The sequence below is a fragment of the Bacillus horti genome (genome assembly GCF_030813115.1).
In the GTDB taxonomy this organism is placed as follows: Bacteria; Bacillota; Bacilli; order Caldalkalibacillales; family JCM-10596; genus Bacillus_CH; species Bacillus_CH horti.
The window spans coordinates 1-115,343 of the sequence record NZ_JAUSTY010000002.1; the positions used below are offsets into that span (position 1 = coordinate 1).

At 39.7% G+C, this 115,343-nt stretch carries 115 protein-coding genes and 1 riboswitch (1 of these 116 running past the window's edge); of the genes, 106 read left to right on the forward strand and 9 right to left on the reverse strand.

Going from position 1 to position 115,343, the window contains the following annotated elements; genetic code table 11:
* Positions 1-102 precede the first annotated feature (102 nt).
* The 3 genes from J2S11_RS02025 to J2S11_RS02035 all read left to right on the forward strand — a co-directional run bounded on the left by J2S11_RS02025 (position 103) and on the right by J2S11_RS02035 (position 2,731).
* A complete protein-coding gene (locus J2S11_RS02025) occupies positions 103-657 on the forward strand; it encodes a dihydrofolate reductase family protein (RefSeq protein WP_307390230.1) in 555 nt (184 codons plus the stop codon).
* 283 nt (positions 658-940) lie between these two features.
* Positions 941-1,483, forward strand: coding sequence for a PadR family transcriptional regulator (locus J2S11_RS02030; protein WP_307390231.1), 543 nt, complete (start codon positions 941-943; stop codon positions 1,481-1,483).
* 93 nt (positions 1,484-1,576) lie between these two features.
* Positions 1,577-2,731 carry an MFS transporter gene (locus J2S11_RS02035; RefSeq protein ID WP_307390233.1) on the forward strand — a complete coding sequence of 385 codons (1,155 nt, stop codon included), beginning with the start codon at positions 1,577-1,579 and terminating at the stop codon, positions 2,729-2,731.
* A 315-nt stretch (positions 2,732-3,046) separates the two neighbouring features.
* On the opposite strand, the gene J2S11_RS02040 is transcribed toward J2S11_RS02035, so the two are convergent.
* Positions 3,047-4,204 carry a CAP and S-layer homology domain-containing protein gene (locus J2S11_RS02040; RefSeq protein ID WP_307390235.1) on the reverse strand — a complete coding sequence of 386 codons (1,158 nt, stop codon included), beginning with the start codon at positions 4,202-4,204 and terminating at the stop codon, positions 3,047-3,049.
* Positions 4,205-4,564: 360 nt separating this feature from the next.
* Between J2S11_RS02040 and J2S11_RS02045 the strand changes: the two genes are divergently transcribed.
* Both J2S11_RS02045 and J2S11_RS02050 read left to right on the forward strand, forming a co-directional pair.
* On the forward strand, positions 4,565-6,514 hold the full coding sequence (locus J2S11_RS02045; protein ID WP_307390238.1) for a 5'-nucleotidase C-terminal domain-containing protein: 1,950 nt from the start codon (positions 4,565-4,567) through the stop codon (positions 6,512-6,514).
* Positions 6,515-6,961: 447 nt separating this feature from the next.
* Positions 6,962-8,551 (forward strand): alpha-amylase, encoded by a 1,590-nt coding sequence (locus tag J2S11_RS02050; RefSeq protein ID WP_307391071.1) that lies wholly within the window; start codon positions 6,962-6,964, stop codon positions 8,549-8,551.
* A 105-nt stretch (positions 8,552-8,656) separates the two neighbouring features.
* Here the strand turns inward: J2S11_RS02050 and J2S11_RS02055 are convergent, their stop codons facing one another.
* Genes J2S11_RS02055 through J2S11_RS02065 form a run of 3 tightly spaced genes read right to left on the reverse strand, consistent with a single transcriptional unit; the run spans position 8,657 to position 12,204 of the window.
* Positions 8,657-10,624, reverse strand: coding sequence for a TRAP transporter permease (locus J2S11_RS02055; RefSeq protein WP_370875424.1), 1,968 nt, complete (start codon positions 10,622-10,624; stop codon positions 8,657-8,659).
* The gene (locus J2S11_RS02060; RefSeq protein WP_307390241.1) at positions 10,602-11,210 is read right to left on the reverse strand and encodes a DUF1850 domain-containing protein; all 609 of its coding nucleotides are present in this window, start codon (positions 11,208-11,210) and stop codon (positions 10,602-10,604) included. Before J2S11_RS02060 ends, J2S11_RS02055 begins: the two co-directional genes overlap by 23 nt.
* On the reverse strand, positions 11,185-12,204 hold the full coding sequence (locus tag J2S11_RS02065; protein ID WP_307390244.1) for a TAXI family TRAP transporter solute-binding subunit: 1,020 nt from the start codon (positions 12,202-12,204) through the stop codon (positions 11,185-11,187). Before J2S11_RS02065 ends, J2S11_RS02060 begins: the two co-directional genes overlap by 26 nt.
* A gap of 164 nt (positions 12,205-12,368) precedes the next feature.
* On the opposite strand from J2S11_RS02065, the gene J2S11_RS02070 reads away from it, so the two are divergent.
* The 53 genes from J2S11_RS02070 to coaD all read left to right on the forward strand — a co-directional run bounded on the left by J2S11_RS02070 (position 12,369) and on the right by coaD (position 58,671).
* A complete protein-coding gene (locus J2S11_RS02070; RefSeq protein ID WP_307390246.1) occupies positions 12,369-13,511 on the forward strand; it encodes a DUF3866 family protein in 1,143 nt (380 codons plus the stop codon).
* Between the two features lie 94 nt (positions 13,512-13,605).
* Entirely contained in the window at positions 13,606-14,154 is a 549-nt protein-coding gene (locus J2S11_RS02075) for an NUDIX hydrolase (RefSeq protein ID WP_307390249.1), read from the forward strand.
* Between the two features lie 7 nt (positions 14,155-14,161).
* The gene (locus J2S11_RS02080) at positions 14,162-15,271 is read left to right on the forward strand and encodes an endonuclease Q family protein (RefSeq protein WP_307390251.1); all 1,110 of its coding nucleotides are present in this window, start codon (positions 14,162-14,164) and stop codon (positions 15,269-15,271) included.
* 61 nt (positions 15,272-15,332) lie between these two features.
* Entirely contained in the window at positions 15,333-15,956 is a 624-nt protein-coding gene (spoIIM, locus tag J2S11_RS02085) for a stage II sporulation protein M (RefSeq protein ID WP_307390252.1), read from the forward strand.
* Positions 15,957-16,031: 75 nt separating this feature from the next.
* Entirely contained in the window at positions 16,032-16,475 is a 444-nt protein-coding gene (fur, locus tag J2S11_RS02090) for a ferric iron uptake transcriptional regulator (RefSeq protein WP_307390255.1), read from the forward strand.
* Between the two features lie 148 nt (positions 16,476-16,623).
* Complete coding sequence (gene ald / locus J2S11_RS02095; RefSeq protein ID WP_307390257.1) at positions 16,624-17,742, forward strand: alanine dehydrogenase; 1,119 nt, start codon at positions 16,624-16,626, stop codon at positions 17,740-17,742.
* A gap of 142 nt (positions 17,743-17,884) precedes the next feature.
* Positions 17,885-18,127, forward strand: a complete 243-nt coding sequence (locus J2S11_RS02100) for a DUF4227 family protein (protein ID WP_307390259.1) — start codon at positions 17,885-17,887, stop codon at positions 18,125-18,127.
* Positions 18,128-18,261: 134 nt separating this feature from the next.
* A complete protein-coding gene (xerD, locus tag J2S11_RS02105; RefSeq protein WP_307390263.1) occupies positions 18,262-19,149 on the forward strand; it encodes a site-specific tyrosine recombinase XerD in 888 nt (295 codons plus the stop codon).
* Between the two features lie 69 nt (positions 19,150-19,218).
* Entirely contained in the window at positions 19,219-20,421 is a 1,203-nt protein-coding gene (deoB, locus tag J2S11_RS02110; RefSeq protein WP_307390266.1) for a phosphopentomutase, read from the forward strand.
* A 16-nt stretch (positions 20,422-20,437) separates the two neighbouring features.
* A complete protein-coding gene (locus tag J2S11_RS02115; RefSeq protein ID WP_307390269.1) occupies positions 20,438-21,286 on the forward strand; it encodes a purine-nucleoside phosphorylase in 849 nt (282 codons plus the stop codon).
* A gap of 30 nt (positions 21,287-21,316) precedes the next feature.
* Positions 21,317-22,144 carry a purine-nucleoside phosphorylase gene (locus J2S11_RS02120; protein ID WP_307390271.1) on the forward strand — a complete coding sequence of 276 codons (828 nt, stop codon included), beginning with the start codon at positions 21,317-21,319 and terminating at the stop codon, positions 22,142-22,144.
* Positions 22,141-23,442, forward strand: a complete 1,302-nt coding sequence (locus J2S11_RS02125) for a pyrimidine-nucleoside phosphorylase (protein WP_307390274.1) — start codon at positions 22,141-22,143, stop codon at positions 23,440-23,442. The genes J2S11_RS02120 and J2S11_RS02125 overlap by 4 nt, the downstream gene beginning before the upstream one ends.
* 5 nt (positions 23,443-23,447) lie before the next feature.
* A complete protein-coding gene (locus J2S11_RS02130) occupies positions 23,448-24,197 on the forward strand; it encodes a sulfite exporter TauE/SafE family protein (RefSeq protein WP_307390277.1) in 750 nt (249 codons plus the stop codon).
* Between the two features lie 159 nt (positions 24,198-24,356).
* Positions 24,357-25,559 (forward strand): D-alanyl-D-alanine carboxypeptidase family protein, encoded by a 1,203-nt coding sequence (locus J2S11_RS02135; protein ID WP_307390279.1) that lies wholly within the window; start codon positions 24,357-24,359, stop codon positions 25,557-25,559.
* 137 nt (positions 25,560-25,696) lie between these two features.
* The gene (spoIIAA, locus tag J2S11_RS02140; RefSeq protein WP_307390282.1) at positions 25,697-26,050 is read left to right on the forward strand and encodes an anti-sigma F factor antagonist; all 354 of its coding nucleotides are present in this window, start codon (positions 25,697-25,699) and stop codon (positions 26,048-26,050) included.
* Entirely contained in the window at positions 26,047-26,490 is a 444-nt protein-coding gene (gene spoIIAB, locus J2S11_RS02145) for an anti-sigma F factor (protein ID WP_307390285.1), read from the forward strand. The genes spoIIAA and spoIIAB overlap by 4 nt, the downstream gene beginning before the upstream one ends.
* 11 nt (positions 26,491-26,501) lie before the next feature.
* A complete protein-coding gene (gene sigF, locus J2S11_RS02150) occupies positions 26,502-27,272 on the forward strand; it encodes an RNA polymerase sporulation sigma factor SigF (protein ID WP_307390287.1) in 771 nt (256 codons plus the stop codon).
* A gap of 189 nt (positions 27,273-27,461) precedes the next feature.
* Positions 27,462-28,100 carry a stage V sporulation protein AA gene (locus J2S11_RS02155; protein WP_307390290.1) on the forward strand — a complete coding sequence of 213 codons (639 nt, stop codon included), beginning with the start codon at positions 27,462-27,464 and terminating at the stop codon, positions 28,098-28,100.
* Positions 28,087-28,515 carry a stage V sporulation protein AB gene (locus J2S11_RS02160; protein WP_307391076.1) on the forward strand — a complete coding sequence of 143 codons (429 nt, stop codon included), beginning with the start codon at positions 28,087-28,089 and terminating at the stop codon, positions 28,513-28,515. The genes J2S11_RS02155 and J2S11_RS02160 overlap by 14 nt, the downstream gene beginning before the upstream one ends.
* 58 nt (positions 28,516-28,573) lie before the next feature.
* The gene (spoVAEA, locus tag J2S11_RS02165) at positions 28,574-29,170 is read left to right on the forward strand and encodes a stage V sporulation protein SpoVABEA (protein WP_307390293.1); all 597 of its coding nucleotides are present in this window, start codon (positions 28,574-28,576) and stop codon (positions 29,168-29,170) included.
* Complete coding sequence (locus J2S11_RS02170) at positions 29,163-30,647, forward strand: spore germination protein (RefSeq protein WP_307390296.1); 1,485 nt, start codon at positions 29,163-29,165, stop codon at positions 30,645-30,647. The genes spoVAEA and J2S11_RS02170 overlap by 8 nt, the downstream gene beginning before the upstream one ends.
* A 132-nt stretch (positions 30,648-30,779) precedes the next feature.
* Positions 30,780-32,102: a diaminopimelate decarboxylase gene (lysA, locus tag J2S11_RS02175; protein ID WP_307390299.1), complete on the forward strand. Its 1,323-nt coding sequence runs from the start codon at positions 30,780-30,782 to the stop codon at positions 32,100-32,102.
* A 460-nt stretch (positions 32,103-32,562) separates the two neighbouring features.
* A complete protein-coding gene (ehuB, locus tag J2S11_RS02180; RefSeq protein WP_307390302.1) occupies positions 32,563-33,492 on the forward strand; it encodes an ectoine/hydroxyectoine ABC transporter substrate-binding protein EhuB in 930 nt (309 codons plus the stop codon).
* A 99-nt stretch (positions 33,493-33,591) separates the two neighbouring features.
* A complete protein-coding gene (gene ehuC / locus J2S11_RS02185; RefSeq protein WP_307390305.1) occupies positions 33,592-34,224 on the forward strand; it encodes an ectoine/hydroxyectoine ABC transporter permease subunit EhuC in 633 nt (210 codons plus the stop codon).
* Between the two features lie 3 nt (positions 34,225-34,227).
* Positions 34,228-34,941: an ectoine/hydroxyectoine ABC transporter permease subunit EhuD gene (gene ehuD, locus J2S11_RS02190; RefSeq protein WP_307390307.1), complete on the forward strand. Its 714-nt coding sequence runs from the start codon at positions 34,228-34,230 to the stop codon at positions 34,939-34,941.
* Complete coding sequence (gene ehuA / locus J2S11_RS02195) at positions 34,938-35,765, forward strand: ectoine/hydroxyectoine ABC transporter ATP-binding protein EhuA (protein WP_307390309.1); 828 nt, start codon at positions 34,938-34,940, stop codon at positions 35,763-35,765. The genes ehuD and ehuA overlap by 4 nt, the downstream gene beginning before the upstream one ends.
* A gap of 134 nt (positions 35,766-35,899) precedes the next feature.
* Positions 35,900-36,448 carry a hypothetical protein gene (locus J2S11_RS02200; RefSeq protein ID WP_307390312.1) on the forward strand — a complete coding sequence of 183 codons (549 nt, stop codon included), beginning with the start codon at positions 35,900-35,902 and terminating at the stop codon, positions 36,446-36,448.
* A gap of 161 nt (positions 36,449-36,609) precedes the next feature.
* Positions 36,610-37,038 carry a peptidylprolyl isomerase gene (locus J2S11_RS02205; RefSeq protein ID WP_307390316.1) on the forward strand — a complete coding sequence of 143 codons (429 nt, stop codon included), beginning with the start codon at positions 36,610-36,612 and terminating at the stop codon, positions 37,036-37,038.
* A gap of 140 nt (positions 37,039-37,178) precedes the next feature.
* Positions 37,179-37,523, forward strand: a complete 345-nt coding sequence (locus tag J2S11_RS02210; RefSeq protein ID WP_307390318.1) for a PadR family transcriptional regulator — start codon at positions 37,179-37,181, stop codon at positions 37,521-37,523.
* Positions 37,523-38,062 carry a hypothetical protein gene (locus J2S11_RS02215; RefSeq protein ID WP_307390320.1) on the forward strand — a complete coding sequence of 180 codons (540 nt, stop codon included), beginning with the start codon at positions 37,523-37,525 and terminating at the stop codon, positions 38,060-38,062. The genes J2S11_RS02210 and J2S11_RS02215 overlap by 1 nt, the downstream gene beginning before the upstream one ends.
* Positions 38,063-38,176: 114 nt before the next feature.
* Entirely contained in the window at positions 38,177-39,544 is a 1,368-nt protein-coding gene (locus J2S11_RS02220; RefSeq protein ID WP_307390323.1) for a serine hydrolase domain-containing protein, read from the forward strand.
* A gap of 56 nt (positions 39,545-39,600) precedes the next feature.
* A complete protein-coding gene (locus tag J2S11_RS02225) occupies positions 39,601-40,764 on the forward strand; it encodes a hypothetical protein (RefSeq protein WP_307390326.1) in 1,164 nt (387 codons plus the stop codon).
* A gap of 72 nt (positions 40,765-40,836) precedes the next feature.
* A riboswitch (FMN riboswitch) is annotated at positions 40,837-41,051 on the forward strand.
* A gap of 325 nt (positions 41,052-41,376) precedes the next feature.
* The gene (gene ribD, locus J2S11_RS02230; protein WP_307390329.1) at positions 41,377-42,465 is read left to right on the forward strand and encodes a bifunctional diaminohydroxyphosphoribosylaminopyrimidine deaminase/5-amino-6-(5-phosphoribosylamino)uracil reductase RibD; all 1,089 of its coding nucleotides are present in this window, start codon (positions 41,377-41,379) and stop codon (positions 42,463-42,465) included.
* A 95-nt stretch (positions 42,466-42,560) separates the two neighbouring features.
* Positions 42,561-43,229: a riboflavin synthase gene (gene ribE, locus J2S11_RS02235; RefSeq protein ID WP_307390330.1), complete on the forward strand. Its 669-nt coding sequence runs from the start codon at positions 42,561-42,563 to the stop codon at positions 43,227-43,229.
* A gap of 27 nt (positions 43,230-43,256) precedes the next feature.
* On the forward strand, positions 43,257-44,462 hold the full coding sequence (locus J2S11_RS02240) for a bifunctional 3,4-dihydroxy-2-butanone-4-phosphate synthase/GTP cyclohydrolase II (protein ID WP_307390334.1): 1,206 nt from the start codon (positions 43,257-43,259) through the stop codon (positions 44,460-44,462).
* Between the two features lie 14 nt (positions 44,463-44,476).
* Positions 44,477-44,947 (forward strand): 6,7-dimethyl-8-ribityllumazine synthase, encoded by a 471-nt coding sequence (gene ribH / locus J2S11_RS02245; protein ID WP_307390338.1) that lies wholly within the window; start codon positions 44,477-44,479, stop codon positions 44,945-44,947.
* Positions 44,948-44,958: 11 nt separating this feature from the next.
* A complete protein-coding gene (locus J2S11_RS02250; protein ID WP_307390341.1) occupies positions 44,959-45,717 on the forward strand; it encodes a segregation and condensation protein A in 759 nt (252 codons plus the stop codon).
* A complete protein-coding gene (scpB, locus tag J2S11_RS02255; protein WP_307390344.1) occupies positions 45,704-46,267 on the forward strand; it encodes an SMC-Scp complex subunit ScpB in 564 nt (187 codons plus the stop codon). Before J2S11_RS02250 ends, scpB begins: the two co-directional genes overlap by 14 nt.
* A gap of 157 nt (positions 46,268-46,424) precedes the next feature.
* Complete coding sequence (locus J2S11_RS02260) at positions 46,425-47,561, forward strand: D-alanyl-D-alanine carboxypeptidase family protein (RefSeq protein ID WP_307390347.1); 1,137 nt, start codon at positions 46,425-46,427, stop codon at positions 47,559-47,561.
* 1 nt (position 47,562) lies between these two features.
* The gene (locus J2S11_RS02265) at positions 47,563-48,150 is read left to right on the forward strand and encodes a nucleoside recognition domain-containing protein (protein ID WP_307390350.1); all 588 of its coding nucleotides are present in this window, start codon (positions 47,563-47,565) and stop codon (positions 48,148-48,150) included.
* A gap of 15 nt (positions 48,151-48,165) precedes the next feature.
* Positions 48,166-48,705 (forward strand): spore maturation protein, encoded by a 540-nt coding sequence (locus J2S11_RS02270; RefSeq protein ID WP_307390352.1) that lies wholly within the window; start codon positions 48,166-48,168, stop codon positions 48,703-48,705.
* Between the two features lie 147 nt (positions 48,706-48,852).
* Entirely contained in the window at positions 48,853-49,587 is a 735-nt protein-coding gene (locus J2S11_RS02275; protein WP_307390355.1) for a pseudouridine synthase, read from the forward strand.
* 95 nt (positions 49,588-49,682) lie between these two features.
* Entirely contained in the window at positions 49,683-50,207 is a 525-nt protein-coding gene (resA, locus tag J2S11_RS02280) for a thiol-disulfide oxidoreductase ResA (RefSeq protein WP_307390358.1), read from the forward strand.
* 39 nt (positions 50,208-50,246) lie between these two features.
* Complete coding sequence (gene resB, locus J2S11_RS02285; RefSeq protein ID WP_307390361.1) at positions 50,247-51,884, forward strand: cytochrome c biogenesis protein ResB; 1,638 nt, start codon at positions 50,247-50,249, stop codon at positions 51,882-51,884.
* Complete coding sequence (gene ccsA, locus J2S11_RS02290) at positions 51,865-53,085, forward strand: cytochrome c biogenesis protein CcsA (RefSeq protein WP_307390365.1); 1,221 nt, start codon at positions 51,865-51,867, stop codon at positions 53,083-53,085. Before resB ends, ccsA begins: the two co-directional genes overlap by 20 nt.
* A gap of 3 nt (positions 53,086-53,088) precedes the next feature.
* The gene (locus tag J2S11_RS02295; protein WP_307390368.1) at positions 53,089-53,805 is read left to right on the forward strand and encodes a response regulator transcription factor; all 717 of its coding nucleotides are present in this window, start codon (positions 53,089-53,091) and stop codon (positions 53,803-53,805) included.
* Complete coding sequence (locus J2S11_RS02300) at positions 53,802-55,604, forward strand: sensor histidine kinase (RefSeq protein ID WP_307390370.1); 1,803 nt, start codon at positions 53,802-53,804, stop codon at positions 55,602-55,604. The genes J2S11_RS02295 and J2S11_RS02300 overlap by 4 nt, the downstream gene beginning before the upstream one ends.
* A 74-nt stretch (positions 55,605-55,678) precedes the next feature.
* Positions 55,679-55,921, forward strand: a complete 243-nt coding sequence (locus tag J2S11_RS02305; RefSeq protein ID WP_307390373.1) for a hypothetical protein — start codon at positions 55,679-55,681, stop codon at positions 55,919-55,921.
* A gap of 52 nt (positions 55,922-55,973) precedes the next feature.
* Positions 55,974-56,465 carry a YhcN/YlaJ family sporulation lipoprotein gene (locus J2S11_RS02310; RefSeq protein WP_307390376.1) on the forward strand — a complete coding sequence of 164 codons (492 nt, stop codon included), beginning with the start codon at positions 55,974-55,976 and terminating at the stop codon, positions 56,463-56,465.
* Between the two features lie 77 nt (positions 56,466-56,542).
* Positions 56,543-56,818: a YlbG family protein gene (locus J2S11_RS02315; RefSeq protein WP_307390379.1), complete on the forward strand. Its 276-nt coding sequence runs from the start codon at positions 56,543-56,545 to the stop codon at positions 56,816-56,818.
* A 192-nt stretch (positions 56,819-57,010) separates the two neighbouring features.
* Positions 57,011-57,367, forward strand: coding sequence for an OadG family protein (locus J2S11_RS02320; RefSeq protein ID WP_307390381.1), 357 nt, complete (start codon positions 57,011-57,013; stop codon positions 57,365-57,367).
* A gap of 249 nt (positions 57,368-57,616) precedes the next feature.
* Positions 57,617-58,186 (forward strand): 16S rRNA (guanine(966)-N(2))-methyltransferase RsmD, encoded by a 570-nt coding sequence (gene rsmD / locus J2S11_RS02325; RefSeq protein WP_307390383.1) that lies wholly within the window; start codon positions 57,617-57,619, stop codon positions 58,184-58,186.
* On the forward strand, positions 58,186-58,671 hold the full coding sequence (coaD, locus tag J2S11_RS02330; protein WP_307390385.1) for a pantetheine-phosphate adenylyltransferase: 486 nt from the start codon (positions 58,186-58,188) through the stop codon (positions 58,669-58,671). Before rsmD ends, coaD begins: the two co-directional genes overlap by 1 nt.
* Positions 58,672-58,674: 3 nt before the next feature.
* On the opposite strand, the gene ylbJ is transcribed toward coaD, so the two are convergent.
* Positions 58,675-59,898 (reverse strand): sporulation integral membrane protein YlbJ, encoded by a 1,224-nt coding sequence (gene ylbJ, locus J2S11_RS02335; protein ID WP_307390386.1) that lies wholly within the window; start codon positions 59,896-59,898, stop codon positions 58,675-58,677.
* 204 nt (positions 59,899-60,102) lie between these two features.
* On the opposite strand from ylbJ, the gene J2S11_RS02340 reads away from it, so the two are divergent.
* Together J2S11_RS02340 and J2S11_RS02345 are read left to right on the forward strand one after the other, a co-directional pair.
* On the forward strand, positions 60,103-60,942 hold the full coding sequence (locus J2S11_RS02340; RefSeq protein ID WP_307390388.1) for a patatin-like phospholipase family protein: 840 nt from the start codon (positions 60,103-60,105) through the stop codon (positions 60,940-60,942).
* Positions 60,923-61,984: a SepM family pheromone-processing serine protease gene (locus J2S11_RS02345; RefSeq protein ID WP_307390392.1), complete on the forward strand. Its 1,062-nt coding sequence runs from the start codon at positions 60,923-60,925 to the stop codon at positions 61,982-61,984. The genes J2S11_RS02340 and J2S11_RS02345 overlap by 20 nt, the downstream gene beginning before the upstream one ends.
* 77 nt (positions 61,985-62,061) lie before the next feature.
* Here J2S11_RS02345 and J2S11_RS02350 read toward each other — a convergent pair whose 3' ends face one another.
* Positions 62,062-63,288 (reverse strand): nucleotidyltransferase, encoded by a 1,227-nt coding sequence (locus J2S11_RS02350; RefSeq protein ID WP_307390394.1) that lies wholly within the window; start codon positions 63,286-63,288, stop codon positions 62,062-62,064.
* Between the two features lie 308 nt (positions 63,289-63,596).
* On the opposite strand from J2S11_RS02350, the gene J2S11_RS02355 reads away from it, so the two are divergent.
* From J2S11_RS02355 to rpmF, 3 genes are all read left to right on the forward strand, one after another.
* Positions 63,597-64,319 (forward strand): Cof-type HAD-IIB family hydrolase, encoded by a 723-nt coding sequence (locus J2S11_RS02355; RefSeq protein WP_307390397.1) that lies wholly within the window; start codon positions 63,597-63,599, stop codon positions 64,317-64,319.
* Positions 64,320-64,421: 102 nt separating this feature from the next.
* Positions 64,422-64,967 carry a YceD family protein gene (locus tag J2S11_RS02360; RefSeq protein WP_307390399.1) on the forward strand — a complete coding sequence of 182 codons (546 nt, stop codon included), beginning with the start codon at positions 64,422-64,424 and terminating at the stop codon, positions 64,965-64,967.
* Positions 64,968-65,023: 56 nt separating this feature from the next.
* Positions 65,024-65,200 (forward strand): 50S ribosomal protein L32, encoded by a 177-nt coding sequence (gene rpmF, locus J2S11_RS02365; protein ID WP_307390401.1) that lies wholly within the window; start codon positions 65,024-65,026, stop codon positions 65,198-65,200.
* Positions 65,201-65,277: 77 nt separating this feature from the next.
* Here rpmF and J2S11_RS02370 read toward each other — a convergent pair whose 3' ends face one another.
* Positions 65,278-65,595 (reverse strand): hypothetical protein, encoded by a 318-nt coding sequence (locus tag J2S11_RS02370; RefSeq protein WP_307390405.1) that lies wholly within the window; start codon positions 65,593-65,595, stop codon positions 65,278-65,280.
* A gap of 331 nt (positions 65,596-65,926) precedes the next feature.
* Here J2S11_RS02370 and J2S11_RS02375 point away from each other — a divergent pair, with 331 nt between their 5' ends.
* The 7 genes from J2S11_RS02375 to J2S11_RS02405 all read left to right on the forward strand — a co-directional run bounded on the left by J2S11_RS02375 (position 65,927) and on the right by J2S11_RS02405 (position 73,098).
* Positions 65,927-66,076 (forward strand): hypothetical protein, encoded by a 150-nt coding sequence (locus J2S11_RS02375; protein WP_307390408.1) that lies wholly within the window; start codon positions 65,927-65,929, stop codon positions 66,074-66,076.
* Between the two features lie 215 nt (positions 66,077-66,291).
* Positions 66,292-66,672 (forward strand): hypothetical protein, encoded by a 381-nt coding sequence (locus tag J2S11_RS02380; RefSeq protein WP_307390411.1) that lies wholly within the window; start codon positions 66,292-66,294, stop codon positions 66,670-66,672.
* Between the two features lie 196 nt (positions 66,673-66,868).
* Positions 66,869-68,482: a spore germination protein gene (locus J2S11_RS02385; protein ID WP_307390417.1), complete on the forward strand. Its 1,614-nt coding sequence runs from the start codon at positions 66,869-66,871 to the stop codon at positions 68,480-68,482.
* Positions 68,475-69,905, forward strand: coding sequence for a GerAB/ArcD/ProY family transporter (locus J2S11_RS02390; protein ID WP_307390420.1), 1,431 nt, complete (start codon positions 68,475-68,477; stop codon positions 69,903-69,905). Before J2S11_RS02385 ends, J2S11_RS02390 begins: the two co-directional genes overlap by 8 nt.
* Positions 69,892-71,064: a Ger(x)C family spore germination protein gene (locus tag J2S11_RS02395; RefSeq protein ID WP_307390422.1), complete on the forward strand. Its 1,173-nt coding sequence runs from the start codon at positions 69,892-69,894 to the stop codon at positions 71,062-71,064. The genes J2S11_RS02390 and J2S11_RS02395 overlap by 14 nt, the downstream gene beginning before the upstream one ends.
* Before the next feature lie 517 nt (positions 71,065-71,581).
* Positions 71,582-72,331, forward strand: coding sequence for an RsfA family transcriptional regulator (locus J2S11_RS22370; protein WP_307390425.1), 750 nt, complete (start codon positions 71,582-71,584; stop codon positions 72,329-72,331).
* 206 nt (positions 72,332-72,537) lie between these two features.
* Positions 72,538-73,098 (forward strand): DJ-1/PfpI family protein, encoded by a 561-nt coding sequence (locus tag J2S11_RS02405; RefSeq protein WP_307390428.1) that lies wholly within the window; start codon positions 72,538-72,540, stop codon positions 73,096-73,098.
* Positions 73,099-73,223: 125 nt separating this feature from the next.
* On the opposite strand, the gene J2S11_RS02410 is transcribed toward J2S11_RS02405, so the two are convergent.
* Complete coding sequence (locus J2S11_RS02410) at positions 73,224-73,733, reverse strand: N-acetyltransferase (RefSeq protein ID WP_307390430.1); 510 nt, start codon at positions 73,731-73,733, stop codon at positions 73,224-73,226.
* A gap of 239 nt (positions 73,734-73,972) precedes the next feature.
* Here J2S11_RS02410 and J2S11_RS02415 point away from each other — a divergent pair, with 239 nt between their 5' ends.
* The 25 genes from J2S11_RS02415 (at position 73,973) to asnB (ending at position 103,850) form a co-directional block, all read left to right on the forward strand.
* A complete protein-coding gene (locus J2S11_RS02415; protein WP_307390433.1) occupies positions 73,973-75,313 on the forward strand; it encodes an acetyl-CoA carboxylase biotin carboxylase subunit in 1,341 nt (446 codons plus the stop codon).
* Between the two features lie 20 nt (positions 75,314-75,333).
* The gene (locus J2S11_RS02420) at positions 75,334-75,546 is read left to right on the forward strand and encodes an acetyl-CoA carboxylase biotin carboxyl carrier protein subunit (RefSeq protein WP_307390436.1); all 213 of its coding nucleotides are present in this window, start codon (positions 75,334-75,336) and stop codon (positions 75,544-75,546) included.
* 139 nt (positions 75,547-75,685) lie between these two features.
* Positions 75,686-77,224 (forward strand): acyl-CoA carboxylase subunit beta, encoded by a 1,539-nt coding sequence (locus J2S11_RS02425; RefSeq protein WP_307390438.1) that lies wholly within the window; start codon positions 75,686-75,688, stop codon positions 77,222-77,224.
* A 161-nt stretch (positions 77,225-77,385) separates the two neighbouring features.
* Positions 77,386-78,363, forward strand: coding sequence for a ketopantoate reductase family protein (locus J2S11_RS02430; RefSeq protein WP_307390440.1), 978 nt, complete (start codon positions 77,386-77,388; stop codon positions 78,361-78,363).
* A gap of 69 nt (positions 78,364-78,432) precedes the next feature.
* Entirely contained in the window at positions 78,433-78,825 is a 393-nt protein-coding gene (locus J2S11_RS02435) for a DUF3397 family protein (protein ID WP_307390443.1), read from the forward strand.
* A 324-nt stretch (positions 78,826-79,149) separates the two neighbouring features.
* Complete coding sequence (bshC, locus tag J2S11_RS02440) at positions 79,150-80,784, forward strand: bacillithiol biosynthesis cysteine-adding enzyme BshC (RefSeq protein WP_307390445.1); 1,635 nt, start codon at positions 79,150-79,152, stop codon at positions 80,782-80,784.
* A 32-nt stretch (positions 80,785-80,816) separates the two neighbouring features.
* Entirely contained in the window at positions 80,817-82,076 is a 1,260-nt protein-coding gene (locus J2S11_RS02445; RefSeq protein ID WP_307390448.1) for an adenosylhomocysteinase, read from the forward strand.
* Between the two features lie 333 nt (positions 82,077-82,409).
* Positions 82,410-82,841, forward strand: coding sequence for a division/cell wall cluster transcriptional repressor MraZ (gene mraZ, locus J2S11_RS02450; protein ID WP_307390450.1), 432 nt, complete (start codon positions 82,410-82,412; stop codon positions 82,839-82,841).
* Between the two features lie 84 nt (positions 82,842-82,925).
* On the forward strand, positions 82,926-83,864 hold the full coding sequence (rsmH, locus tag J2S11_RS02455; RefSeq protein WP_307390453.1) for a 16S rRNA (cytosine(1402)-N(4))-methyltransferase RsmH: 939 nt from the start codon (positions 82,926-82,928) through the stop codon (positions 83,862-83,864).
* A gap of 13 nt (positions 83,865-83,877) precedes the next feature.
* Positions 83,878-84,390: a cell division protein FtsL gene (gene ftsL / locus J2S11_RS02460; RefSeq protein ID WP_307390456.1), complete on the forward strand. Its 513-nt coding sequence runs from the start codon at positions 83,878-83,880 to the stop codon at positions 84,388-84,390.
* Positions 84,390-86,630 carry a penicillin-binding protein gene (locus J2S11_RS02465; protein ID WP_307390459.1) on the forward strand — a complete coding sequence of 747 codons (2,241 nt, stop codon included), beginning with the start codon at positions 84,390-84,392 and terminating at the stop codon, positions 86,628-86,630. Before ftsL ends, J2S11_RS02465 begins: the two co-directional genes overlap by 1 nt.
* Before the next feature lie 89 nt (positions 86,631-86,719).
* A complete protein-coding gene (locus tag J2S11_RS02470) occupies positions 86,720-88,669 on the forward strand; it encodes a stage V sporulation protein D (protein WP_307390462.1) in 1,950 nt (649 codons plus the stop codon).
* A 46-nt stretch (positions 88,670-88,715) separates the two neighbouring features.
* Positions 88,716-90,212: a UDP-N-acetylmuramoyl-L-alanyl-D-glutamate--2,6-diaminopimelate ligase gene (locus tag J2S11_RS02475; protein ID WP_307390465.1), complete on the forward strand. Its 1,497-nt coding sequence runs from the start codon at positions 88,716-88,718 to the stop codon at positions 90,210-90,212.
* A 15-nt stretch (positions 90,213-90,227) separates the two neighbouring features.
* Positions 90,228-91,193 carry a phospho-N-acetylmuramoyl-pentapeptide-transferase gene (mraY, locus tag J2S11_RS02480; protein ID WP_307390467.1) on the forward strand — a complete coding sequence of 322 codons (966 nt, stop codon included), beginning with the start codon at positions 90,228-90,230 and terminating at the stop codon, positions 91,191-91,193.
* A complete protein-coding gene (murD, locus tag J2S11_RS02485) occupies positions 91,190-92,566 on the forward strand; it encodes a UDP-N-acetylmuramoyl-L-alanine--D-glutamate ligase (RefSeq protein WP_307390470.1) in 1,377 nt (458 codons plus the stop codon). Before mraY ends, murD begins: the two co-directional genes overlap by 4 nt.
* 46 nt (positions 92,567-92,612) lie before the next feature.
* Positions 92,613-93,710, forward strand: a complete 1,098-nt coding sequence (gene spoVE / locus J2S11_RS02490; RefSeq protein WP_307390473.1) for a stage V sporulation protein E — start codon at positions 92,613-92,615, stop codon at positions 93,708-93,710.
* A gap of 229 nt (positions 93,711-93,939) precedes the next feature.
* On the forward strand, positions 93,940-94,848 hold the full coding sequence (gene murB / locus J2S11_RS02495; RefSeq protein WP_307390476.1) for a UDP-N-acetylmuramate dehydrogenase: 909 nt from the start codon (positions 93,940-93,942) through the stop codon (positions 94,846-94,848).
* Positions 94,849-94,862: 14 nt separating this feature from the next.
* Complete coding sequence (murA, locus tag J2S11_RS02500) at positions 94,863-96,122, forward strand: UDP-N-acetylglucosamine 1-carboxyvinyltransferase (protein ID WP_307390479.1); 1,260 nt, start codon at positions 94,863-94,865, stop codon at positions 96,120-96,122.
* Positions 96,123-96,473: 351 nt separating this feature from the next.
* Positions 96,474-97,268, forward strand: a complete 795-nt coding sequence (locus tag J2S11_RS02505; RefSeq protein WP_307390482.1) for a cell division protein FtsQ/DivIB — start codon at positions 96,474-96,476, stop codon at positions 97,266-97,268.
* Between the two features lie 4 nt (positions 97,269-97,272).
* Positions 97,273-97,971 (forward strand): DUF881 domain-containing protein, encoded by a 699-nt coding sequence (locus tag J2S11_RS02510; protein WP_307390486.1) that lies wholly within the window; start codon positions 97,273-97,275, stop codon positions 97,969-97,971.
* Between the two features lie 32 nt (positions 97,972-98,003).
* Positions 98,004-98,714, forward strand: coding sequence for a DUF881 domain-containing protein (locus J2S11_RS02515; protein ID WP_307390488.1), 711 nt, complete (start codon positions 98,004-98,006; stop codon positions 98,712-98,714).
* Between the two features lie 4 nt (positions 98,715-98,718).
* A complete protein-coding gene (locus tag J2S11_RS02520) occupies positions 98,719-99,081 on the forward strand; it encodes a small basic family protein (protein ID WP_307390491.1) in 363 nt (120 codons plus the stop codon).
* Between the two features lie 193 nt (positions 99,082-99,274).
* Entirely contained in the window at positions 99,275-100,537 is a 1,263-nt protein-coding gene (gene ftsA / locus J2S11_RS02525) for a cell division protein FtsA (protein ID WP_307390494.1), read from the forward strand.
* A 48-nt stretch (positions 100,538-100,585) separates the two neighbouring features.
* Positions 100,586-101,737 (forward strand): cell division protein FtsZ, encoded by a 1,152-nt coding sequence (gene ftsZ / locus J2S11_RS02530; protein ID WP_307390497.1) that lies wholly within the window; start codon positions 100,586-100,588, stop codon positions 101,735-101,737.
* A 265-nt stretch (positions 101,738-102,002) separates the two neighbouring features.
* The gene (gene asnB / locus J2S11_RS02535; protein ID WP_307390500.1) at positions 102,003-103,850 is read left to right on the forward strand and encodes an asparagine synthase (glutamine-hydrolyzing); all 1,848 of its coding nucleotides are present in this window, start codon (positions 102,003-102,005) and stop codon (positions 103,848-103,850) included.
* Positions 103,851-104,005: 155 nt separating this feature from the next.
* On the opposite strand, the gene argS is transcribed toward asnB, so the two are convergent.
* Positions 104,006-105,718, reverse strand: coding sequence for an arginine--tRNA ligase (argS, locus tag J2S11_RS02540; RefSeq protein WP_419095738.1), 1,713 nt, complete (start codon positions 105,716-105,718; stop codon positions 104,006-104,008).
* Positions 105,719-105,939: 221 nt separating this feature from the next.
* Here argS and spoIIGA point away from each other — a divergent pair, with 221 nt between their 5' ends.
* The 11 genes from spoIIGA to ileS all read left to right on the forward strand — a co-directional run.
* Positions 105,940-106,899 (forward strand): sigma-E processing peptidase SpoIIGA, encoded by a 960-nt coding sequence (gene spoIIGA, locus J2S11_RS02545; protein ID WP_307390504.1) that lies wholly within the window; start codon positions 105,940-105,942, stop codon positions 106,897-106,899.
* Positions 106,878-107,600 (forward strand): RNA polymerase sporulation sigma factor SigE, encoded by a 723-nt coding sequence (sigE, locus tag J2S11_RS02550; RefSeq protein WP_307390505.1) that lies wholly within the window; start codon positions 106,878-106,880, stop codon positions 107,598-107,600. The genes spoIIGA and sigE overlap by 22 nt, the downstream gene beginning before the upstream one ends.
* 78 nt (positions 107,601-107,678) lie before the next feature.
* Positions 107,679-108,458, forward strand: a complete 780-nt coding sequence (sigG, locus tag J2S11_RS02555) for an RNA polymerase sporulation sigma factor SigG (protein WP_307390508.1) — start codon at positions 107,679-107,681, stop codon at positions 108,456-108,458.
* Between the two features lie 68 nt (positions 108,459-108,526).
* Complete coding sequence (locus tag J2S11_RS02560; protein ID WP_307390510.1) at positions 108,527-108,850, forward strand: YlmC/YmxH family sporulation protein; 324 nt, start codon at positions 108,527-108,529, stop codon at positions 108,848-108,850.
* A 196-nt stretch (positions 108,851-109,046) separates the two neighbouring features.
* Positions 109,047-109,874, forward strand: coding sequence for a peptidoglycan editing factor PgeF (gene pgeF / locus J2S11_RS02565; RefSeq protein WP_307390512.1), 828 nt, complete (start codon positions 109,047-109,049; stop codon positions 109,872-109,874).
* A gap of 5 nt (positions 109,875-109,879) precedes the next feature.
* Complete coding sequence (locus J2S11_RS02570; protein ID WP_307390515.1) at positions 109,880-110,572, forward strand: YggS family pyridoxal phosphate-dependent enzyme; 693 nt, start codon at positions 109,880-109,882, stop codon at positions 110,570-110,572.
* Positions 110,573-110,590: 18 nt separating this feature from the next.
* Complete coding sequence (locus J2S11_RS02575; RefSeq protein WP_307390517.1) at positions 110,591-111,070, forward strand: cell division protein SepF; 480 nt, start codon at positions 110,591-110,593, stop codon at positions 111,068-111,070.
* A 4-nt stretch (positions 111,071-111,074) separates the two neighbouring features.
* Positions 111,075-111,347, forward strand: coding sequence for a YggT family protein (locus tag J2S11_RS02580; protein ID WP_307390520.1), 273 nt, complete (start codon positions 111,075-111,077; stop codon positions 111,345-111,347).
* Positions 111,348-111,352: 5 nt separating this feature from the next.
* Positions 111,353-112,129, forward strand: coding sequence for a YlmH family RNA-binding protein (locus J2S11_RS02585; RefSeq protein WP_307390522.1), 777 nt, complete (start codon positions 111,353-111,355; stop codon positions 112,127-112,129).
* A gap of 204 nt (positions 112,130-112,333) precedes the next feature.
* Positions 112,334-112,825: a DivIVA domain-containing protein gene (locus tag J2S11_RS02590; protein ID WP_307390524.1), complete on the forward strand. Its 492-nt coding sequence runs from the start codon at positions 112,334-112,336 to the stop codon at positions 112,823-112,825.
* 137 nt (positions 112,826-112,962) lie between these two features.
* Positions 112,963-115,343: the 5' portion of an isoleucine--tRNA ligase gene (gene ileS / locus J2S11_RS02595; RefSeq protein ID WP_307390527.1), read on the forward strand. Its footprint extends 385 nt past the window's final position; 2,381 of the gene's 2,766 nt are visible here — the first part of the coding sequence; its start codon is at positions 112,963-112,965; the stop codon falls past the right edge of the window.

The following is a 115,343-nucleotide window of genomic DNA, read 5'->3' on the forward strand; positions in this document are numbered from 1 at the left end:
TACCTGACATTCTCCACTCTCCTTCTCAATCTGTCAATGTTGAAAATGGGAGAATACGCGAGAAAACGCGAGAAAACATTACTTTATAGTGGGAGGATAATAATGGGAAAGCTAATCTCTCAAATGATGGTGTCTATAGATAACTTCATTGAAGGACCTAATCAAGAACTGGACTGGCATGTGGTAGATAGTGAATATAATGAATACGCTGAAGCAATGCTCTATTCTGTAGATGCTATCTTTTTTGGACGTATAACGTATGAACATATGGCTGGCTTTTGGACAACCGATTTTGCCAGTGAACATAGCCCCGTCATTGCGGAAAAATTGAATCAATTACCGAAAGTTGTTTTTTCCACAACTTTAGAAGAGGCTACCTGGAGCAATACCAGCATCATAAAGCAGGATATTGAGAAAGAAATTCTAGCACTGAAGCAGTCTGAAAAAAACTTGATCATATTAGGTAGCTCCGACCTAGTATCATCGTTAACGGAGCTTGGACTGATTGATGAATACCATATCATTGTAAACCCGATTATCTTAGGGTCAGGTAAACCATTGTTCAAGGGATTAGGGAGTCAAAAGGAATTGAGTTTAATCGAAGCAAAAACGTTTCAATCTGGAAATGTACTATTGAGGTATAGCAATAAAAACTAGAAACGATAATGGAACTCAAATGACATTTGATGTCAAGAGTCAAGGACCTGATGCTAATATTGCATATGTAATAGCTACAGATAAAGCCTATTCTCAACGCTTGCGAGTGAATCTACTCAGCAAATTGAGGGTAGGTTTGTTTGTTGTTTGGAACACCTTAATCTATTTTTAGAAAAAGTAAAATTCTAGTTGCCAATAAGAATGAAATTTTTTATAATATTATATATCGAAACGATATATCGTTACGACATATTTAACAAACATAATAAATAGGAGGAAGAACATGTATGAAATTTTTGTATTAGGCCAACTGATGGAGGAGGATAAGCATGGATATCTGATTTCTGAACGATTAAAGCATGCTGTCGGTCCTATTAGAAAGATAAGTTCAGGAACGTTATATCCACTTTTATCGAGGCTTGTGAACAACGGTTGGGTCAGTCTCAGAGAGGAGGAGCACAACGGATCAAGGGCACGAAAGATTTATGGTTTGACGGAAGCGGGCAGGAACCGATTTAAGGAGCAAATGGCTAGTCCTTTAGAGTTCAACACTGACGCCGAGCTTATTTTTCATTTTAAAATGTCCTACTTTCATCATGTACCAAAGGATGTACAGTTGGCTTGCTTAGAGCAGTATTTAGAGTATCTTACATACAACCTCAAATATGTTACTTCTTTATCTCAAATGATGTCTACAAAAGAAATGGAAGAAAGCCAACGTTTCCACGTTTTACGAATGCTAGACCATCGTAAGCATGTACTTGAAGCGGACATAGGCTGGGTACGCAGTGAGATTAAGCAGGTTGAACAGCAAATCGATAGATAATGATGATGGCTTGCCAGCAAGTGGATAGTTATTACATCCACATATTTTGGCTAGGTAAGGAATTGTCATTTCTTCATAGGAAGGTGATTGAACTTGGAACGATTATGGACAAAATCATTTATTCAGCTGACCGTTTCAATGCTATTCCTTTTTACGGGATTTTATTTACTACTACCTACACTACCTCTTTACATTATTGAGATGGGAGGGAATGAATCGCAGGTTGGCTTAGCTGCAGGCTTATTCACGTTAGCTGCTGTTGTCTTACGCCCTATCGTAGGAGGTCTTTTAGATCGATATGGTAGACGATCCTTTATCATCTGGGGACTACTATTTTTTACGCTTTCCATGTATTTATATGATTGGGTTGGAACCATACTCATGCTGATGGCACTTAGGGTATTACATGGAATGAGCTGGGCGGTTTCTACTACTGCTGTTGGTACGGCCGTTACCGATGTGATTCCTCCTACAAGGCGTGGAGAAGGAATGGGCTGGTATGGAATCGCAATGACAGTGTCTATGGCAATTGGACCCTTACTTGGGATTTGGATCATTCAGAACTTTTCTTTTCAGAATTTATTTCTATTTAGTACCCTTCTTTCTTTAATCGCTCTTTTATTAATATTTAGTACAAAAATGTCTTTTACTAGGAAGCAGGGTGCGGGGAACATTCAATTTTTTGATAGGTCTGTTTTATCTGTAACGATAGCTATTTTCTTTTTAGCTGTTTCATATGGAGGCATTACCACGTTTTTACCGTTGTTTGCTGCTTCTTTAGACGTAAATCCAGGTACATTCTTCTTGGTTTATGCAATAACTCTTACGGCTATTAGACCGGTTGCAGGTAAGCTTTCGGATCGTCATGGAGAGGCAACAGTTATTGTTCCTGCACTAGTGTTTACCTTTTTGGCTTTAATTGTGTTAAGCCTTTCTAGTGGGCTTATTGGGATCCTTACATCAGCCATTCTATATGGAATTGGGTTTGGCTCAGCACAGCCTGCTCTTCAAGCTGTAACATTACGACTTGCGCATCAAGACAGAAAGGGAGTAGCCAATGCTTCCTTTTTTACCGCTTTTGACTTGGGTATAGCTGTAGGAGCTATTGCTTTGGGAACCGTTTCTCAGTTTGCTGGCTATTCGATGTCTTTTATGGTTAGCTCCGTTTCGGTTGTCATTGCAATACTTGTCTTCGTCCTATCTACCAGGCGAATGTTGACAAATAGACAAACTATTGAACAGGAATGAGGAAGGCTGTTGTAACGAAAGATAAGTTGGTAGGTATTGAAATAGGAAAAAGAATAATAAGTTAAAAACAGAGGGAGTGACATGTCTATCTACTATTTACTCAGCTTGATAGCTATAAGCCTTTCTTAAATGCTAAAACTTTAAACGTGTAAGTATTGCGCTAATTAGCCAGATAATTAAACAAGAGGGTCTCGGTGGGCATATATGAAATAGCCACAAGAACCCTCTTTTTATTCTAGAGTTAAAAATAATTCTTCGTTAAAGCAATATACCCTCTGCTTGTATGATTTCTGTTTGTGCAAGAACTGAGTGTTATTACTGAGAGAAGTATCCGTTCACATCTTCTTCCATCCCAAACCAGACATGTGCATAGGATCCATCAATGGCAATACCCATAACGATGAGGTCGCTCCAAGAGCCAGTTCCAACCATTACTTGATTGTGCCCAGAGCTATTCTTCCAAGCAGCTAAAGCTCTGTCAGGTGTTGCTTCTGAAGAATGCCAATAGGAAATTTCATACCCATTTCCTGAATAAACCCCGTCGGTAATTTCTTTTGGCTTGTCCCACATCAGTGCAGCGTTACTGTGATCTCTCGTATAGCACCCACCAGTCCATTTTCCTTGATTTGACCAGCTATGAAGATTACAATTTTCATCAGTCTTAAGGTTTACGATGGAGTCATAGACATGATATCTGGCTACTTTGGTAAGTGATTTAGACAATTTGAACGGTGTTAGTCCCTGTTCCACTCTATATTCGTTAATAAGTTGTGCTAGTTCAGCTTCTTGCTTCGTTAGTGCGTACATACCGTCAGTGGCAAAGAGATTGGAGAAATGATCCTTCTTTTCCTTCTCCTCAGCCTTCTCAGCATTTTGATCCATATCTATTTTATTAGGTCTTGCTTGGATATCTTGCATCCCTTGTTCTTTAACATTTTTTATGAACTGGATCGCTTCTGCACGGGTCAATGAATCCTGTCCTTGGTAGCCTTGCACAGTACGTGCCGTTTTTCCTTGGCTGTATCCTTTGTCTAGAAGATATTGGACCGCATTGTCTCCTAAATGTGGAGTTCCGTCAGCACCAGCAATGATTTCAGCTACGGATTGTCGATTGATAAGCTGATTGCGAAAGGAGTTATCATTATACCCTTTTACAACAAAATTGTTTTCCTGCGCAATCGCATAGAAAGGGTCTGCCCAATGCTTTACAGTAGAGCCTGAATCGACCTGACGATACGTTTGGATAAACATTTTAAGAAATTCCGCTTCGGAAACCGCTTTATTGGGCTGAAAGGTACCATCGGGATATCCCGCTACAATGTCATGTTCAATGGCCCATTGAATTGAAGGATAGGCCCAATGATGAGAGGAAATATCAGTAAATGGAGATTCTGCTTGTGCCGGTGCTGCTGGAAGCAGGGTAAAATATAGGATAGGGAAAAAGCTGAGAATAGAGATGATGTATTTTTTCATTAATTACCCTCCAGTTTCATGGTTTTTTACGTAAAATCTGATTTGGTTCATTTTCTGTTTACTATTAAAGCTCCATTTCAATATATATCGGGTTAAACGATGCTATTTTTAAATTTTGTTTGAGGAGGGTTCTACTAATATGGAAAAAAGGGGAGTAATCAATGAAACAAATTATAAATGCACAGGTGAAGTGGGAGGCTGAAAAATCAAGCATTCAAGTAAGTACATCAAACTAAAATAAGCAGAGGTCATTTTGTTATTATGAATTTTACTGAAAATTTACATAAAAAATATAAGAAATAGCTGGAAATAAGATATAATTAAATAGCAAAACAAGCCTAGGGGAGGTTGTTGTCTGAAATGAGTAGTTCTTTATTAAACAGAAAGTACACATTTAAAACTGTTTGGATTAAAGTATTGTTAGTAACTTTGATACTGGCGCTTTTATGGCCAATGCAAGTAGGTGTTGCCGAGCAGGATACTGTGACAAGAGGAGAGTTCATCAAGGCCATAATTGAAACGCTCGACGTACAGCTACAGGAGGTCACGGAGGATAGCATCCTATTTAATGATGTTAATGGACAGCTTGCTCCTTACATCGAAGCAGCTCTTCGATTAGAGCTGACGAATGGGATGGGCGAATCTACTTTCGCACCAGATGTTAGGATTACGAAAGAGCAAGCCTATGTCATGTATATGCGTGCTTTAAATGTAAAAGGCACTGATGCAACATTGTCTGGGAACAGCACGTTCTCATCACGAGCAAATGTTAGTGATTGGGCCCGGGCAACTTTAATCTCAGCAGAAGAATTAAACCTATTTTCAAACACTGAGAACATGAATATTAAAGCCCCTTTAACTAAAGCTGAGCTGGAACAATTGCTTGTCCACTATCAGCAGCTGGACAAGATTGTGCTTGTTCACTTAAATGATTTACACGGGCGAGTATTACATAATGAAGATTTAGGAGAAATGGGCTTAAGTAAAATCGCTACTTTGATTAAAGAGATCAAAAATAAGCATGAGCATGTCTTTCTATTTGATATTGGTGATACGTTTCACGGTACAAATTATGTAAACTTAAATGATGGACTAACAACCATTGAAGTGGCTAATAAACTTGGCGTTGATGCAATGGTTCCAGGAAATCATGAGTTTAACTATGGCTTGGATCGCTTTAATGAGTTTGAGGAGCTGTTGGATTTTCCTTTCATTAGTGCGAACATCCTTGAGGATGGGGAAACTGTCTTAGATCCGTATATTAAGCTAGAAAAAGCAGGAAAATCCTTTGCTGTTGTTGCTTTAACGTCATCCGATACGCCAATTAGAACTCATCCTGATAACGTAGAGGGTATTCAGTTTGAAGATGAAATTGAAACAGCAAAAATCTATGTGGAGCAATTAAAGGATGAAGTAGATCATATTATTTTTCTTAATCATATTGGTTATGGACCTGATCGCACTTTAGCTAGCCAAACTGAAGGAATTGACGTTATTCTTGGTGGACATAGTCATACTACTATTGAGACACCAATAAATGTAAATGGAACATACATTGCGCAAGCGTTTGAGTATGGGAAAGCATTAGGCGTGACTAAGTTATTATTTCAGGATGAACAATTGATAGGAGTAAATGGGTATTTAATGCGGGATGACGCTTCTATCACACCAGATCAAGAAATTGATCAGATTGTGCAAAGGTATAAAGCAGACATTGATGAAGCGTTAGAAGAGGTTGTTGGCTCAACAGATAGCTATTTAGATGGAGAAAGAGAAACGGTTAGAACGAAGGAAAGTAATTTAGGAAACGTAATTGCTGACGCTTTAAGAAGCATGGTTGATGCAGATATTGCTTTACAAAATGGTGGGGGAATCCGTGCCAGTATTGAGCCAGGAGATATCACATTGGCCAATATGGTTGCTGTTCTACCTTTTATCAACACCGTTGTAAAAATTGAGCAAACTGGTGATCAAATCAAAAGCAGCTTAGAGCATAGTATCAGCAATTATCCGGAGCAAAATGGAGCATTTCTTCAGGTTTCTGGTCTAGAGTTCACCTTCGATCCTTCTCAACCGGTTGGTAATAGAGTGGTTGAGGTAACTATTGCTGGAGAAGAACTTGATTTAACCAAGACCTACACGGTAGCAACAAATGACTTTATGGCTTCTGGTGGAGATGGATATGAGTGGATGGCTTCAGGCAATGTTCTTGCAGATACAGGAGAGCTTTTAAGCACTGCTTTGATCAATTACATGAAGACAAATCCGTCAATTCCTGAAAATGAAGAAAGAATTAAAGTCCTTCCATAGTGATAGGAAAATTAATAAATAATTAATAAGTAACCCAATATATCAAACAAAGCTCCTTAAGTTAAGCTTGAGGGGCTTTTTTACAGTATAAAAAAAATTTGAACCATGTTTTCTTCAAATTTTATACTTTCTGACTGCAGGACATAGGACGACTTGCAACTTTAGTTGCTTAGCGTCACTTGCGCACTTCGTGTGAAAGCTTCCTCTAATGATGGACTAGACGACTTCTTTGAGAGAGCTTCAATAGAAGCTTTTTTTACACTTTTAAGTATTTTCAAAAAAATGAATTGACGTAATAATATGTGATTGATAGGATGGAAATGAAGAAAGCGTTTGCACACTAACTAATAAATGCTTTGTTACTTTAAGAAATTGAATAAGTTAGTTTTTTTATCTTTTTGTGAAAACGCTTGCACAAACTATAAAGGAGGTATAGCAATGTCAAGAATGGATAGCTTTCAAGGTCGTCGAGGTCGAGGTCGAGGTATAGCGATAGGTCTTGCATTTCTTGTATGTCTTTCTAGTCTATTTGCATTAAGCTTTGTAAACCATGCTACAGATAAGGCTGCTGCTCAGCAGGAACCTGTTAATGGGGTCATCATGCAGTATTTTGAATGGTATTCCCCAAATCATGGGAACCACTGGAATAACATGGGGGCTGATGCTTCACACCTGAGTGATATAGGTATAACTGCTGTATGGATTCCTCCAGCATATAAGGGGCATGTCGGGACTAACGATGTAGGGTATGGAGTCTATGATCTATATGATTTAGGGGAATTTAATCAAAAAGGAACCGTTCGCACTAAATATGGCACTAAAGCTGAGCTACAGCAAGCGGTAAGCAGCTTAAAATCCAATCAAATTGATGTGTATGGAGATATTGTTGTCAATCATTTAATGGGGGCAGATGAGAATGAGGACGTATTGATGAGGGAGGTCAATCCTTATAATCGCTACGAGGATATCTCAGGAGATATGATACGCTCAGCCGCAACGGTATATAACTATGAAGCTCGCAATAACACATATTCATCTTTTAAATGGAGATGGTATCATTTTGATGGAATTGATGATTATGGACGTATTTTTAGATTTACAGAAGGTCCTAAGGGCTGGGATTGGGAAGTCAGTACGGAGAATGGAAACTATGATTACTTAATGGGAGCAGATCTAGATTTCGATCATCCTGAGGTTGTCAATGAGATTAAGAATTGGGGAGTATGGCTGACAAATGAGATCGGCCTAGACGGCTTTCGTTTAGATGCGGTGAAGCATATTAAATTTGATTTTATGAGAGACTTTGTTCAGCATGCTAGAAATGAAACAGGAAAAGAGCTATTCACTGTTGGAGAATACATTGGAGGTTTAAATGAGCTTCAACACTATTTAAATCGAGCGGATCGAACGATGTCACTCTTCGATTTTCCACTGCGCACAAACTTCGCACAGGCCTCTAGCTCTCATGGATATTATGATATGCGTAATTTAGCAAATGGAACGCTTGTAGGGGCAGACCCAGTTAAGGCCGTAACATTTGTAGAAAACCATGATACACAGCCAGATCGGGATGATGCCCACGGAGATGCTGTATTAGAATGGTTCAAACCATTAGCGTATGCGTATATATTAACTCGTGAACAGGGTTACCCTAAGGTTTTTTACGGAGACTACTATGGTACAAATGGTACAAACGGCAGACACATTAACCCATTGAGAGATCAATTAGATCCGATTCTACTGGCAAGAAAAAATAATGCTTACGGTACTCAGCATGACTATTTTGATCATCCTGATTTGGTAGGATGGACGAGAGAGGGAATTTCCTCTAAACCGAATTCTGGTTTAGCCACGCTAATAACAAACCGTTTAGGTGGGACAAAAACGATGTACGTAGGATCACAGCATGCGAACGAAACCTGGATTGATGTAACAGGGAATCGTTCTGGTAGTGTTACGATTGATTCAACAGGGCATGGCACTTTTAGTGTTAACGATGGTTCTGTTTCAATCTGGGTGCCTTCTGGTTCCAATTAAAATTTCTAGACAAGCTACTTATGATTAGATTATTTTATTTCATTTAAGTAGAAAAGGCTGGGAATTAAATTCCCAGCCTTTTCTACCATGATATAGCTAAGCTTCCTACTGAGTTTGGAAACCAGATGAATCGTTTTGCTTGTTTTTGAACTGTGTGAACTGAAAAAGAAATACAGTTCCAAGCAGGATAAGTCCGGTTAAATCAGTAATTACACCTGGGTAGATTAAAACTAACCCACCAATAATAGTCATGGTTCTTTGCCAAAATGGCATTTTAACAAGCCAGAATCCAACTAGCCCACTTCCAATACCTAACATACCTACCAAAGCTGTAAAAATACTAAATAGAGATGTGAGCAAAGTCCCTTCTATCATTAATATTTGTGGGGACAAGACAAAGATATATGGAATAATAAACGCAGCTATCGCCAGCTTTGAAGCATTAATTCCTGTTTGAAGTGGTCTACTTTTTGCTATACCAGCAGCTGCAAAGGCAGCTAAACAAACAGGCGGTGTAATGTCAGCAATAATTCCAAAGTAGAATGTGAATAAGTGTGCTGAAAGCATAGGTGCGCCCATGGCCAATATAACTGGTGCAGCAATAGTTGATGTAATAATATAGTTTGCTGTCGTTGGAGTACCCATCCCTAGAATAATGGATGCAATCATTGTAAAGAAGAGAACAAGGATTGGAATACCTCCAGATATTCCAATTAGGCCATTTGCAAATTTTAGCCCTACCCCAGTCAAAGTTACGATTCCAATAATAATTCCTGCTGTTGCTGTGGCAGCTACAACCCCTAATGCCACACGCGCTCCATTTTCAAGCGCTTTGAAGATATCTCCGATTGAAAGTCTGGTTTCCTTTCTAAAGGCTGAGACAACAATTGTGGCGACAATCCCGTAGAGAGCAGCACGTAAGGGACTTAAGCCCATCATCAGAAAAGCAATAATTGCGACAATTGGAAGCAGAAGGTATATCTTTTTTAAAACTTCCTTTTTGTTAGGGAGTTCTTCTTCCTTAAGTCCACGAAGTCCTATTCGTTTTGCCTCCAAATGAACCATGATCCAAATCCCAGTAAAATACAGGAGGGCAGGAATGAGAGCAGCTTTTGCAATATCCCAATAGGGGATACCAGTAAATTCTGCCATAAGAAAGGCAGCAGCTCCCATGATTGGGGGCATTAGCTGTCCCCCTGTAGACGCAGCAGCCTCTACTCCACCAGCAAAGGCTGGACGATAGCCAAGCTTTTTCATCATAGGAATTGTAAATGAGCCTGATGTTACGACATTTGCTACAGAGCTTCCACTTACAGTTCCTTGCAAAGCACTAGAGAAAATAGCAACCTTCGCAGGTCCACCCATTCTCTTTCCTGCTAATCTTAATGCTAGATCGTTAAAATAAGCCCCTACGCCTGTTCTTTCTAAAAAAGCACCAAACAATAGAAACATAAAGATGAACGTTGCAGAGACACTTAATGGTGTTCCTAGAATTCCTTCTAGAGTAAAAAAGGTATGACCTATTAATCTTGTTAAAGACACGCCTCTATGCTCTAAGAAACCAGGCATATATTGACCGAAATAGGCGTAGAGCAAGAATACTATGGCAATGATTACAATCGGCAGACCAATAACTCTTCTTGTAGCTTCTAGGACAAATAATATAACAATACCACCTACAATGATATCTGTTTGAGTATAGGCTCCAACCCTTACAATCAACGCTTCAAAATTAAAAACCCAATATAGACTTGAAGCCATGGCTCCAATGGACAGTAAAATATCTATTGGAGCAATTTTGGTACGATCCCCTTTTTTCGTAGCTGGAAAGAGTAGAAAAATGAGTCCTAACGCAAAAGCCAGATGAATCGTTCGGTGAATTTGTGCAGGTGGTGACGGAAATAGAGATGAATATATTTGATAAAGAGAAAAACCAACCGCCATGACTGTAATAATCCAGCCCATTTTTCCTTTTAAATTACGATAGGAGGATTCTTTATCGTATTTAGCTACAAGCTCCCTAGCCTGTTGATCATTTATTGAGTTTTGATCAGCTATGTTTTGATTTGTCAAGATATATCCCTTCCTTCCATAATCGAATAAGAGGTACCTTTTTAACTTCAATGCGCAGCCAATTTCCTGGAGTAACCATGTCAGAAAGTTTAATACTTTCATCATGAATTTTCAATTGATGATTGGCTACAACTTGTCCTACGGATAGGTCGAAGAAGGGAAGAACTCGATTGATGTTATCAATAATAAATTTACCATCTTCTTGCCGGAATCTTTGGCCCTCCTCAGGGGATGAAGGCATACCTACACCAAACGATTCATAAATCAATTGATCGACTACAATATGATAGTTCTCATCAATTTTATATCTCTCAATAACCAATGTTTTATGAATGGAATGCGTATAGTGAATATCAAAAAAATCTCCAATCCCTATTTGAAATGCCCCAACAACTTGATTGGTCTTGCCATCCGTAAAAGTTAGTTGGGGAAATAAAGGGGAAAGAAGAAAATAAAACGTACCTATTAAACATATACCGACGATAAGAGTGATTATAATAGCTCTATTTTTTTTAAATCGTAGTATGTGGGGAAGACTCTGAAAGCCTTCCCCTTCACGCTTACCTTTGGATGCCTTGCTCGTCATAGTATCTAATTGCTCCAGGATGAAGCTCTAAGCTTAATCCCTCTAATGCCGTATCTAAACTGATGTGGGATCCCTTCTCATGCGTGGAGCCTAACGCATCAATGCTTTCAAATAATGCCTTTGTTATTTCATAGACAGCATCCTCTTCTAGCTCTGAACGAACAACAAGCTGGGCTTTAACAGCAACCGTCTTGATTTCCTCATCAAAACCAGAGTAGGTACCAGCCGGAATGATTTCCTCCGCATAATAAGGGTATTGGTCTATAAGATCAGCAATATGACTATCATCAAGACCAACAATACGTACTCCTCTAGTAGCTGCTAGCTCATTTACAGCTGCTGTTGGTGTTCCTGCAGTAACAAAAGCAGCATCTAATGAACCATCCTGGATAAAGCTTGTTGATTCACCAAACGCTAAACGATCAGCACGGCCTAGATCATCAAAGGTCATTCCGTAAATTTCTAGAATCTGCTCAGCATTCGCCTCTGTTCCGCTTCCAGGGGCACCAACAGAAACTCTTTTGCCCGCTAAATCTTCTACGGACTGAATATCGCTATCCTCAGCGACTACAATCTGAATCGTTTCATTATAAAGAGAAGCAATGCCTTGAATGTTTTCAATCGCTCCATCTGCTTCAAACATAATTGAACCACTTACTGCATAATCTGCAATATCCCCTTGTGTAAAGGCTAGATCCACATCTCCTGTGCGAAGTAAACGCATGTTTTCAGCAGATGCTCCTGTACTTTGTGCTGATGAATTAATATTCGTCTTTTGCTCAATATTAACTGCTAACGCTCCACCTAAGGCATAGTATGTACCAGTTGTACCACCAGTAGCAATAATAATGGAAGAAGTAGCCCCATTACCGCCAGATGAATCTGATCCTTGTTGCTCCCCATTACCATTTTCTGTACCATTACCTCCGCAGGCAGCTAAAACAAGGGCAAGAGAAAGAATGATCAGCGTAAGAATTGATTTCCTTTTTTTCATAATTCACCCTCCTAAAATATAATTCGATTCTATCGTATCATTGCTATTTCAAATTTTCAATAAATACAAACGAATCAAATTTTTTAATCGGTGAGAGCCCACATCTATTCTATACACATTTTTATTTTTTTCTAAACCTACATTTAAGAACTTGGAGGAGCAATATGCAAAATGTTTGGGGTGACGTAATTAAGGTAATTGAATGCAGGGAGGATAAGCAAATTCTGGAGGTTTACGTAAAGATGAAATACATAAAAGCGATCCACTATCTTTATGATCAGAAAAAATGCACAGAGGGAGACAGAGTTTTAGTCAACACTTCAGCTATAGACTTAGGATTGGGGACAGGTGGCTATGGGTTCGTTATGGCTATTTATGAATCGCATCAAGAATCCTCCTCCAAATCCGTGCCCCCGGGACATATTATGAAGCTACGCTACACCCCCGTCCAAGTACCAGTTCTGTCTATTGAATCTGAAGATAGTCATGTACATTCGTTGTTTTCTTCTTCTTTTTCCTTAGAGGGAAAGAGGGTCTTGCTTGGAGAGTTACATAGTATGCTTCCTATCATGGCATCACTAATTGAAACCTACCAGGAGAATAGAAAGATAGTCTATATCATGGACGATCAAGCCTCTTTACATATTGCTTTTAGTGAGCATGTTCATTTTCTTAAAGAAAAGCTTAATCTAACAACGATCACTTTTGGGCAAGCTGTTGGAGGAGATGTAGAGACAATTAACATCTATACGGCTCTTGAAGCAGCTTATAAATTATTGCAAGCGGATGATATTATTATTACTCACGGTCCAGGAGTCATTGGTACAGGAAGTCAGCGGGGATTTAGTGGGATGCAGTTAGTTCATTGGCTTCATGCTATTCATACCTGTGGAGGAAAAGGGATCATAATCCCGCGAATACAATTTAGAGATCCACGTTTACGGCATAAAGGTCTGAGTCACCATATGCTTGAGCCTTTATTGAAACACTCGTTAGCTTCAGCTCAGATTCCATATCCTGTGAGGACATTAGCTGGTGTTGAACCAAATTCAAATGAAAATATAGGAAAAGTGGAGGATATAGGGTCACAGGATCAAGGTATACTTGAAAAACAGTTCTCTAAATTAGCCAACAAGCATGCGGTAGCAAAAATTCCTATTGATTCTTTTAAAGCTGATATAGAGCAGGCCTTGAATTGGTACGAACATCCTATTAAAACGATGGGAAGGGGATATGAGCAAGAGCCGTATTTCTTTTATGCTGTTGGTGCTGCTTTTAAGCTATATCGGTCAAATGTGGTAGAATAACTGTATCGTATCTAGTGAAGGTATCCTTCAAATGATGGATACGATTCGAGTGTTACTACAAGAAGATTTGATTTAGATGAAGGAGGCTGTAACAGTGAGTCAATTTCTTGAAAAAACAATAGCATCGAAGCTAATATATGAAGGTAAAATCATTTCCCTCTATTTAGAGGATGTCCAGTTACCCAATGGGGGACAAGCAAAAAGAGAAGTTGTAAAGCATCCCGGCGCTGTAGCTGTTATTCCTATTACAAGTGCGAATAAATTAGTATTAGTTCGACAGTTCCGTAAAGCGTTAGAAAAAGAAATCTATGAAATTCCAGCAGGTAAGCTTGATCCAAATGAAGCCCCTAGTGCTTGTGCCGTGAGAGAGCTTAAGGAAGAGACTGGTTATTCAGCATCTTTCATGAAGGAGCTGACTTCCTTTTATACATCTCCTGGTTTTGCTGATGAGTTAATCTACCTTTTTGAAGCTACGGGCTTGGAAAAAGGAGAGGCTCAGCCCGATCCCGATGAGTTTGTCGAGGTTGTTGAAGTTACGTTAGCTGAGGCTCAGGAGCTATTAGAACAAAAGCATATTCATGACGCAAAAACAGCCTATGCTATCCAGCATTGGCTCATAAAGAATATAAAGAGAAGTAAATAGGTGTACCATGCAGCAAATATTTGCCGATCTTCACATTCATATTGGTCGTACACAGACAGGGAAACCTGTAAAAATAACGGGTTCAAAATCCCTAACCATACAAACGATACTCGAAGAAGCTAGTTTACGAAAAGGGTTAGGCATGATTGGCGTGATTGACTGTCACGTTCCAGAAGTGTTAGCGGAGTTAAAGCAGCTAATTCGTCAAGGAAAAGCTTCAATGTTACCCGGTGGTGGTCTTCGTTATGAAAAAATGACTTTAATCCTTGGAACGGAGATGGAGTTCTATGATGAAGACTGTCAAGGCCCCGTTCATGTATTGTGTTTTCTACCCACAATAGAAGAAATGAGCTTTTTCAGCTCGTGGATGAGCAAGTATCAAAAGAATATAACTCTAAGCTCACAGAGAAGCTATGCTCCAATTAGACAGTGCCAGAAAATCGTCAAAGAGCTAGGAGGCTTATTTATTCCCGCTCATATTTTCACGCCACATAAAAGTGTATACGGGAGAGGGGTAAAAAGCAGTATAACTGAAATCCTTAATCCAGATTTAATTGACGCGGTAGAGCTAGGACTTAGCTCTGATACAGCTATGGCAGATCAATTGCCAGAGCTACGCAGGTATACCTTTCTGACAAATTCAGATGCTCATTCTGTTTCTAAAATAGCTAGAGAATATCAGCTCATGTCATTAGAAGAAGTGGATTTTACTAGCTTAGCTTATGCCTTGAGAGGTATAGGTGAAGGCGGAATACTTGGCAATTACGGTCTTAGCCCTAGACTAGGAAAATACTATAGCGAGGTGAGCAGGAGAATAGAGGAGCTTGAAATTCTGCAAAAGAAAGAGGCTAATAATTCCGTGTGGGCAGAAGAACGTCATAGACCTCCATACACGCATCAAATTCCTTTAGAGTTTATTCCTAAGCTTGGGCCTAAAGGATTTAAAGCTCTGTTACACGCTTACGGTACAGAGATGAACATTATACATCACTGTACATTTGATGAACTAACAAAATATGTACGGGATGAAGTAGCCCATATGATCTTAGCAGCTAGAAAGGGTAGCTTGGCGATTCACTCAGGTGGAGCCGGGCTTTATGGGAAAATTGGAAAATAGTCATAATTAAAGTCCTTCACACATATGGTAGTACAAAGCTCTATGAGGAGGACCATTTTCCATGCGATTCAAAATAGGACAAGTTATGAACCAGCACGTTCAAGATCATTCATCCCTCTACCTTTTCGTTGTTATCTTATTTGTCATGGGAGTTATTTTTGGCACTCTGACCGTCCAAAGCCTAGGATATAACCAACAAGCCGACTTATTCTATTACTTTGAACAATTTATGAATCAATTAAGAAGTGATCATTTTTTTGATAGCCAGCATGCCTTAGGACAAAATTTCTTTAATCACTTAAAATATATGGGCTTCATTTGGATTCTAGGATTATCTATTATAGGCTTACCGATAATCCTTGTCCTCCTTTTTCTAAAAGGAGTATTTATTGGCTTTACAGTAGGTTTTTTTATTCATCAGATGGGGCTTAAAGGACTATTGTTTTCTGTTGTTACTATTGTTCCCCAGAACTTAATTCTTGTTCCAGCTCTTTTGTTCATCAGTGTTCTCAGTATCTCCTTCTCACTAAAGCTAATTGCACATTTAGTAGCACAGCAACGGATACGCCAGCGTCCAAGCTTTATCAAATATACTTCTGTTATGCTAGCTTTGTCTATTGTTCTTTTTCTTGTCGCTCTGTTTGAAACATACTTTTCTCCAACCGTAATGAAAATGGTTGGATAATCGGCTAATCATTTGACTTCTTGCGCATCCCTATCTATAATAATTTACAGATGTAGGTTAGAGGGAGGGGTATGCTTGGAAGAAAGAATTGAACGAATTAAGCAACAGCTTTATGCTCACAATTACAAATTAACCCCACAACGTGAAGCTACTGTTCGAGTTATACTAGAAAATGAAGAAGATCATCTTAGTGCGGAAGATGTATACCTACTCTTAAAAGAGAAGTCTCCCGAAATTGGGCTAGCTACTGTCTATCGAACCTTAGAGCTATTACATGAATTGAAGGTCATTCATAAAATAAATTTTGGTGATGGAGTAGCCCGATATGATTTAAACGCAGAGGGCGCCGATCGCTTTCATCACCATTTAGTTTGTGTACAATGTGGAACGGTTGATGAAATTCTTGAGGATTTACTTGGTGATGTAGAGAAAAAGGTAGAAAAGACATTTAATTTTAAAATCAATGATCACCGCTTGGTGTTCCATGGTATTTGCTACCGTTGTAAAGATGAGGAATAATGAAGTATAAGTTACATTAGTAACTTATACTTTTTTTCTTTGAATACCTTTACAAAGGGACGAATGAGTATTATTGTTGTAAAGGGTATACTAAAAACGAATCAATGATTGAAATATATTTTTGGGGATTGAAGGAGGTCAACAACGCATGATTATTGGAATTCCTAGGGAAATTAAGGATAACGAAAATCGAGTAGCCAATTCACCTTCAGGTGTACAAGCTCTCACTCATGCTGGTCATACCGTTCTAGTAGAAAAGAATGCAGGGCTTGGCAGTGGATTTACAGATGATGATTATATCGGAGCAGGAGCCCAAATCATTGCTGAGGCAGCGGATGTTTGGGGACAGGCTGAGATGATTATGAAAGTTAAGGAACCACTAGCTTCAGAGTTTATCCATTTCAAAGAAGGATTGATCTTATTTACATATTTACATTTGGCTCCAGAGCCGGAGCTAACTAAAGCACTTATGGATAAAAAAGTAGTAGCCATTGCCTATGAGACTATCCAATTAGATAACGGTGCGTTGCCTCTTTTAACCCCGATGTCAGAGGTAGCAGGAAGAATGTCTGTTCAAATTGGAGCTCAGTTCCTAGAGAAATCTCATGGCGGAAAAGGTGTACTACTCGGAGGGGTTCCAGGTGTATCTCCTGGTCGTGTTGTCATCGTTGGTGGAGGTATCGTTGGCACAAACGCAGCTAAGATGGCCATGGGTCTAGGGGCTCAGGTTACACTAATTGATATTAATCCGGATAGACTCCGTTACCTTGATGATCTTTTTGCTGGAAGGTTACAGACTCTTATTTCTAACCCGTTTAATCTTGCTCAAGCTGTTAAACAGGCTGACTTGGTTGTTGGTGCTGTCCTTATTCCAGGAGCACGTGCTCCTAAGCTTGTAACGGAAGACATGGTCAAGGAAATGACTCCTGGTTCCGTTATAGTCGATGTGGCTATCGATCAAGGAGGCTCTATCGAAACGATTGACAAGGTTACGACACATAGTAACCCTACTTATGTGAAGCATGATGTTGTCCATTATGCGGTAGCGAATATGCCTGGAGCCGTACCAAGAACATCAACTATCGCTTTGACGAATGTTACCATTCCTTACGCTTTACTGCTTGCTAACAAAGGGTATCAAGAAGCAATTTCACATAACGCTGCCCTAGCTAGAGGTGTCAATGTCATTAATGGTACTGTAACGTATGAAGCTGTATCTAAAGCGCTGGATTTACCATTTAGACCATTAGCTGATGTTCTACATTAGTAGCTAGTTCAATTAGCCGAGAGAAGCATGTCCTTCGTAAAAGAATGATGAGGGCATGTTTCTTTCTTTATCTCGAAATTTTATCTAAAAAGAGTATGAAAGAAGGTCTTTTTGGCATATCTTAATTTGAGGAGGTATGTCCATGAAACCGTTATTTCATAAAGTAGGAGGCATGCTTAAGCTAGTCATTATTTTTATAGCTTTAACCTTCTTTTTCTATGGCATGATTGTCTGGATAGGTGATCAGGTATATAAAAACTATCGTTATGATGGTCCGAAAGGTAGAGCGATAAAGGTAGTACAGCAGGTCGAACAGCCTAATCAGTATTCTGGAATGGAATTTTTTCTTGAACGTCTTCGTTTTTATTATTGGTTTGGCGAATAAATTAAGAAGTAAAAACATGATTTTGTAAAAATAAGATGGACACAAGCCCTAGAATTTAGAGGTAGAACTGATATAATTTTAGAGTAGACCTCATTTATCTAGTAAATGGGAGTAGAAATTAAGAGGGTGCTCAGATGAAATCTTCAATCGACTCCTTTCTGCATTATTTAACCGTTGAAAAAGGACTAGCTCAAAATACTCTCCAATCCTATCGCAGAGATATTACCCACTTCGTGAGTGAGCTTGATCGGGCAGGTATTTCAAATTTTAATGAAACGAATCGACAGCATATCATGACCTACCTACTCTCCTTAAAAAAAGAAGGGAAAGCTACTTCGACTATATCCAGACATATATCCTCTATACGAGCTTTTTACCAGTACTTATTTCGAGATCAGCTTATTAAGCATGATCCTACGGTACATTTAGAAACCCCTAAGATAGAAAGGAGACTTCCTCAGGTTCTTTCTGCTACAGAGGTAGAGGCGCTACTTGCTGCTCCTGAACATGCCCCAGCATTTGGCCAGAGAGATCGAGCAATGCTAGAAATTCTGTATGCTACAGGTATGCGTGTGTCAGAATTGACCTCACTGAATGTAGAGGATGTTCATTTACAGATGGAATTTGTGAAGTGCATGGGGAAGGGCTCCAAGGAAAGAATTATTCCGCTTGGTCAAATCGCTGTAAACGCCGTTGAAACGTACATGCTTTCTGGACGTGCTCAGCTATTACGGTCAAAAAAGGAAAAAGCGTTGTTTTTAAATCATCATGGTCGGAGATTAACACGTCAGGGCTTTTGGAAGATCATTAAGAAATACGCGAAGGAAGCGAATATCAAAAAAGAAATTAAGCCTCATACATTGCGGCACTCTTTCGCTACACATTTGCTTGAAAATGGCGCTGACTTAAGGTCGGTTCAAGAAATGCTTGGCCATGCCGACATTTCAACAACTCAAATTTATACACATGTCACAAAAACTAGATTGAAGGATGTATACTCAAAAACTCATCCGAGAGCATAAGGAAATAATGAGCAAATCTTAATGATAACATGACTTTATCAAAAAATACTCAAGTAGGAGACTGGATAAATGACTACATATCCATTTAAAAGAATCTTTGTCGTTGTTATGGATAGTGTTGGCATTGGAGAGCTACCAGATGCTGCTGCCTTTAACGACGAAGGGGCGCATACGTTGGCTCACATTGCTGATAAAATGAATGGACTGAACGTACCTAACATGGAGAAGCTTGGATTAGGAAATATCTCAGCGATTCAGGGAGTTAAACAAACATCTGAAACACGTTCTGTTTATGGTAAAATGGCAGAGGCATCAGCTGGGAAGGATACGATGACAGGGCACTGGGAGCTTATGGGGCTTCGCGTGGATGCGCCTTTTCGAACGTTTACGGATTCAGGCTTCCCGGACTTATTAATTCAAGAATTTGAAGAACGGACAGGCCGTAAGGTTATCGGAAATAAGGCTGCCTCTGGTACAGAGATTCTAGACGAATTAGGGGAAGAGCATATAAACTCGGGTGCGTATATCGTGTATACGTCTGCGGACAGTGTCTTCCAAATTGCAGCTCATGAAGACGTGGTTCCTTTAGATGAGCTGTATAAGGCCTGTGAGGTGGCTAGAGAATTAACCTTACATGATCCATATACGTTAGGCAGAGTCATAGCAAGACCATTCGTTGGCAAGCCAGGAGAATTTGAGCGTACACCTAATCGGAGGGATTATGCCTTAAAGCCTTATCAGCCAACTGTCATGAACGCCTTACAGGATAGTGGTTTTGATTCCATTGCTATCGGGAAGATTTCAGATATATTTGATGGTGAAGGTGTAACTAAATCCATTAAAACGAAGTCTAACATGGACGGAATGGATCAATTGATTAAGACAATGAAGGAGCCTTTTACAGGACTATGCTTTGTTAATTTGGTAGATTTTGATGCTTTATATGGTCATCGAAGAAATCCAATAGGATATGGGAAAGCATTAGAAGAATTTGATCAAAGATTAACAGAAATGATGGCTTTATTATCAGAGGATGACCTGTTAGTTATAACAGCAGATCATGGAAATGATCCTGTTCATCACGGCACAGATCATACTAGAGAGTATGTTCCTCTCCTGATCTGCTCTCCTTCATTTAATGAAGGTTTGGAGCTAGACGATAGAGAAACCTTTGCTGATTTAGGGGCAACCATCGCTGCTAACTTTAATGTCCAAGCCCCGGAGCATGGACGAAGCTTTTTACATTTATTAGAGCAAGTCAAGCAAAAGTAGTAGGGAGGAGAAACTATTGAGTACCAATAAATCATACTCCGGAGCTTCATTAAGTGAAGCTCTTGAGCAAGCAACAGAATACGTAAAATCACATAGCAAGGCTAAGCCAGAGATTGGTTTGATTTTAGGCTCTGGTTTAGGAGTTTTAGCGAATGAGATCGATCATCCAGTAAAGCTACCGTTTGAGGGAATTCCTGGTTTTCCAGTTTCAACTGTAGAAGGACATGCGGGACAGCTTGTTCTTGGAGAGCTTGAAGGAAAACAAGTGATTGCCATGCAGGGGAGATTCCATTATTACGAAGGATATTCTCTAGAGCAAGTGACTATGCCTGTTCGATTGATGAAGCAGTTAGGTGTACGTACAGTCATTGTGACTAATGCTGCTGGAGGAATTAATACCACGTTTCAAGCTGGAGATTTAATGCTCATTACGGATCATATTAATTTTACAGGTAGGAACCCTCTTATTGGCCCAAACGACTCAGCTTATGGAGTTCGTTTCCCTGATATGTCACAGGCGTATACCCCTAGCCTTCAGCAGTTAGCTTTGAGTATTGCTGAACAGAATAAACTACAGCTTGTTCAAGGCGTTTATGCTGGAGTAGTAGGACCAAGCTATGAGACACCTGCTGAAATCAAGATGCTACGCAAGATGGGGGCAGATGCTGTAGGAATGTCTACAGTGCCAGAGGTTATTATAGCAGGACATTCTAAGCTCGATGTGCTAGGAATTTCGTGCATTACCAACATGGCTTCAGGTATTTTAGATCAGCCGTTGTCACATGACGAGGTGATGGAAACGGCTGAAGTGGCAAAAGAATCGTTTTTAAAATTAGTTAGAGGAATTATTCATAACATGAAGTAAGCACTTTAAGTGTGATGAGGAGGATTAATTATGGAACAACTACAAAAAATCAATGAGGCAGCGTCCTATATCAACGATAAAATCAGTGTGAAGCCAAGAGTAGCTTTAATTCTAGGCTCAGGCTTAGGAGACCTAGCTAATGAAATTGAACAGGCTATACAAATCCCTTATGAGGATATTCCCCACTTTCCAGTATCCACTGTAGAAGGTCATGCTGGTCAATTAGTTATCGGTGAATTAAATGGTCAAAATGTTGTAGCAATGCAAGGAAGATTCCATTACTACGAAGGGTACTCCATGCAGGATGTCGTGTTTCCTGTTTACGTTATGAAACAGCTCGGTGCCGAGCTGCTAGTCGTGACAAATGCATGTGGTGGAATGAACCGTAGCTTTGCTGCGGGAGATTTAATGCTCATTACGGATCACATTAATTTTACAGGGGATAACCCTTTAATTGGACGTAATCATGCGGATCTAGGACCTCGTTTCCCTGATATGTCTCAAGCGTACACACCGGAGCTTGTTCAATTTGCTGAAACTGTAGCTGCAGATTTAAATATCCAAGTACAGAAAGGCGTTTATGCTGGCATAAGTGGTCCAACGTATATGACTCCTGCTGAACTAACGATGTTAGCGAATCTAGGTGGTGATGCGGTGGGTATGTCTACTGTACCAGAGGTGATCGTTGCTAGTCATTGTGGACTAAAAGTACTAGGAATTTCCTGTGTAACAGATATGGCTATTGGCTCCGAGCTAGAGCCGTTGACTCATGAGCAGGTTGTGGCTGTGGCAAACCAGACAAAGCCAAAGTTTATTCAGCTTGTGAAAGAATTGGTAAAGAGGGTTGAACTTACATGAGAATGTCTGATTTAATCCTGAAAAAAAGAAATGGGGCTTCATTAACTCAACAGGAAATTGAGTATGTCGTAAACGGCTATACAGGGGAGCAAATCCCTGATTACCAGATTTCAGCTTTGCTCATGGCCATTTATTATAAAGGAATGAGCACACAAGAGGTTTCTGACTTAACGATGTCTATGGTTCACTCAGGGGATACGATTGATTTGTCCAAGGTGCATGGGATGAAGGTAGACAAGCATTCTACTGGAGGGGTTGGAGATAAGGTGTCCTTAATCGTAGCCCCTCTAGTAGCTGCCGTAGGTGTGCCTGTAGCTAAAATGTCTGGGAGAGGCTTAGGACATACAGGTGGGACAATTGACAAACTGGAGGCCATTGAAGGCTTCTCAGTGGAGTTAACTAGAGAAGAGTTTTTTGAACAGGTGAATACGAAGAAGCTAGCGATTATTGGACAAAGTGGACGTTTAACTCCTGCTGATAAAAAGCTGTACGCTCTTCGTGACGTAACAGCAACGGTGGACAGTATCCCCTTGATTGCAAGCTCGATCATGAGTAAAAAAATTGCTTCAGGAGCAGATGCGATCGTATTAGATGTAAAGACAGGCTCTGGAGCATTTATGAAGTCTCTAGATGGAGCGAAGGATCTAGCTCAAACGATGGTTCAAATCGGGAAGTCCTTAGGTAGAAAAACAATCGCAATTATCAGTGATATGAACCAACCATTAGGCTATGAGATTGGGAATGCCAATGAAATTAAAGAAGCGATTGAGGTACTACAAGGAAAGAGGGTAGAGGATCTCAGAGAGGTATCCTTATCTATAGCCGCTCATATGGCTGTGTTAGGTGGGGTATATGAGCAATTTGAAGAGGCTTATAAACAGCTAGAGCATATCCTAGATTCAGGAGAAGCTCTAGAAACCTTCAAATCGTTTGTGGATGCTCAGGGAGGAAATGTAGAGCAAATCATTGATCCAGCAAAGCTACCCAAAGCGAAATTCCAAATCGAGATTACTTCTGACGCAGAGGGCTACGTTGAGAAGCTGGAAGCAGAACCCGTTGGTGTTGCTGCTATGCTTCTAGGCGCGGGGAGAAAAACGAAGGATGATCAAATTGACCATTCCGTTGGCATTACCTTAAAGAAAAAAATAGGGGACTATGTTCAGAAAGGTGATGTGCTAGCGATCTTCCATAGTAACACAGAGGATGTCAAAGCTAGTATTGATAGCTTTAAGGGAGCTATTTCATTGACAGCACAGAAGATTGATTCCACTCCTATGATCTACGAAACAATTGAGTGAGCCTTGTGAGTAGTTTTATGTGGTGGGAGCTAATCTTTGTCATTGGAATCTTCATCATTGGTAGCTTTGTCCAAGGAGCAAGTGGCTTTGGTTTTGGTTTAGTTGCCATGGGAATGCTCCCTATTATGTTTAGCTTGAAGGATAGCACGTTGCTTGTGATGTCCCTAACCCTCATCCTCTCTCTCAACATACTCTCTAAAATATATAAGTATATCGAGTGGAGGAGCCTCTTTATCATTTTGAGTGGAGCGTTTGTTGGGAGACTAATGGCATTCTTTTTCCTCACTACTTATGGAGAAATGGACTTTCTGAAAAAATGGCTTGGTGTATTTCTTGTTCTGTTGGTTCTTTATTTATTCTTTAAGAAGGATCGTCAAGTATCTGAGGTATGGATGAAGCCTATTGTTCCTGTTTTACTAGGGTCCTTAGGAGGCTTTATAGGAGGAGTTTTTGCTGTAGGAGGCCCATTTTTTGTCTTTTATTTTTTGCTACTCTACCAGGATAAGCGAAAATATAATGCAAATCTCCAGGCAACGTTTTTCCTAACTAGCTTATTTACGTTAATCCTGCACGGAAGTCATGGAGATATTAATACAAGCTTCTATCTGTACTTTATAGTTGGGATAGGGAGTGTTTTTCTTGGTTCAACTCTAGGGCTTAAATGGTTCGATAGATTGCCCCAAGCATTAATAAAAAAGCTAGCGATGAGTCTTGTACTCCTGGCGGCTCTAAATTTAATATTGTTTAATAGTTGATCATGTAGTTATCTTTTCCAAGCTGTCTACACAGGAAATGGTTGACTGAGATATGAAAGCAGGCTTATTAGAGAGCCTGCTTTTTTTGTGCAAAAAATATTAAGGAATAATTTACTAAATATTGGACGAAAATAGATATTAAAAGAATGGAGGGAGTTTATGGTTAAAAGGATAGCTCAAATCATGTCATTAACTTTATTACTTCAATGTTATGCGTTTTCTGTAACTAGCCATGCCGCTGAACCTGAACTACAGCTTACGCCAGAAGCCAAGGCAGCTATTTTAATGGATATGGATACAGGAACTATTTTGTATGAAAAAGAGAGTGATAAGCAGCTGGCACCTGCAAGTATAACTAAGGTCATGACCATGATTCTAATTATGGAAGCTATAGATAGCGGTAAGCTGACCTGGGACGAAAAAGTAAGGACAAGTGAAAGAGCCGCATCTATGGGAGGTTCGCAGATTTTCCTTGAGATTGGAGAGGAAATGACCGTTGAGGATATGATGAAGGGGATTGCTATTGCGTCTGGGAATGATGCTACAGTAGCTATGGCCGAACATATCGCTGGTTCTGAGGAAAACTTCGTGAAAATGATGAACGAAAAAGCTGGGCAGCTAGGGATGAAAAATACGAACTTTGCGAATACGAATGGTTTGCCATCTCCTAATCACTACAGTAGTGCAAAGGATGTGGCCCTCATGTCAAGGGAACTACTTAAGCATGAGGAAATTACTAAATTCACGTCTATTTATGAGGACTATTTGCGCAAGGATTCTGCTAAGCCGTTTTGGCTTGTGAACACAAATCGTTTAGTTAAATTTTATGATGGTGTAGATGGTCTGAAAACAGGCTTTACTCAGGAGTCAAAGTATTGTTTAACAGCGACGGCAAAGCGCGGAAACCTGAGAGTAATCGCCGTGGTAATGGGAACGCCAACTCCAAAGGAGCGCAACCAAAACATCACAAGCATGTTAAATTACGCTTTTAGCCAGTATGAATCACATCCCATTTATGAAAAAGGAGACTTTCTTCGTCAGGTGAAGATCGACAAAGGAGAAGAGTCTACTCTACAAATGGTCGTACCTCATCAGATCAGTGTTTTAGCGAAAAAAGGAGAATCAGTTGATTTGTATCGCCCGTCTATTCATCATGTCGAGGGACTTAATGCTCCGATTAAAAAGGGAGATGTTATTGGTCATGTAACAATCACTAAAAATGGCGAAACGGTAGCAGAAATTGATATTCCAGCTCAGGAGGATTTAGAGAAAGCCAGTTTCTGGACCATTTTTAAACGGACAACAAAAACATTATTTGGTTTTTCGAGCAAGACTGACAAGGATGTAGATCATAGTATCTAAACTATGGGGCAAATGAAGGAATAATAGATCGACTTTTGACAGGAACTAGCGAGTTATTTCTAGTTTTGTCAGTGGGAAGGAATCCGGACTTCTTCTGTAGAATGATGTTTCTATCAAGAAGAAGGAGGAGAAATGTCTTGAGTTTACAGATTGATCTATCCAAACATAGTGATGTGCTCATAGTGAGATTAGTAGGAGAGCTAGATCATCATACTGCCGATTCTGTAAGAGAACAGGTTGAACAGAAAATAGAATATGAAGGTGTTCGGCATATTCTATTAAACCTTGAAGACCTTTCTTTTATGGATAGCTCTGGTTTAGGAGTTATCCTTGGGCGATACAAGCACATTACTCAGCTCGGTGGCAAAATGATTATTTGTGCCATTTCTCCAAGTATCTATCGCTTATTTGAAATGTCTGGTCTGTTTAAGATTCTTAAGATCGTAGATTCCGAGGAGCAAGCCTTAGAGTATCTGGGGGTGGCATCATGAGTAAAAATGTGATGGAACTCAGATTCTCAGCTAAAAGTGAAAATGAAGCGTTTGCTAGGGTGACTGTAGCGTCGTTTGTCTCTCAGCTTGATCCTACGATGGAGGAGCTGACTGATATAAAGACAGTAGTTTCTGAAGCTGTCACAAATGCGATTATACATGGCTATGAAGAGAATGAAGAAGGTATGATTTACATCAGTACGGTGCTAGATAAAAACGTGATTTCGATTGTCATTAAGGACGAAGGCCAGGGTATAGAGGATATTGATTTGGCTAGACAGCCTTTGTACACAACAAAGCCCGAGATGGAACGTTCAGGTATGGGATTTACCATTATGGAAAATTTCATGGATTCTGTTGAAATTGTAACAGGCAAAGAAAAAGGAACAACAATAAAACTAACTAAGAAATTAACCACGAATGAAGCCTTAATTAATTAAGGAGAATGCCAATGGACGTGGATGTTAAGCAAAATAAAAAGACGAAAGCCTATTTAGATGACAAAGAGGTTAAGACTCTCATTTCTCAGAGTCAGAACGGGGACAATGAGGCTAGAGATAAGCTTGTAGAGAGTAATATTCGTTTAGTTTGGTCTGTTGTCCAACGATTTTTGAATCGTGGCTATGAAGCTGACGATCTGTTTCAGATTGGCTGTATTGGCTTACTTAAATCAATCGATAAGTTTGATTTAAGCTATGATGTTAAATTCTCAACATATGCTGTACCTATGATTATCGGGGAAATTCAACGCTTCCTTAGAGATGATGGAGCTGTAAAAGTCAGCCGATCGTTGAAGGAGTTAGCCAATCGCATTAGGCGTGTTAAGGATGATTTATCTAAATCATTAGGTAGACAACCAAAAGTTAGTGAAATAGCAGAAGCCTTAGATATTACCGTTGAGGAGGTTGTTTTTGCCCAAGATGCTATGAGAGCTCCTTCCTCTATTCATGAAACAGTCTATGAAAATGACGGTGATCCTATTACCCTGCTAGATCAGATTTCTGATGATCAAGAGCTAAAATGGTTTGACAAATTTGCTTTGAAGGAAGCGATTACAACGTTATCAGAAAGAGAACGACTGATTGTTTATCTGAGATATTTTAAGGATCAAACACAATCAGAAGTGGCCGAGCGATTAGGTATTTCACAGGTACAGGTATCAAGGCTTGAGAAGAGAATTCTACAACATATTAAAGAAGAAATGAATGAATCAAATCAGTAAAATGAACAAAAGTCTTTTTTTACCGATGATGAGCATAATCAGCGTAGAAAAGGGCTTTTTTTATTGGTCAAATTGACCTCTTTATTAATCACCGTCATTTATACATGTATCCTTTCTCATTAGCAAATACTAGTGCTACATCTAAAAGTTTGGCATTCATTTTTCCAATAGAGAATTGGAGTGTAGGAAATGAACCTTGATACAAAAAAGATATATATCAGGTTACGACACCGGATAGAAGTTAAAATGGGTCAGGTTGTCCTCTTACAAGATTGCTGTCAATTTATTGCTTCCCCAAGCCGAATAAAAAAAACAGTTGGAACACTCCCTATTTACAGAGTTACACCTGATGACAAGCATCTTGTAGTTCTGGATATTATGAAGGTTATTGAAGCATTAAAAAGCTTTTTTACTGATGTGGAAATTGAATCCTTTGGAGCCAATCAGGTCATCATAGAAATTGTTAACCAAAAAAACAGACCAAACATGCTTCTTGTACTTTTTGTATGTTTACTTCTCTTTGTTGGATCTGGACTTGCCATCATGAATTTCCATGAGGATGTAAGCATGCTCGGTGTGCACCAGAAAATATACAAAATCATTACAGGTGAAGAGAAAGAGCATCCTTTACTCTTACAAATCCCTTACTCTATAGGAATTGGAATAGGGATGATCCTATTTTTCAACCACCTTTTTAAAAAGCGATTTAACGAGGAGCCTAGTCCGTTAGAAGTAGAAATGTTTCTGTATCAACAAAACTTAGATCAATATGTAGCTATGTTTGAGAATAAGGAGGCGCAAAAAAAGCTGAATGATGAACCTGATTGAAATTGGCCTCCTTTTGTTGGTTGGAGTGTCAGGTGGAATTATTGTTGGTACAGGTTTAGTAGCTCTGTTAACTGTATTAGGTGTTGTTCCACGCCTTACACAGCTGACCAAAACTCATAAATACATTCATCTATATCAGTATATGATCGTTCTTGGATCCGTTTTTTGGACTTGGTCTGGCTTGCATGAGATTCACTTTCATTTAAGTCGAACATTAACGGCTCTTCACGGAATGCTGGCTGGAATTTTTGTAGGTATGCTGGCGGCTGCATTAACTGAAGTATTAAACGTTCTCCCTATTTTGGCAAAAAGGATCAAGGTTGTAGAGAAGATAATCTGGCTACTCATGGCTATGGTGTTCGGAAAGATTTTTGGTTCGTTGTTTCACTGGATCTATTTTGTTCCATTTTCATAAGGGCATATAAAAAGTGCGAGACTAAGAAAAATCGCAATGAAGGTGGAGGTTTGAGCTTATGAGCGTTAAACAGACTAGAAAAATAATAATGATTACTGACGGAGACAGAGTAGCTTGTAAAGCTGTTCAGCAAGTAGCTCACGATGTAGGTGGTCGTTGTATTTCTGCCTCGGCAGGAAATCCTACTCCTCTTAATGGAGAGCAGTTGGTGAAGCAGATTCTTCAAGCGGTCAATGATCCTGTCCTTGTCATGTTTGATGATAACGGGCAGGGAGGATACGGAATGGGAGAACAGGCCATACGATACGTAGCTCAGCATCCTCAGATAGAAGTGCTGGGAGCGATAGCAGTAGCCTCTAACACAGAAGCTGTTAGTGGGACTCATTTTGATTTAGCAATTGATGCAACTGGTCATTTGGTTCAGTCTGCGGTAGACAAGGATGGTCATGTAGAAGGTGTAGAAGGTATGTCCCCCGCGTTAAATCAACGAATATATGGGGACACCGTGGATGTTTTGGATCAATTAGATATCCCATTGATTATTGGGGTAGGAGATATCGGCAAAATGGAGGGTCATGATCATATAAGATATGGCTGTCCAGTAACAAAAAAAGCAGTGGAGCTTATCCTGCAACGGAGTGGTTTTAATGGCTAAAGAAACAAAGGTAAAGCAACCTATTTATAAGAAGCTGGATGATATATATAGCTATCTTGAAGATCGGCTTGATTTAAAAATCAATTATGATGTAGGCTGTCGCTCCTTTAAGGTAGGAAACCGAAATATTCAGCTTTATTATGTAAATGGTTTAACGGATACTGACTTTGTCATTCAACTAATGAGAAGAATTTCTAACGAGGACGATAGAACCCTTAGCTATCAAGGTGTATACGACGAACTTGTCGAACAGTTGCTTACTCATGTTCAGGTAGAGCCCATTGAGGATATGGATGAAGCTGTGGATAATTTGCTATCTGGTCTCTTAGTCATTTTTGGAGAAGCGTGGGAAAAAGCACTTGTTATTGATGTGCGCTTCTATCCCGGCCGTACACCTGAGGAACCTGATACAGAACGTGTTGTCCGAGGAGCAAGGGATGGCTACACAGAAAATATTGTGTTAAATACCGCCTTAACACGTAGAAGGATTCGAGATGAACGACTCCGTATGGAAATGACTCAGGTAGGAGAAAGATCCAAAACAGATATTTGCATTTGCTATATTAAAGACATTGCAAATGCTTATTTAGTAGCAGAAATTAAATCATTGATCAGTAAGATAGATATTGATGGAATTCCTATGGGAGAGAAAGCAATAGAGGAATTCGTCATCAAGCAAGGGTACAATCCATTTCCTAAAGTCAGATTTACGGAGCGGCCTGATGTAGCAGCGGCTCAGCTTTTTGAAGGGCATGTTTTAATCATGGTGGATACCTCCCCATCCGTCATCATAATGCCTACCACTTTTTTTCATCACCTACAGCATGCTGAAGAGTTTAGACAGGCTCCAGCTCTAGGGGTGTATGTGCGCTGGATTCGCTTTTTCGGGATTTTTGTTTCCATTTTTCTTTTACCCCTCTGGATGTTATTTGTGACGAATCCAGATTTACTCCCTGATCAGCTTTCCTTTATCGGGGTAGGCGAGAAGGATTATGTAATCCCTATTTTCTTTCAATTTCTCATTGCTGAATTAGGAATTGATTTAATGAGGATGGCCGCTATTCACACCCCTTCTCCTTTAGCTACAGCTATGGGTCTAGTTGCAGCCATTTTGATTGGAGAAATAGCTATAGATGTTGGTCTTTTTGTCAGCGAAGTCATCCTATACCTCTCTGTTGCAGCCATTGGGATGTTTGCTACTCCTTCCTATGAGCTTAGTTTAGCGAATAAGATGGTTAGGATTTTCCTGTTATGTATGGTGTATATCTTCAAATTACCAGGCTTTGTACTCGGAGTAACGGCTGTCATTCTTTATTTAACCTTAATGAAATCCTTAAAAACCCCATATATGTGGCCATTAATTCCGTTTAATTTAAAGGCACTCCTTACCATTGTATTGCGTTTTACTTCGTCTATGAATAAAACAAGACCAAGCATTGTTCATACACCTAACAAGCGTAAGCAGCCCAAGCCATGACGATTCAAGAATGAGTCTTGTCAGAGCTGAAAATGATATGGTATATTTACTTAATATATTTTGATTCCAGCCTGTTATAGAGGCTACTATAATGAATGGAATAGGGTAGCTTGTGGAGAGGGGAAGTTAGTATTGAGCAGTCGGTTAAAGCATGCAATTAATAATAATGGTCACCTAGAGATAGGTGGTATGGATACAGTTGAGCTTGCTCAGAAGTACGGGACACCGCTAATGGTGTATGATGAGCAAGCCATCAGAGAGCGTTGTAGAACGTTTGTGGACGCATTCAAAGAAAAGAAGGTCAAAGCACAGGTTGCTTATGCTAGCAAAGCGTTTAATTGTGTAGCAATTTGCCAGTTGATGGAACAGGAGGGGTTATCCCTTGATGTGGTATCTGGTGGTGAATTGTATACGGCATTGCAAGCTCAGTTCCCATCTGAAAAAATACATTTTCATGGGAATAATAAAACGAAGGATGAGCTACTGTTAGGGCTCGATGCTAAAATCGGTTGCTTTGTTGTGGATAACTTTTATGAGCTAGAGCTATTGCATAAGCTAGCAAGTGAACGCAATCAGCAGGTGAACATTCTACTTAGAATTTCTCCAGGGGTAGAAGCTCACACCCATGAGTATATTTCAACGGGTCAAGAGGACTCTAAGTTTGGCTTTGATTTAGCTAGTGGTCAGGTAAAGCAGGCGTTAGCCAAGGCGACACAGCTTCCTTTCTACAATGTGCTTGGTCTTCATGCTCACATTGGTTCTCAAATATTTGAGACGGAGGGCTTTGCTCTAGCCATTGAGAAGATGGCAAAGTTTCTCGATGAATCAGAATCAGAGCTAAATTGGGAGTTGTCTGTTCTTAATGTGGGTGGCGGCTTTGGAATCAGATACAATGAAGAAGACAAACCCTTGGCTATTCATCAGTATGTCTATGCGATCTGTGATAAAGTACAGCAGCTCTGGAGTGAACGAAATAAACCGATGCCTGAGGTATGGATTGAACCAGGAAGAAGCATCGTAGGAGATACAGCTACTACCCTTTATACGGTCGGTTCGAAAAAGACAGTACCTGGAATTAGAGAGTATTTGTCTATCGACGGGGGAATGAGTGATAATCTTCGAGTAGCCTTATACCAAGCGAAATATGAAGCAGCATTAGCTAATAAAATGAATGAGGCTAACGATTTTACTTATACAGTAGCTGGAAAGCTTTGTGAAACAGGAGATGTATTGATTCACGATGCTCAATTACCTGAAGCTGTTGAAGATGACGTATTGGCTGTTTTCTGTACAGGCGCATATGGCTATTCGATGGCTAATAATTACAATCGAATGAAGAGACCTGCAGTTCTTTTTGTGAAAGATGGTCATGCACAAACAGTGATTAAACGGGAAACGTATGAAGATATAATTAAAAATGATGTGGCTATTTTTAGTAAAGTAATTTCTGACTAGAGCTGTATGTATTATGGTATCAAAATTTGGTCATTGAATAAAATATTAGATAACTCTCATTAAATGGGTGAACATTAGTTATGTTTATTTCCTTTGATGAGAGTTTTTTATTGAAAAAATCTGCATGGATTAAAATATTTGCTGCTTAAATGGGTAAATTTACTATATTAATTTTATATGTTGTAGGATAAGGAAGTTATATGGTGGATATTTAGGTATTTCTCTGATCAGCTTCCCTCAGTTCATGATAGCATAATGAATGGCAATTTATTGGGAGCTATAGCATTTGAATAGCGTTTTCATGCTTGATACGATTATATATAGCTTTGAGCTTATTAAAAAAATCTGTCACAAAAAGTTCAAACGTTGTTTTAAAGATTGACAAAGGGGGTATAAGTTATTCGGTGCAGGAGTTTCCTGCAAATAGAGAAAATTATACGGTTTTAAAGAGGAGGACGATATGAAAAAGAATGTATTGATTTTGCTATTATTAGGTTTAGTTATGCTTGCAGCTGCTTGTGGAGGTGCTGATTCATCATCGGGAGCGATTGATGGTGACGAGATCCCTGTTTTTGAAGAAGGTAACGGTGAGGATGCTGACGGGCAAACTACTCTTGAAAAAGCACAAGAAGATGGATTTATTAAAGTTGGTTTTGCTAATGAGAGACCCTATGCTTACGCAACCTCTAGCGGAGAATTAACGGGCTTAAATGTAGAAATCGCTAAGGCTGTATTTGCAAAGTTAGGTATAGAGGAAGTAGACGGAACATTGGCTCAATTTGGGGCTTTAATTCCAGGTTTACAGGCAGGAAGATACGATGTGATTACAGCGGGAATGTATATCACACCTGAGCGATGTGCAGAGGTTGCTTTTGCTGAACCAGAATATAGTATTGGTGAGGGCTTAGCCGTTGCTCAAGGGAATCCTTTGAATTTAAATAGCTATGAGGATATTATTGAAAACTCTGATGCTACCGTAGCGATTATGACAGGTGCTATTGAGGAAACATATTTAAACAATATGGGAATTGGCTCTGGTCAAATTCAAAATGTCAATGATAACCCTTCTGCTATTGAAGCATTAAAGGCTGGACGTGTTGATGCCATTACAATGACAGGCCCATCTTTAAGAGATGCACTAGACATTCATGGAGATGAGAGCATTGAAATTGTAGAAGATTTTATTCAGCCAGAGATTGATGGCGAAAGTGTTAGAGGCTTCGGCTCTGCTGCATTCCGTCAAGCAGACCAAGATTTCGTTGAGGCATACAATGAAGGATTAGCTGAATTGATGGAGTCTGGTGAATTGCTAGAGATCTATGAGGAGTTTGGCTTTACTGATGAAGAGCTCCCAGGAGATATGACGGCACAACAAGCTTGTGGGCAGTAATTAGAGTGTTGCCCATCATTCTTTATTTAAGGGCATCCATAGGGATGCCCTTACAATTTAATAAAGTAGGATGTGATCCCCATTTTTTCAGCTGATGTAATGCAACTAATAGGAAGTGGAATTCTTACAACGATACAGCTTCTTGTTTATTCCTCGATTTTGGCCTTTATTATCGCTTTTATTGCTGGCTTTGGACGATTATCCAAATATGCTTTAGTGCGGGGAATAACAGTCATATATGTTGAATTTTTTAGAGGAACATCTCTTCTTGTCCAGTTATTTTGGTTCTTCTTTGTTCTCCCCTTTTTTGGTATTGAGCTATCTCCCTTACTTGTAGGAGTGCTGGCTTTATCTATGAATTATGGTGCTTATGCCTCTGAAATTGTACGGAGTTCGATACTAGCAATTCCTAAGGGACAAACGGAGGCTGGAATCGCTATTAATATGACACCTAGACAAAGAATGTGGAGAATTATTATTCCTCAGGCGATTAAGCTAATGTTACCTGGGTTTGGGAACATTACGATTGAACTATTAAAAGGAACATCACTTGTTGTTCTTATTGGTATAAGTGATGTTACGTATGTATTTAGAGAAATTTTAATCCCAAGTGGTACAGGAACTCAGCTTCAGCTTTATTCCGTGCTATTGGTCATTTACTTTATTATTGCACTGCCATTAATTATTACTGCCCGGTGGTTAGAACGTCGTGCATCCATGGGGAGGTCGTAAAAAATGAATACTACAATTTGGAGCTGGGAATACGCTTTTTCCATTTTTCCTTTCCTCTTTAAGGCGATGTGGGTTACGCTATCGGCTACAGTGCTTGGCTTTATCTTCGCTGCTGTGTTAGGACTGATCTTAGCGCTTGGAAGACGCTCAAGGTTTAAAATCATTTCTTGGCCGATCATTGGCTTTATTGAGTTTGTAAGGAGTACACCTTTACTGGTGCAGTTATTCTTCCTCTATATTGCTTTACCGCAAATTCCTTATATCGGTATTGCTTTGCCTGCTTTTACAGCAGGTGTTCTAGGATTAGGTATTCATTACAGTACGTATCTTTCCGAAATATACCGGTCAGGTATTGAATCTATCGAAAAGGGACAATGGGAAGCAAGTACAGCCGTTAATTTCTCAAAGGTACAGACCTGGACAAAAGTTATTCTACCTCAGGCGGTTCCTCCTATTATTCCGATGCTTGGAAATTATCTTATCGTCATGTTTAAGGAGACACCGTTGTTAATGTCTATAACAGTTGTAGAGATGCTACAGGTTGCCCTTACGATTGGTTCAGCATCATGGAGATATATTGAGCCGATTACTTTAGTAGGACTACTATTCCTATTATTAAGCTATCCATCTGCTTTATTTGTTAGGTGGTTAGAGAATCGAGTCAATAGACGCTTTGACAATAAGAAAAAAGTCCCTAAGAAGGAAGTGATTCAATGAGCATACAAGCAGAAAAGATCGAAGTGCCTGCTTCTATGGCAGAGAGCACGGAGTCTATTGTTAGATACAAAAAGATCTGCAAGTCCTTTGATGAGGTAGAGGTATTAAAAGAGCTTGACCTAGATATTGCTCCTGGAGAAAAGGTTGCTGTAATTGGACCAAGTGGATCAGGTAAAACGACACTAGCTAGGTTGCTAATGACTTTAGAGGAGCCTACTTCAGGTGTAATTGAGGTAGATGGTCAGCCTTTATGGCATAAAGAGGTTAATGGTGAACTTGTTCCAGCTGATCAGAAGCATATGCGTAAGGTGCGTTCTAATATAGGGATGGTTTTTCAGCAATTTAATCTATTTCCGCATATGACCATAATAAGAAATGTAACTGAGGCATTAATTCACGTACAAAAAGTGCCTAAGCAGAAGGCTATTTCAGAAGCAAAACAAATGCTTGATAAGGTTGGTCTGAGCGACAAACTAGATAATTATCCTGAGCAGCTTTCAGGTGGACAGCAGCAGCGAGTAGCTATTGCCCGAGCGTTAGTATTGAAGCCGAAAATCATGCTATTTGATGAGGTGACATCTGCTTTAGACCCTATGCTAGTTGGTGAGGTTTTAGGTGTTATCAAGGATATTGCTAAAACTGGAGATATGGCGATGCTCCTCATTACTCATGAGATGGATTTTGCCAGAGATGTTGCGGATAGGATCGTCTTTTTCGATGAAGGATCTATTGTAGAGCATGGACCACCCAAAGAGATATTTGAGAATCCAAAGACGGAGAAGCTACAAAACTTCTTAAGTAGATTTTTAAATGGAAATCATTAATTTGTGTTCATGTTTCCATTCTTTTTGAATAAATGTTAGTTTAAACAAAAAAATCCTCTATTTAATAGAGGATTTTTTTGTTGGGGCTAGAAAGTAGCATATAACAGAGAAAATTTTGCGAGGAGGCAGGATTATTGAAAGGGAATCAGGCTTTAGCTATTGGAATAAAATTAATAGGTTGTGTCACGGTCGTTTATGCCCTCATTACGCTAATTTATGGGGTATACAATATAGTGCTATCTAGTAATCATGGGATGGTCGAGGAGATTTTGTTTGCTCAGCGTTTTTCCATTTTTGTTGGTGGATTAGCTGTTCCGGTGGTAATCGGTGCTTTAGGCTTCTACCTACTTGCTGCTGGAGAGAAAGTCGCCAAACGCTTTAGCAAGGACTGGAGCTTTGAGAATGAGAATATGTATAGACAAACTTTTTCTGCAGCATTAAAGCTAGTAGGGGTAGCGATGGTCGTCTATTGCTTATTTCCATTATCAACGGCTTTAACTGAGATCATATATATACAGACTCTTTCTAGCTCTTCAGGAGCTATTTACTCGACCGATCAGCAGCTGTTTTCTTTTTGGAAAAATGCTGTACCTGGCCTTGTTTACTTATTAGGTGGTTTGTATTTTACATTTAGAGGTAAAGGGTTAGTAAGCCTAGCATTTCGTGGAGAAAATAGGGAATAAATAATGGAGGGAAGTCATTCTCTTGTACTTTACGATTTGACAAGCCTGGTCTTAGTTTGTATACAATAGAGAGTAGCATATTTAACAAGCTAGAGTTTAGTTTGTAGGTGGTTACAGTTCTAAGAGGAATCGATAGTAAAATAGAGTAAGGAGTGTTTTCATTGAAAAAAGGTAAAATTGTATTAGAAAACGGACAAGAGGTTACGATTGATTTTTTTGATCAGGATGCACCAAATACTGTAGCAAACTTTGAGAAGCTTGCGAATGATGGCTTCTACAATGGCCTTACTTTCCATCGTGTGATTCCAGGTTTTGTAGCACAGGGCGGTTGTCCTCAAGGCACGGGAACTGGTGGACCGGGGTATACGATTAATTGTGAAATTAATCCGAACAAGCATGAAAGAGGAGTTCTAGCTATGGCTCATGCAGGACGTGATACAGGTGGAAGTCAATTCTACATCACTTATGCACCACAACCACACTTAGACGGAGGACACACAGTGTTTGGGAAAATTACGTCTGGTATGGAGTATGTAGACAATGTTAATCAAGGAGATGTAATGAAGGAAGTTAAGGTTTGGGAAGAATAGAATATTTTTGGCGAAGAGCGGCTTAGGCTGCTCTTTTTTTATTGGGATCGGAGAGTGAAGCGGACGTTAGTTTAAAATTTGAATATAAATCTATAAATTATATACTTGATTGAAATATATACTTGATATAATATATACATATGGATAAAACAAATTTAATTAAAGGTAGCCTAGAAATGTGTGTGTTGAGTATTTTACAGAAAGGAAAAAGCTATGGTTACGAGATCATGAAGGAGCTTGAGCGATTTAATCTAGAATTAAAAGGGGAGGGTAGTATTTATCCAATTCTTACAAAGCTGAAGGATAAGCAGCTTGTACATGTTACACGGGAGCTTACCGATCAGGGAAGAGCGAGAGTCTACTATGAAATCAATGAAGCAGGACAACAGTATCTTCAACGAAAAATAGAAGAGTGGATGACGGTCCAAAGGGATATTCAAACATTGTTGAACGAGTTTGGTCATCAAATGGAGGGAAGATCATAATGACAAATAAACTTTCTACCCTTGAACACAAATATATGGAGCAAGTGGTTGCTATATTAAGGGAAAATGGTGGCTCTAGAAGATTAGAAGCTGAGGTCAAGCTTCAGTTGGAAGAGCATATTGAGGATTGTAGAGAGGCTGGAGAAGATTTTCAGCAATCGCTTGGGTCTCCTGAGGATGTGGCTTTTGAATATCTGCAGGTTAGCCAGAATACGATGGATCAGGTTAATTTTAAGGGACAAGAGAAAAATAAGATTCAGAATAATGAACACAGATTTCAATGGGGATTTAAAAAAAGCATCTTAGCAGCAATCATATTATTTGTTTTCTATACAACTTCACAGTCTATCGCTACTATGTTTTTTACAAGTACATTCGTTCATCCCCCAAATGATTTTTCATTTAATTTATGGTTTCGAATATCTGAAATGCCATGGTATAACATGCTTCTAGTTTTCAGCAGTGCGTGTATAGCGGCCCTGATAACCTTCTTGATATTCTATGTCCATTATAAATTCACAAGTAAGCAGGAGCTTTAGAGAATGGGCGGCAAAAAAATACACTACAGAAGAACCGTATATATAATCTGTTTGCTCCTCCTTCTTCTTTTCCCACAAGTTAATTCGACTTATGCCTCCCCCGAAGGAGAGGTTTTGGCTGAAAAAGCTCGTATGTATTTTCTGGAGGCCATACAGGAGCTTAATATTCCTGGTGCAGCATTTGCTTTAGTTCGTAACGGAGAGATTATACTCACAGAGACTGTTGGAGTAACTGGTGGAAGGCAAAAGCAGGAGGTTACTTTAGAAACTCCTTTTATTATTGGCTCCAATAGTAAGGCATTAACAGCATATGGTGCTATGCAACTTGTGCAGGCAGGTGAATTAAAGCTTAGTGATCCAGTGCAGGACTATCTTCCCTCATTTCACTTACTGAATGGGGAAGATATTTCTCAAATGACAGTTGGGCAATTGCTTACACATAGCAGTGGGTTCAGTGCTAGGTCAGGCTTTAAAATAGCCGATCGAGGAGCAGTCGACCTTGAGGCTATTCAACGAAATGTGGATTTATTAGCAAATGAAGAGCTAGCTTTTCTACCAGGAGAAAGATACGAATATGGAGCAGCTGGCTATGCTATACTGGGAGCTATTATTGAGGCTATAACGGGGCTATCTTTTGCTGAGTATATGGAGGAAAATATTTTTGTCCCTCTAAACATGACTCATACTGCTGCAAGCAATGAGAAAGCACATCAAAAAGGATGGGAGTCTGGTTATCACTCATGGCTGGGTATGCCAGTTTCAAGCAACGTAGCGTACGATAATGGTGGAGCACCTTATGGGTATATAACGGCAAGTATCTCTGACATGGCTCATTATGTCCAAGCATTACAGGTTCCTGGGGACGTATTATCTGAAGAACATACTCAACTCTTATTTGAACCTCTCGTTCAAACCAGCCCTGCTTCATCCTATGGCTTGGGATGGAGAATAACTCCGTTAGAATACGGTGAAACAAAAATATGGCATTCTGGTTCTACGGCAGACTTTCGCTCGGAAATCTTTATGCTACAGGATGCAGGATGGGGTATGGTTCTCCTATCAAATCGTAATCATCCTTTTGAGGTCGAGCAGCTTAGCTCTGTTTCTGGAGGAATTCAAAACATTCTTCAAGGTGAAGAGCCTGCGCCCGTTAAAGCAAAGCTAGCTATAGAGCGGTGGGCACTGGTTCTGATTTGTATCGTTTTATTGGTACTCATGATTTTCTATATTCTTAGCTTGTCTAAAAAGAGTAGTAACATGGTTAGAAAACCCCGGTGGTTAGTCATGAGTATTTTATATATTTTGTTAGCAATATTATTACTCCCATCATTACTACTTATAGTAGGTCTGCCATGGCATACCTTGCTCATTATGGCTCCGGATCTAGTCTACCTGCTAATTGGGATATCTATTTTGCTTTTAATAAATGGTGGTTTAACCAGTACGATAGCCCTACAGTATCCAAGAAGAAGTATTCTCTAAATTAGAACAACTAGTGTTAGACTTATAGTATGGATGGTGGAAGGAGTAATCATTGGATGAAACGTATTCCTAAAGGATCAGAATCAATTTATCAAAAACTTAGTCAAAAGATTGATAGGCCTACCTCCGCACCTCAGAATGACCCAGCCTTTATTATGTTGCAGAAAACTATTGGCAATCAAGCTGTATTACAATTTATCAATGATCTAGCCGTTAACGAACAGAGTTCACAGCTTAAGCACGAGAGTAAAAAACAGTCCTATGAACAAAATCTAGGTGTGATTCAGGGAAAGTTTACATTTAATATTGATAAAGACAATTTAACTGTAAAAGATACTGAATATGTAAGAGATAAAAGTACCAAATACCTCTCAAGTAACAAAGATTATAAACATACTACAGCTGATTCTGTAAAACAGGATATGTGGCGTGGTATGAACGGAATGCCTATCACTGATTTTTGCCAGAAATTGATTGGAATATGTGAACAGTACCTTGAGTTACCTGGAATGAATTTGCTAGATGCCCATCCATTAACCCACTTCAAACCCGAAGAAATAGAGCCAATGAGCAGCTCAATTCTTGTCGAGAATTTTGAGCTATTTACTAAAGTTACTACTACTATGAAGAAATTAATGGATGATTTACAGCCATATCCTGCAATAGACTTAGCTAACTTGGAGGAGTCAAAAAGAAAAGAAGCAGCTTTTGATATGTGGAGCATATCAACGGATCTAATTAGGAGCATGGAAGCCTTCCGAGATCTTATGCCTTTAGTCAACGTGGTTGCTGGTATACAAAAGCGAGGACAGGAGAAAGAAGCCTTAGAAATTTTACACGGAAAACGTATCGGAACTAATTTGGAAGCGCTTTGGTTACTATTTGATTTTGAAGCTATAGATGATATGATTTCAGAAATGGAGAATGAAGATGAGATCGAGACGGCCATATCCGACTCGATACCTTGGCTTGAAATTGAATTCTTAAAACCACAAATGGATTATTTCAGAATTCCCTTCAATCCAGAAAATGCTGTAAACTATATTGCTGCAACTATGCTCGGAAATCATATTAAGCTTGTGAAAATCAGTTATCCAGAAGCTGCTAATGAGGCAAACATCGAAGACAAAGATGTGATGATGAACGTACTTACTAAGAAAAAAGTCTCTATTAATAAGGAGTTAGTCATTACAATCATGCAGAAATTAGGAGTTATATGATCATTCTATTTCCTTGCTTTTTTATATCGGTGAGGGTATAATCCAACTAAATTGATTTATACAATTTCATACACATTCCTTCGGGGTCGGGTGAAAGTCCCAACCGGCGGTAGTAGAGATAGTGTGCGATGCGACACTTTGCTCTAGAGCCCGTGACCCGTGTTCAAGTTCAGAATGCTACTTTTTATCTAGCTTAAAGGCAGGATCATTGCGTTCTTAAGATCTGACACGGTGGATCTGGTCAAAAACCAGAGCCGACAGTATAGTCTGGATGGGAGAAGGAAATGGGAAGGTACGAAGACGTAAGAAAAATGTCGGTACCTTTGTTTCGAATTGACTAAGTTTGTGTGCTTTTTCACATGTGTACTGAGTCGTTTACAAATCTATTGAATAACCTAATGACAGAAAGCTCCTTATATGCTTCTGTTAAGCTTGTGATGGATTTGTACTGAGAACATGCTACACAGTAGTCAAGAATGAATCATACCCTAACATGCCCTGAAGAATTCGGATTTTCCGTTCTTCAGGGTTTATTTATTTGCTTCCATTTCCATGTGGTGTATGGGCAACATTAGGAGACAAACAAAAGTTAGAGAGGAGGCAAAAGAAAACATGCTTGATGAGTCGTACATGAGATTAGCCCTAGAGCTAGCGAAGGCTCAGCGTGGGCAAACTAGTCCTAATCCGATGGTCGGGTCGGTAGTAGTAAAGGATCAGCAGATTGTGGGCTTAGGTGCTCACTTACGGGCTGGAGAGGCTCATGCGGAGGTTCATGCTTTACAAATGGCTGGAGATAAGGCACAAAACGCTACGATATACGTTACGCTAGAGCCGTGTAGCCATTATGGAAGAACACCACCCTGTGCAGATCAAGTGCTTGAGGCGGGAATAAAAAAGGTGGTTGTGGCTGCCCTTGATCCAAATCCGTTAGTGGCTGGAAGAGGAATTGAAAAGCTAAAGAAGGCGGGTTTAGAAGTAGAGGTAGGCTTATTAGCTAGAGAATCGGAAAAAATGAACGAAGCGTTTAATCATTATATTGTGCATAAGAAGCCCTTTGTGACAATGAAAACAGCCACAACACTAGACGGGAAAATTGCTACAGTGACTGGTGAAAGTCAATGGATTACAGGGGAAGAGGCTCGGCAAGATGTTCATCTTTTACGACATGAAAGTGATGCTATCCTTGTCGGAGTACAAACAGTCATTAAGGATAATCCTCGATTAACGACTCGCTTAGAGAGAGCAGAGGGAAGACATCCTTTACGTGTTGTTCTTGACTCAACCCTGCGTATACCACGTGATGCTCAGATATTAGATACTTCTGTAGCGCCAACTTGGATATGCTGTAGTCAGGCAGCTTCGCGTGAAGACATCAGTACTTTGAGTGAACGAGGGGTACGAATCATTCAAACCGAAGACAGTGAACGAATTTCAATTGGAAATGTATTGAAAAAGCTAGGAGAAGAGCATGTTTCAACTTTACTAGTTGAAGGCGGTGGAGAGATTAATGCTTCCTTTTTAGAAGGCGGACATGTTCAGAAAGTGGTTACTTACATTGCTCCAAAGCTTATAGGTGGACATCTTGCTCCAACAGCTTTTCGAGGCGAAGGCTTCTCCAGTCTTAAAGACGCGATTAGCTTAAAGGATCTGTCAATGGAACAGCTAGGCAATGATTTTAAAGTAACTGGTTATATTCGTTAACGAATTTTAGGATACATTATTTTTTAACAGGACAAAAGTGTCTGAGTGAGCAAGAAAATGGAATGGTAATATGGGTTTGGAAGGTGGGATATCGCATGTTTACTGGAATTATTGAAGAGATGGGTAAAATTAAGGAAATAAGAAAAACAGCGAAGGACTACGAGGTCGTTATTACAGCTCATAAAATTCTTACAGATGTCCAGCTTGGTGACAGTATCAGTGTAAATGGGATTTGTTTAACGGTAACGTCTTTTACAGCAACCTCCTTTCAGGTCGATGTGATGCCTGAGACGATTAAAGCCTCTAACCTAGATCGTTTACAGGTAGGCAGCTCAGTAAACCTAGAACGAGCAATGGCTGCAAATGGTCGATTTGGTGGACATTTTGTTTCAGGACATATTGATACAGTGGGAGAAATTGTAGAGAGGAAGCATGTCTCTAACGCCAGCTACTTTTGGATTAAAACAAAACCAGAAATGCTAAAGTATATTGTATCCAAAGGCTCTATTACTATAGATGGAATTAGTTTGACGGTTGTAGAGACGAAAGATGATATGTTCTCCATTTCCATCATCCCGCACACATTATCTGAAACGGTATTAGGAGAACGTCAAGCAGGGGATCAAGTAAACGTTGAATGTGATATGCTGGCGAAATATATGGATCGACTGCTAGAGGCTAGGCTATCAGGAACGGGAACGAAAGGAAGTCAATCCACCAGTTCATTAACAATGGAGCATCTAATGGAAAACGGATTTGTATAAAATAATAGAAGCTGAGGTGAGAGATAGATGAGTACAACTTTTGATTCAATAGAAGAAGCTATTTATGAATTAATGCAAGGAAAGCCAATCATTGTTGTTGATGATGAGGACAGAGAAAATGAAGGAGATTTTGTAGCGTTGGCTGAGAAAAGCACGCCTGAATTGATTAATTTTATGGTGACCCACGGTAGAGGACTGGTCTGTGCTCCTATTACGGAAAAGCGTGCGGATGAGCTTAATTTGCATCCTATGGTGGAGCAGAATACGGATGCACACGGAACTGCTTTTACAGTCTCTGTTGACTATAAAACAACGACAACAGGGATCTCCGCTCATGAAAGATCAGCTACGATTAGAGCGCTAATTGATCCTAAGGCACAAAAGCATGAGTTTAAGAGACCGGGCCATATCTTTCCACTCATTGCGAAGGATGGAGGCGTTTTGCGTCGGGCTGGTCATACAGAAGCAGCCGTTGATTTGGCGCGCATGTCGGGAGCTTATCCCGCAGGAATCATTTGTGAAATTATGAATGAGGACGGTAGCATGGCTCGTGTACCTGAGCTTAGACAAATTGCCGATCGCTTTGAGCTGAAACTGATTACCATTAAGGATTTAATCAAATATCGTAACAAAAAAGATACTTTAATTCGACAAGAAGTAGCCGTTTCCTTGCCTACTGCTTATGGCACATTTAAAGCGATCGCCTATACGAACGTTCTTGATGACAAGGAGCATGTGGCTTTGGTCAAGGGAGATATTACACCTGATGAGCCAGTATTAGTTCGTGTTCACTCGGAGTGCTTGACAGGAGATATTTTCGGCTCCTACCGCTGTGATTGTGGTCCACAGCTACACGCTGCTCTTGAACAGATTGAGAAAGCAGGACAAGGGATTCTGCTTTACATGCGTCAGGAAGGAAGAGGCATAGGGCTGATTAACAAGCTAAAAGCGTATGAGCTACAGGAGCAAGGCTATGATACAGTTGAAGCTAATGAAAAGCTAGGCTTTGCTGCTGATTTGAGAGATTATGGAATTGGAGCACAGATTCTGAAGGATTTAGGTCTAAAGAAGATGTCTCTTTTAACAAATAACCCAAGAAAAAGAGCTGGCTTAGAAGGATATGAGCTTGAAGTTGTCGAAAGAGTACCTTTGGAAATTGGACAACACGCCGAAAATAGAAAGTACCTTGAAACGAAAAAATCAAAGCTAGGTCATTTATTAGGAATGGAATAAGAGGAGGAAATATCATGAGTCAAATTTATGAAGGACATTTAATTGGTACAGGATTAAAGGTAGGAATTGTAGTCGGACGTTTTAATGAGTTTATTACGAGCAAGCTTTTGAGTGGAGCTAAGGACGCTCTCATTCGTCATGGAGTGAAAGTAGAAGACATTTCTATCGCTTGGGTTCCAGGAGCTTTTGAAATTCCGTTTGTAACAAAAAAGCTTGCAGCTAGTGGAAAAGTGGATGCTGTTATCACTTTAGGTACAGTTATCCGAGGCTCTACTCCTCACTTTGATTACGTGTGTAATGAGGTGGCTAAGGGTGTTGCAGCGATTAATATGCAGCACGATGTTCCAACGATCTTTGGAGTATTAACGACGGATACGATTGAACAGGCTGTAGAACGTGCAGGAACAAAAGCTGGAAATAAAGGCTGGGAAGCAGCCGTTTCTGCGATTGAAATGGCTAATTTGAATCAACAATTTAATCAATAAAGGATATTTCTATGATAAACGTTAAGGTCAGTACATTTGAGGGCCCCTTGGATCTATTATTGCATTTGATTGATAAAGCTGAAGTGGATATCTATGAGATTTCCGTGGCAGAGATTACTGATCAATATATGCAATACATTTTACAAATGCAGCAAATGGAGCTGGATATTGCCAGTGAATTTTTAGTGATGGCTTCTAGGCTTCTAGCTATGAAAAGTAGGATGCTCCTACCCAAGAAAGAAGAGCTTGAACCTATGCTTGATGAGGATTATGAGGAGCTAGATCCGAGAGAAGAACTCATTTTACGCTTAATTGAATATAAGAAATTTAAAGATGTAGCCTTTAAGCTACGTGAGAAGGAAACAGTTAGAAGTCAAATTTATACTAGGCCAGCTGAAGACATTGCTAGTATGGTCACCCTAGAGCCTGAAGAAGTAAACCCGGTAGCCAATGTAAGCTTATTTGATTTGTTAGATGCTTTCGAAGCGCTGCTAGAGGAAAGAAAGAAGCCTAACTTCACCAAGGTTGATCGAGATGAAATATCGATTGATGATCGCATGACGGAAATCCGTCAGCTCATTCAGGATCAAGGGCGTGTCCGGTTTTCAGAGCTGTTTCGGGGACAGTGGAGTAAGGATCGCTTAATTGTAACCTTTTTAGCGTTGCTTGAACTGATGAAGAAAAAGCATATATTCTGTAACCAGAGTGCTTTATTCGGGGACATTATCATCTCACATTACGCGGAGGAGAAGGAAAGTGGAACAAGTTGAACTAAAAGCAATCATTGAAGGTTTACTTTTCGTTTCAGGTGAAGAAGGAATCGATGTAAAGCAAATCGCAGACGTGGTAGAAGAAGATAAGAAAAAAGTGATTGAAATCATTGAGGAAATGAAACAGGAGTATGCAAAGGCTCATCGAGGTATTCAGATTATTGAAGTGGCTGGAGCTTACCAAATGACTACCTTGCAGCAGCACGCTTCCTATTATGAGAAATTAGCATTTTCTCCTACTCAAGCGACTCTATCACAGGCTGCTTTGGAGACATTATCTATTGTAGCCTACCGCCAGCCTATGACAAAGGTTGAAATTGAAGAAATTAGAGGCGTTAAAAGTGATAGAGCTATCACGACCTTGATCAAAAAAGCGTTAATTAAAGAAGTAGGGCGTATGGAAGGAGCAGGTAGACCTATTCTCTATGGAACGACAAAGGAGTTTTTGGACTACTTTGGCCTTAACCGGCTTGAAGATCTTCCTTCTCTTTCGGAGAATCCTGATCTTGAGGAGATTGAGCAGGAGGCTGATTTGTTTTTCTCAAAGTAATGTAAAAAGCAATATAAAAAAACAATATAAAGGTAAGTCATATAACCCTTTTCTAAGAATTCCTGTGTAGGGACATGAATTCTCGGAAAAGGGTATTTTTTTATGGACAAACCGCATATACATGTACAAATCAAGGGACAAGTGAGGGAAGCGGGCTATGAAGGATCGTAAGGTTTTTAAGAAGCTATGTGCAGCTCTGCTTATATTAATAGTATTGGCTAACATGCCAAGTCTTGCTGTAGAAGCTAATGTCGGTGTATCAGCACAAGCTGCAATTTTAATGGACACGGAATCAGGGAGAATTTTATTTGAAAAAAATAGCGATCAGCAGCTTAGAATAGCCAGTATCACCAAAATCATGACAGCCATCATTGCCATTGAGAATGGGGACTTAGCAGATAAGGTGGAAACCTCTCGTAACGCTTACCGAGTAGAGGGCTCCTCTATTTATTTGAAGCTTGGAGAAAAGCTCACTTTAGAAAACATGCTCTACGGTCTAATGCTCCGTTCCGGTAACGATGCAGCTGTGGCCATAGCTGAGCATATTGGAGGATCTGTTGAAGGGTTTGTTCAGCTAATGAATCAGAAGGCGCAGGAGCTAGGTATGAGTAAAACGGTGTTTAGTAACCCTCATGGCTTAGACACACATGAGGAGCATTATTCCACAGCAAGGGATATGGCTGTTCTTACCGCCTATGCTATTCAGAATGAAGAGTTTGCCAAGATTGTAGCAACTGAACGGAGAACAGCACCATTAGAAGGAGAAAGCTGGGATCGAATATGGTATAACAAAAATCGGATGCTATCCAAGTATCCCTATGCGGACGGAGTAAAGACTGGATTTACCAAAAGAGCCCATAGAACGTTAGTCTCTTCCGCAACGAAGGATGGACATAGGCTTGTTACTGTGACTCTTAACGCAGGTGATGATTGGAATGATCATATTTCTATGTTTGAATATGGCTTCAACAATTATAAGCTAACTACGTTGGTTGAACAGGGACAAAAGTTAACCGAGCAGAGATTAGAACGAGAAGACGGTCACTTTGAATTAATGAATGAATTTGCTTATCCATTAAGCAATGATGAGAGGGTGGTAAGAAAGATAAGCCTTCATCCAAGCTATGAGCAAACAGAGTCTGATCAGTACCCTTTCCCAGCAGGTTATATGTATTTATACATAAACGAAAAGGAGATTGGTCGTGTACCTATCCAGTTTACATCTGAAGAGAATCGTCAGTCTTGGTGGAGTAGTTTTAAAACAGTTGTATTAAAAGTTTTAGGAGGAATATAGGATGATTAATTTCATTTGGATGGGATTAATCATCATTGGCATTGTGGTCGGGGCGATCAACGGAAATATGAAGGAAATTAACGAGGCTACCTTTGAGGGAGCTAAGATAGGTGTAACGATTTGCTTTGGGTTAATTAGTGTCCTTGTTTTTTGGTTAGGACTAATGAAAATTGCCGAGGAATCAGGACTGCTAGCTTTGTTTGCCAAGCTTTTACGCCCGGTTGTACGATTTTTATTTCCTGACGTTCCTAAGGACTCACCTGCCCTAGGCTATATTCTTTCTAATATTAGTGCCAATTTGTTCGGTTTAGGGAATGCAGCGACTCCGATGGGACTTAAGGCGATGACAGAGCTACAGAAAATTAATCCTCACCCGGATCGAGCATCTTCTGCTATGATTACGTTTCTTGCCCTCAATACATCTGGCTTGACGTTGATTCCAACTACGATCATTGCCATACGCTTAAATTATGAATCTGCCAATGCGGTTGAAATTGTTGGAACCACACTTTTTGCCACATGCTGCGGAACACTGGTCGCCATTCTGTTAGATAAATGGTACCGAAGAAAGTACCGATCCTCATTCTAGGATGGAGGGATTCTAATGTTCGGTCTATTATCGGTTGTGTCACTATGGGCCATTCCCTGCTTAATCGGCTTGATCCTTATCTATGGCGCATTGAAGAAGGTTCCTGTGTACGAAACGTTTATTGATGGAGCAAAGGAAGGCTTTCATACGGCTATTAACATTATTCCGCATTTAGTGGGCATGCTTGTTGCCATTACGATTTTCCGTGCGTCTGGGGCGCTAGATTACTTTCTTTCATTTATAAGTCCACTCCTTCAGGTTCTGCGTATCCCATCTGAAATCGTTCCCTTAGCTCTAATTAGACCTATTTCAGGCACAGGCGGATTAGCGATAACAACGGATATCATAGAAACGTTTGGACCTGATTCATTTTTGGGAAGGCTTGCTTCCACGATGCAAGGTAGTACGGATACCACGTTGTACATTCTAACCGTTTATTTCGGAGCAGTAGGCATAAGAAAGATAGGCTATGCCTTAAAAATTGGGCTATGGGCAGATGCAGCTGCTGCCATTGCTGCTCTTGTTATATGTACCATTGTATTTGGAGGAAGTTGATGCTTCGCTTTAATTATTCTTTTCATTTATGTAGTTTCACTCACTCTTTTGAGAAAAAGAGTGTTTTTTGTTTTGCTCAGCATTTAGTGGTCAAAGCTTGTAACAGAGGTATTGAAGATGTATGATGATAGATGAGGTGAACGCGAGTTGGAAAGGCTACAAAAAGTATTGGCACACGCCGGTGTTGCTTCTAGAAGGAAGGCAGAGGAAATGATCCTAGAGGGATTGGTCAGTGTCAATGGAAAAATTATTAGAGAATTAGGAGTCACAGTTGATCCTAAACAAGATGAGATCAAGGTTAGAAATAAGAAGATTAGCTTTGAGAACAGTGTTTATTATATATTTTATAAGCCTACAGGCGTCATTACTAGTGTTTCTGATCCTCAGGGCCGCAGAGTTGTAATGGATTATTTTAGAGATATTAAAGAACGAATCTATCCAATTGGACGTTTGGATTATGATACGTCTGGGCTCCTTTTGCTTTCAAACGATGGTGACTTAACCCATCAGCTTATGCACCCTTCCTTTCACGTTGAAAAGACGTATATAGCCACCGTGCAAGGAGTGCCGACACGCCATAAATTAGCTAGGCTTGAAAAAGGGATTATGCTTAAGGATGGCATGACAGCACCAGCTAGGGCGGAGCTTGTTACAGAGCTAAAGGGAGGACAGCAGTCTCAATTAAGGCTGACCATTCATGAAGGTAGAAATCGTCAAGTACGCAGAATGTGTAAAGCCATCGGTCACACGTGTGTAGCTTTACATCGAGAACGCTACGGCTGCTTAACGCTAGAGGGATTAAAGCAAGAAGAGTTTAGAGAGTTAACGAAGACAGAGCTAGAAAAGCTTAAGAGTATGTCTTCACATAATTTTCATAAATAACAGTCCAGTAGACTATGGTTATTTGTATAATGAGATTAACTATAGTTTTATCTATACTATGTATCGAAACAGAGGTTAAGAAATGAGGGAGAACGGTGAAAAACAAACGAACCCTGATTCGTTTTAGTGTGTTGCTAGTGATATTTATAGCGGTTGGTGGAGCGTTTTATACTGGGCTTTCTAATAGTAATAGTTCTGTAGGTATCAATGACAAAGCCCCTGATTTTACGCTCGAATCTACTGAAGGTGAACAGCTTAAGTTGAGCGATTATAAAGGAAAGCCTGTTTTCATTAATTTTTGGGCTACCTGGTGTGGTCCGTGTAAGGATGAAATGCCTTATATGGAAGCAGCTTACCAAAATCAAGATGACTTTGAAATTCTTGCTGTCAATATTGCACAAAGTCAGCTAGAGGCTACTTCTTTTGCGAATAGATTTGGATTGAGCTTTCCGATCGTTTTAGATCGCAATCGACAGGTGACAAACTTATATGGAGTAAGCGGTTTACCAGCATCCTTTTTTATTGATGCAGAGGGGACGATTGTAGGGCATCATGTTGGCGCACTTTCGGAAGCTCAGATTGAAGATTATATTAAGCTCATGAAATCTTCAAGTCAATGAGATTAGATGACATAACGTATAGTATTGAAGGTGAATGGTATGCTTGAACAAATAAAATGTGAATGTGGTCATGCGAATCCTCCAGGTACAGAGATATGTGAATCCTGTGGGAAGCCGTTTGGAGAAGACTCCAAAAACTTATTAAATATGAGATATGAAGGGGCAGCAAGGAGATCTCAGACTCACAGGAAATCTATTGTTGATCACGTATGGAATTTCTTCTCCTCTGTAAAGGTAGCTATTTGGCTGCTTCTTTTAACGTTGATTGCTTCTATTTTTGGGACCATCTTTCCGCAGCAGTTTTATATCCCACCAAACGCTGATCCGTGGCAATTCTATCCGGATGAATATGGCACATTAGGCTATCTTTATGTTGTTTTAGGGCTACATAATACGTATAGCTCTTGGTGGTATGTAAGCTTACTAGTCATGATCGGTATTTCACTTGTTATTTGTAGTATTGATCGTGTTGTTCCATTATATAGGGCATTGAAAAAGCAAAGGGTAACAAGGCATTTATCGTTTTTATCACGTCAGCGCATGCACGGAAAACAGAAGGTGACAGACCCTGAGGATGTGCTTCAAAAAGCCAAAAAGGCTTTGCAGGAAAGAAAGTTTACTGTTCGTGAAGAAGAACACGCTGTAATGGGAGAAAAAGGACGCTTCAGTAGATGGGGTCCATATGTTAATCATGTAGGCTTAATCATTTTTCTTATCGGTGTGTTGATGAGAATACTTCCTGGTTTCACATTAGATAGCTATGTCTGGGTTAGAGATGGACAAACTGTTCCCCTTAACGACGCTCCAGGTTTCTATGTGAAAAGTGAAGGATTCTATCTTGAACTGTATGATGATGAAAACCTTCCTGGGATTGATCAATTCTTAGAAGAGCAGCGAATGGTTCCAAGAGAATTTAGGACGGAAGCTATTCTGTATCAGGCTACCGTTGATCCTAGCACGGGTGAAGAAACGCTCACAGAGGTAGCTCAGCATACAATTTTGGTGAATGATCCATTAACTTTTGGTAGTTTAAAACTTTTTCAATCTGATTATCGTATTAATGAATTCAGTGAGTTTACGTTTAACCTACAGCATAAGGAAACTGAAGAGTTATTAGGAGAGGTACAAATTGATCTTAATAATCCACAGGCAACCTATCCTATTAAGGATGGATATGAGGTAGAACTAAGAGAATATTATCCTAACTTTGATTTAGATAGTAATAATGAGCCTACTACTCTGAATGAACTTCCTAATAATCCAGCCTTTATCTTTATGATTAAGACTCCTGAAAACCCTACTGGAGAAAGAAGCTGGGTTTTCTTGGGGAGAACGGTTGAAGATCCCAATAATCCTAATGAGTATGAACTCAAGCTTAGCGGTGTAAAGCTTGACAGTGTATCTGGCTTAATGGTCATGAAGGATGTTACACTACCTATTCTGATGGTCGGTGGAATGATCTTTATGATAGGGTTAACGATGGGCTTCTATTGGAATCATAGGAGAATATGGATTCAAAAAGAAGGGCAGGAAATATGGATATCTGCTCATACAAATAAAAATTGGTTTGGTATACAAAAAGACGTTTCACATGTGATTGAGCAGACAGGGCTTGATTTAGATGTTGAGGAGTTAGATAAGGAGGCTTTAGAGTCAGATGAACTTAGAACTCATTAGTTTGAGTAGTACTTTACTATTAATTACTTTCTTCGTTTATATTATTTCAGGAGTAGTATTTGTCATTTCAATTTTAGGAAGGAAATGGTCGGATAGAGATCCTGAAACCCATAAGAAGCGCTGGGGGAAGGCAGGCTTTATTTTTGCTTGTATTGGTTTCCTTTTTCACCTAGGCTATTTTATTACTCGTTGGATTGGAGTAACGAATGTTCCACTGAGTAACATGTTCGAATACATGGTCAGTTTAGCGATGATGACGGTGTTTGGATTTATCATATTGTACGCTATATATAGAACAACTTTATTGGGGATTCTCGTTCTTCCTCTTGCGATAACTTTGCTTGGTTGGGCTTCTGTATTTGATAGTACTCCTAATCCACTAGTACCTTCACTACAAAGTCACTGGTTAACGCTACATGTTTCCTTTGTTTCTTTAAGTCAAGGGATTTTTGCTATCGCATTTGCTGCCGGTTTGATGTATATTATACGTACAGTGAACCAAAGTAGACTAAATAAACAAAACTTTTTCTTAGAGGTATCTATTTGTGCTGTCTTAATGCTTGTTGGTTTTATCATCGTAACCTCTACGTTTAGAGGAATGGGTTATGAGGTATCATTTGAATATATTAATGAGAGGGAAGAATCTCAGGTACTAGCGTACACCCTACCAGCTATCGCTGGACCACAAAACCCAACGATTCTTTCTCCCGAGCGTATGGAGCCGATTATCTCAACACCTGGTTGGATGAAAGGTGTCGATGCGCCAAGAAAGTTTAATACGTTAATTTGGTCTTTCCTATCAGGTTTAGTGTTATATGGATTATTACTCCTTATCTTTAGAAAAAGATTGGGGGCTGTTATGCAGCCATGGTTATCCGATATTAAACCCGCTATGCTTGATGAGATGCAATACCGTGCTATAGCTATTGCCTATCCTTTGTTCACGTTAGGTGGTCTGATTTTTGCTATGATTTGGGCAGAACAGGCATGGGGGCGCTTCTGGGGCTGGGACCCAAAAGAGGTTTGGGCTTTAATTACTTGGCTGCTTTATAGCGCCTACCTACATCTTAGACTTTCAAAAGGCTGGCATGGAACTAAGTCGGCTTGGCTAGGTGTTATTGGTTTTGTTATTATTATGTTTAATCTAGTATTTGTGAACTTAATTATTGCAGGATTACACTCCTATGCGTCAGGAGGCTAAGAGATGGAGAGTAAAGTAAGAGTTTTAGTAGTTGATGATGAGGATCGTATCCGTCGGTTATTACGTATGTATCTAGAGCGTGAAGGCTTCTCAATTGAGGAAGCAGAGAATGGAGAAGAAGCCTTAGAAAAAGCGTTGGCCCAAGATTATGACTGTATCATGCTTGATTTAATGATGCCCGGAATAGACGGTATTGAGGTTTGTCAAAGGCTCCGTGAGAAGAAGTCTACACCAGTGATTATGATAACAGCCAAAGGTGAAGAGGTTAATCGTATCCAAGGCTTTGAGGCGGGTACAGATGATTATGTTGTAAAGCCATTTAGTCCTCGTGAGGTTGTACACAGAGTAAAAGCTGTGCTAAGACGAGCTTCGTCGACGGCTTATTTAGATATTGAGCAAGGCTCGAATCACGTTATTGTATTCCCGCATTTAACGATTGATCATGACGCTCATAGAGTGATCGCTGCAGGGACAGAGGTGAATCTTACTCCAAAGGAGTATGAATTACTTCTATACTTAGCAAATGCGGCTAACAAGGTATTTTCAAGGGAACAGCTATTAAAGGATGTTTGGCAATATGAGTTTTTCGGGGATTTACGTACTGTAGACACCCATATTAAGCGCCTTAGAGAAAAACTAAATAAAGTTTCTCCAGAAGCAGCTAGTATGATTAGCACCGTATGGGGTGTTGGTTACAAGCTTGAGGTGTCAGCAGAGTGAATTTCTTATGGAGAAGCATCGTAGGGAAATTATGGATGACGATTATCGGTCTGGTAACCGTCGTCCTCTTTATATTGTCTATTCTTTTGGTGCAATTCTTTGATCGTTTTTACTACGATCAGCATGAGGAAAATCTTAAAAATCTAGCTAATCGAGTGGCGTATATGTTTGAAACGTATCCGAATCCTGATCATGCGCAACAGATTGCTCAAGAGCTAATTGGTGTATCAAACACGAGCTTAACGGTCATAAATCGATACTCAGGAGATTTATATCAGCTTCCTCTTAATGACAATATTCCTGCTCAGTTTTTAGTGAGTGATGTGGAGCTACAGATGGTTCTTTTTGAGGATCGAACGGTTGTGAGAAGAGGTCACTTTCAGGTTTATAATGCAGAGGATCAAGAGATCGATGGAATTATTGTCGGAGTCCCTCTAGTTTTGAATGGAGTGCAGAGAGGTGCTGTTTATCTTTATCAGAGCTTAGGAGTGATTACTCAAACGATTGATGAGGCTAAGAAGCTTATTCACTATGCTGCTGGTATCGGAATCATTATGACCACGGTGTTTGCCTTTTTCTTGTCTACAAGAATTACTTCACCTTTAAGGCAGCTAAAATCTGCAGCTGATCATTTAGCAGGAGGAGATTTCCAAGCTAATGTTTCGATTAAATCGAAGGATGAGATAGGTGAATTGGGTGAAACATTTAACCATATGGCTGAGCAATTGAATGATTCTGTTCAGGCTTTATCTCATGAAAAGGAACAGCTATCAAGCATCCTAAAAAGTATGGTAGACGGAGTTATAACTTTGGATGTTAAAGGACAAATAAGTTTAATTAATCCACCTGCCGAATATATGCTGAATACGTGGCGTTATGAAGAAAATGTACAGGATTCTAATGCGCTACCTAATCTGTTTGTTAATATTTTTAATAAGGTAGTGGAAACAGAGGCTGAACACGTAGGTTCTATTTCCGCACAGGGGCGGTTTTGGACAATTGCCATGGCTCCCCTATATAATAAAAATGTTATTCGTGGAGCAGTTGCCGTTATACGAGATATGACAGATGAGAACCGCTTGGATAAGCTACGTAAGGATTTTGTAGCCAATGTTTCCCATGAGCTACGTACTCCTTTATCTATGATGCAGGGCTACAGTGAGGCATTAATTGACGATATAGTAGACTCTCCAGAGGAGCGTAAGGAGCTCGCCAAAATCTTAAATGACGAGGCTTTAAGAATGGGAAGGCTTGTGAATGAACTGCTAGATCTGGCTAGAATGGAAGCGGGACATGTAGAACCACAGCTTGAAACAATGACCATTGACCCGATTGTACTTAAAGTGATTCGAAAGTTTGCTAATCGGGCTAAGGAGCAAGAGGTTGATGTCATAGAGGACGTGACACCATCGAAATATAAATATGATGTTAATGCTGATCGACTAGAACAGATTCTAACCAACTTAGTTGATAACGCATTACGACATACATCAGAGGGTGGTTCTGTCACGGTGATGATGCGCGAGGTAGAAGATTTCGTCAAGATTGAGGTAAAGGATACTGGAAGCGGAATTTCTGAAGAGGATTTGCCTTTCTTATTTGAGCGCTTCTATAAAGCAGACAAAGCACGTACTAGAGTGAAATCTGGAACGGGAACTGGTCTTGGTCTTGCTATTGTGAAACATTTAATTGATGCTCATGGTGGAAAGATTCATGTTCATAGTAAGCTTGGAGAAGGAACAACATTCGCCTTTGAATTGCCTCGTTCAAGTGGAGCTATAAAGGAAAGAAGTTTGTAGACCATATTTAGACTCGCATGAAATTGGTATAATGTGTGAAATATCTTCATATACCTGTTATAGAGGTGATGGAAATGAAGATGAAGCATAGAGCCGAATTTCATTTTTCTTGGATGCTGGTATTATGGACAGGCCTTCTTATTTTCTCGCAAATTGAAGGAATGCTGTCCTATACGCCTGGTAAGATTGCCATGCTAGTTTATATAATAATAACTTTGTATCATTCTATTCAAGCGAGTTCTTATTACTTGTACAAGCTCTTGCAATACGTACACAAAAAGTTTGAATCAATAAAAAGTGGAACCCCTCATTCATAAAATAAGCTTTTTTTGGAAACATAAGCTTATCTAAAGGAATGGGGGTTGTTTTTTGAATAACCGAAAAAGTTGGATGTATGGATTGGGAGGCTTGCTTCTACTAAATGTTCTGCTTTCTGGTTGTCAGAGTGACAACGATCAAAGCTATAGAGAAAGTAGAGGTTTTACACAGCAGGTAGGCGAAAGTAAAGATATTCGTGGCTACAAGCCTTATTTCTCTCAAAATGATCAGACAATCGATATAGAAGATATTGTTTTAGCCATTCCCACCGTTACAGATGCTGTTGTTGTTCATGCCGAAAAACATATCTTAGTGGGAGTACAGGTAAAGCAATTTGCTCGCTTTAGAATGAAAGAAATTAGAAAAGAGGCATATGATCTTCTGACCGATTATTATCATCATGACAAAGAGCAGGAGATCCACGTTTCTACGGATTGGAAGATATACAAAGAGCTCGGTAAGCTGAAAAAGCTACAAGAAAACAGCTCAAAAGAGCAGGTTCAAAAAAAGGTAAAAGAGCTAGAGAAAAAAATGAAAGGTTAGGCTGGTTTATGGATTGATTCCTTACTCATTCCATGCTAACATTAAAGATATTCTGAACCGAATGTGAGGAAATGGTTATGTATCCACAGCGTGTTGGCCTGGCCGTTTGGCTGAACAATATTAAGATGGCAAGGCATTTGCGACGATTTGGCAATGTGCATTACATTTCACGGAAGATGCGTTACGCGATTATGTACGTGGATGAGCCTACTATTGAGGATACATTGCAAAAGCTGGAGCAATTTAATTTTGTTAAGAAGATTGATCGCTCCTACAGACATGAGCTTAAAACGGAATATCAAAATGCAAAGCCTGATAAAGCAAAAGAATATGATTACAAAATGGGAATTTAAAGTCTGCTTCAATGCTATGAAGCAGACTTTTCTGCATTTAGCGAAGAAAACTGTTTTGTACTCTTAGAGGGTAACAACCTGAGCTACTGAGTGGAATAGAATGGAATTGAGAAGCTTCATGCAGGACTTTCTTACCTAAAAAGCTTATAATAAGCATAAGCAATGAAATCGCTTAACTGGAGGTGAAATCCTATGGGTACAGTATTTATGGTTTTATTTATTATATTGTTTGCCGTGCTCATCGTTTCCTTTCTTAGAAATCTATTGTTTAAGAGGGAGCTAGAAGAACAAGAGGAGTTAAACCCATTATCTAGTTCTTGGATGGTTCCATCTGTCCTACAATCGCTACGAACTAGCGATATACTTTCACAGGATGAGTTTGAAACGCTAGATGGAAAGTCATACGAAGAGGTTGAGGAATATGTCATACAGCAGGATTATTTTGCTACACGCCAAGAGTTTCTTGAATGGGTGATGCAGCAACCGGATATTATGGGAGCTGGAGATAGTGTCTTTGGAGGAATCGATCGATTTGATCGTAAGAAATAAACTAAAAAAAGACCATCTACTCCAATTACGGGTAGATGGTCAATGGGAGAGGAGAAACCGGAGGAAGAGCTTATGGGGAAACGTAAGTCTTCTCCGCGGTTGTCTACGACATCATTGAGATGCCGATAATTCTATTATGATCAGTCACATGAAAAATATACCTTTACAAATTTTTTTTATGATAACATAGAGGTTGGACATCCTACAGAATAACAGGCTGTCTACAAATAAGAGTGAAATGGTGAAGATATGAGAGTGATTGCCGGAGAATATAAAGGGAGGTCTTTGCAGGCTGTTCCAGGAAAAAATACAAGACCAACAACGGACAAGGTTAAAGAGTCCATCTTCAACTTATTAGAGCAGCATTCTTTCACAGGGGGATTAGCCCTCGACCTATATGCTGGAACTGGTGGATTAGGGATTGAAGCGCTAAGCCGGGGATTAGACAAAGTTATTTTTGTAGATACCCATAAAAAAGCAATCAATATCATCAATCAGAACTTGGACAGTTTAAGCATATCGAATCAGGCTGAAGTGTATCGTAATGAAGCGAGTAGAGCCTTGAAAGCTATTATAAAGCGTGAGCTTAGCTTTGATTTGATTTTTCTAGATCCTCCTTATGCTGAGCAGCAAATTTCTACACAGCTAGCTGTTATTAATGATTATAATCTTTTAGCCGAAGAGGGAAGGGTTGTTGTTGAGACAGGAAAGGACACAGATCTGCCAAAGCAGGTTGGTCAGCTTCAGCAATGGAAGCATCAAAACTATGGTGAAACGGATATTCGTATCTATGTTCAACGATCGAAGGAGGATATGTAGTGAGTATGATTGCTGTGTGCTCAGGAAGCTTTGATCCGGTTACATACGGACATATAGATATTATTCAGCGAGCGGCTAAAATCTTTGATAAAGTCATCGTAGCGGTAGGAAATAATACAAAAAAGAATCCCTTATTTACTGTGGAGCAGCGTATGGATTTAATTCGCCAAGTAACGAAGGATCTTAATAATATTGAAGTGGATTCCTTTAATGGCTTACTCATCGATTTTATGCGCAAAAAACAAGCCAAAACGATTGTGAGAGGTCTGCGTGCTGTGTCTGATTTTGAATACGAAATGCAGGTAGCCTCCATTAATCGGAAAATAGATGATTCGATTGAGACTTTTTTTATGATGACAAACAACAAGTATTCCTATTTAAGCTCGAGCATTGTAAAAGAAGTAGCTAAGTATCATGCTTCAGTTAGTGAATTAGTTCCTCCTGAGGTGGAAGAGGCTTTGATGAAGAAGTTTGGGAAGGTATAATTTTTACGCCCTTTTGCGAAAACTTCTTCTATATGGAAGATAGATCGTTAGGAAACATAGACATAAGAATAAGCCAGAAATACTGACACTCCCAATAAAGTAAGACTGGGGTGACCAGTATTTTATTTGTTCTAGCATGGAAGTTGTCGGAAGGCTCGCTTGTTTAATAAATGACTGGAATGGCTCCCATAATAATAAGACACATAGGAAAGCAAAAATGGCGTGAAAAAATCTAGCTAAAAGATAAGGCTTATAGGAAAGATCTGTTTTAGCAATCATGCTTGCTACCTGAGCATGTACAGATAGACCACTCCAGGATATGATAGAGCAGGCGATAGCTGTTTTTAAGATTAGCGGTATGGCTGAAGAACTGGCACTTGCAAGCTGACTACCTAATGTGATTTCAAATAATCCAGCGAATAAGGAAGAGATTAATTCTGCTGGGAACCCCATGGGTATTAAAATCAGAGAAGCAATGAAAAAGAAGATTTGATCCAGCCTAATGAGATGCATAATAGAAAGAAGAACAGAAAATATGATAATGAAACCACCTATCATCAATAGGGTTTGAATAGCAGACGTAATGGCCTCTCCCATTAAAGTGCCTAAGGAACGTCCGTCCTGTACTCTGGCCCTATGCATGGCTTGTAACGCTCGATAAAGAATGCTTCTAGAAGGGTTCTGTTGGTTTTCGTTATGCGGTTCATTTCTATAAGAATGAAAGCGCATGATCAATCCGACAATAAGAGCAGCTACATAATGGGCAGCAGCAATGAGAATACCAAGTGTTGCATTGTGAAAAAAACCGACCGCTACTGCCCCGATCATAAATAATGGACCAGACGTACTACTGATCGCTAACAGCCTTTCGCCTTCTGACTTTGTTACTAGCTTTTGTTCACGAAGCTTCACAGTTAGCTTGGCCCCCATGGGATATCCAGAGGACACTCCCATAGCCATAACAAAGCCTCCAACTCCTGGGATACGAAATAAGGGTCTCATAAGGGGCTCAAGCCAAACACCGATAAAATGAACGACACCAAAGCCCATTAATAATTCTGCTGTAATAAAAAAAGGCAGGAGAGAAGGAAAAACGACATCCCACCAAAGGGTAAGCCCACGTAAAGAGGCTTCATAGGCTTGTTTGGGAAACAATACAATAGCAAAAACTAAGCATAAGGAAGCTAACGCTAACGCGCCCGTTTTTATGTATGTTGAACGTATCATACGAACCTCCATAGAAGCGTTGACTTGAAAAAGGTCATTGGAAATACCAAATAGGAAAAGTAGTTGGCTACAGTCAGATTGCATAAAGAGCTTGGCTTAAGACAAGTTTTTATATATATTACGAAAGAGAAAGAGAAAATAGACCTTTGAAGTTTTAGGTATGATTTGTCCAAAGTATAAATAGCTATTAAAGAGGTGACGAAAGTGACTGAGGGTACGAGCGAAGCAAAACCACAGAAGAAAAGCCGTCCTACGATTGGTTTAGCTCTAGGCTCAGGTGGAGCTAGGGGCTTAGCTCATATAGGGATCTTAGAGGTGTTTGAAGAGCATGGCATTACAATCGACTATTTAGCAGGTAGTAGTGCAGGTGCTTTAGTAGGTAGCTTATACAGTGCCGGGCTTACGCCAAAGCAAATCAAAAATTTTGCTTCCCACTTTCCTCGAAAATACTGGGTCGATTATACTGTACCTAAAATGGGTCTACTTTCAGGAGATAAAGTTAAAGAAGTTATCCGTTTGTTAACGAAAAAGAAAAATATAGAGGAGACTTCAATTCCACTTGCTATTGTTGCAACAGATCTGCAAAAAGGGGCACGTAAGGTTTTTACTGACGGTCCAATCGCAGAAGCCGTTCGAGCGAGCATTTCCATACCAGGAATATTCGTTCCCGAAATGATCGACAATACTTATTATGTCGATGGGGGGGTTATCGATCGAGTCCCTGTTTCAGTAGTAAAAGAAATGGGAGCTGATTTAGTTATAGCTGTTGATGTTTCTTTTGTAGAGGCTTTCCACCCGATTACATCTATTTTCGATGTCATAGCTCGATCGATTGACGTGATGGAGAGAGAAATTCTAAGGTACCGTATGCTAAATGCCGATGTACTCATCCGTCCAAAGGTAGGGAGTATAAGCCCTACTATGTTCACAGAGGTTGAACAAATTGTAAAGGAAGGAATGGTAGCGGCTGAAGAAGCTGTACCTACTATTAAGGCTTTGATAGCAGATTGGAAGGAGAACACTCATGAATCACACCAAGCGTAATAATAATCGTTTATGGCTATCCTTTATAGTTCTTATCATCATCCTTACCGCTGCTTATTTTTATCCCTTACCGTATTTTATTTCCTCACCAGGGGCAGCTGTTGAACTGAGCCCAATTATTGAGGTTGAAAATGGATACAGTGAACAAGGGACATTTATGCTAACTACAGTCAGAATGTCAGGGGCGAATGTGTTCAATTATGCTCTTGCTCAGTGGGATGAATATAGAGAAACCATTCCTAAGGAAGCGTTATTAAGAGACTATAAGGATGAAAGTGAATATACAGAAAGACAGCTCTTTATTATGAAGTCATCACAGGAAACGGCGATTTCTGTAGCTTATGAGCTAGCAGGTAGAGAGGTTATTGTATCTGACCGAGGAGTTATGGTAGTAGCTACAGTAGAAGGAATGCCAGCGGAACAGCATTTGAAGTTTGGAGATATTATTACTTCAGTTGATGATCGTGACATCGCTACGTCTGAAGAGTTAATTGCCTATGTGCGCACAAAACAGGAGGGCGATGAAGTAAGAATTAAGTACAGAACAAATATGGAAGAAAAAGAAATTACACTTGCTCTGTCCGCTTTTCCTCATGAGGATATTGAAGGAGCGAGTGAAGAGCAGCCTAGAGCAGGTATTGGCATTTCGACCATGACGAAGCAAGAAATTGAGGTCAACCCACCAGTGAGTATTGATACAAGACGTATTGGAGGACCATCAGCGGGGTTAATGTTTACGTTAGAAATTTATAATCAGCTCACGCCCGAGGATATTACAAAAGGATACGCTATAGCAGGAACGGGAACGATGAATCCAGAAGGTAAAGTTGGACGTATCGGAGGCATTCATCAAAAAATAGTAGCTGCCCACAAAGCTGGTGCTGATATCTTTTTTGCACCATATGAAGAAGGAGCAGAGGACTCCAACTACAATCGAGCTGTGGAGGCAGCTGAGGATATTAAAACATCAATGAAGGTTGTGCCTGTGGATACGGTTCAAGATGCATTAGATTATTTAGAATCACTACCGTCAAAAGATTAATAAAGCTTTAGAGCCTAGTAAACTTGAAGGTTGTCCTAAACTTAAATAACTTGATTAACTTGATTAATTATAGATAATTACTTGATAGCGATAGGGGGCTGTTTTAGCTCTCTATTTCTGTTTTCAGTACTTTGTTTGGCAAATCCTTGTGAATAAATCCTTGAGGAATGAATATCCCAATCGAGCATAGCCGGATGCTCTTTTTTGATCGCAGAAATCAAAGGAAGCTGAAGCTCCTTTTTTGATTGGTTTAAAAGCTCCCGGCCTTTAGTTGAGTAACCTAACAAACGAAGATAGCTTGCTCCTTGCATAAGCTTCAGTTGATCAGCAGATAGCTTTGGAAACTGGTGCAGGATATGCACAAGCATTCTCTGAATCCTGTTCCATGTGTAACGCTTTGTTTTGGTCTGTTCAATTAGCTCCTTAATGGATAAGGAGACAGATGCCTTATCCCTTAGACGATACTCAATTCCTTCCTCAATTTCATATAAGCTTTTGACCTGTTCAGGTGATTGGGAAAGCAACGTATGAAACAGCTGGGGTGCGAAGCTCTCCCATGAGATTGGTCCTTTCCCTTGTTCTGCCTCACGTAGTAAAATATCGAATGTGAAGTCAGGGACATAGTTTCTAATTAGATTCCATGCAGGGGATTCAGCATCAAATATAGCTTTTCGTATGCTAGTTGCACTGGCGATATGCTGATCAGAAAACGAGGTATCGTTATAGCCAGCTTTTTCTCGTTTGATGGTGGTTGGCTGAATCTGGCTGTTCAATTTCTTTAAAGCTACTACATACTGTAACCCTAATATGTTATTTGGCTGCTTTAAGAAAGCGGGATCTTCATTTGGCAAGCTCATTTCCTCTAAAGCTGTCATATAGGCTTGGGGATAACTAATACCACTCTTCATTTCTGATCTGATCTTTTCCTTCAAAGCAAGAGGCTCGTTGACCAGTTTGGCAGCATAGTTTAGAAATGGGTTTATCTCACCGTGCTCCGAACCGAAGCATAAATGTGTGACAAAAGGAAGCTGGTGGAGTATGGAAATAGCTCCAAAAGCAAAATGCTGAGCATGCTGTGTGGCAAACACATATGGAAGCTCTAAGACTAAATCAGCTCCCATACGTAACGCCATTTCCGTACGTGCCCATTTATCCACTAGAGCAGGTTCACCTCTCTGCAGAAAGTTCCCACTCATGACAATGACAGTGGCATCTGCTTGAGTTGTTTTTTTCGCTTGCTCAAAATGAAAGTAATGTCCATTATGTAAAGGATTATATTCAACAACCAAGCCGACAACACTCATTTCATTCACCTCCGAAATGTAGCATGAAAGTTTGCACTTTCTTACATCTCATTCTTGTTATATTTATTATACCAACTATTTTTTCTCATGAAAAAAAATCTCCTTAATTCTTCTTACGGGAGAGAATTTATGTGAAGGAAAAGTCTATTGTTCAAGTAGGCTATCGATCACAGTGAATAAATTTTTCATGATATACTAGTAGAAGCATTTGGTCTGACTAGTTCTTAGGCTAGATTCCTAGTTCTAGTTTTAGAAAAAGTATAGAGAAAAATAATAAAATGCTGGAGGGAGAATGAGAGAAATGGGGAATGTTCAGTATTGCCACCGGAAGAATCAAAAGCTCGGTTATGAATTATGTGCATCAATTACCTATAAATGTACCTGGAATTTTATATAATGGTGGATTGGTTTATGATTTTAATCAGGATAAACCATTATGGAACAGCTCTTTACCAGATGAAATATATGGCATCGTTCCAATGCTACAGCAACAATTCCCTGAGCTAGGCATAGAAATTTACAGTGATGAGAAAGCTTATTTTATCCAAGAAAATGCCATTACAGATCTCCACAAATCAAAAGAGTCCATTACAATCTGCTATGATCCAGTAGATCAAATTGCTTCTCCATGGGAAAAGATTATTTTAGTGTGGGATCCTGAAAAATTGGAGAAGGTTGAGCAGTTTCTGCAAGTGCTACAATTGCCGATGCATCTGGTTCGTTCAGAATCTTTCTTTTTAGAAATTCTACCTAAGGGAGTATCTAAGGGAAGTGCGTTACAGCATTTATTTCGGGAGAGTGATCTCAATCCTAAGTATGTAGTAGCTATTGGGGATAATATGAATGATTTTGAGCTACTTCAGGAAGCGGAAATCGGAGTGGCTGTAGAAAATGCTCATCCAAGGCTAAAGGAAGCTGCTGATGTGATTACTGTTCATCATAATCAACACGCCATAGCAGCTATTATTAAGGATATGCAACAGCTACTAGCAGAAAGTAGCAAAGTAGAAAAGAAAAAGATCGCTTTTTAATGAGTGGGAAACTTGAAATGAAGTGAGAAATGATCTCATGAAAAGTTGACAAAAAGCCTATGAACACGATATAATTACTTCTGTTGCTTTGAGGTGATAAGAATGAAGATTGAGAAGAAATCTTGCTTTGAGTTAAAAGGAAAACAGATGACTCTGGAGCATACTTATGAATTACCTCATTTGGTTGAGCAGAATAAGCAGCTTCTTGCCCTATCTCCAGCTAAATTCAGCGGAAAAGGGGAAATGGAAGCAGGACTATTTATAGTCAAAGGTGTAATTGTAGGTCAATATACACTACCTTGTTCACGTTGTTTAACCGATGTCATCTATGATTATGAACAGGACATAGAGGAACTATTCTCTTTACAGCCGAGCATTTTACAAATTGAAACTGAAGAAGATGAGGATGACCTGACAGAGGAAATACATCCTGTACATGGTCAGGAAATCGATCTTACTCCTTATATAGAGGAAGAGATTCTGATGTCCATTCCGTTTGTTCCTACGTGTCAGTCAAAAGAAGAATGCGAAGCAAACCAGGTTCTTGAGGGAACAGGCTGGTCTGTACTTACAGAAGAAATGAAGAAGAACAAAATTGATCCTAGGTTAGCGGATTTAGCGAAGTTATTTGATCAGAAGAAAGATTAACTCGCTTTAATTTCCTATACATCCTATGTATACTTTCTTGAAGGGGGTGGAGTAACATGGCAGTACCTTTTAGAAGAACTTCTAAAACTCGCAAAAACAAGAGACGTACTCATTTCAAACTATCTGTACCTGGAATGGTAAAATGCTCTCATTGTGGAGAATTAAAGCTAGCTCACCGAGTATGTAAATCTTGTGGAACTTATAAAGGTGAAGATGTAGTAAATAACGACTAGTTAATATCTTTATCAACCAAAAAATCCGACTAGAGTAAAATCTCTAGTCGGATTTTTTGTTGAACTGATTGACTAACTTACGCGTAGCTCATCTGCTCTAATACTTCGTCTGCTTTTGCTACATCGTTTTTATGGACAAGTAGCTGCAGTGATGATTCTGGTGGTGTAAAGCCTGAAAAATTAGCAGGATGATTATGTGCTGGAACAGCGTTATCTTGAGGAACATTTTCTAATTTACAACGTATATCATGCTCCTTTAGATAATCGTATTTTTCTCTTATATCATCCGTATGCTGGCTAGAAGCTACAGAATATACCTTCCAAGTCGTTTTTCTATACCACACGATCCCACCAAAGATCACTACAATAGCACCTAAAGCTATTAGAAATTCCATGATCAAACACCTCCTATAGGATTTAGCCTCTTATTAAGAAAGAAGCTAGTGGACATTTCACCTTCCATTGGATTAGAAGGATTCTTACTATTTTCGATACCCCTTATGAGAAGATATAAACCCTACTGGCTTAAAAATAAGCAAATCTCCCTCTTTTATTAACCATCTTCTATTTAGTCTTAAAAAACTCTTACTTTGTTCATAATTTTTAATAAGTAGATCACATTTTTGTAACAATTATGGGGAACATAACAAATACGTAAGCGAGAATAGCTTACTTGCTTTAGATAATAGCAAATAATAAATAAAAACTATTTAGGAGGTTTTATCAATGAAAAAGCTTGCTTTGACACTAGCGTTAGTTGGAGTGTTTGCCTTTACAACAGGATGTGCTGACGTAGAGCCAGGTCCAGATAATGACATGGACATGGAGACCCCAGGAACTGACATGAATGAGGGTGGAGATGGCATCGGAGGTTAAGCTTCCGTACCGTTCTACTTAAAGTCTTTATAAAGACTGAAAAAAGCTTGAGGGATTTCCCTCAAGCTTTTTTTATAGGATTCATTGAATAGACCTCCTCCTCTTTTTTATGATGGTGACTGAAGCTTTACAGGTGGATGAGCCTAATTTCCCTATCTTGGGTATCGTGGGCAAAAAGGAATGAATATCATGTAGATGAAAAAGGAGGAGGTTCAATGAATCACGAGTTTCATTCCCATAGTCACGATTTAAAACAGGTATGTATCACTTATGTTCATCATTATGTAAGAATAAAAATACATGATGGAAAAACGTATGAGGGTATGATTGAACATGTGGATGATCAAAACGTTCATATGATTGCCCCTGATATGAATCCTAGGGTTTCACAAGATTTTGAAATGAGTAATATTACTCAAGTAAATGATTCAGGACAATATGAAAGACAATTTTATCCTGGGTATTACCCCTATGGATATGGTCCTTACGGATATGGATATGGATATGGATATGGACCATTCTATCCGGGATATAGGAGGTTTGTTCTGCCTCTAGCTGCACTGTCTGCTTTAACCCTACTTCCATTCTTTTGGTAATACGAAAAATTGTAGTTCTCTGCAGTTCATGAATAAGAATTTATATTCTATAGATCCTTCTTACTGGTTGTGGTAAGGAGGATCTTTTTATATAGGACCATGTCTCACAGCCCTCTTGCCCTAGAGGATAATTTTACATGGTTTGGTTACATTAAGGGATGAAGAATTTTTAACTTAGGGAACGGGGTTATAGACGATGAGCAGTAACTGGCGTAAACCGATCCGTGCACGAGAATTTAGAAAGCATAAGCAACGAAAAAAATATGAAAATGAGATTCTGGAACATTTAGACCATATTGATTTAAGCAGAAGCATCGAAGAGAACCTAGAAATGGTGCGCAAGGTGTTCGGTGAGTCTGATGATGTCGTCCTTCGTGAGTTTAATATAGCTACTGAGAGTAGGCTAAGGGCAGCTATTGTATATATAGATGGATTAACAGATCGAAATGTTATTGATGAATATATTTTAGGTGGACTTATGATTGATCTTGAGGGGAAGCTCAATGAAGAAGAGGGCAGAAGTCCTGAACATTTATTTAATTGGATAAAAGATAAGGGATTAACGATTAACGAGGTTGGTCAAACAAATAAATTAAGAAAATTAATAGATAGTATTTTATCTGGGGATTGTGTCATTCTGTTTGATCGGGTTGATACAGCCTTGCTAGCTAATGCAAAAGGCTGGGAAAAGCGAGGTGTTCAAGAGCCTCAGACAGAATCTGTTGTTAGAGGGCCAAGAGACGGATTTGAGGAGACACTAAGGGTAAATACAGCCTTAGTAAGAAGAAGACTTAAGGATCCGAATCTAAGAGTGAAAAATCTACAGGTTGGACAAAAAACACATACGGATATTTGCATTATGTATATTGAAGGAGTAGTTGATCAAGACGTATTAGATGAGCTTTTGCGAAGGGTTTCGGAAATTAACACAGACATTATCATTGAAAGTGGATATATTGAACAGTTTATAGAAGACCATCCGTGGTCTCCATTCCCACAAATTCAGAATACTGAAAGACCAGATAAGGTCGTAGCTAATCTTGCTGAGGGTAAGGTTGCTCTTTTTGTAGATGGAACACCGTTTGTTCTTATTCTACCCGCTTTATTAACCCAATTTTATCATAGCCCTGAGGATTATTATGAGCGTTTTATTATAGGGACCCTAATCAGATTCATTCGAGTGTTGAGTATGCTTATTGCCTTATTACTCCCTTCTCTGTACATTGCCTTTTCTTCCTTTCATCCTGAAATGATACCTTCAAAGCTAGTTATAGCGATGGCTGCGGGTAGGTCAACGGTACCATTCCCTTCGATCCTCGAAGCGATGCTGATGGAAATCAGTATAGAAATATTAAGAGAGGCTAGTATCAGACTTCCTGGACCTATAGGTCCAACAATAGGAATTGTAGGAGCTCTAGTGGTGGGGCAGGCTTCCGTTCAAGCTGGAATCGTTAGCCCTATCATGGTTATTGTTGTTGCTCTAACAACAATCGGTTCCTTCGTATCGCCAAGCTATAATGCAGCAATTGCCTTAAGAATGCTACGTTTTCCAGTCATGATTGCAGCGGCTATGTTTGGACTGTACGGCATTATGCTCTTTATCATTGTGATTATTATTCATTTATGCTCTATTAAATCCTTCGGAATTCCTTACATGGCTCCCTTTACACCTATGAGAACACAAGATAGTAAGGATACTATAATAAGAGCTCCGTTATATATGATGAAAAAAAGACCATCACCATTCGAATCTAAGAATAAGCAGCGCATAGCTTTAAATTCTTTAAAGAAAGAGGATCATAATGAGTAGATGGAATCAAACCCCTATTGGGCAAAATCAATCAGACATGAACTCATCCACAGCTGGCTCAGCGATACAAGGGAGGGAACAACCGAATACTAAACAGCAAGCTGTCATAGCTCCACGACAATCACCATCTTTAATAGCTAGTACAATTATTGGGGTAGGTGTACTTACTCTTCCTAGAATCACATCTCAGGCTTTGAGTGAAGCTGCTTGGATAAGTACATTGGCTGGGGCTTTGATAAGCATTGGAGTTATTTGGGTTCTAACAAGATTAGGTTTGAGGTTCCCATATATGAGTATAGTTGACTACCTTCCTATTATTTTGGGCTCCTCCAAAAAAGGAATTGGTAAAGGAATAGGAATAGTTCTTACGTTCCCTATTGTCATAGGGATCTTGTTTTACTGGCTGGGAACAACCGCTTCGATATCTCGAACATTTGGAGAGGTAGTCGTTGGAGCAGTTCTTGTTCATACTCCTATTGAAGTGCTTATAGCCACGATGCTGCTCCTTTCTTTTGTTCTTACTATGTACGAGGTTGAAGTTTTGGCTAGGGTGAATGAAATTTTGCTTCCGATTATTGTGGTACCTGTTCTTTTTATAGCCCTCCTCTCCTTCCAAAGCTTTGAACTCGATAATATTTTGCCTATATGGCCAGATCTAAGTATAAAGCAGTTTTTATATGGCATACTTATTACTTGCCTCGCTTATCAGGGATTTGAAATCATTACAATACTTTCTGCATACACACATGTTTCGAAAAAGAACAGTCGCTTAAATATAATAGGGGTCATCATTCCTTCTGTGATCTTTTTGTTAATTGTTATTGCAGGAATATCTGTATTTGGAGTGGAGGAGCTTGATCAACTTATGTGGCCCACCCTTGAATTAGTTAAAGTTACCCAGGCCCCAGGACAAGTTCTTGAAAGAATGGAATCTGCCTTTTTAGGTGTATGGGTAGCTGCTGTATTCAGTGCATCTGCTAATTTATACTATGTGTCCACCATTCTTATAAGTAAGTATTTCAAATTAGCTAGGTATAGACGCTGGGTATCCTTGGGCTTATTACCAATTATATTTTGGTTATCTTTGCTCCCAAGGAATGTCATACAGCTGTTCGATTGGCAATTGCTTTTAAGTTTTGCCGGAGCAATTATAACGTTTGTACTACCTATTCTTATGCTACTGCTTGCTATTGTGCGTAAAAAAGGTGTTCGGCAACCCCCTTATGAGGATGGAAATGAAGATGAAAACGAGAGTGACTCATCTAGCTCAAGGTCAAGGAAAACATCTCCAAATAACAAAAAAGGAGAAACAGCTAACGACGGTTCAAATTCAAAGGAACACAATACAAGCTCCACAGAAAAAAGAAGCAAGGGAAATGATCAAGGAAATAAAAGTAGGGGGGAGAGTATTGAAGAAGATTAATTTTCAGGATCATCAAAAGACATTCCTACTCCTTTCTATCTGTATCATTTGTCTCCATCTTACTACTGGGTGCTGGGATAGGCGGGAGCTGGAAGAGCGTGTATCTGTTTTAGGAGTTGGGATTGATGTGATTGAAGGATCGGAGGAGGGTGAAGAGTTATATAAAATCACCTTGCAAATTCCTATACCCATCATGATTGCTGGTTCAGCAGAAGGTGGTGGTGGGGGTGGGATCGGTGCAGTTAGAGTCATAAGTTCTACGGGAACAACTGTACTAGATGCTATGAACAATATTCAGCAACGCTTGAATCAGGAGGTTTTTTTGGGACACGCAAGGATCATAGCTATCAGTGAAGCCGTAGCTAGAAAAGGGGTAGAGGATATTCTAGACGGTTTTAGAAGAGAACCTTCCATCCGTCGTTTATTATGGTTTATAGTTGTTGAGGGTGAAGCCAGTAATTTAATGTATGTGGATCCGAAATTAGAACAAATTCCTATCGTCTATACGATGACCATGATTAGAAATGGTGTAGACACAGAACGTATTCCGGATTTCAACTTAGGAAGATACTATATAGCTGAGTCAGATTCATCAAAACAGCCAGCGTTAAATTATATCCAAGTAGGAGAAGAAGACGTCTCTTGGAAGGGGATAGCCTTATTTAAGAAAGATATGATGGTTGGGGATTTAGATTCGAAACAAAGCTGGCTTCTGATGCAAATGAGGGAGGAGGATCTTGGAGGTGATTTCCTAGTTTATCCTAGAGAGAATAACCGAAGATCGCATATCCTTATTCGACCTAAGCAAATTAATACAAAAGTAAAGACTAAAATAGAAAATGGACAGGTTCAAGCTCACTATGAGGTCTACATGCAAGCCGACATTCTTGAAGAGATCCATGAAGGAGATATATCTTATGCATATAGAATAGATGAGCTATCCCTAGCTACGAAGAAGGATTTTGAAGAAGCAGCAGCAGAGGTCATTAGACTTATGCAGGAAGAGTTTCAAACGGATGGCTTACAGTTAGGGAGTAAAATAAAAGCCCGTCATTATAAAGAATGGAAAAACATGGACTGGAAACACAACTTTACGACTGCAAAAATCGATGTAAGCTATAAGGTAGAGCTTAGAAGAATAGGAATGAAAATAAAATAGGAATATATTCCTATTTTATTTTCATTTTGATAAAAATTCTACAAAAAGGAATCTAATCGATTATACTTAGCATATTATTATTCATTTCGACATAAGGCCCGCTAGTGAGATGATTTTAGTAGAGTTATACTAACGATAGGGGCAATAGATATGCTAAAACATTCCATCATAAACAAAATGAAACAGCACAATATTGATCCTCAGGAGATGACAAAATGGACAGGTGTTCCGATGTCCATATTTTCTAACGACCAACATGAGATCTCCTTATCTTCCGCACATCTCCTAATTAAAACTTTCTTGTCCAAAAAAGAAAAAGAATATATGATTGAGTATTGCTGTCTCTTCCATGAAGAGGCTATTTGATTGAAACCAGTATCTCACAAATAGAATTTTTAACAATATAGTCTGTCGTTTAAATAGTCTTGTATTTGGACATACTTTTAGTAGTAACTTAAGATTCTATGAACTCTAGTAACTGCATAGAAATAATTAACGAACTATTGGAGGGATGAAAATGACAGCAACAAGACAAGATGCTTGGACTGAAGATGATGATCTACTGCTAGCTGAGGTAGTGTTACGCCATATTAGAGAAGGAAGCACTCAGCTTAACGCATTTGAGGAGGTAGGCTATAGATTAGCAAGGACATCTGCTGCTTGTGGTTTTAGATGGAATAGTCTAGTACGAAAAAAATATGAGTCAGCTATCCAGATCGCTAAAGCTCAGAGGCAGCAGAGAAAATCAAGAGGTAAAAACCGCTATATTACTGACCACTCAATGCCAGCAGAAAGAGAGCACTTACCTCGCTATACTCAACCAACTCATGAGGATACGGTGCATCCGTTACTATCTAATTTTGGCTATGAATTTGATAATGCTAAGGAAATGATGAAGGAGAAAGCAATATCTGAAAAAAGCTTTTCAGATTCCACAGTTTCTGAGCAAAACGGTGAGGTTAGCTTAGATCAAGTGATAAGGTTCCTAAAACAGCAAAAGGATAGCTTTAAGAGATTAGGTGCTTTAGAGAAGGATGTACAGTTCAAGGATGAGGAAATCAAACGCCTGCGTGATGAAAACCATAAGATGCGTAAAGAGCTAGGGACTGTACAGACCGATTATCAGACGATGAATGATGACTATAAAGCGCTAATTAAAATTATGGACCGAGCTAGGAAACTAGCTTTTCTAGGAGAAGAAACAGAGGATAAAGTTAGCTTTAAAATGGATAAAAATGGAAATTTAGAGAGGGTAGAAAAATCTTAAAGAAGATTATGTTCAAGAAACAAGGATAGCATATGAAAAGCACAAAAACTTCCGATCATTACTAGGTCAGGAAGTTTTTTAATTTACATTTAATCATATTTGTTACTTCACTTATATTAAGTATACCATATTATGTATCCAAATATAAGACTTATGTTGAACGAATCGGAATTGTAGAATAAAAAGAGTTGGAAGGAGGGGGCTTAGTGAAAAGAGCTGCTTTTATTGCATATGATGATTGTGCTATTTGGCAGGTAGCTTTGCTGCAAAGGTTTTTAAGAAAGGCAGAATGGGAAGTTACAACCATTACTCTTGATGGTAAAGATGTCATCACAGATGGGGGCATGAAGCTAAAGGCTGATACATCTCTAAGCGAAATTGATTTAAGTGAATATCATTTGTTGCTATTTCCCGGAGCTGGTGGAAAGGTTCCAGAACAGCTTCTTGGGAGCGAGAAGCTACATCAATTAATAAATTCCTTTAAAGGTTTGATTGCAGCTAGCTGTGCTTCGGCTTTATTTGTGGCAGCTGCGGGCTTATTAAAGGACAGGACGTTCACAACAAATGAAGTGATCATGGATAGATACAGTGTAGCACTTGCAGAAGGTAATTATGTCGATCAAGATGTATGTGCAGATCACAATCTGATTACGAGCAAGGGTTATGCTCACGTTGAGTTTATGAGAAAAGTATTAGAGGAGCTTGGGCTTATGAAGCAAGACCCTAGACTTGAGAATATGACGTTAAAACTAGGAAAGAATCAATAAGTTTTTATCTGTCTTAATCTTACTAAAATATGTGTTATAGCATGTAACAAATAAAACACTTTAGGCAGATTATCATCATGCTTAAAGTGTTTTATTTCATTTAATCTAATCTAATCTAATCTAATCTAATCTTCTTTAGTTTCTACTTCGACACTTTCTTCAATCTCTTGTTCAACCGTACCTTCAGGAAGCCAAATATAAGGATTTTCCCCACGATCCCTAGTTGGGTTATATTTTACAGGGGTAAAGCCCATTTTTGTCCAGAAATCACCAGACGCCTGTCTAGCATTAGTTTTAATTGGAACGCCAAAGCTTTTTGCATATTCCACAAGGACTGAGCCATAATTACGGTCACGATAATCCTGCATAACCTCTAGCTTCCAAAGCTCAAAATATCCTTTTGGTGGCGAGAAGTATCGATCATATTTTCCACTAATTTTATATAAACTCATACGAGCAACGAGCTTATCACCGTAATAAATGCCATAAAAAGGTGAATTACTATCATCCTCGATAATATTCGCTTGGAGATCCTCAAGCATAGAAAGCTCCTCTAAGCCGTACTCCTTAAACTTTTGAAACTCTTCTAATGTTTTGTAGTTAATTAGTAAGCGTTTTACTTCTGGTTTCTCCATCTTTACGCTCCTTTCAATATCAATTCTAGATCTTTATTGACCCTCTACTCTTTATTATACTATAGATGCTTCCATTTCATAAAGCTTCTTAAATAAAAAACAAGTAAAAGAGTAGAATTTTTATGAATTCTGGAGAGAGGGAAAAGAAGAAAAAACATGGAGGATTATTGAACAGAGTGACGAATACACTTCTATAGGCATCTTATGATTTTAATGAAGGAAGGAAGGTGGAGAAAAAAATGAGTAAGGGCAAGGTTCTCATTGCTAATCGAGGAGAAATAGCTAGAAGAGTAAATAAAACCTGTCAGAGGTTAGGCTATCAAACAATTGCTGTATACTCAGAGGCGGATCAGCAGCTACCGTATATCCAAGAAGCAAATGAAGCTGTCCTGATTGGACCAGCGCCAGTCAACCAAAGCTATCTTCAAATGGATCGAATTATCGAGAGTGCCTTAGAAAAAGGGGCAACAATGATTCATCCGGGCTACGGACTACTATCCGAAAACGCTCAATTTGCTCAGAAATGTACTGAGGCTGGTCTCATCTTTGTTGGGCCTGAGCCGAAGGTTATTAGGCAAATGGGAGATAAGCTGACAGCGCGAGAATGGATGAGTGAAGCAGGAGTTCCTATAGTACCTGGTTTACAAGAAGAAGCTCGAACGCTAGAGGAGGCACTAGCTCAGGCCGAGCAAATGGGTTATCCTGTCATGCTTAAGGCAAGTGCAGGTGGTGGTGGAATAGGTATGCATATGTGCTATTCAGAGGAAGACATTAGGAAGTCCTTTCCTTCAGCTAAAAATAGGGCAAAGGCGTACTTTGGAAATGATGCGATGTACGTGGAGAGGTATATACAAAACCCTAGGCATATTGAGGTACAAATAGCTGGTGATTCCTTTGGAAGCTTCGTTCATTTATATGAACGAAATTGCTCTATTCAGCGTAGACATCAGAAGGTGCTTGAGGAAGCTCCTTCACCGGAACTGAGTGACCAAACGAGACTGGCCATCTGTGAAGCTGCTGTAACTGCAGCAAAGGCCGTACAGTATACGGGATTAGGTACAGTCGAGTTTATCATGGATGAGCAAGAAAACTTTTATTTTCTAGAGATGAATACGCGTATACAGGTAGAGCATCCAGTCACAGAAATGTTGATTGGTGTAGACTTGGTAGAATGGCAGCTTTTAATAGCTGAAGGTCTTCCGCTCCCACTGAATCAGGAAGAAATTAAACCAAAAGGACATGTGCTTGAGTTAAGAGTGTATGCTGAGGATCCTGTCTCTTTCTTACCTGCTCCTGGAACAATAACACGCTATGAAAGAGTAGCAGGTGATGGAATACGATTTGATGATGGAATAGAACAAGGAAGTATTATTACTCCTTTTTATGATCCGATGATTGCCAAGATTATTGTAAGCGGTTACAATCGAAGTGAGGCGATTGCTAAAGCTCAGCATACTCTCTCAGAGCTAAAGCTGGAAGGCATTAAACATAATGTACCTTTTTTAAGCAAGGTTTTACAGAATGAGATTTTTAAGCAGGGAGGCTACTCCACAAATTTTGTTTCTGAGCTTCAAAAGTAAGAATAGAGAGGAAGAGGGAAATGAAAACAATTAGTTCAACAATGGCAGGTAGTATCTTTTTAATCAATATTGAGGTAGGAGATCAAGTAGCTGCCGGGCAGGACATTATTATTTTAGAGTCGATGAAAATGGAGGTTCCTGTAACGTCCAATTCCGACGGTGTAGTCAAAGAGATTCGTGTTCAGGTTGGGGACTTTGTCAATGAGGGAGATCCGTTGGTCATTATAGAGTAATGATGACAAGCAACAATGACATTCAGTTTAGGTGATTCTGAGCTTTTAATACGAAATTGATTATGGTGTTCCCATAAGATGAACGGTCGCTCAGTATATATTAACTTGACCATGTACTAGACAGAGAGGAGGAATTAGGATGTCCAAGGAAATGGAAGATACATTAAGAGAAAGAATATCCCAAATAGAACAAGGTGGAGCAGAAAAATATCATCAGAAGCTTAAAGAGCAAAATAAGCTATTTGTCCGTGAACGATTAACAAAGCTATTTGACGAGCAACCTCTTACTGAGGATGGAAGGTTTGCAAATTTCGCAGTAGAGGGCTTGCCTGCTGATGGGGTGTTTACCGGAATTGGAAAGGTCAATGGGCAGAAGGTATGTGTTATGGCAAATGATTCTACTGTTAAGGCAGGATCCTGGGGAGCAAAAACAGTAGAAAAAATTATTCGGATTCAAGAGATGGCTGAGAAGCTACAGATACCCCTACTATATCTTGTAGATTCAGCAGGTGCTAGAATTACCGATCAGCTTGAGATGTTTCCAAATCGTCGAGGGGCAGGCAGGATTTTTTATAACCAAGTGAAGCTTTCGGGTGTTGTACCACAGGTGTGTATTTTGTTTGGACCTTCTGCCGCAGGAGGAGCGTATATCCCGGCGTTTTGCGATATTGTGATTATGGTGGATCAAAATGCTAGTATGTATCTTGGCTCTCCACGTATGGCGGAAATGGTCATCGGAGAGAAGGTAACTTTAGAGGAAATGGGTGGAGCTGAAATGCATTGCTCAGTCAGTGGCTGTGGTGATGTACTGGCCAAAAATGAAGAGGAAGCCATTCAGCTAGCTAGGTCTTATCTGACCTATTTTCCGTCGAACTATAAAAGCAAGCCGCCTAGGAGAGAGTCTTTAAAGCCAAAAGAGGATTCTACCCCAATTGAAGAGCTAGTACCTACTAATCAAAATCAACCTTTTGATATGTATGAGCTCATTGACAATATTATCGATCAGGGTTCCTTCTTTGAAATGAAGAAGCTTTTTGCGCCGGAGCTTATAACAGGCTTTGCTAGATTAGAAGGACAAACAATCGGAATTATTGCCAATCAATCAAAGGTAAAGGGCGGCGTTTTGTTTGTAGATTCAGCTGATAAGGCAGCAAGATTTATAACGCTATGTGATGCTTACCATATCCCGCTGCTTTTCTTAGCTGATGTCCCGGGCTTTATGATTGGAACAAAGGTAGAACGGGCAGGGATTATCCGTCACGGAGCAAAGATGATTTCAGCCATGTCTGAAGCAACTGTGCCTAAAATATCTGTAGTTGTACGTAAAGCGTACGGAGCTGGTCTATATGCAATGGCAGGCCCTGCCTTTGAGCCGGATGCATGTTTAGCTTTACCGACAGCTTCTATTGCTGTAATGGGACCAGAAGCTGCTGTGAACGCCGTGTACAGTAATAAAATTGCTTCGTTAGAAGATCCTCAAGAGAAAATCAAATTTGTGCAGGAGAAAAGGAAGGAATATCAAGAAAACATCAATATCTATAAGCTTGCTTCAGAATTAATCGTTGATGATATCATTCCGGGGTCTGAGCTGCGAGAAGAATTAAGGTCAAGATTTGAGGCTTACTCGACAAAAAATATGTCTTTCTCTAGCAGAAAGCATCCCGTCTATCCTGTTTAAAAGTATTGTTTAAAAAGTTGTGATTCCTTTACAATTTAATAAGCTCCCCTTGAAGTAGATAGTTGATTGTTAAGCTGTTTACAACAAGGCGGAGCTTTTTTAAGCGGTGTATGAATGGTATGATTAGGTAAATAAGTATAGAAAAAAAGGAGGTAAACGGGGTGAGGATACTAATTATTGGCGCTGGAGCATTAGGGCTGCTGTTCGGAGCCTATCTTTCTAAAGAAAATGATGTAACCTTTATCACACGACGAAAGCAGCAGGCTGAACAGATTCGTGAATATGGGTGCCGATTAGTAACGCTTGCAGCAGAGGATATTCGCTACTCGCCTGAGGCTTTTACATGGGAGGATCACAAAGAGTACGACGAATATGATCTTATTTTAGTCACGATTAAGCAATATCATCTTGCTAATGTACTAGAAGAAATGAAAGCAAGAATTTCTCATCGGGTTTCTCTTCTATTCATCTTAAACGGCTTAGGCCATAATGAAGCTATTGCTGAAAAGCTGCCACACATCCATGTTTTCTTGGGCTCAACTCAGTTTGGAGCTTTGAAAGAATCAGATACAGTAGTCCTTGAAAGAGGCGTAGGTAGCCTTACTATTGGGCAGCTAAGCTCACAAGATAAGGAACGAGATAACGATAAACAACTTTATCCATCGTCCTCTAACGGTATTGAGCTCCTCATGACAAGCATGCAAAGAGGAGGGATCGATATCAAAATAAATCATAATATTGAAGCTATCTTATTACATAAATGTATGATCAATGCTTGTATTAACCCATTGACTGCGCTTTTTAAAGTAACAAATGGGGATTTGCTCACTAATATGGGATTACATCAGATGCAACGGAAGGTTTTTGAAGAGGTGATTCAGGTCGTTCAGAAGGCTAATCCTAGTTTTCTCCACGAAAACAATAACGAAAGGGATTTGTGGGAGGAAATTAAAGATGTATGTCGAAATACTAGTAGAAATAAGTCTTCTATGCTACAAGATGTTGAAAATCAACGGTTAACAGAAATTGATGCAATTACAGGATACTTTCTCCATTTAGCTATGCAACATGAGATAAGTGTACCTTATCATGATTTTCTTTACCATGCGATACATATACAGGAATCTCTCTACTCCTAATGCTCGATTTTCTGAACCAATAGATAACGAATAACATCCTTCTAATTTTATTGTAGAGGTGGGGTTTCATTGTTGGTTAATATTTTTGCTCAGCTCGTTGCCACTCTGGCCTTATTTCCTTTGCTTTCTTTTATCCTTGTGTATATTCTTCTCTTTTTGAGTACAAGAAGCAAAGAGAAAGCTCTCCAATGGGCTATCAGTATTTCAACAATTCTAATCATTATATCCATATCGATTACGATAAAGCAGCTGTGGGGCGTATCTTTGCAATGGCTTTTGTTTGTTATTATCTTATTAATAGGAAGTGCGTTAACTTACCTTCAATTCACTTTACACGGTCAGATTAATTATTATAAGCTCACTAAAGGTATTATTCGGCTATCTTTCTTATTATTTGTCCCTGTGCATATCTTTTTATATATTTGGGTGGTTATCCGTGCAGCGTTTATTTCTGTACAATAGATGTTCCTCTAAAATTTCCTTGAACAATGGTCTATTTAACCATGTCAGTTAAGGAAATTTTTTTAACAGTCTAAGAATTTATAAAATTTGACACAATGATTTCTTCAAGTTTTATAAATTCTGGCTGCATGTAAAAGCTTCCTCTAATGATGGACTAGACAACCTCTTCGAGAGGGCTTCGATAGAAGCTTTTCTTATGGTTATACTGTATATGACACTTGAGCGTCTGCATAGCAACATAAAAAATTCTGTGATAAACTTAGAAGGGCGAAAAATTTAAATCCTATATGATTCTTATAAGATTAAAGGGGAGTCAGTTTAAACATGTCATGTAGAGTTGAGGAAATGGAAGTACAGCAGCAACAGAAATTTGCTAATGATTATATATCAAATTATACACAGGTAGAATCTTTTTTTCATTACTCTCCCTATGACCCCTTAACATACAGCACTAGGCTAGAGGAGCTTCAAAGACGTTCCTTCGCGCGTAACGAGGTCAGTGAGATCATTCGTGCAACGATGGTGAAATGGGGGATTTCTCCAAAGGCTGAGGAGCATTTAAACCAATTGAAGCAATCTGATAGTGTAGTCGTTGTAGGAGGTCAACAGGCAGGGCTTCTACTAGGTCCATTATATACGATACATAAAATGATCACGATTTTACAGCTAAGTCAACAAAAAAGGGCTGAGCTAGGCATACCTGTTATTCCTATATTTTGGATAGCAGGAGAGGATCATGATTTTGATGAAATTAATCATATTCTTTTAAAAAGGGTTGAGGGTAAAGGAGTAGAGAAATATGCTTTTACTCCTCCAGAAGGAAATAATAAGCAGTCTATATCTCTCCTTTCCTTTCCAAAGCAGGAGGTATTGAACTGGACCAGAGAAGCCTTTACAAAGCTAAGTGAAACAGAATTCACAAAAGGATTGTGGGACGTAACAGAGCAGGCTATTTTAAGTAGTGAATCTTACTCAGACTTTTTTACACAGCTTGCTAATACGTTGTTTGCTGATTATGGGCTGCTGTTTATTGACTCAGCTGATCCTCAGCTACGTAAGCTAGAATCAAATGTCTTTTGCACCATTTTGCAGCAATACGATATGATACATGAGAAGGTTATGAACACTACTGAAAATCTTTCAGATAAAGGCTATGATCCGCAGGTGCAATTAGGTCAGAACGCCTCTCTGTTATTTCTGATTCAAGATGGAGAAAGAAAGCTTCTTGAAAAAATAAATAACAATCAATTTAGGACAAAGGACGGTCAATATACTTATTCCTTGGAAGAGCTTCTTCATTTAGCTGAAACCTCACCTGAGAGATTCAGCAACAATGTATTGACTCGGCCCTTTATGCAGGAAACTGTTTTACCAACGCTGGCCTTTGTTGGAGGACCGGGAGAAATTACGTATTGGGGACAGCTTAGCGGTTATTTTGAGGAGCTCGGTATGAAGCTTCCACCAATTGTGCCAAGAATAAGTATGACTCTTATTGAACAGCCTATAAGCAAACTTTTGTCTAAATATCAGATTACCTTACTGGATATCATGAGTGGTATGGATCAAATCAGGGGGCAATGGTTAGAAAAGCAGACGAAGCTAAATTTTGAGCAGCTTTTCACGGTAGCAAAAGAGGATATTGCAACAGCTCATTCTGAGCTTTTTGAGAAGTTAAAGGACATTCCTGGCATCGAGCAGCTACAAAGCACAAATCTTGAAAGAATACTTAATGAGGTAAGCTTCATCGAAAAACAAAGTCTTGTATCCTTGGAGCAGCAGCACGCTGCAAGCTTGCGGCAATTTGATAAGCTTGAGTATGCCTTGTATCCTGAGCAGAAGCTTCAAGAGAGAATACACAATTCTATATATGTTTTAAACAAGCATGGTCAAGCGCTAATTAAAGAATTAATGCAACAAAAATTTGAAATCAATGGGAAACACAAGCTAGTTTTAATATAATGAAAGAAAACGATAGGGAGGATGTTGAGTAAATGAGTGTACTGGATAAAAGTTTAATTGCGGACATCAACTTAGCTAAAGACGGTCATTTGAAAATAGATTGGGTTAAGGAGCATATGCCTGTTCTTAATCGTATTCGCGAAAGGTTTGAAAAAGAGCAACCGTTTAAAGGATTAAAGGTAGCCATTTCCCTACATCTTGAAGCTAAAACGGCTTATTTAGCCAAAGTCATTCAAGCAGGTGGTGCTGAAGTAACAATCACTGGAAGTAACCCTCTGTCCACTCAAGATGACGTATGTGCTGCTTTAGTTGAGGACGGAATCCAAGTGTTTGCTCGTTACAATCCTCCGGCAGCGGAATATAAGGGTCATTTGATTAAGGCTTTAGAAACTAAGCCAGATTTAATCATTGATGATGGAGGAGATCTTGTCACAATTCTGCATAGTGAACGTCCTGATTTGGCAGAACAGGTGCGTGGAGGAGCAGAGGAAACAACCACTGGCATCCTGAGGTTGAAATCTTTAGAAAAAGAAGGGAAGCTAGGCTTTCCTATGGTTGCTGTTAATGATGCGTATTGTAAGTATTTGTTTGATAACAGGTATGGAACAGGCCAGTCTGTTTGGGATGGAATTAACCGAACAACGAATCTAGTTGTAGCTGGGAAAACAGTTGTAGTTGTTGGCTATGGCTGGTGTGGTCGTGGTGTAGCGATGAGAGCAAAGGGGCTAGGAGCAAAAGTAATCGTTACTGAAATTGATCCAATCAAAGCGATTGAAGCCTATATGGATGGCTTTGAGGTCATGTCCATGCAAGAAGCGGCAAAGCATGGTGAATATTATGTTACTGTTACAGGCAATAAGGATTGCATCCGCAAGGAGCATTTTGAGTTAATGAAGGATGGAGCCATTCTTAGCAATGCAGGTCACTTTGATGTAGAGATTAATACAGTTGAGCTAGAGGAACTGTCTGTTTCCAAAAGAACAGTTCGTAAGAATATTGAAGAATACACATTAAAGGACGGTCGCAAGATCTATTTATTAGCAGAAGGTCGTTTAGTCAATTTAGCAGCTGGAGATGGCCACCCTGCAGAAATTATGGATATGACCTTTGCTCTTCAGGCATTAGCATTAGAAAATGTGAATCAGAAATACGAAGAGTTAGGATCAAAAGTGATACATGTACCTTATGAGCTAGACCAACAGGTGGCTGCTTATAAGCTTGAAGCATTAGGATTTACCATTGACTCTTTGACACCTGAACAACAGAAATACTTAGAATCTTGGGCAGAATAAGCGGATCATTGTTTTAAGATAATAAATTTTATTTAGCTCTTTGAGAAAAATTGTGGGATATCTCCCCACAGTGGCTCAAAGAGCTTTTTTGTTTTTATACAGGTCGTATAACCTCATTTGAAAGGTATATTTTGTCATAAAAGCACCCGTATATATGTTGATTTATACTTTTATTGGAAATGAACTGATCTTTTCCACGAATTCCCTCGTAAAAAGAGGACAGAAAAACACTTGAATAACTTGCAAGTTTTATTTTTGTATCATAGAATAGATACATAAGTGGTGAGAAGTGGGGGATAGTGGAGGATTTCGGTTGATGTGGGGTGAAGGGCCATGTTTATGGGTGAATATCAGCATACAATTGATGATAAAGGCCGCATGATCATCCCTGCTAAGTTTAGGGATGAGCTTGGTGAGCACTTCGTTATTACCCGCGGACTAGATAACTGTCTATTTGTCTACCCACAGAATGAATGGAAAATGATAGAGCAGAAGTTAAAGACACTTCCGTTTACTCGTTCTGATGCAAGAGCATTTACTCGCTTCTTTTTCTCTGGCGCAATTGAATGTGAATTAGATAAACAGGGCAGGGTAAACATAGCTGCCAACCTGCGTCAATATGCGGTGCTGCAAAAAGATTGTGTTGTCATCGGTGTCAGTAATCGTGTGGAGATTTGGAGCAAGGAAAAATGGGAGGAGTATTTCTCTGATTCAGAAGCTTCCTTCAACGAAATCGCGGAAAAAATCGTTGATTTCGACCTTTAAGGAAAGTATGTACAGAGCAGAAATACTATTCTTGCCGAAGCTTATGCCCATAGCAACTTGGACGTGGAACGGAGGAAAGATGAAATGTTTGATCACATTACTGTTTTAAGAGATGAAGCTGTTCAGGGTTTAAATATTAAGCCAGATGGTACATATGTAGATTGCACATTGGGTGGGGCAGGGCACAGCGCCTTGATTGCCTCCAAGTTAAATAACAATGGCAGATTAATATGCATCGATCAGGACGAATTAGCTTTAGGGCACGCAAAAGAACGGTTAGCAGCGTATAAAGATCAGGTTTTATTTGTCAAAAGTAACTTTAGATATATTACTGAAATACTTTCAAACCTAAGCATTGAAAAGGTGGATGGCTTCTTATACGATTTGGGTGTTTCCTCTCCTCAGCTTGATGAAGCAGAACGAGGATTTAGCTATAATCACAACGCCTCACTTGATATGCGTATGGACCGGAGTCAGGTATTAACGGCTCATGAGATTGTGAACAGCTGGAGTGAAGCAGACATTGCTACGATTATCTATCGCTATGGTGAGGAAAGATTCTCCCGTAGGATTGCACATAAAATCGTTGAAGCAAGGAGCTCTGCACCAATAGCTACAACATTTGAACTGGTTGAGCTCATTAAGGCAGCTATTCCGGCTCCTGCTAGGAGACAAGGGCCTCATCCTGCAAAGAGAACATTTCAAGCAATTCGAATCGCTGTAAATGATGAATTGAAGGCCTTCGAAGATTCCTTGGATCAGGCTGTATCCTCTTTAAACAAAGATGGAAGAGTTAGCGTGATTACGTTCCACTCTCTTGAGGACCGTATCTGCAAGCAATACTTTCAGCAGCAGAGTCAGGGCTGTGTATGTCCACCTGACTTTCCACAGTGTGTGTGCAATCAGGAACCTAATTTGAAGGTTATTACTAGAAAACCTATCTTGCCAAGTGAGCAGGAGCTAGAGGAAAATCCAAGGGCAAGATCAGCAAAGCTAAGAGTGGCGGAAAAGATAAACAAATAAAGGGGGAAGCTAGATGTATCAATACGGTAATGTGGCAGTAAAGTATCGCAAAGAACAGAAAAACAGACCGAATATCTATAAGCAACCCAAAAAAGTTCCCCAGACTCAGCCCAAAAAACAAATAAGAGGACAACAGTCTAAAAAGCCATTAGCAAAGAAAAATATTCTTGCTGGTGAAAAAATTCTCTATATATTAGGTGTAATATTAATCGTTGGAGCTTTATTTATCCTTTTAGGAGGGAACGCTTCAATTGCTCAAATGAACTATGAGACACAGTTTTTAGAACGAGAAATTGTTACTCTCTCAGAAAGAAATGATGAGTTAAGAGTTGAAATTGCGGAGCTAAGCTCCCCAGAACGGATACTAACGATAGCTAGAGAGGAATGGGGCTTAGAGGTGAATGAATCTCCTGTTAAGGTTCTATCTACGTCCATTGAATCACATACTGCACTAGCGAATGATACAGACAGTCTAGAAACTCAAGAGCTCAGTGATCAAAGAAGAGCAGGCAGGAGTGGAAGATAATGCTGCAAAAAAGAAAGATGAACAAAAGAAGTCAAGTCACTGGAGCAATATTCCTATTGCTCTTTTTTGCATTGGTTTTTCGGTTTTACGAGCTGCAAATCGCTGATGCTGCCTTTTATGAGCAAAGAGCAGAAGCGATGTACAACACGGAGAAGGTGTTACCAGCTAAACGTGGAACAATATATGACCGAAACGGAGAAACTCTAGCAACAGAAACAACGGCCTATACGGTGGTAGCCATCCTAAGTCCTTCTGTCAAAACGAGAGTCGAGGATGTAGCAGGAACAGCTAGTGCACTAGCCCCTTATCTAAATATGAGTGAGACAGATATCCAAAATCTTTTATCTTTAGAAGGAAGGTATCAGGTTGAACTAAGGCCAGGTGGGTGGAAAGTTGATCGTGAAACAATGAAACAGATTGAAGCGTTAGAGCTTCAAGGGATTACGTTTCGAGAGGAATCCAAAAGAACGTATCCTAACCAAAACTTTGCTTCACATGTCCTTGGTTTTTTAAATAATGATGAAGAGCCTGTCATGGGCTTAGAGTCCTTTATGGATGAAAGCTTAAAAGGGGAGCACGGAAAAATTTCATTTAAAAGGGACGCAGAAAGCAATCGTCTGCCGAATGGATTAGAGTCCATTGTCCAACCACAGAATGGTGACCATATTTATCTAACGCTGGATGAACGTATTCAGCTTTATGTGGAGCAAGCGTTAGATAAGGCACAGGAGGAGTATAATCCAGAGAAAATGACGGTTGTTGTTTCAAGGCCAGACACTGGTGAAATTCTTGCCATGGCTAGCCGGCCATCATTTAACCCTAATCAATATAGAGATATTACAAATTATATGAACCATGCGATTACAAGCACCTTTGAGCCGGGGTCTACCTTTAAGATTATAACTCTAGCTGCTGCTATCGAGGAAGGGCTCTATAATGGCAATGAAACCTACCTATCAGGAGTCTATAAATTACCTGGAGGAGAGGTCCCTGATCACCAAAGACAAGGATGGGGCTATATTTCCTTTTTGGAGGGTGTACAGAAGTCAAGTAACGTTGCATTTACTATTTTAGGATATGAGCGGATGCAAAAAGAGGTGTTTTATAAGTATATTTATGATTTTGGCTTCGGTGAGCTAACAGGCATTGATTTGCCTAATGAAAAAAGGGGGTTTGTTAAAAGTCCTCATAACATTCCTCCACTAGATTTAGCAAACATGACATTTGGACAAGGGGTGACCGTTACAGCGATCCAACAAATCGCTGCTATTAATGCGATTGCCAATGGTGGTACACTCCTGAAACCATATATTATCGATCGAGTTGTGGATGCAGAAGAAGGAAATCTGATTCAGCAGAACCAGCGAGAGGTTGTCGAAGAACAGATTATTTCAAAGGAGACCGCTAAAGAAGTAGCACAAATTCTTGAAACGGTTATTACAGATGGTACAGGAAAAAACTTTTATCTTGATGGCTACGCCGTTGCTGGAAAAACAGGTACAGCCCAAAAGGTAGGAGATGATGGGAGATATGTTAGAAATAAGCATATTCATAACTTCATTGGATTTGCACCAATGGATAATCCTGAGCTATCCGTGTACGTATTAGTAGATGCGCCGGAAGTGGAGCATTATAGCTATGGTGGTTTTGTAGTTTCAGAGATTTTTAAGCATATCATGCAGAATAGCTTACAATATCTCAGCATAAAGCCTCAGATTGAGGAGGTTTCTATTCAAGCCAATGAAGGCAAAAAAGCTTCAAAGGTAGAAGCCTACACAGGTGTCTCTCTGATGGCAGCAAAACAGAGGGCAGAAGAGGATGGCTATAAGGTGATTGTAATAGGAAATGGCACCTCAGTCCAACAGCAACTTCCAGCAGCAGGTGCAGCTTCTTATCCTAACGAAACGCTGTATCTTATTACCAATGACTCAGGAGAGTCAACTGTACCAGATATGAGTGGATGGACGCTCAGAAATGTGAAGGATTGGGCGTCAATAGTAGGAGTTGAGTTGTCTGTCCTAGGTCGAGGCTATGTGGTGACACAAAGTCAGCAAGCAGACTCCATCATTCGCTCAGGGGATACGATGAGCATTGTACTAGAGCCGAAATTTAGTTCAGACAGTGATGAGTTTTTTGAGGATGAGCTAGAGAATACAGAAGGTGAAGGGCAAGAAGGTTCAGAGAACGATGATACAGAGCAAATGACTAATGATGAAGAACAAAACCTAATCGTTGAATAACAGGGGCTATTCCTCCCTCCTATCGGTGTTCTATTACGTAGACAAGTTGAATAGGGTAATAAAAAACAAAGCTAATAGGAGGGAGTTTCTTGCGTGTATCATCGGTAACTGTACGCAGAAGGTTAGCTTTTGCCTTAGTCATAGGAATCTTTTTATTTGTGCTGTTAGGCTCACGTCTAGGCTATGTTCAACTTGTCCAAGGAAACTGGTTAGCTGGTAAAGCGGATGATCTATGGAGTAGAGACATTCGTTTTGAGGCTAAAAGAGGGGCTATCTTAGACAGGAATGGAGAAGTTCTGGCGTATAATATAAGTGCTCCATCTGTAATGGTCTTTCCTGCTCAGGTTAAAAATCCTCAGGAGACAGCCGCTCAACTAGCATCAGCGCTAGGTGCCGATCAGGATAAAATATATAGGTCAATTACTCAACGAGAAATAAGTGTTTGGATAAGGCCTGAGGGGCAGAAAATCTCTAATGAAAAAGCGAAGGAAATTCAGGAATTAGGATTAGCAGGAGTCATGATTGCCGAAGATAGTAAAAGGCATTATCCTAATGGTGAGTTTCTTTCTCATGTTTTAGGCTTTGCAGGAATAGATAATCAGGGAATTGTAGGATCGGAGCTTATTTATGATGAAATTTTGCGTGGGAAAAGGGGTCATGTATCCTTTTATGCTGATGCAAAAGGAGAACTAATGCCCAATCAGCATGAGGTCTATACTCCACCTAAGGATGGGAATGATTTAGTATTAACCATTGATGCTGGGGTACAGAAAATTATAGAGCGAGAAGTGGACAATGCCGTTGCTCAGTATAATCCAGATCATGTAATCGCCATTGCTATGGATCCTAACACTGGTGAAATATTAGGGATGACAAGCAGGCCATCCTATGATCCAGGAAATTTCCAGGATTATACCCCTGAGGTATATAATCGTAATTTGCCAGTGTTTAGTATTTATGAGCCTGGCTCAACTTTTAAGATCATAACTCTTGCAGCAGCCTTGGATGAAGGAAAAGTTGATTTACATCACGATTCCTTCTATGACCCTGGTCATGTCACTGTAGGAGGAGCCCATTTACATTGCTGGAAACGAGGAGGACATGGTCACCAAACGTTCTTAGAAGTTGTCGAAAATTCATGTAACCCGGGCTTTGTTGAGCTAGGTCAGCGATTAGGCACAGAAAAGCTCTTTCAATACATTCATGATTTTGGGTTTGGGCAAAAAACGGGAATCGATATGCAAGGTGAACAAGCCGGAATTATATTTCAACCAAAACAACGAGGGCCGGTTGAAACCGCAACAACAGCTTTTGGTCAAGGTGTAGCTGTTACTCCAATCCAACAGGTTGCTGCCGTTTCGGCTGCTATAAATGGGGGATACTTGTACCAACCATACATTGCTAAAGAGTGGAAGGACTCGGAGACAGGAGCTCTATTAGACTCTAATTCTCCTTCTATGAAGAAACAGGTCATTTCCAATGAAGCTTCTCAGAAGGTAAGAGAGGCACTAGAAAGTGTAGTAGCTCAGGGGACAGGTCGTAATGCCTACGTAGAGGGCTATAGAGTAGGTGGGAAAACTGGAACAGCCCAGAAGGTTGCACCAGGTGGAGGCTATCTGGAAAACAATTATATTGTTTCCTTTATTGGCTTCGCACCTGCTGATGATCCTCAGATTGTGGTTTATGTAGCGGTAGACAATCCTAAAAACACTGTTCAGTTTGGGGGCACGGTAGCTGCACCAATTGTTGGAAGGATTTTAGATGATTCCTTACGATATATGGGAGTTGAAAAGCGTGAAAATGCTTTACCTAAAGAGTATCGTTGGGGCGACGAAATCCAGATAGAGGTTCCTTCAATAGTAGGAATGACGGCACAGCAAATTTCGCAGCTTTACTCACCCTTACAGCTTGATGTGACGGGAACAGGGAAATATGTGCTTAGACAATCACCATTACCGGGTACTAAAGTAAAGGAAGGCTCGGTAGTCCGCGTTTATATGGGGGATGAAGGGGATGACAAACAGAGCGTAGATGATTAAAATAAAAAAGGATGACGTTCAACGCAATGAATGGTGGAGGAATAGAATGAAGATTAGAGAGCTTTTACACACACTTACCCCATATTATTTTTTCAATGAAAAATGGGATGATATAACGATTTCATCCATTGAGATGGATTCTAGATTAGTTACATCAGGCACATTGTTTGTATGTATTGAAGGTGCTCAAACGGATGGTCATTTGTATGTAGATCAGGCTGTAGAATTAGGAGCTGTAGCTATAGTCGCTCAAAAAAAGATAGAAGCTACAGTCCCAGTGATTATTGTTCCTGATACACGTAGATCTTTGGCCTTTTTAGCGGCTGAGTTTTTTCGGAACCCTACGAAAGAGCTAGGTTTAATTGGGGTGACTGGTACGAATGGAAAGACGACTGTTACTCATCTCCTAGAAGCTATTTTTGAGGGAGTAGGAAATCGTACAGGAAGAATTGGAACAATAGGTACAAAAATTGGCGACACGTTAAGAGAAGGCAAAAATACGACACCAGAATCTCTTGAATTACAAAGATCATTTAGAGAAATGGTGGATGCAGGCTGTAAGTATGCTTTTATGGAGGTATCCTCCCACGCTATTCAAATGGGAAGAATAAGGGGTTGTCAGTTTAAGACCGCTATCTTTACTAACCTAACACAGGACCACTTAGATTATCACGGTACAATGGAAGAGTACAAACGAGCAAAAGGGCTTCTTTTTGCTCAGCTAGGCAGTAGCTATGATTCAGACAAACTTAAGTATGCTATTATAAATGGAGATGATCCGGTTAGTCAGTATTATATGGATATTACTCCAGCTCAGGTGATTACCTATGGAATCGACTCTCAGGATGTGGATGTTCGTGCGACGAATATTAAGATCTCGAGCGAAGGTATGCAATTTACAGTTGAGAGCTTTATGGGCACAGAGGACTTTCGAGTTCAATTACTAGGCAAGTTTAATGTGTATAATCTGCTAAGCACCATAGCAGCTGGTTTAGTTGAAGGGATTAGTCTTTCTCAAATCAAGCAGAGCTTGGAGCAGGTTAAAGGTGTGCGGGGACGTCTAGAGTCCGTTTCAGCGGGGCAGGGTTTTTCTGTTGTTGTAGATTATGCTCATACTCCTGACAGCTTAGAGAATGTACTGCTAACAGCAAAGGAATTTGCTGAAAACCGTGTTCTTTGTGTAATAGGCTGTGGGGGAGATCGTGATCGTACAAAACGCCCAATAATGGCCCAAATCGCTGCGCGTCATGCTGATTATAGTGTTCTTACTTCTGATAATCCCCGGACTGAGGAGCCAGCACAAATTTTAGAGGACATGATTCAAGGCTTAACACAAGAGAAGGTTTCAAAAGAGCTGTACACAAGTCTAGTAGATCGTCGGGAGGCTATCTATACAGCTATAGAAATGGCTCGTCCTGGAGATGTAGTCATTATAGCTGGAAAGGGTCATGAAACCTATCAGGATATAAATAATCAGAAGCTTCATTTTGATGACCGTGAGGTTGTTCTTGAAGCTTTAGGACAGCGTAAGAACGAAGAGTAGATTGGAGGAGTTCCTTTGTCATACACCGTACTAGGTTTAACGATTTTAGCCGCTTTCTTAATAGTTGTTTTGCTCGCGCCAATCTGTATTCCCATTCTTCGCCGCATGAAATTTGGTCAAACGATTAGGGATGAAGGCCCGCAGTCACATCAAAAAAAATTAGGCACTCCAACGATGGGTGGAGTCGTGATATTAATAGCTATTGCTTTTACAGGGTTTAAGTTTGCTGACAGTAATATGGAGATTTTTCTTTTGATGCTAGTTACTCTTGGCTATGGCTTACTAGGTTTTTTAGATGATTTTATTAAGATTGCTCTAAAAAGAAACTTGGGCTTAACGGCTAAGCAAAAGCTTTTTGGACAGATTATCATTGCCCTTATTTTTTATTATTTCTTAATGCAGCAGGGTCATTCGACAGATCTCCATATTCCACTTGTCGATGTGACTCTACCATTAGGCTGGTTTTATCTGCCGTTTGTCGTCTTTCTATTAGTTGGTTTCTCTAACGCAACGAACCTTACTGATGGAATCGATGGGCTGCTTTCTGGAACGGCTGCTATTGCCTTCGGAGCTTTTGCTCTCCTAGCCTTAAGATATTCAGAGCCGGAAATTGCTATATTTAGTGCTGCTGTTGTAGGTGCTGTACTGGGCTTCCTTGTCTATAATGCTCATCCAGCAAAAGTATTTATGGGAGACACGGGATCTCTAGCACTTGGTGGAGCTATAGCTGGTATAGCCATTTTAACCAAAATGGAGCTACTTCTTGTCATTATTGGTGGTGTGTTTGTTATTGAAACTTTGTCAGTGATGCTTCAGGTAGCTTCGTTTAAGCTACGTGGAAAACGTATATTCCGCATGAGTCCTATTCATCATCATTTTGAACTGTCGGGCTGGTCAGAGTGGAAGGTAGTTGTTGCTTTTTGGGCAGCAGGGCTAGTCTTTGCTGGAGCTGGAATTTATATTGAGGTGTTTATGAGATGAATAAAGCAGCGTTTTCTGTGTACAAGGATAAACTAGTATTAGTTGTGGGTTTGGCTAAAAGTGGATCTGCGGTGGCCAAGCTTTTGTTTCGTTTGGGTGCCTCAGTGATCGTGAATGATCGAAATGCAAGAGAGGAATGTGCAGGGATTGAGGAGCTTGAGAATTTGGGGATTCAAGTTGTTTGTGGATCTCATCCTTTGGAATTACTAGATAGACCTATAGATCTTATTGTAAAAAATCCCGGTATCCCCTTTGACATTCCTTTTTTGGCTGAGGCAGAGCAAAGGGGAATTTCAGTTATTACAGAGGTCGAGATTGCCTCTTGCATTTCAGAGGCACCGATTATAGGAATTACTGGTTCAAACGGAAAAACAACGACAACGACAATGATCCATCTTATGCTTCAAGGTGGAAAATACAATCCTCTCATTGCAGGAAACATCGGAACCGTAATGTGTGAGGTTACAGAACAGGCAACAAATGAAGATATTATTGTTGCGGAATTGAGTAGCTTTCAGCTTTTAGGAACAGCAAGCTTTAGGCCAAAAATTGGCTTACTTTTAAATATACATGAAGCTCATCTCAATTATCACCATACGATGGAGCATTATACTTCTGCTAAACTCAAGCTTTTTGCTAATCAAGACCCTACAGATCTAGCTGTTTTAAATGCGGATCAAGATTTTATTCGTCAGGCTGCGGCTCACTTACAGGCAGAAGTAGCTTGGTTTAGCACAGAGCAAGAGGTGCACAGGGGAAGTTTTATTCGTCATGAAGGCATTATTTATCGCGATGGTCAAGGAGATGAAATTGAAATTTTACCTCTTTCTGAGCTGCTTTTACCAGGGAGACATAATGTACAGAACGCTTTGGCTGCCATTACCGTTTCACTTGCCGCAGGAGCAGAGCTTACTCGTGTGCAGGAAGTGCTCAAAACCTTCAGAGGGGTGGAGCATCGACTGAAGTTTGTGGCTACAAAAGCAGGAGTACACTATTATAATGATTCCAAAGCGACGAATGCTACAGCAACAATAAACTCTATACAAGCCTTTCAAAACCCGCTTCTTTTGATTGCCGGAGGATTAGATAGAGGAGAGGATCTTTCACCGCTAGAGCCTATATTAACCAGCCATGTTAAAACATTAATTGCTTATGGTCAGCTAGCTCCAGAGCTTAAAAAAGCTGCTCAATCAGCAGGTCTTAAGCAGGTTTATATGGCCGATACTGTTGAGGATGCGGTAAATACTGCTTCTCTTTTAGCTCAGCAAGGTGATACAGTCTTGCTTTCTCCAGCAGCAGCTAGCTGGGATCAATTTAGATCCTTTGAGGAGAGAGGAGACATGTTTATTCGTTCTGTGCATAAGCTTAAATAGAGGGTAGGACTTGCCCTTAATTTAGCTTGGGACAGAGGTGGAAGCAATGGCCAAAGCACGCAGGGCGCCAGACTTTTTAATCGTGTTTTGTACGTTAGCGATTTTATGTATAGGGATCATTATGGTATATAGCTCAAGTGCTGTGATTTCCTTAAGCAAGTTTGGTGATCAATTCTTTTATGTGAAGCGTCAGCTCCTTTTTGCTGGAATAGGTGTTGTAGCGATGTACATGATGATGAATATTGATTATTGGGTCTGGCGTAAATTTGCAAAGCTCGGATTAATCGTATGCTTTATCTTACTTATTCTTGTCTTGACCCCATTGGGCTTGGTTAGAAATGGCTCGCAGAGCTGGCTAGGGATAGGTGCATTTTCTATTCAACCATCTGAGTTTATCAAAATATGTATGATTATATTTCTAGCGAAGTATTTATCTGAGAATCAAAAGCAGATTGTTTCCTTTACGAAAGGGATGCTACCACCGCTTCTACTCGTTTTTGCTGCGTTTGGAATGATTATGCTACAGCCTGACTTAGGGACCGGCACGGTTATGGTCGGTACATCGATTGTCATGATTTTTTTAGCGGGGGCTAGAATCCTTCATCTTTCAGGTTTGGCCGCGCTTGGCATAGCAGGTTTTACCGCGCTTGTTATTGCTGCTCCATATCGAATTAAGCGTATTACCTCCTTTTTAGATCCTTGGCAAGATCCGCAGGGGGCTGGGTATCAGATCATTCAATCTCTGTATGCAATAGGTCCTGGAGGTTTGTTAGGTCTAGGTCTAGGCATGAGCAGGCAAAAGTTCTATTACCTACCGGAGCCACAAACGGATTTTATCTTTGCCATCCTAGCGGAGGAATTAGGCTTTATTGGTGGAGTGACCGTACTATTGCTGTTTTCAATCCTCCTTTGGAGGGGAATCAAGATTGCCATTTCAGCGCCAGATTTGTATGGCAGCTTCTTAGCAGCTGGTATTGTGAGTATGATTGCTATTCAGGTTATTATTAACGTAGGAGTTGTCACAGGACTGTTTCCTGTAACAGGAATTACCCTTCCATTTTTAAGCTATGGGGGCTCGTCCCTGACTTTAATGCTTGTGGCGATGGGAATTTTACTTAATATTTCACGCTACGCTAGAACCTAGCTTCTAAGTGGCGCATAAGGAAATCTTTGACCTATAACGTGGAGGGTTAGAGAAATTTAGATATTATTTGCTATGGACTTAGCTACATCGGATCACTGCTACATATCGTAAGGATAGTCTTTCGAGGAAGTTTGACTAGGCGTTTGTCACACTCTTTCACTAAGAGCATAAACTATTCTAGGCGTCGCAGATCAGATCCCGATAGTGCATTCGTATTAGGAGGATTCCAATGAATAGATTGGTTGAGGAACTACTAGAGGCGAACGTGGGAAAAGTGTGGGAAAATGAACCACTTGCGAATCATACAACATGGAAAATTGGTGGACCGGCAGATGTGCTGGTGCAGCCTAGAGGTAAAGCAGAAATCATAGCTTGTATGGAGATCATTCGAAAACATCAGACTCCATATCATATTATAGGCCGTGGATCTAATTTGCTTGTTAGAGACAAAGGAATCCGTGGGATTGTTGTTAAGATAGGGGACGGTCTAGATCACTTAACAATTAACGATACCCAAGTCGTCGTTGGAGCGGGCTTCTCTTTTATTAAATTGGCCACGATGATGGGAAAGCGCGGATTAGCTGGCTTAGAATTTGCAGGTGGAATTCCAGGTACAATCGGCGGAGCCGTCTATATGAATGCAGGGGCACATGGATCTGATGTAGCACGTGTATTACATTCTGCTGAAATATTATTTGAAGATAGCAAAGTTGAGACCGTGAGTAATGAAGATTTAAAATTCTCCTATAGAACCTCCCTACTTCAGAAAGAGAGGAAAGGAATCTGCTTAGAAGCAACCTTTCAATTAGAGCACGGTGAAAGGGAGGAAATTACGAAAAAACTTGCTGAACATAAGAATTATCGTCGAAAAACTCAGCCGCTTAAACAGCCATGCTGTGGAAGTGTCTTTCGTAATCCGAAGCCACACTCTGCTGGAGGCCTAATTGAGGAATCAGGATTAAAAGGCTTTCAAGTGGGAGGTGCACAGGTTTCATTACTTCATGCTAACTTTATCGTTAACGTAGGTGATGCCTCTGCTAACGACGTCCTTACCTTGATTGAGCATATCCGTAAAACGATTAACGAGAAGTTTGGCGTTGATATGCATCCAGAAGTACAGGTGGTGGGCGAGGAGTAAAACGGAGGTGAGACATGGCATCATTTATTATCAATGGTGGGTACCCTCTAGCAGGAGAAGTCAGCATTTCCGGAGCAAAAAATGCTGCTTTACCTATACTTGCTGCTAGCCTTATGGCGAGCGGTGAACAGCATATTTATGATGTTCCACATCTATTAGATATACAGGTTATGTTAGAAATTTTAAACTCTATTGGTGTCAAGACGGAGCACCAGAATCACCATGTAAGCCTAGATACAACCTCACTTTCATCTACTACCATTCCTGAGCATTTAATGGGGAAGATGCGTTCTTCCATTTTCTTAATAGGGCCATTGTTAGCCAAGTTCGGTCAGGTCACGTTATCAAGGCCAGGTGGCTGTGCGATAGGGGAAAGACCTATTGATTTACATTTAAGTGGACTGCGTGCCCTTGGCGCTTCTATCTCGGAGGATAGTGGCTTCATCTATTGTGAGGCGAAACAGCTTCAGGGAGGTAGAATTCATCTACGTTATCCTAGTGTGGGAGCTACTGAAAACATAATGATGGCAGCCTCTTTAGCCAAAGGTACGACTCGGATTATAAATGCTGCAAGAGAACCAGAAATTAGTGATTTACAGCGATACCTGAATCAGATGGGAGCACGTATTTCTGGCGCGGGAACAGATACCATCTATATTGAAGGGGTTCCTAAGCTTTCTCCGACGGCTTATAAAGTTATTCCAGATCGGATCATTACCGGAACACTGTTATTAGCAGCAGCTATAACACGAGGAGAAATTGCGTTAGCTAATGTCATTCCTGAGCATAATGAAGCATTACTAGCTAACATGGAAGCATGTGGTATTGAAATTAGAACGTACCGTGATATAATGACATTAAAAGTGAATAAACCCTTGAAGGCTCTAGATTTTATTGAGACAGACCCTTACCCTGGTTTTCCTACAGACTTGCAGTCTTTGATGATGGCATTCACAGCTACAGTTGAAGGAACTACCGTGATTAAAGAGAAGGTTTTTGAAGGGCGATTTAAGCATGTAGATGAATTAAACAGGATGGGTTCTCGTATTACAATAGATCTAAACCGTGCCTTTGTAAGGGGAGTACCAAAACTGTCCGGTGCAAGAGTTGAGGCGCCTGATTTACGTGCTGGTGCTGCATTAGTGCTTGCAGGCTTGTATGCTACGGATACAACTATTGTATCAGGAGTTCATCACATTGATCGAGGTTATGAACATCTAGAAGGAATGCTACAGGGAATTGGAGCTAGAATTAAACGTATTCATGATGAATAAACGGCATACATTATGCCGTTTTTTTTGACAGTCTAAGAATTTATAAAATTTGATACAATGATTTCTTCAAGTTTTATAAATTCTGGCTGCATGTAAAAGCTTCCTCTAATGATGGACTAGACGACTTCTTCGAGAGGGCTTCGATAGAAGCTTTTCTTACAGTATTAGAAAGTATAAATTTTGATTTAGCACCTTTACAGTAAGAGAAAGTGTAAAATTTGATGCCCTGTTTTCTTCAAATTTTGTACTTTCTGACTGCATGGGAAGCTTCCTCTAATGATGGACTAGACGACTTCTTCGAGAGAGCTCCGATAGAAGCTTTTCTTACTTATGCGAAAGGGACAGGCAGTTATGAATAACAACAAAGTGATTTATGATGATCGAATACCAAAATTAAAGGAACAGCGAAAACTTAAAAGTAATAAAGTATTTATTCTATTAATCTTTCTCTTCTTTGCTTTAATTCTTCTCATATTATTTTTTCAATCCCCTTTATCGAAGCTAGCCACCATTGAAATCTCAGGTAATGCTTTGCTTTCCGATGGAGAAGTGGTACAAGCTGCAGAAATACAAAGCGGGATGTCTTACTTTCAATTTTCAAAGAACGGTCTTGAACAAAAAATAGCTCAAATGGTTCAAGTGGAGGAAGTCCATGTAGAGCGTGTTTTTCCTAATCATCTATATATAGAAATTACAGAGTTGCCTGTAGTGGCTTTTTGGTTACAAGAGCAGAATCTTTACCCTATTCTATCCAGTGGACATATTATTTTTCAAGAAGCGTGGACGGATCATCGTGTCCAGCAGCCAATCTTAACCGGATGGTCTACTAAGGAAGGGATAATTGAGCTTAGTAAGGAATTAGACTACTTATCAGATTATGTATCCAATCAAATATCCGAAATTACATTAACCCCCATAGACTCAGATCCCTATCGATTGACTTTATATATGGAAGATGGTAACGAGGTTCGTACGTCTATTCGTAAGTTTGCCGAAAGAATGAACCTGTATCCTGACTTTGTAGAAGAAATTAATTCTAACGGAGAACTTACGGGGATTTATCATCTTTTTGATGCGATCTGGTTTGAAGATCCAATGTTAGATGAGGGCGAGTCTGGGGAATCAGGCGCGGAAGGGGCAAGCTAAGGCGATGAAAGTAAGAAGTAAACATGTGTATTTGACATTAGTAGCCCTTTGTGCCGGATTTTTAATCTCGTTTTCCTATCAATACACTCAGGATCAAGGAGATACGTCCTATCGCTCAACTTTAGAATGGGTCCAAGAGGATCAATTAAGAGAAAAACACAATGAGGTAAGAAAAGAGAATAGTTTGTACGAACAATATTTAAGAGAGCTTCAACAGCAAATCTCTGTCAAAGAGGCTGAAATGTCAGAGGCTCAGACTGATCTAAGCGCCATACAGCATGAGCTAGAAATGCTAAGGTTAATGGCAGGATTAAGTGAGGGGGCAGGACCGGGGATTACCGTTAGTTTAGAGGATAGCTCCTTTGCTGCGGATTCTCACAATCCTAATGATTACATCGTCCATGAGCAGGATGTTCGTAGGGTGGTCAACGAACTATTTGCTTCAGGCGCAGAAGGACTAAGTATTAACGGTCAAAGGGTCACTCATTTAACGAACATTCGCTGTGTTGGTCCAACCATCATCGTTAACGGTGTAAAATCTTCAGCTCCGTTTCAGATTACAGCAATAGGAGATCAGGAAACTCTTAATCAGGGCCTTTTATTACCAGGTGGAGTAGCTGATAGTTTAAGAGGCTGGGGAATAACGGTTAAGATTGAAAAGCATGAATCATTACTTTTACCTGCTTTCATAGGAAAATTTTGATGATCTAGTTCGTAGAAAGGAAGCTTTATAGAATGAATAAACGGGTGCCCCTACTATTAGCTTTCATTTGTGTCATATTAGGCTTTATGGTTGCTATTCAGTTTCAATCTAATAATGAAACGGAATATAGTGACTCTAGAGATATGAATGAACTAAGAATAAATTTGCAAAAGGAAAGAGAAAGAACTCAAATCCTTTTAAATGAAATTTCCAAACATGAGCATCTTCTATATCAGTACGAAATGTCCATGAATAAGGAAGATGAGCTAACTTCAGTTATGGAGCAAGAGCTACAGCGTATTAAAAAAATGGCTGGAATGGACGATGTAATAGGAGAAGGGGTAATTGTCCGAATCAAGAAAAGCGAGGACATGGATTTAGAAAATGACTTCTATACTCAATTAGTATTTGATGAGGACTTGCGCAAAATTGTCAATGATGTGAATGCTTATGGAGCTAGAGCTATTTCCATTAATGGGCAGCGAATCATTAGCACCTCAGCTGTTAGGAACGTAGGCAACCGTATTTTAGTCAATACGATTCCTATTCAACCTCCTTATGAGATTAGAGTAATTGGAGATCCATCTATTTTAATTCCTGCTCTTAGGTTAGAAGGATTAGATGAGTATTTCGCCGTTGTAAATCATGTAGTAGAATATGAAGAGAAGAGTTCCTTAACAATAAAAGGATACTCTCAGGATATTGAAAATTATTATTTGCAATCTGTTAAGGAGGATAATTGATAAGATGTGGTTGCCCATTGTTGGTTTAGCAATAGGGATTGTATTTGGATTATATTCTAATATTAATATCCCTGCAGAGTACGTCAATTATCTATCCATTGCTGTACTAGCAGCTCTCGATACTTTATTTGGAGGAATTAGATCGCATTTGCAATCAACCTTTGATATTTCTGTTTTCGTTTCTGGTTTTTTCTTTAATACGCTTCTAGCTGCTGGTTTAGCCTTTCTAGGTGTGTACTTAGGAATTGATTTATATTTAGCTGCTATCTTCGCATTTGGTGTCCGCTTGTTTAACAATATCGCTGTCATCAGACGGATATTATTCCATAAGTGGTCTGGAAGGAAAACAAATAAAAGTTTGGAATAAAAGAAAACAGGGTATAAGGAATAGATAATTTTCTTTCGTATAAACAAAAGTGCATATGCTGGAAAAATGAAGCAACAAAAAATCTTAATAAAATCATATAAAAAAAGAGGGATAGAGGATCTAATGTTGAATTATTTAAATGATAAGGGAAATATCCGTGGCTTGATCTATTACGGTAAGGAGGTGCCAAGGATTGAACAACCATGAATTTGTAGTAAGCTTAGACATCGGTACATCCAAGGTTCGCGTCATTATTGGAGAGTTAAACAATAGCTCCATTAATATTATTGGAGTAGGTTCAACCGAATCTGAAGGCATTAAAAAGGGAGCGATTGTTGATATAGATTTAACTGTGCAGTCCATTCGTCGTGCTGTTGAAAGTGCAGAAAGAATGGTTGGTGTATCCATTGAGCAAGTTTTTGTAGGGATTACAGGGAATCATATCCACCTACAGCCTAGTCAGGGTGTCGTGGCTGTATCCAGTGAAGACCGTGAAATTGGTGAAGAAGATATTATTCGTGTTATAGACGCTTCAAAGGTGGTTGCCATTCCACCTGAACGAGAAATTATAGATGTAGTACCCCAACAGTTTATTGTAGATGGTTTGGATTCTATTTCAGATCCACGTGGAATGATTGGTGTGCGTCTTGAAATGGAAGGTACTATTATCACAGGATCCAAGACGGTCATTCATAACCTTGTTCGCTGTATTGAACGCGCAGGTTTATCTATAGCAGGAATCTTTTTGCAGCCATTAGCTGCTAGCTCTATCGCTTTAACGAAGGATGACAAATCGATTGGAACAGCATTAATTGATGTTGGTGCAGGACAAACGACTGTTTCGATTTTTGAGCAGGGTTCTTTGGTTGCTACTAGCTTGATTCCTATTGGTGGAGAATACATAACCAATGACATAGCTATAGGTTTAAGAACAACAACAGAGATGGCAGAGAAAATTAAAGTAAAACATGGCTGTGCATTTATTGATGATGCGATTGAAGAAGAAGTATTTAAGGTACCTAAAATAGGAAGTCACACAGAGCAGCAGGTTAATCAGCTTGATTTGGCTCATATTATTGAACCTCGTGTGGCTGAAATCTTTGAGCTCGTTCAAAAAGAAGTGCGTCGTATGGGATATTCAGATATTCCAGGTGGATATGTTTTATCCGGCGGTGTGGTCGGCATGACCGGTGTACAGGAGCTAGCTAAATTTGTTCTACACCATTCTGTCCGAGTAGCCGTACCTGATTATATTGGGGTTAGAGAGCCACAGTATACTACAAGCGTAGGAATTATCAAATATGCCTATCAGCAAATACGTCGTCATCAAAAAGAGGTTGCAGCATCAACTCAAAGTCCTAAAAAAAGAGTGATGCCTGATTCCAAAAGCACATCTAACACTCAAAAAGAAAGTGTAAAAGACAAGGTAAAAAGCTGGTTCAAAGAATTTATCTAGACGACTTTGCTTCATAGCCGTTGCTATGATCAGATAGGAGGAGCAAACATGTTGGAATTTGATATGGATATGCAATCACTGGCGACAATTAAGGTTATCGGCTGTGGCGGTGGTGGAAGTAATGCGGTTAATAGAATGATAGAGGGTGGCGTGCAAGGAGTAGAATTTATTGCTGTCAACACAGATGCTCAAGCTCTACATTTATCAAAAGCGGAGCACCGTATTCAAATTGGAGAAAAATTAACTAGAGGTCTTGGTGCAGGTGCAAACCCGGATGTTGGTAAAAAAGCGGCTGAAGAAAGCCGTGAACATATTGAAAATGTTTTAAAAGGATCTGATATGGTTTTTGTTACCTGTGGCATGGGTGGTGGTACTGGAACGGGTGCTGCTCCAGTTATTGCTGAAATTGCTAAAGAACTTGGCGCTTTAACTGTAGGTGTTGTAACAAGACCATTCACATTTGAAGGGCGCCGTAGATCAACTCACGCCCATTCAGGAATTGAAGCATTAAAAGAAAAAGTAGATACATTGATCGTTATTCCAAATGATCGACTTCTAGAAATTGTTGATAAAAATACACCGATGCTTGAAGCGTTTCGCGAAGCAGATAATGTGTTAAGGCAAGGGGTTCAGGGGATTTCTGATTTAATTGCCGTTCCCGGGTTGATTAACTTAGATTTTGCTGACGTGAAGACCATCATGACGGAAAAAGGCTCAGCTCTAATGGGAATTGGTGTAGCTACTGGTGAAAATAGAGCAGCAGATGCAGCTAAGAAGGCGATTAGCTCTCCATTACTAGAAACGTCTATTGATGGAGCTAAGGGTGTATTGATGAATATCACAGGTGGGTCAAACCTCTCTTTATTTGAAGTAAATGAGGCAGCAGATATTGTCGCTTCATCCTCAGATGCAGAGGTTAATATGATCTTTGGTGCAGTCATTAATGAGGACTATAAGGACGAAATTATGGTTACCGTTATCGCTACAGGCTTTGAAGAGGCGCAACAGCTTCAGTCAACCAATCGTGTATCTGGCGGACAACAGCAGGGACAAGGCTTACAAAAAAATAATCATCAGGTTTCCTCACAGCAGCAAGTGAAACCACAAGAACGTGAAAGCCAACGTGCTGTAAATCAAAATTATGAAGAGAATGATTTAGATATCCCTACATTTTTAAGAAATCGTAATAACAGACGTTAATTTATCGAACGATAAATATAGTCAACTATTTTATGATAAGAGTCAATTGTGTATATTACACAGTTGGCTTTTTTGCAGTATAAGAAAGTATAAAATTGATGTTATGTTCATGTTCTCTTCAAATTTTATACTTTCTGGCTGCAGGATATAGGAAAATATTCATGAAGCCATGCTTTTGAACACATTTCTCCTCACTTGAATAGCTTAAAAGAGATAACAGATATAGGCATCTAACTAGTATAGCTGTGGAGAAGGAGAGGATAGCATGTGTGGAATAACAGGGTGGATAGACTGGAGCAAAAACATTAGTAAGCACCATGGTGATGTACGAAAGATGGCTACAACCTTAAACAAGAGAGGTCCAGATGCCATAGGAGTATGGAGTAATCACCATATTGCATTCGGACATACTCGACTCGCTGTAGTTGATCCAAGCGGTGGAGGACAGCCGATGATTAGACACAAGGATGAGTATGTGTATACGATCGTATATAATGGAGAGCTCTATAATACAGAGGATCTACGTACTGAGCTTTTAAAGTGCGGCTATACGTTTCACTCACACTCTGATACAGAGGTGCTGCTAAAGGCTTATATGGAGTGGGGGGCAAGCTGTTTAGAGAGATTAAATGGGATATTTGCATTTGCTATTTGGGATGAAAAGGAACAGCACTTATTTATAGCTAGGGATCGCTTAGGGGTAAAACCATTATTTTACCATGAAGAGGGAGGCTCCTTCATTTTTGGATCAGAGCATAAAGCAATATTAGCAAATCCTGAAGTAGAAGCGAAGGTTAATCTTGAAGGACTTAGGGAGATATTTGGTCTTGGACCCTCACGCACTCCAGGACACGGTATTTATAAAGGGATAAAAGAGCTTAGGCCAGCACACTTCTTGATTTTTTCTAAAGCTGGACTTTCTATAAAGCGCTATTGGCAGCTTAAAAGTAAAAAGCATCAAGAGACTCTAGAAGAAACGGTAGAGCAAATTAGAAATCTTCTTGTAGATTCAATAGAACGGCAGCTTGTTGCCGATGTTCCTGTAGGAACCTTTTTATCAGGCGGAATTGATTCCAGTGCTATTTCTTCTATTGCGGCGAGGGAGTTTGAACGCAATGACAGGGGGCCGTTACACACTTTTTCAATCGATTATGAGGACAATGCTACGTTTTTTAAAGCTAATGACTTTCAGCCTAATGCAGACCCATACTATATAAATCTTGTGTCAACCCACTTACAATCTAATCACCATTCTCTCATAATAGAAACACCACTTTTAGCTCAGTATCTTACAAATTCTGTTTATGTTCGAGATTTACCAGGTATGGCAGATATCGACTCATCCTTATTGTGGTTTTGTGAGGAAATCAAAAAGCACACTACCGTTGCTCTCTCTGGAGAATGTGCCGATGAGATTTTTGGAGGGTACCCATGGTTTCACAAGCAAGAGCTTATGGACAGAGAGAGTTTCCCGTGGATGGATTCTATTAAAGAGAGGGAAGGACTTCTTCAGCCTAGCTGGAGAAGCAAGCTACAATTGCAGGAGTATGTTCAGCAGCGCTATGAGGAAACATTACAAGAGATTCCTTGTTTGGAGGATGAGGAGGCAGCCTCAGCAAGGAGAAGAGAGTTATTCTATCTAAATATGGTCTGGTTTATGACAACTCTATTAGATCGGAAGGATCGGATGAGTATGGGAGCTAGTTTGGAGGTACGTGTTCCTTTTGCTGACCATCGATTGGTTGAATATGTTTGGAATGTTCCTTGGGAGATGAAAATGGTGGATGGGATGGAAAAGGGGATTCTACGAAGAGCGCTACAGGGATATCTGCCTGATGAGGTGCTTTATCGCAAGAAAAGTCCTTACCCTAAAACTCATAATCCAATTTACACAGAGATCGTTGGACGCTGGTTAACGGAAATAATAGAAAACACAAATTCCCCCATTTTAGAGTTCATTGATAAAAAGGTTGTCCAAGAGATCATTCAAACAAAAGGCACCTCCTTCAAACGTCCATGGTTTGGGCAGCTCATGACGGGACCGCAGCTAATGGCCCATCTCTGTCAAATTAATACCTGGCTTGATCATTATAACGTTCATATCGTCCAATAATCTTCTTAAAGTCTGAGCATGGATGCGCATTAAAGCACGATTTTGTAAGTCAGTGGTATTGAGCATTAATATAAAGAAAGGAGAGGACCTGGGATCACAAACCAGATCTTCTCCTTTATTACTTGTGTTGTAATAATTACTATATTTAATACTTCCTATATTGCATCTGGGGCTTTGATAGATAGCAGCTCTAATCCATGCTTTAATGTTGAAGCTACATGGCTAGCTAAAGCTATTTTAGCTTGCACCTCTGCTTTATCCTCTACGAAAAAGCGCTCTTGGGCGTAATAGCGATTAAATAGCTGACAAAGCTCTAAGAGATATTTAGCAATCTGAGACGGATCATTTTTCTTAGTTGTCTCTACTAACACAGAAGGATATTGCTGTAAGGCATAGATCATATCCCATGCCACATCTGATTCATAGCTCGGGTGTGGTGTTACAGATTGAGAAGCAGTAGCTTCTTCTTCACTTGCCCGACGAAGCAAGCTTTTAATTCTAGCATGAGTGTATTGAACGTAAGGTCCTGTTTTACCTTCAAAGGTAAAGGCTTCATCCCAATTAAAATCTATATTATGTGTGCGATGATGCTTAAGGTCATTAAATACAATAGCACCAATTCCAATAGCTTGTGCCACTTCATGCTTATTTTCAAGGTTAGGATTTTTTTCCTCGATGATGTTCATTGCTCTTTCAACAGCGTAATCTAAGACTTCATCTAGTAGTAACCCATCGCCTTTACGAGTTGAGCCAATTTTACCCTGAATGGTCATAAAACCGAATGCAATATGTTCACATCCGTCAGCGAACGCATAGTCCATCTTCTTTAAAACAGAGAATACTTGTTGAAAGTGTAACGCTTGACGCTGATCGACGACGTATAAAATTTTATCAGGATGGAATTGCTCTTCTCTATACAATGCTGACGCTAAATCTCTAGTTGCATAGATCGATGCCCCATCACTTTTCTGAATAATACAAGGAGGAATATTTTGCTCATCTAAACGAACAACTAGTGCCCCGTCACTTTCTTCAAGTAAATCTTTCTCTTTAATCTTTTGAATGACGTCATCCATTTTATTAGAGTAGAAGCTTTCACCTAAATAATGGTCAAAGCTAACATTCAGTTGACTGTATAATCGCTCAAATACCTTAAGGCTCTCATCCTTGAACCATTGCCATATTCTAACGGCTTCTTCGTCGCCATCTTCTAATTTCTTAAACCACATTCTTCCTTCATCAACCAATTCAGGATGGTTTTCAGCCTCTTCATGGAATTTAACATATAAAGCAACTAGCTCTGATAGAGGATTTTCTTTAACCTTTTCTTCGTCCCCCCATTTTAGAAATGCAGCCGTTAGCTTTCCAAACTGAGTCCCCCAATCACCAAGGTGATTCATTTTCTCTACTTTATAGCCAAGAGCGGCATACGTATTAGCGAGTGACTGTCCAATCATCGTAGACCGGATATGGTAGACCTGAAAATGCTTCGCTATATTTGGAGATGAGTACTCGACTACGACCGTTTTTCCCTCACCAATCTGAGTGCTGGATAGAAGGGATTCCATCCCTTGCTCTAATAGATGCGATGCATATTGCTTCCGATCAAAAAAGAAGTTCAAATAAGGTCCGACCTGTTTAACCTCTTTAATGCCAAAGTCATCGAGTGGTAGCTGATTAAGCTTATCCAGAATTTGCTGCGCGATCTGTGGAGGTGCTTGACGAAACTTCTTAGCTAACTGGAAGCAAGGAAACGCGATGTCCCCTTGTTCGCGGGAAGGTGGCGTTTCAATTAATGGCAAAATCTCCGTTTCTGTTAATTCCACAACGTTTGTTAAAAGCTGTACCACATGCTGTTTCATTTTTATTCACCCTATCTATTCCAATTTACCTAGTAGAAAAAAATTTACTATAAAGAATTATAACATACTGTTCTATTAAGCTTTAATTATACATAAGATGGAAAAGTTCGACAACATAAGTAGTGGGCATTTGCTAAAAAAAATAAGGACAAGAAGGCAAGTTTCAACAGGTTTCTAAATAGATATAAGATATACTGTTTTCATTCTAGGAGAAAGGGAGCTCTTTGATGTATCTCTATCTCGATCTGATATGGCTGCTGAACTTCTGTATTAATATTCTACTTCTATGGTTAACCTCCCTTTTTCGTAAACAGGCGTTTACATGGTGGCGAATTAGCCTCGCAGCGTGTCTAGGCTCCTGCTATGTTTTGCTTTTATTTTTTCCACCATTACAGGCGTTGTTTACTTGGTCAGTCAAAGCTTTATTATCTATTTTTATCATTTTTATTGCTTTTGGTTTCAAGCATCTAAGAGCCTTTCTATCTAACTTTTTCACCTTTTACTTTGTATCTTTTCTGACAGGTGGAGGAATATTGGGGCTTCATTTCTTTTTCCAAAGCCAGCATGAGGTTATGAATGGCATTTTACAAACACAATCATCAGGCTACGGAGATCCGATCTCATGGCTATTTGTTGTGGGAGGTTTCATTGGAATGTTTTGGTTCTCACGGAGCCGTTGGCATCAAATCGAGGTAACCAAACGCTCCGTTCAAGAGCTCGTAGAAGTAGAAGTGAGCTTTGGAGGACATCAGATCCATTGTCAGGGATTAGTGGATACAGGAAATCAATTGCGCGACCCTGTTACAAAAGCCCCCGTTATGATGCTTGAGCAAAGCTGTTTTGAGCATGTGCTTCCGGAGCTATTAGCGAAACAGCTGTTAGATCAGGACATGATGCAGGGATTTAATATGGAAGCGGTGCAAGAATATGAAGAATGGACAACACGGATTCGAGTTATCCCCTACAGGGGTGTAAGGCAAGGGATGCAGCTCATGTATGCTCTTAAGCCAGATTACGTGAAGATCATCCTAAACCAAGAAAGTTATATTTCCTCTCAGGTGCTGATCGGTCTAAATCAGCAATCTTTATCCAGAGAGGGGTTGTTTCAGGCAGTTGTTCATCCCGACCTGTTACAGAATCATCATAAAGAGGAGGCCATCGTGTCATGCTTATCAAGCTCAAATTAAATCTTCTATTAATGTGGTATAGGTTGTTGCTTTTCATGGGAATGCAAGCAGAAGAAATCTATTATATTGGCGGCAGCGAGGCATTACCTCCTCCTCTTTCAAGAGAAGAAGAGGAGCATCTTTTATCCAAGCTTTCCTCAGGTGACAATGCTGTGCGCGCGATGCTAATTGAAAGAAATTTAAGACTTGTTGTGTATATCGCGAGGAAATTTGAGAATACAGGGATTAATATCGAGGATTTAGTTAGCATCGGAACGATTGGATTAATTAAAGCGGTCAATACATTTGATCCAGAAAAAAAAATCAAGCTGGCTACGTATGCCTCACGTTGTATTGAAAATGAAATTCTGATGTACTTAAGAAGAAACAATAAAATTCGTAGTGAGGTTTCTTTTGATGAGCCTTTGAATATAGATTGGGACGGAAATGAGCTATTACTTTCGGATGTGTTGGGAACGGAAAATGATACGATCTATCGCGGGATTGAGGAAGAAGTGGATAAGAAGCTTCTTTATAAAGCTCTTCACAGGCTTACTGAAAGAGAAAAAACAATTATGGAGTTAAGATTTGGTTTGGCGGATGGGGAGGAAAAAACCCAAAAGGATGTAGCTGACATGCTAGGCATTTCACAGTCTTATATTTCGCGCTTAGAGAAGAGAATCATCAAACGTTTACGTAAGGAATTTAATAAAATGGTGTAAAAACGACCTGCATAATTTTTCCCTCCAAGGAGATACTTAACATTAAGTTTTACTCCAACATCAGGAGGGAATGACATAATGACAAGAAATAAAGTTGAGATTTGTGGTGTAGATACCTCGAAGTTGCCTGTGCTGACAAACAAAGAAATGAGGGAATTGTTTACTAAACTACAGAGTGGAGAATATGCAGCACGAGAAAAGCTTGTAAATGGAAATTTAAGATTAGTGTTAAGTGTCATACAGCGTTTTAATAACCGAGGTGAATTTGTAGATGATTTGTTTCAGGTTGGCTGTATCGGTTTAATGAAGTCGATAGACAATTTTGATCTTGGTCAAAATGTTAAGTTTTCAACGTATGCGGTACCTATGATAATAGGAGAAATTAGGCGCTATTTAAGAGACAATAATCCAATTAGGGTCTCAAGGTCTCTTCGAGATATAGCATATAAGGCGTTACAGGTTCGGGATAGCTTGACTAATTTACATTCCCGTGAACCAACCGTACAAGAAATTGCCAAAACATTAAATGTTCCTAAAGAGGATGTTGTTTTTGCCCTTGATGCGATACAGGATCCTGTTTCATTGTTTGAACCCATTTATCATGATGGCGGAGATCCTATTTTTGTCATGGATCAAATTAGTGATGATAAAAATAAGGACATTCAATGGGTAGAGGAAATTGCTCTCAAGGAAGCGATGCGTCGCTTAAATGATCGTGAAAAAATGATTTTATCCATGAGGTTTTATGAAGGTAAAACACAGATGGAGGTTGCTCAGGAAATCGGTATTTCACAGGCTCAGGTTTCTCGTTTGGAGAAAGCGGCTATTGCCCAAATGCAAAAGCATGTGCAAACATAATTTAGTACATTTTTTGGGCTACTCACATATACTAAGTAGTAGGAAAACAAACTGGTAACGTGGGTGGGATGAAGATGCTTAAGATTTCCGAATTTCAAACAAAGGATGTCGTAAACATTTCTGATGGACGTAAGCTAGGGACCGTTTCTGACTTAGAAATTAATTTAAAGCAGGGACGTATTGATGCGATTGTTTGTCCTGGACCGAGTAAGTTTTTTGGAATGCTTTCAGGCGGACAAGAGGTAGTCATCCCATGGAATCAGATTGTCAAGATTGGTTCAGACGTTATATTAGTTCGTTTGGACGAAAAACCTTACCTGGTGGAAGATTCTAAGTCTAAAGAGCTGCATCAGGAAACATCATCCGTCTACCGTCCGTATAGCCACGGATAGAAGAAGAAATTCTGTTGATTGAAATTCTCTAGTAGAAAATGAATGGGCCATAAATTGTAGGTAAATAAAAGCTAACTAACTCAGCATGTAACATATTTAAACAGGGTTGCTGAAAGTTAGCTTTTTTCGTATGTCATTTGTGTAGTTTTTCATCAAACGCTATAATAGAATGTAGTAAAAATAGTGGGGAGACTATATGAAAAGTGAACCTTTTGCTTATCTACCAGATCAAAGTGAGGATTTATTAATCGTATCCTGGATGAATGCTTTTCCTTGGTTAACAGTGGGCTTTACAACCAAACTAGGCGGTGTAAGTAAAGGCGAGTATAGCTCACAAAATCATGGACTGCATGTCGGAGATGAAAACGAGAGTGTTATTCAAAACCGGGAGCTGCTTGCTTCTAGACTAAGCTTTAGTTTTGAGGCTTGGACGAGTGCCAATCAGATACATGGTACAAACATTTATGAGGTGAAGTCAACTGATAGAGGGAAGGGACGAGATCATTTAGATACAGAGATTGATAAGGTTGATGGCTTATATACAAAACAACGAGACATATTACTTGCTTCCTTTTATGCAGATTGTGTTCCTTTATTTTTTCTTGATCCTGTCAAGCAGCTTGTAGGGATTGCCCACGCTGGGTGGAAGGGAACAGCAAAGCAAATTGGAGCAGAGCTTATTGAGGCTTGGGTATCAGAGCAAGGAAGTAAGAGGGAGGACATTCAAGTCGCTGTTGGTCCAGCTATTGGTCAATGCTGTTACGAGGTGAGTGAAGATGTAGTAACGCATTTTCAAGATTTCTCCTCCACTCATGCTATTCAGGAGTCGGATTCCTTTGGGAAATACAGGATTGACTTGAAGCAGATTAATGTACAATTTCTTCTTCAAGCAGGAATTCTACCAAAACATATCGAAGTTTCAAGCTGGTGCACAAGTTGTAACCAAAACTTGTTCTTTTCACATCGAAGAGATCAGGGGCGGACAGGACGAATGGTCGCCTTTATTGCCAAGAAAGGAGAGTAAGCAGCATGGCAAGTGTAGCAGAAAATTGGCAAGATATTGAGCAACAGATTCAGAGGGCGTGCGAAAAAAGCTCTCGTAAGCCGAACGATATTAACGTGATCGCTGTGACGAAGTATGTGAATACTGAGAGGATGATTGAAGCCCTCGAAGCAGGGATTGAGCATATAGGGGAAAATAAGGTGCAGGATGCCTTGCCCAAATGGGAAACACTTGGAGATAAAGGCATTTGGCACTTTATCGGGCATCTCCAATCGAATAAGGTCAAGGACGTTATTGGAAGGTTCCATTATATTCATTCTTTGGACAGACATTCATTGGCCAAAGAAATTGAAAAGAGAGCAAGTGCTAAAGGAATTACGGTTTCTTGTTTTGTACAGGTCAATGTTTCTGGAGAGCAGACGAAGCAAGGGATTGCCTTTTCTGAAGCAAAAAACTTTGTGGAAGATTTAAGGATCTATTCACATATTAAAGTAGTGGGCTTGATGACAATGGCTCCATATGAAGCAGAACCAGAGAGCGTTCGACCGGTTTTTTCCAAGCTTAAGCAATTGCAGGAGGAGCTTAGACAGCATCATTGGTCACATGCTCCATTAACAGAGCTTTCTATGGGGATGTCAAATGACTTCCAGGTAGCTATTGAGGAAGGAGCAACTTTTGTTCGTTTAGGTACCTCTTTAGTAGGAAATGACGAGAAGTAGGGTAGAGGAGAAGATAAAATGGGCATGCTACGAAAATTAATGGATTTCTTAGGACTGGCAAATGAGAGCACTCAAACTAATCCTCAGCAAACAGGTCAAGAACAAGAATATGACTATGAAGAGGACGAATGGTTGGAGGAAGAGCAACCAGCCGTTTATACACAGAAGCTTCAAAAGGGACAAGCAACGAACAATCTGGTACAATTACAGTCGGTGAAGGCTGCTTCAAAAATCGTTTTAATGGAGCCACACTCCTATGAAGAGACACAGGATATGGCTGACCATCTTCGTTCCCGAAGGATTATTATTGTTAATTTACAGCGCCTAACTCATGAACAAGCGAAGAGAACGGTTGATTTCTTGAGCGGCACCGTTTATGCTATCGGGGGAAGCATACATAAACTGGGTCAAAATATATTTCTGTGTACGTCAGATAATGTGGAAACACAGGGGGCTATTTCAGAGTATCAGGATGAATTTCAAAATAGAATGAGGTGATGTCATGGGTATAGCAGTATTAAATTTAGTTGGACTTTTATTTCAAATTTACACGTATATGCTTTTTGCCTATATTTTAATGTCATGGATTCCTAATTTAAGAGAATCAAGATTCGGAGAGGTTTTAGGGATGTTCGTAGAGCCTATCCTAGCTCCGTTCAGAAAAATCATACCTCCATTAGGCATGATTGATATTTCTCCAATTGTAGCTATCATTGCGGTACGCTTCGCTGGTGTCGGTGCACAAGCGTTAGTTAGAATGATCTTTGGGTTGTAAGAATTGTGAGCCTCTTGCAGCATTTTAGACCTGAGGAAAAAGGCTTCGTCGAAAAAATAATGGAATACGCTGATCACGCTGAGAAGCGTCACCAGCATAAGTTAACTAATTTCTTAGACCCTAGAGAGCAGTTTATTGTGCAATCCATTGTAGGCCGCAGGATGGATATTACAGTGGATTTTTTTGGTGGATATGACCATGCTGAGAGGAAAAGGGCATTGATTGCTCCTAGCTACGCTAATCATCATGTAAATGATTTTCAAGTAGCTCTCCTTTCGCTTGAAGGCTCGTATGGTAATCCTCCATTTGAACATCGGGACGTATTAGGTTCTGTCCTTGGATTAGGCTTAAAGAGAGAAAAAATAGGAGATCTGTTGATCCATGCAGATAGCCAGCAATGTATTGTTGCAGAAGAAATTGCTGATTTTGTTTCTGTTCATCTTCATCAGGTTCATCGCTGTGCTGTAAGCTGTGATCTAGTATCTCTTAACAGAATTAACCCGGGTCAGGAGGATTGGCAGTATAAAGATACAACTGTTTCTTCTCTCCGGCTGGATGTCATTCTTGCGGAGCTACTGCCACTTTCTCGTTCAAAAACAGTGCCGATGATTAAAGCGGGTAAAATTAAAGTAAATTGGAGGGTGGTAGAGCAGCCCTCTATGATTTTAGATGAAGGAGATGTTCTTTCCGTCAAAGGCTTTGGCCGATTTTTGTTTTCGAAGATTGAAGGTCGGACAAAGAAAGATAGGTTAAGGGTTCAGCTTGGCAAAAAAAGTGTCTAAAGACTTCGATCGTCGTATCGAGGTCTTTTCACTTTTTACGTTTAATGACTTGTTTTTTATGGTACAATGAGTAGAAGTTTAAAGTGAGATTAACAATTGTATTTTGAGAAAACTCATTAAAAAATGTCGACAAAAAGAAGGAATCTAACCCAAGCTGTCGAATATGGTGTAAACAAGGTATGTAAATCGGGAGGTGCTCACAGCATGGCACTAACGCCATTAGATATTCATAATAAGGAATTTGGACGTAGCTTTCGTGGATATGATGAGGATGAGGTTAACGAGTTTTTAGACCTTGTTATTAAAGAGTTTGAAATCCTAATCCGTGAGAAGAAAGAGCTTGAAGAAAAAATGTACGAGTCTAGCGAAAGACTAGGTCATTTTGCAAATATTGAGGAAACGCTAAGTAAAACGATCATTGTGGCTCAGGAAACGGCTGATGAAGTGAAGGCTAACGCTAAGAAGGAAAGCCAATTGATTCTGAAAGAAGCAGAAAAGAACGCAGATCGTATCATTAATGAAGCGTTATCCAAATCGCGTAGGATTACGATGGAAATTGAAGAGCTGAAAAAGCAGGCTTCTATCTATCGAGCTCGTTTCCGTACGCTCCTTGAAGCCCAATTGGAAATGATTCAGAACGATGATTGGGATAAAGTAACGGATCATGATTTTGAACAGTTAGATTTAGCTAAGTAGTAGTGTTTATGATCTAACAGTCAAGTTCCCATGATAGAAGGCTTACCGTAAGAAATAAGGGTGGCCTCTCGTCCATTAGGATGAGGGGTTTTTATGTGCTATACTGATTAGATTGATGAATGGATTGGAGGATGGAAATGGATTATAAGGATACGTTACAGATCACTCAAACCGATTTCCCCATGAGAGGAAATTTACCACAACGCGAGCCAGAAATGCAGCAGCAATGGGCTAAACAGGATATTTACAACAAGGTACAGGAGAGAACAAAGGGAAGACCTAAGTTTGTTCTCCATGATGGACCGCCTTATGCAAACGGAGATATTCATTTAGGACATGCTTTAAATAAAGTATTAAAGGACATAATTGTTCGCTATAAATCTATGGATGGCTTTGATGCCCCTTACGTTCCAGGCTGGGATACACATGGCTTACCTATTGAGCATGCGATTATTAAAAATGAAAAGGTAGATCGGCACAAGGTTGGAATTAATGAATTCAGAAGATTGTGTGCTGAGTATGCCTTAAAATATGTAGAAAACCAAAAAGATCAATTTAAACGCTTAGGGGTTAGAGGGGACTGGGATAATCCTTACATCACCTTAAAGCCTGAGTATGAAGCTAGACAGATTAGAGTCTTTGGAAAGATGGCAGAGAAGGGGTTAATCTACAAAGGCTTAAAGCCTGTCTACTGGTCTCCTTCTTCGGAGACAGCGTTAGCAGAAGCAGAGATTGAGTACCAGGATAAGCGTTCTGCGTCTATTTATGTTTCCTTTAAGGTTACAGATGGGAAAGGCAAGCTAGATACAGATACAGCTTTTGTCATTTGGACGACCACACCATGGACGCTTCCTGCTAATCTTGGCATTGCTATTAAATCAGACTTAGAATATAGCGTTGTTCAAGTACAGGATCGAAAGTTTGTTGTTGCTTCAGGCTTAATAGAAGCGTTAGAAAAAGAGCTAGAATGGTCAGATTATAATGTGATTCAAACGTTCCAAGGGGAAGAGCTAGAACTAGTAGAAACTCAGCACCCATTCTATGATCGTAAGTCATTAGTCATTTTAGGGGATCATGTTACACTTGAGGCAGGTACAGGCTGTGTCCATACAGCTCCAGGTCATGGTGAGGATGACTTTTATGTAGGGCAGAAATATGGGCTAGGCGTATTAAATCCAGTGGACGACAAAGGTCACTTTACTTCTGAAGCACCTGGCTTTGAAGGGATGTTTTATGATAAGGCGAATAAGGGTATTACCGAGAAGCTTGAAGAAGCTGGTGCATTACTAAAATTAAGCTTTATCACACACTCCTATCCACATGATTGGCGTAGTAAGCAGCCTGTTATCTATCGGGCTACAGAGCAATGGTTTGCCTCTATCGATAAAATTAGAGGAGATATCTTAAAGGAGATTGATCGCGTTACTTGGAATCCAACATGGGGTAAGCTACGACTTCATAATATGGTTGCTGAACGTGGAGATTGGTGTATTTCTCGTCAGCGTGTATGGGGTGTACCTATTCCAATCCTTTATTGCACAGATTGTCAGGAAGAAATTATTAATGAAGAAACGATTTCTCATATTTCTGAGCTATTCCGTAAAGAGGGCTCAAACTCTTGGTTTGCCTTAGATAGTAAAGAGCTATTACCTGCTGGATTTAGTTGTCCTAAATGTGGAGGCCAGCATTTCCGTAAGGAAACGGACACTATGGATGTTTGGTTTGATTCTGGTTCATCTCATGAAGCAGTTCTAAGTGAGAGGGAGAACCTAAAGTGGCCAGCAGATTTATACTTAGAGGGCTCAGATCAGTATCGTGGGTGGTTTAACTCCTCGTTAACAACTGGTGTTGCAGCGAATGGACAGGCTCCTTATGAAATGGTTCTTAGTCATGGCTTTGTATTAGATGGAGAAGGCCGCAAAATGTCTAAGTCACTAGGTAATGTCGTTGTACCTAAGAAGGTAATGGATCAATTAGGAGCTGAGATCCTTAGATTATGGGTATCCTCTGTAGATTACACAGCAGATGTTCGAATCTCAGACGCAATCCTAAAACAAATTTCTGAGGTTTATCGTAAAATTAGAAATACGTTAAGATTCTTGCTTGGAAATTTAGCAGATTTTGATCCTAAAAAGGATCGTGTAGATCGTGAGCAGTGGTCTGAGCTTGACCAGTATATGATGGTAAAAGCACAAAAGGTGCTTGAAAGAGCTAGGAAGGCGTATGATTCTTATCAATTTCATAACGTTTATTCCTCTGTTCATAACTTCTGTACGATTGAGCTAAGTTCCATTTATTTAGATATATCCAAGGATTTGCTCTATACAGAGCCACCTACCTCTGCTTCAAGAAGAGCAACACAGACGGTTATGTATGATGTTTTAACCATGCTATCTAAGGTGTTAGCTCCTATCCTACCTCATACGGCAGATGAGGTTTGGGGCTTTATTCCTGACACAGATGCAGAAAGTGTTCAGCTGACAGATATCCCTCAGGTCGATCACTCCTATGCAAATGA

Coding starts and splice junctions, on each gene's coding strand:
- pgeF (WP_307390512.1), top strand. CDS start 109,047: ATGAAAAGTGAACCTTTTGCTTATCTACCAGATCAAAGTGAGGATTTA.
- J2S11_RS02360 (WP_307390399.1), top strand. CDS start 64,422: ATGAAGATTGAGAAGAAATCTTGCTTTGAGTTAAAAGGAAAACAGATG.
- J2S11_RS22370 (WP_307390425.1), top strand. CDS start 71,582: ATGACAGCAACAAGACAAGATGCTTGGACTGAAGATGATGATCTACTG.
- ribE (WP_307390330.1), top strand. CDS start 42,561: ATGTTTACTGGAATTATTGAAGAGATGGGTAAAATTAAGGAAATAAGA.
- J2S11_RS02100 (WP_307390259.1), top strand. CDS start 17,885: ATGAAACCGTTATTTCATAAAGTAGGAGGCATGCTTAAGCTAGTCATT.
- J2S11_RS02215 (WP_307390320.1), top strand. CDS start 37,523: ATGACAAATAAACTTTCTACCCTTGAACACAAATATATGGAGCAAGTG.
- J2S11_RS02250 (WP_307390341.1), top strand. CDS start 44,959: ATGATAAACGTTAAGGTCAGTACATTTGAGGGCCCCTTGGATCTATTA.
- J2S11_RS02060 (WP_307390241.1), bottom strand. CDS start 11,210: ATGACGAGCAAGGCATCCAAAGGTAAGCGTGAAGGGGAAGGCTTTCAG.
- ribD (WP_307390329.1), top strand. CDS start 41,377: ATGCTTGATGAGTCGTACATGAGATTAGCCCTAGAGCTAGCGAAGGCT.
- ald (WP_307390257.1), top strand. CDS start 16,624: ATGATTATTGGAATTCCTAGGGAAATTAAGGATAACGAAAATCGAGTA.
- J2S11_RS02160 (WP_307391076.1), top strand. CDS start 28,087: ATGAACCTGATTGAAATTGGCCTCCTTTTGTTGGTTGGAGTGTCAGGT.
- J2S11_RS02240 (WP_307390334.1), top strand. CDS start 43,257: ATGAGTACAACTTTTGATTCAATAGAAGAAGCTATTTATGAATTAATG.
- asnB (WP_307390500.1), top strand. CDS start 102,003: ATGTGTGGAATAACAGGGTGGATAGACTGGAGCAAAAACATTAGTAAG.
- J2S11_RS02420 (WP_307390436.1), top strand. CDS start 75,334: ATGAAAACAATTAGTTCAACAATGGCAGGTAGTATCTTTTTAATCAAT.
- mraZ (WP_307390450.1), top strand. CDS start 82,410: ATGTTTATGGGTGAATATCAGCATACAATTGATGATAAAGGCCGCATG.
- resB (WP_307390361.1), top strand. CDS start 50,247: ATGCTTGAACAAATAAAATGTGAATGTGGTCATGCGAATCCTCCAGGT.
- J2S11_RS02070 (WP_307390246.1), top strand. CDS start 12,369: ATGCAAAATGTTTGGGGTGACGTAATTAAGGTAATTGAATGCAGGGAG.
- J2S11_RS02375 (WP_307390408.1), top strand. CDS start 65,927: ATGAAAAAGCTTGCTTTGACACTAGCGTTAGTTGGAGTGTTTGCCTTT.
- ehuB (WP_307390302.1), top strand. CDS start 32,563: ATGAAAAAGAATGTATTGATTTTGCTATTATTAGGTTTAGTTATGCTT.
- J2S11_RS02520 (WP_307390491.1), top strand. CDS start 98,719: ATGTGGTTGCCCATTGTTGGTTTAGCAATAGGGATTGTATTTGGATTA.
- ftsZ (WP_307390497.1), top strand. CDS start 100,586: ATGTTGGAATTTGATATGGATATGCAATCACTGGCGACAATTAAGGTT.
- J2S11_RS02425 (WP_307390438.1), top strand. CDS start 75,686: ATGTCCAAGGAAATGGAAGATACATTAAGAGAAAGAATATCCCAAATA.
- J2S11_RS02170 (WP_307390296.1), top strand. CDS start 29,163: ATGGCTAAAGAAACAAAGGTAAAGCAACCTATTTATAAGAAGCTGGAT.
- J2S11_RS02210 (WP_307390318.1), top strand. CDS start 37,179: ATGGATAAAACAAATTTAATTAAAGGTAGCCTAGAAATGTGTGTGTTG.
- ftsL (WP_307390456.1), top strand. CDS start 83,878: ATGTATCAATACGGTAATGTGGCAGTAAAGTATCGCAAAGAACAGAAA.
- ehuA (WP_307390309.1), top strand. CDS start 34,938: ATGAGCATACAAGCAGAAAAGATCGAAGTGCCTGCTTCTATGGCAGAG.
- J2S11_RS02270 (WP_307390352.1), top strand. CDS start 48,166: ATGTTCGGTCTATTATCGGTTGTGTCACTATGGGCCATTCCCTGCTTA.
- J2S11_RS02410 (WP_307390430.1), bottom strand. CDS start 73,733: ATGGAGAAACCAGAAGTAAAACGCTTACTAATTAACTACAAAACATTA.
- J2S11_RS02445 (WP_307390448.1), top strand. CDS start 80,817: ATGAGTGTACTGGATAAAAGTTTAATTGCGGACATCAACTTAGCTAAA.
- J2S11_RS02120 (WP_307390271.1), top strand. CDS start 21,317: ATGGAACAACTACAAAAAATCAATGAGGCAGCGTCCTATATCAACGAT.
- spoVAEA (WP_307390293.1), top strand. CDS start 28,574: ATGAGCGTTAAACAGACTAGAAAAATAATAATGATTACTGACGGAGAC.
- J2S11_RS02475 (WP_307390465.1), top strand. CDS start 88,716: ATGAAGATTAGAGAGCTTTTACACACACTTACCCCATATTATTTTTTC.
- rpmF (WP_307390401.1), top strand. CDS start 65,024: ATGGCAGTACCTTTTAGAAGAACTTCTAAAACTCGCAAAAACAAGAGA.
- J2S11_RS02295 (WP_307390368.1), top strand. CDS start 53,089: ATGGAGAGTAAAGTAAGAGTTTTAGTAGTTGATGATGAGGATCGTATC.
- J2S11_RS02560 (WP_307390510.1), top strand. CDS start 108,527: ATGAAGATGCTTAAGATTTCCGAATTTCAAACAAAGGATGTCGTAAAC.
- J2S11_RS02355 (WP_307390397.1), top strand. CDS start 63,597: ATGTTCAGTATTGCCACCGGAAGAATCAAAAGCTCGGTTATGAATTAT.
- J2S11_RS02065 (WP_307390244.1), bottom strand. CDS start 12,204: ATGAAAAAAAGGAAATCAATTCTTACGCTGATCATTCTTTCTCTTGCC.
- J2S11_RS02125 (WP_307390274.1), top strand. CDS start 22,141: ATGAGAATGTCTGATTTAATCCTGAAAAAAAGAAATGGGGCTTCATTA.
- J2S11_RS02305 (WP_307390373.1), top strand. CDS start 55,679: ATGAAGATGAAGCATAGAGCCGAATTTCATTTTTCTTGGATGCTGGTA.
- J2S11_RS02045 (WP_307390238.1), top strand. CDS start 4,565: ATGAGTAGTTCTTTATTAAACAGAAAGTACACATTTAAAACTGTTTGG.
- rsmD (WP_307390383.1), top strand. CDS start 57,617: ATGAGAGTGATTGCCGGAGAATATAAAGGGAGGTCTTTGCAGGCTGTT.
- ccsA (WP_307390365.1), top strand. CDS start 51,865: ATGAACTTAGAACTCATTAGTTTGAGTAGTACTTTACTATTAATTACT.
- sigF (WP_307390287.1), top strand. CDS start 26,502: ATGGACGTGGATGTTAAGCAAAATAAAAAGACGAAAGCCTATTTAGAT.
- spoIIM (WP_307390252.1), top strand. CDS start 15,333: ATGCGATTCAAAATAGGACAAGTTATGAACCAGCACGTTCAAGATCAT.
- J2S11_RS02315 (WP_307390379.1), top strand. CDS start 56,543: ATGTATCCACAGCGTGTTGGCCTGGCCGTTTGGCTGAACAATATTAAG.
- J2S11_RS02580 (WP_307390520.1), top strand. CDS start 111,075: ATGGGTATAGCAGTATTAAATTTAGTTGGACTTTTATTTCAAATTTAC.
- rsmH (WP_307390453.1), top strand. CDS start 82,926: ATGTTTGATCACATTACTGTTTTAAGAGATGAAGCTGTTCAGGGTTTA.
- murA (WP_307390479.1), top strand. CDS start 94,863: ATGGCATCATTTATTATCAATGGTGGGTACCCTCTAGCAGGAGAAGTC.
- murB (WP_307390476.1), top strand. CDS start 93,940: ATGAATAGATTGGTTGAGGAACTACTAGAGGCGAACGTGGGAAAAGTG.
- ehuC (WP_307390305.1), top strand. CDS start 33,592: ATGCAACTAATAGGAAGTGGAATTCTTACAACGATACAGCTTCTTGTT.
- J2S11_RS02510 (WP_307390486.1), top strand. CDS start 97,273: ATGAAAGTAAGAAGTAAACATGTGTATTTGACATTAGTAGCCCTTTGT.
- J2S11_RS02225 (WP_307390326.1), top strand. CDS start 39,601: ATGAAACGTATTCCTAAAGGATCAGAATCAATTTATCAAAAACTTAGT.
- J2S11_RS02380 (WP_307390411.1), top strand. CDS start 66,292: ATGAATCACGAGTTTCATTCCCATAGTCACGATTTAAAACAGGTATGT.
- deoB (WP_307390266.1), top strand. CDS start 19,219: ATGACTACATATCCATTTAAAAGAATCTTTGTCGTTGTTATGGATAGT.
- J2S11_RS02390 (WP_307390420.1), top strand. CDS start 68,475: ATGAGTAGATGGAATCAAACCCCTATTGGGCAAAATCAATCAGACATG.
- J2S11_RS02265 (WP_307390350.1), top strand. CDS start 47,563: ATGATTAATTTCATTTGGATGGGATTAATCATCATTGGCATTGTGGTC.
- J2S11_RS02025 (WP_307390230.1), top strand. CDS start 103: ATGGGAAAGCTAATCTCTCAAATGATGGTGTCTATAGATAACTTCATT.
- J2S11_RS02385 (WP_307390417.1), top strand. CDS start 66,869: ATGAGCAGTAACTGGCGTAAACCGATCCGTGCACGAGAATTTAGAAAG.
- J2S11_RS02050 (WP_307391071.1), top strand. CDS start 6,962: ATGGATAGCTTTCAAGGTCGTCGAGGTCGAGGTCGAGGTATAGCGATA.
- ylbJ (WP_307390386.1), bottom strand. CDS start 59,898: ATGATACGTTCAACATACATAAAAACGGGCGCGTTAGCGTTAGCTTCC.
- J2S11_RS02260 (WP_307390347.1), top strand. CDS start 46,425: ATGAAGGATCGTAAGGTTTTTAAGAAGCTATGTGCAGCTCTGCTTATA.
- xerD (WP_307390263.1), top strand. CDS start 18,262: ATGAAATCTTCAATCGACTCCTTTCTGCATTATTTAACCGTTGAAAAA.
- J2S11_RS02465 (WP_307390459.1), top strand. CDS start 84,390: ATGCTGCAAAAAAGAAAGATGAACAAAAGAAGTCAAGTCACTGGAGCA.
- J2S11_RS02590 (WP_307390524.1), top strand. CDS start 112,334: ATGGCACTAACGCCATTAGATATTCATAATAAGGAATTTGGACGTAGC.
- J2S11_RS02575 (WP_307390517.1), top strand. CDS start 110,591: ATGGGCATGCTACGAAAATTAATGGATTTCTTAGGACTGGCAAATGAG.
- J2S11_RS02155 (WP_307390290.1), top strand. CDS start 27,462: ATGAACCTTGATACAAAAAAGATATATATCAGGTTACGACACCGGATA.
- spoIIAB (WP_307390285.1), top strand. CDS start 26,047: ATGAGTAAAAATGTGATGGAACTCAGATTCTCAGCTAAAAGTGAAAAT.
- ribH (WP_307390338.1), top strand. CDS start 44,477: ATGAGTCAAATTTATGAAGGACATTTAATTGGTACAGGATTAAAGGTA.
- spoVE (WP_307390473.1), top strand. CDS start 92,613: ATGGCCAAAGCACGCAGGGCGCCAGACTTTTTAATCGTGTTTTGTACG.
- J2S11_RS02415 (WP_307390433.1), top strand. CDS start 73,973: ATGAGTAAGGGCAAGGTTCTCATTGCTAATCGAGGAGAAATAGCTAGA.
- J2S11_RS02505 (WP_307390482.1), top strand. CDS start 96,474: ATGAATAACAACAAAGTGATTTATGATGATCGAATACCAAAATTAAAG.
- ehuD (WP_307390307.1), top strand. CDS start 34,228: ATGAATACTACAATTTGGAGCTGGGAATACGCTTTTTCCATTTTTCCT.
- sigG (WP_307390508.1), top strand. CDS start 107,679: ATGACAAGAAATAAAGTTGAGATTTGTGGTGTAGATACCTCGAAGTTG.
- J2S11_RS02030 (WP_307390231.1), top strand. CDS start 941: ATGTATGAAATTTTTGTATTAGGCCAACTGATGGAGGAGGATAAGCAT.
- J2S11_RS02345 (WP_307390392.1), top strand. CDS start 60,923: ATGAATCACACCAAGCGTAATAATAATCGTTTATGGCTATCCTTTATA.
- J2S11_RS02570 (WP_307390515.1), top strand. CDS start 109,880: ATGGCAAGTGTAGCAGAAAATTGGCAAGATATTGAGCAACAGATTCAG.
- J2S11_RS02350 (WP_307390394.1), bottom strand. CDS start 63,288: ATGAGTGTTGTCGGCTTGGTTGTTGAATATAATCCTTTACATAATGGA.
- J2S11_RS02370 (WP_307390405.1), bottom strand. CDS start 65,595: ATGGAATTTCTAATAGCTTTAGGTGCTATTGTAGTGATCTTTGGTGGG.
- sigE (WP_307390505.1), top strand. CDS start 106,878: ATGCTTATCAAGCTCAAATTAAATCTTCTATTAATGTGGTATAGGTTG.
- murD (WP_307390470.1), top strand. CDS start 91,190: ATGAATAAAGCAGCGTTTTCTGTGTACAAGGATAAACTAGTATTAGTT.
- spoIIGA (WP_307390504.1), top strand. CDS start 105,940: ATGTATCTCTATCTCGATCTGATATGGCTGCTGAACTTCTGTATTAAT.
- J2S11_RS02040 (WP_307390235.1), bottom strand. CDS start 4,204: ATGAAAAAATACATCATCTCTATTCTCAGCTTTTTCCCTATCCTATAT.
- J2S11_RS02320 (WP_307390381.1), top strand. CDS start 57,011: ATGGGTACAGTATTTATGGTTTTATTTATTATATTGTTTGCCGTGCTC.
- J2S11_RS02080 (WP_307390251.1), top strand. CDS start 14,162: ATGCAGCAAATATTTGCCGATCTTCACATTCATATTGGTCGTACACAG.
- J2S11_RS02135 (WP_307390279.1), top strand. CDS start 24,357: ATGGTTAAAAGGATAGCTCAAATCATGTCATTAACTTTATTACTTCAA.
- bshC (WP_307390445.1), top strand. CDS start 79,150: ATGTCATGTAGAGTTGAGGAAATGGAAGTACAGCAGCAACAGAAATTT.
- J2S11_RS02515 (WP_307390488.1), top strand. CDS start 98,004: ATGAATAAACGGGTGCCCCTACTATTAGCTTTCATTTGTGTCATATTA.